General features: G+C 63.4%; 108 protein-coding genes, 1 tRNA gene, 1 other RNA gene and 2 pseudogenes (1 of these 112 only partly in view). 75 read left to right on the forward strand and 37 right to left on the reverse strand.

Annotation, left to right across the window (positions count from 1 at the left end; all coding sequences use genetic code 11):
- Positions 1-50: 50 nt before the first annotated feature.
- The 3 genes from X757_RS152630 to X757_RS152620 all read right to left on the reverse strand — a co-directional run bounded on the left by X757_RS152630 (position 51) and on the right by X757_RS152620 (position 2,259).
- The gene (locus X757_RS152630; RefSeq protein ID WP_023726123.1) at positions 51-1,100 is read right to left on the reverse strand and encodes an aldo/keto reductase; all 1,050 of its coding nucleotides are present in this window, start codon (positions 1,098-1,100) and stop codon (positions 51-53) included.
- Positions 1,101-1,254: 154 nt separating this feature from the next.
- A complete protein-coding gene (locus tag X757_RS152625; protein WP_023700209.1) occupies positions 1,255-1,509 on the reverse strand; it encodes a type II toxin-antitoxin system Phd/YefM family antitoxin in 255 nt (84 codons plus the stop codon).
- Positions 1,510-1,596: 87 nt separating this feature from the next.
- Entirely contained in the window at positions 1,597-2,259 is a 663-nt protein-coding gene (locus tag X757_RS152620) for a YggS family pyridoxal phosphate-dependent enzyme (protein WP_023726124.1), read from the reverse strand.
- A gap of 147 nt (positions 2,260-2,406) precedes the next feature.
- Here X757_RS152620 and leuS point away from each other — a divergent pair, with 147 nt between their 5' ends.
- Positions 2,407-5,034 (forward strand): leucine--tRNA ligase, encoded by a 2,628-nt coding sequence (leuS, locus tag X757_RS152615; protein WP_023726125.1) that lies wholly within the window; start codon positions 2,407-2,409, stop codon positions 5,032-5,034.
- A complete protein-coding gene (lptE, locus tag X757_RS152610; protein ID WP_023726126.1) occupies positions 5,021-5,617 on the forward strand; it encodes an LPS assembly lipoprotein LptE in 597 nt (198 codons plus the stop codon). Before leuS ends, lptE begins: the two co-directional genes overlap by 14 nt.
- 89 nt (positions 5,618-5,706) lie before the next feature.
- Here lptE and fsa read toward each other — a convergent pair whose 3' ends face one another.
- Positions 5,707-6,363 carry a fructose-6-phosphate aldolase gene (fsa, locus tag X757_RS152605; protein ID WP_023688874.1) on the reverse strand — a complete coding sequence of 219 codons (657 nt, stop codon included), beginning with the start codon at positions 6,361-6,363 and terminating at the stop codon, positions 5,707-5,709.
- Between the two features lie 90 nt (positions 6,364-6,453).
- Between fsa and X757_RS152600 the strand changes: the two genes are divergently transcribed.
- The 4 genes from X757_RS152600 to X757_RS152585 all read left to right on the forward strand — a co-directional run bounded on the left by X757_RS152600 (position 6,454) and on the right by X757_RS152585 (position 12,792).
- Entirely contained in the window at positions 6,454-8,637 is a 2,184-nt protein-coding gene (locus X757_RS152600; protein ID WP_023726127.1) for a primosomal protein N', read from the forward strand.
- 280 nt (positions 8,638-8,917) lie between these two features.
- Positions 8,918-11,122: a TonB-dependent receptor gene (locus X757_RS152595; RefSeq protein WP_050593933.1), complete on the forward strand. Its 2,205-nt coding sequence runs from the start codon at positions 8,918-8,920 to the stop codon at positions 11,120-11,122.
- A 15-nt stretch (positions 11,123-11,137) separates the two neighbouring features.
- Entirely contained in the window at positions 11,138-11,512 is a 375-nt protein-coding gene (locus X757_RS152590) for a hypothetical protein (RefSeq protein ID WP_155923829.1), read from the forward strand.
- Entirely contained in the window at positions 11,509-12,792 is a 1,284-nt protein-coding gene (locus X757_RS152585) for an MFS transporter (RefSeq protein ID WP_023726129.1), read from the forward strand. The genes X757_RS152590 and X757_RS152585 overlap by 4 nt, the downstream gene beginning before the upstream one ends.
- A gap of 11 nt (positions 12,793-12,803) precedes the next feature.
- Here X757_RS152585 and X757_RS152580 read toward each other — a convergent pair whose 3' ends face one another.
- Positions 12,804-13,970: an MFS transporter gene (locus tag X757_RS152580; protein ID WP_023726130.1), complete on the reverse strand. Its 1,167-nt coding sequence runs from the start codon at positions 13,968-13,970 to the stop codon at positions 12,804-12,806.
- Positions 13,971-14,215: 245 nt separating this feature from the next.
- On the opposite strand from X757_RS152580, the gene X757_RS152575 reads away from it, so the two are divergent.
- From X757_RS152575 to X757_RS152555, 5 genes are all read left to right on the forward strand, one after another.
- Positions 14,216-15,877: an IucA/IucC family siderophore biosynthesis protein gene (locus X757_RS152575; protein ID WP_245275056.1), complete on the forward strand. Its 1,662-nt coding sequence runs from the start codon at positions 14,216-14,218 to the stop codon at positions 15,875-15,877.
- On the forward strand, positions 15,874-16,938 hold the full coding sequence (locus X757_RS152570) for a GNAT family N-acetyltransferase (RefSeq protein ID WP_023726132.1): 1,065 nt from the start codon (positions 15,874-15,876) through the stop codon (positions 16,936-16,938). Before X757_RS152575 ends, X757_RS152570 begins: the two co-directional genes overlap by 4 nt.
- Positions 16,935-18,755: an IucA/IucC family siderophore biosynthesis protein gene (locus tag X757_RS152565; RefSeq protein ID WP_050588432.1), complete on the forward strand. Its 1,821-nt coding sequence runs from the start codon at positions 16,935-16,937 to the stop codon at positions 18,753-18,755. Before X757_RS152570 ends, X757_RS152565 begins: the two co-directional genes overlap by 4 nt.
- Positions 18,752-20,086 carry a lysine N(6)-hydroxylase/L-ornithine N(5)-oxygenase family protein gene (locus X757_RS152560; protein WP_023726134.1) on the forward strand — a complete coding sequence of 445 codons (1,335 nt, stop codon included), beginning with the start codon at positions 18,752-18,754 and terminating at the stop codon, positions 20,084-20,086. Before X757_RS152565 ends, X757_RS152560 begins: the two co-directional genes overlap by 4 nt.
- A 110-nt stretch (positions 20,087-20,196) precedes the next feature.
- On the forward strand, positions 20,197-20,892 hold the full coding sequence (locus X757_RS152555) for an aspartate/glutamate racemase family protein (protein WP_023726135.1): 696 nt from the start codon (positions 20,197-20,199) through the stop codon (positions 20,890-20,892).
- Positions 20,893-20,908: 16 nt separating this feature from the next.
- Here X757_RS152555 and X757_RS152550 read toward each other — a convergent pair whose 3' ends face one another.
- Positions 20,909-21,097 carry a hypothetical protein gene (locus X757_RS152550; protein WP_023726136.1) on the reverse strand — a complete coding sequence of 63 codons (189 nt, stop codon included), beginning with the start codon at positions 21,095-21,097 and terminating at the stop codon, positions 20,909-20,911.
- A 138-nt stretch (positions 21,098-21,235) separates the two neighbouring features.
- On the opposite strand from X757_RS152550, the gene X757_RS152545 reads away from it, so the two are divergent.
- The 7 genes from X757_RS152545 to lepB all read left to right on the forward strand — a co-directional run bounded on the left by X757_RS152545 (position 21,236) and on the right by lepB (position 28,317).
- The gene (locus X757_RS152545) at positions 21,236-21,631 is read left to right on the forward strand and encodes a DUF4345 family protein (RefSeq protein ID WP_023684099.1); all 396 of its coding nucleotides are present in this window, start codon (positions 21,236-21,238) and stop codon (positions 21,629-21,631) included.
- Positions 21,632-21,877: 246 nt separating this feature from the next.
- Entirely contained in the window at positions 21,878-22,438 is a 561-nt protein-coding gene (locus tag X757_RS152540; protein ID WP_023688887.1) for a F0F1 ATP synthase subunit delta, read from the forward strand.
- Positions 22,438-23,967: a F0F1 ATP synthase subunit alpha gene (atpA, locus tag X757_RS152535; RefSeq protein WP_023684101.1), complete on the forward strand. Its 1,530-nt coding sequence runs from the start codon at positions 22,438-22,440 to the stop codon at positions 23,965-23,967. The genes X757_RS152540 and atpA overlap by 1 nt, the downstream gene beginning before the upstream one ends.
- A gap of 34 nt (positions 23,968-24,001) precedes the next feature.
- Positions 24,002-24,886 (forward strand): F0F1 ATP synthase subunit gamma, encoded by an 885-nt coding sequence (locus tag X757_RS152530; protein ID WP_023668672.1) that lies wholly within the window; start codon positions 24,002-24,004, stop codon positions 24,884-24,886.
- Between the two features lie 70 nt (positions 24,887-24,956).
- Positions 24,957-26,528 (forward strand): F0F1 ATP synthase subunit beta, encoded by a 1,572-nt coding sequence (gene atpD, locus X757_RS152525; protein WP_023668673.1) that lies wholly within the window; start codon positions 24,957-24,959, stop codon positions 26,526-26,528.
- Positions 26,529-26,637: 109 nt separating this feature from the next.
- Positions 26,638-27,045, forward strand: a complete 408-nt coding sequence (locus X757_RS152520) for a F0F1 ATP synthase subunit epsilon (protein ID WP_023668674.1) — start codon at positions 26,638-26,640, stop codon at positions 27,043-27,045.
- A gap of 525 nt (positions 27,046-27,570) precedes the next feature.
- A complete protein-coding gene (gene lepB / locus X757_RS17160) occupies positions 27,571-28,317 on the forward strand; it encodes a signal peptidase I (RefSeq protein ID WP_032892998.1) in 747 nt (248 codons plus the stop codon).
- Positions 28,318-28,345: 28 nt separating this feature from the next.
- On the opposite strand, the gene X757_RS152515 is transcribed toward lepB, so the two are convergent.
- Complete coding sequence (locus X757_RS152515) at positions 28,346-29,854, reverse strand: mannitol dehydrogenase family protein (protein ID WP_023688888.1); 1,509 nt, start codon at positions 29,852-29,854, stop codon at positions 28,346-28,348.
- A 189-nt stretch (positions 29,855-30,043) separates the two neighbouring features.
- Here X757_RS152515 and uxaC point away from each other — a divergent pair, with 189 nt between their 5' ends.
- The 10 genes from uxaC to X757_RS152465 all read left to right on the forward strand — a co-directional run bounded on the left by uxaC (position 30,044) and on the right by X757_RS152465 (position 39,814).
- Positions 30,044-31,453: a glucuronate isomerase gene (gene uxaC, locus X757_RS152510; RefSeq protein ID WP_023698223.1), complete on the forward strand. Its 1,410-nt coding sequence runs from the start codon at positions 30,044-30,046 to the stop codon at positions 31,451-31,453.
- A gap of 38 nt (positions 31,454-31,491) precedes the next feature.
- Positions 31,492-32,469: a TRAP transporter substrate-binding protein gene (locus tag X757_RS152505; protein WP_023684104.1), complete on the forward strand. Its 978-nt coding sequence runs from the start codon at positions 31,492-31,494 to the stop codon at positions 32,467-32,469.
- 70 nt (positions 32,470-32,539) lie between these two features.
- A complete protein-coding gene (locus X757_RS152500; RefSeq protein ID WP_023726137.1) occupies positions 32,540-33,103 on the forward strand; it encodes a TRAP transporter small permease in 564 nt (187 codons plus the stop codon).
- Positions 33,104-34,384 carry a TRAP transporter large permease gene (locus tag X757_RS152495; RefSeq protein ID WP_023684106.1) on the forward strand — a complete coding sequence of 427 codons (1,281 nt, stop codon included), beginning with the start codon at positions 33,104-33,106 and terminating at the stop codon, positions 34,382-34,384. It begins immediately after the preceding gene.
- Positions 34,385-34,407: 23 nt separating this feature from the next.
- Positions 34,408-35,184 carry a FadR/GntR family transcriptional regulator gene (locus tag X757_RS152490; protein ID WP_023700229.1) on the forward strand — a complete coding sequence of 259 codons (777 nt, stop codon included), beginning with the start codon at positions 34,408-34,410 and terminating at the stop codon, positions 35,182-35,184.
- Between the two features lie 23 nt (positions 35,185-35,207).
- Positions 35,208-36,065, forward strand: coding sequence for a 5-dehydro-4-deoxy-D-glucuronate isomerase (gene kduI / locus X757_RS152485; protein ID WP_023668681.1), 858 nt, complete (start codon positions 35,208-35,210; stop codon positions 36,063-36,065).
- Positions 36,062-36,829, forward strand: coding sequence for a 2-dehydro-3-deoxy-D-gluconate 5-dehydrogenase KduD (gene kduD / locus X757_RS152480; protein WP_023700230.1), 768 nt, complete (start codon positions 36,062-36,064; stop codon positions 36,827-36,829). The genes kduI and kduD overlap by 4 nt, the downstream gene beginning before the upstream one ends.
- 10 nt (positions 36,830-36,839) lie before the next feature.
- Positions 36,840-37,178 carry a cupin domain-containing protein gene (locus X757_RS152475; protein WP_023700231.1) on the forward strand — a complete coding sequence of 113 codons (339 nt, stop codon included), beginning with the start codon at positions 36,840-36,842 and terminating at the stop codon, positions 37,176-37,178.
- Positions 37,179-37,427: 249 nt separating this feature from the next.
- Positions 37,428-39,266, forward strand: a complete 1,839-nt coding sequence (gene recQ, locus X757_RS152470) for a DNA helicase RecQ (protein ID WP_023726138.1) — start codon at positions 37,428-37,430, stop codon at positions 39,264-39,266.
- 356 nt (positions 39,267-39,622) lie between these two features.
- A complete protein-coding gene (locus X757_RS152465; RefSeq protein ID WP_245274218.1) occupies positions 39,623-39,814 on the forward strand; it encodes a hypothetical protein in 192 nt (63 codons plus the stop codon).
- A gap of 769 nt (positions 39,815-40,583) precedes the next feature.
- On the opposite strand, the gene X757_RS152455 is transcribed toward X757_RS152465, so the two are convergent.
- The gene (locus tag X757_RS152455; protein WP_023726140.1) at positions 40,584-41,522 is read right to left on the reverse strand and encodes an AraC family transcriptional regulator; all 939 of its coding nucleotides are present in this window, start codon (positions 41,520-41,522) and stop codon (positions 40,584-40,586) included.
- A gap of 127 nt (positions 41,523-41,649) precedes the next feature.
- On the opposite strand from X757_RS152455, the gene X757_RS152450 reads away from it, so the two are divergent.
- A complete protein-coding gene (locus tag X757_RS152450; protein ID WP_023726141.1) occupies positions 41,650-42,543 on the forward strand; it encodes an SDR family oxidoreductase in 894 nt (297 codons plus the stop codon).
- A gap of 377 nt (positions 42,544-42,920) precedes the next feature.
- Here X757_RS152450 and X757_RS152445 read toward each other — a convergent pair whose 3' ends face one another.
- Positions 42,921-43,967: a class I SAM-dependent methyltransferase gene (locus X757_RS152445; protein ID WP_023684116.1), complete on the reverse strand. Its 1,047-nt coding sequence runs from the start codon at positions 43,965-43,967 to the stop codon at positions 42,921-42,923.
- Positions 43,968-44,234: 267 nt separating this feature from the next.
- Between X757_RS152445 and X757_RS152440 the strand changes: the two genes are divergently transcribed.
- Positions 44,235-46,214: a bifunctional diguanylate cyclase/phosphodiesterase gene (locus X757_RS152440; protein ID WP_023726142.1), complete on the forward strand. Its 1,980-nt coding sequence runs from the start codon at positions 44,235-44,237 to the stop codon at positions 46,212-46,214.
- A gap of 140 nt (positions 46,215-46,354) precedes the next feature.
- On the opposite strand, the gene X757_RS152435 is transcribed toward X757_RS152440, so the two are convergent.
- A tRNA-Ser gene (locus X757_RS152435) sits at positions 46,355-46,444 on the reverse strand.
- A gap of 369 nt (positions 46,445-46,813) precedes the next feature.
- On the opposite strand from X757_RS152435, the gene X757_RS152430 reads away from it, so the two are divergent.
- The 4 genes from X757_RS152430 (at position 46,814) to X757_RS152415 (ending at position 49,156) form a co-directional block, all read left to right on the forward strand.
- Positions 46,814-47,512: a 50S ribosomal protein L21 gene (locus tag X757_RS152430; protein WP_023726143.1), complete on the forward strand. Its 699-nt coding sequence runs from the start codon at positions 46,814-46,816 to the stop codon at positions 47,510-47,512.
- Positions 47,513-47,611: 99 nt separating this feature from the next.
- Positions 47,612-47,881, forward strand: a complete 270-nt coding sequence (gene rpmA, locus X757_RS152425; RefSeq protein ID WP_015315190.1) for a 50S ribosomal protein L27 — start codon at positions 47,612-47,614, stop codon at positions 47,879-47,881.
- A 132-nt stretch (positions 47,882-48,013) separates the two neighbouring features.
- Entirely contained in the window at positions 48,014-48,601 is a 588-nt protein-coding gene (locus tag X757_RS152420) for a GNAT family N-acetyltransferase (RefSeq protein ID WP_023726144.1), read from the forward strand.
- Positions 48,602-48,622: 21 nt separating this feature from the next.
- The gene (locus X757_RS152415) at positions 48,623-49,156 is read left to right on the forward strand and encodes a GNAT family N-acetyltransferase (RefSeq protein WP_023726145.1); all 534 of its coding nucleotides are present in this window, start codon (positions 48,623-48,625) and stop codon (positions 49,154-49,156) included.
- 11 nt (positions 49,157-49,167) lie between these two features.
- On the opposite strand, the gene X757_RS152410 is transcribed toward X757_RS152415, so the two are convergent.
- Positions 49,168-50,031, reverse strand: a complete 864-nt coding sequence (locus tag X757_RS152410) for an endonuclease/exonuclease/phosphatase family protein (RefSeq protein WP_023700238.1) — start codon at positions 50,029-50,031, stop codon at positions 49,168-49,170.
- Positions 50,032-50,198: 167 nt separating this feature from the next.
- On the opposite strand from X757_RS152410, the gene obgE reads away from it, so the two are divergent.
- The 5 genes from obgE to X757_RS152385 all read left to right on the forward strand — a co-directional run bounded on the left by obgE (position 50,199) and on the right by X757_RS152385 (position 55,892).
- A complete protein-coding gene (gene obgE, locus X757_RS152405; protein WP_023668691.1) occupies positions 50,199-51,230 on the forward strand; it encodes a GTPase ObgE in 1,032 nt (343 codons plus the stop codon).
- A 2-nt stretch (positions 51,231-51,232) separates the two neighbouring features.
- Positions 51,233-52,411, forward strand: coding sequence for a glutamate 5-kinase (proB, locus tag X757_RS152400; RefSeq protein WP_023726146.1), 1,179 nt, complete (start codon positions 51,233-51,235; stop codon positions 52,409-52,411).
- Between the two features lie 3 nt (positions 52,412-52,414).
- Complete coding sequence (locus X757_RS152395; protein ID WP_023726147.1) at positions 52,415-53,701, forward strand: glutamate-5-semialdehyde dehydrogenase; 1,287 nt, start codon at positions 52,415-52,417, stop codon at positions 53,699-53,701.
- 203 nt (positions 53,702-53,904) lie between these two features.
- Complete coding sequence (locus X757_RS152390; RefSeq protein ID WP_023726148.1) at positions 53,905-54,537, forward strand: nicotinate-nucleotide adenylyltransferase; 633 nt, start codon at positions 53,905-53,907, stop codon at positions 54,535-54,537.
- 74 nt (positions 54,538-54,611) lie between these two features.
- Positions 54,612-55,892, forward strand: coding sequence for an MFS transporter (locus X757_RS152385; RefSeq protein ID WP_023726149.1), 1,281 nt, complete (start codon positions 54,612-54,614; stop codon positions 55,890-55,892).
- A gap of 15 nt (positions 55,893-55,907) precedes the next feature.
- Here the strand turns inward: X757_RS152385 and X757_RS1000000169685 are convergent.
- Positions 55,908-56,772: pseudogene (locus X757_RS1000000169685) on the reverse strand (mechanosensitive ion channel family protein).
- A gap of 240 nt (positions 56,773-57,012) precedes the next feature.
- Between X757_RS1000000169685 and rsfS the strand changes: the two are divergent.
- The 5 genes from rsfS to X757_RS152360 all read left to right on the forward strand — a co-directional run bounded on the left by rsfS (position 57,013) and on the right by X757_RS152360 (position 62,108).
- Positions 57,013-57,390: a ribosome silencing factor gene (gene rsfS, locus X757_RS152380; RefSeq protein WP_023668698.1), complete on the forward strand. Its 378-nt coding sequence runs from the start codon at positions 57,013-57,015 to the stop codon at positions 57,388-57,390.
- A gap of 62 nt (positions 57,391-57,452) precedes the next feature.
- Positions 57,453-57,935, forward strand: a complete 483-nt coding sequence (gene rlmH, locus X757_RS152375) for a 23S rRNA (pseudouridine(1915)-N(3))-methyltransferase RlmH (protein ID WP_023726150.1) — start codon at positions 57,453-57,455, stop codon at positions 57,933-57,935.
- Between the two features lie 122 nt (positions 57,936-58,057).
- Positions 58,058-59,416 (forward strand): murein hydrolase activator EnvC, encoded by a 1,359-nt coding sequence (locus tag X757_RS152370; RefSeq protein WP_023668700.1) that lies wholly within the window; start codon positions 58,058-58,060, stop codon positions 59,414-59,416.
- Position 59,417: 1 nt separating this feature from the next.
- The gene (locus X757_RS152365; RefSeq protein WP_023668701.1) at positions 59,418-60,743 is read left to right on the forward strand and encodes a S41 family peptidase; all 1,326 of its coding nucleotides are present in this window, start codon (positions 59,418-59,420) and stop codon (positions 60,741-60,743) included.
- A gap of 183 nt (positions 60,744-60,926) precedes the next feature.
- Positions 60,927-62,108, forward strand: a complete 1,182-nt coding sequence (locus X757_RS152360) for a divergent polysaccharide deacetylase family protein (protein WP_023726151.1) — start codon at positions 60,927-60,929, stop codon at positions 62,106-62,108.
- Positions 62,109-62,127: 19 nt separating this feature from the next.
- Here the strand turns inward: X757_RS152360 and X757_RS152355 are convergent, their stop codons facing one another.
- Entirely contained in the window at positions 62,128-62,592 is a 465-nt protein-coding gene (locus tag X757_RS152355) for a hypothetical protein (RefSeq protein ID WP_245261401.1), read from the reverse strand.
- Between the two features lie 47 nt (positions 62,593-62,639).
- Between X757_RS152355 and X757_RS152350 the strand changes: the two genes are divergently transcribed.
- From X757_RS152350 to X757_RS152340, 3 genes are all read left to right on the forward strand, one after another.
- Complete coding sequence (locus X757_RS152350) at positions 62,640-63,152, forward strand: RNA pyrophosphohydrolase (RefSeq protein ID WP_023726152.1); 513 nt, start codon at positions 62,640-62,642, stop codon at positions 63,150-63,152.
- 271 nt (positions 63,153-63,423) lie between these two features.
- A complete protein-coding gene (gene alr / locus X757_RS152345; protein ID WP_031251258.1) occupies positions 63,424-64,533 on the forward strand; it encodes an alanine racemase in 1,110 nt (369 codons plus the stop codon).
- 93 nt (positions 64,534-64,626) lie between these two features.
- A complete protein-coding gene (locus X757_RS152340; RefSeq protein WP_023668705.1) occupies positions 64,627-65,883 on the forward strand; it encodes a D-amino acid dehydrogenase in 1,257 nt (418 codons plus the stop codon).
- A 103-nt stretch (positions 65,884-65,986) separates the two neighbouring features.
- Here the strand turns inward: X757_RS152340 and X757_RS152335 are convergent, their stop codons facing one another.
- From X757_RS152335 to X757_RS152325, 3 genes are all read right to left on the reverse strand, one after another.
- Positions 65,987-68,137 carry a phosphatidylserine/phosphatidylglycerophosphate/cardiolipin synthase family protein gene (locus tag X757_RS152335; protein ID WP_023726154.1) on the reverse strand — a complete coding sequence of 717 codons (2,151 nt, stop codon included), beginning with the start codon at positions 68,135-68,137 and terminating at the stop codon, positions 65,987-65,989.
- A complete protein-coding gene (locus X757_RS152330) occupies positions 68,134-68,574 on the reverse strand; it encodes a hypothetical protein (RefSeq protein WP_023668707.1) in 441 nt (146 codons plus the stop codon). Before X757_RS152330 ends, X757_RS152335 begins: the two co-directional genes overlap by 4 nt.
- Positions 68,575-68,697: 123 nt before the next feature.
- Positions 68,698-69,579, reverse strand: a complete 882-nt coding sequence (locus X757_RS152325; RefSeq protein WP_023668708.1) for a LysR family transcriptional regulator — start codon at positions 69,577-69,579, stop codon at positions 68,698-68,700.
- 365 nt (positions 69,580-69,944) lie between these two features.
- On the opposite strand from X757_RS152325, the gene X757_RS152320 reads away from it, so the two are divergent.
- Both X757_RS152320 and X757_RS152315 read left to right on the forward strand, forming a co-directional pair.
- Positions 69,945-71,441 (forward strand): CoA-acylating methylmalonate-semialdehyde dehydrogenase, encoded by a 1,497-nt coding sequence (locus tag X757_RS152320; protein ID WP_023726156.1) that lies wholly within the window; start codon positions 69,945-69,947, stop codon positions 71,439-71,441.
- 202 nt (positions 71,442-71,643) lie between these two features.
- On the forward strand, positions 71,644-71,943 hold the full coding sequence (locus X757_RS152315; RefSeq protein ID WP_023684132.1) for a hypothetical protein: 300 nt from the start codon (positions 71,644-71,646) through the stop codon (positions 71,941-71,943).
- Between the two features lie 36 nt (positions 71,944-71,979).
- On the opposite strand, the gene X757_RS152310 is transcribed toward X757_RS152315, so the two are convergent.
- Positions 71,980-72,636, reverse strand: coding sequence for a GntR family transcriptional regulator (locus tag X757_RS152310; RefSeq protein ID WP_023684133.1), 657 nt, complete (start codon positions 72,634-72,636; stop codon positions 71,980-71,982).
- Positions 72,637-72,737: 101 nt separating this feature from the next.
- Here X757_RS152310 and X757_RS152305 point away from each other — a divergent pair, with 101 nt between their 5' ends.
- The 13 genes and pseudogenes from X757_RS152305 (at position 72,738) to X757_RS152245 (ending at position 87,658) form a co-directional block, all read left to right on the forward strand.
- Positions 72,738-73,631: a dihydrodipicolinate synthase family protein gene (locus X757_RS152305; RefSeq protein ID WP_023726157.1), complete on the forward strand. Its 894-nt coding sequence runs from the start codon at positions 72,738-72,740 to the stop codon at positions 73,629-73,631.
- Between the two features lie 51 nt (positions 73,632-73,682).
- On the forward strand, positions 73,683-75,101 hold the full coding sequence (locus X757_RS152300; RefSeq protein WP_280940379.1) for an FAD-binding oxidoreductase: 1,419 nt from the start codon (positions 73,683-73,685) through the stop codon (positions 75,099-75,101).
- Between the two features lie 13 nt (positions 75,102-75,114).
- The gene (locus tag X757_RS152295) at positions 75,115-76,116 is read left to right on the forward strand and encodes a 4-hydroxyproline epimerase (RefSeq protein WP_023684136.1); all 1,002 of its coding nucleotides are present in this window, start codon (positions 75,115-75,117) and stop codon (positions 76,114-76,116) included.
- Positions 76,117-76,576: 460 nt separating this feature from the next.
- Entirely contained in the window at positions 76,577-77,479 is a 903-nt protein-coding gene (locus tag X757_RS152290) for a branched-chain amino acid ABC transporter permease (protein WP_023668715.1), read from the forward strand.
- A gap of 4 nt (positions 77,480-77,483) precedes the next feature.
- Positions 77,484-79,079, forward strand: a complete 1,596-nt coding sequence (gene livM / locus X757_RS152285; RefSeq protein ID WP_023684138.1) for a high-affinity branched-chain amino acid ABC transporter permease LivM — start codon at positions 77,484-77,486, stop codon at positions 79,077-79,079.
- A pseudogene (locus X757_RS152280) lies at positions 79,079-80,185 on the forward strand (ABC transporter ATP-binding protein); the annotation flags it as partial. The gene livM and the pseudogene X757_RS152280, both read left to right, overlap by 1 nt.
- Positions 80,186-80,205: 20 nt before the next feature.
- Entirely contained in the window at positions 80,206-80,934 is a 729-nt protein-coding gene (locus X757_RS152275; RefSeq protein ID WP_023668718.1) for an ABC transporter ATP-binding protein, read from the forward strand.
- 112 nt (positions 80,935-81,046) lie between these two features.
- Positions 81,047-81,394, forward strand: coding sequence for a DUF6867 family protein (locus X757_RS152270; RefSeq protein WP_023668719.1), 348 nt, complete (start codon positions 81,047-81,049; stop codon positions 81,392-81,394).
- Positions 81,395-81,531: 137 nt separating this feature from the next.
- The gene (locus X757_RS152265) at positions 81,532-82,653 is read left to right on the forward strand and encodes a branched-chain amino acid ABC transporter substrate-binding protein (protein ID WP_023668720.1); all 1,122 of its coding nucleotides are present in this window, start codon (positions 81,532-81,534) and stop codon (positions 82,651-82,653) included.
- Between the two features lie 282 nt (positions 82,654-82,935).
- The gene (pyc, locus tag X757_RS152260; RefSeq protein ID WP_023726159.1) at positions 82,936-86,394 is read left to right on the forward strand and encodes a pyruvate carboxylase; all 3,459 of its coding nucleotides are present in this window, start codon (positions 82,936-82,938) and stop codon (positions 86,392-86,394) included.
- 150 nt (positions 86,395-86,544) lie between these two features.
- Complete coding sequence (locus tag X757_RS152255; protein WP_023668722.1) at positions 86,545-86,805, forward strand: DUF2312 domain-containing protein; 261 nt, start codon at positions 86,545-86,547, stop codon at positions 86,803-86,805.
- 93 nt (positions 86,806-86,898) lie between these two features.
- Positions 86,899-87,339 carry a hypothetical protein gene (locus X757_RS152250; RefSeq protein WP_023668723.1) on the forward strand — a complete coding sequence of 147 codons (441 nt, stop codon included), beginning with the start codon at positions 86,899-86,901 and terminating at the stop codon, positions 87,337-87,339.
- Between the two features lie 7 nt (positions 87,340-87,346).
- The gene (locus X757_RS152245; RefSeq protein WP_023829292.1) at positions 87,347-87,658 is read left to right on the forward strand and encodes a hypothetical protein; all 312 of its coding nucleotides are present in this window, start codon (positions 87,347-87,349) and stop codon (positions 87,656-87,658) included.
- A gap of 62 nt (positions 87,659-87,720) precedes the next feature.
- Here the strand turns inward: X757_RS152245 and msrB are convergent, their stop codons facing one another.
- The 6 genes from msrB to X757_RS152220 all read right to left on the reverse strand — a co-directional run bounded on the left by msrB (position 87,721) and on the right by X757_RS152220 (position 91,904).
- Positions 87,721-88,125 (reverse strand): peptide-methionine (R)-S-oxide reductase MsrB, encoded by a 405-nt coding sequence (msrB, locus tag X757_RS152240; protein ID WP_023668725.1) that lies wholly within the window; start codon positions 88,123-88,125, stop codon positions 87,721-87,723.
- Between the two features lie 100 nt (positions 88,126-88,225).
- Positions 88,226-89,023, reverse strand: a complete 798-nt coding sequence (locus tag X757_RS152235) for a hypothetical protein (protein WP_023726160.1) — start codon at positions 89,021-89,023, stop codon at positions 88,226-88,228.
- Positions 89,024-89,039: 16 nt separating this feature from the next.
- Entirely contained in the window at positions 89,040-90,230 is a 1,191-nt protein-coding gene (locus tag X757_RS152230) for a VWA domain-containing protein (protein ID WP_023726161.1), read from the reverse strand.
- 9 nt (positions 90,231-90,239) lie between these two features.
- The gene (locus X757_RS0133860) at positions 90,240-90,500 is read right to left on the reverse strand and encodes a type II toxin-antitoxin system HicB family antitoxin (protein ID WP_050485875.1); all 261 of its coding nucleotides are present in this window, start codon (positions 90,498-90,500) and stop codon (positions 90,240-90,242) included.
- Positions 90,501-90,535: 35 nt separating this feature from the next.
- Positions 90,536-90,982, reverse strand: a complete 447-nt coding sequence (locus X757_RS152225) for a GNAT family N-acetyltransferase (RefSeq protein WP_023726162.1) — start codon at positions 90,980-90,982, stop codon at positions 90,536-90,538.
- A 58-nt stretch (positions 90,983-91,040) separates the two neighbouring features.
- The gene (locus X757_RS152220; protein ID WP_023698426.1) at positions 91,041-91,904 is read right to left on the reverse strand and encodes a LysR family transcriptional regulator; all 864 of its coding nucleotides are present in this window, start codon (positions 91,902-91,904) and stop codon (positions 91,041-91,043) included.
- Positions 91,905-92,046: 142 nt separating this feature from the next.
- Here X757_RS152220 and X757_RS152215 point away from each other — a divergent pair, with 142 nt between their 5' ends.
- Positions 92,047-93,585 (forward strand): MFS transporter, encoded by a 1,539-nt coding sequence (locus X757_RS152215; protein WP_023668730.1) that lies wholly within the window; start codon positions 92,047-92,049, stop codon positions 93,583-93,585.
- A gap of 43 nt (positions 93,586-93,628) precedes the next feature.
- Here the strand turns inward: X757_RS152215 and X757_RS152210 are convergent, their stop codons facing one another.
- Positions 93,629-94,468: a MoxR family ATPase gene (locus X757_RS152210; protein WP_023668731.1), complete on the reverse strand. Its 840-nt coding sequence runs from the start codon at positions 94,466-94,468 to the stop codon at positions 93,629-93,631.
- 149 nt (positions 94,469-94,617) lie between these two features.
- Between X757_RS152210 and ssrS the strand changes: the two genes are divergently transcribed.
- From ssrS to X757_RS152190, 5 genes are all read left to right on the forward strand, one after another.
- Positions 94,618-94,773: non-coding RNA, 6S RNA (gene ssrS, locus X757_RS1000000166500), on the forward strand.
- Between the two features lie 92 nt (positions 94,774-94,865).
- The gene (locus X757_RS152205; protein ID WP_023668732.1) at positions 94,866-95,450 is read left to right on the forward strand and encodes a 5-formyltetrahydrofolate cyclo-ligase; all 585 of its coding nucleotides are present in this window, start codon (positions 94,866-94,868) and stop codon (positions 95,448-95,450) included.
- An 82-nt stretch (positions 95,451-95,532) separates the two neighbouring features.
- Positions 95,533-96,060, forward strand: coding sequence for a DUF3592 domain-containing protein (locus X757_RS152200; protein ID WP_196814896.1), 528 nt, complete (start codon positions 95,533-95,535; stop codon positions 96,058-96,060).
- Positions 96,061-96,116: 56 nt separating this feature from the next.
- A complete protein-coding gene (locus X757_RS152195) occupies positions 96,117-96,941 on the forward strand; it encodes a YmdB family metallophosphoesterase (RefSeq protein WP_023726164.1) in 825 nt (274 codons plus the stop codon).
- A gap of 70 nt (positions 96,942-97,011) precedes the next feature.
- Entirely contained in the window at positions 97,012-97,773 is a 762-nt protein-coding gene (locus X757_RS152190) for a TerC family protein (RefSeq protein WP_023726165.1), read from the forward strand.
- Positions 97,774-97,795: 22 nt separating this feature from the next.
- On the opposite strand, the gene X757_RS152185 is transcribed toward X757_RS152190, so the two are convergent.
- From X757_RS152185 to X757_RS152175, 3 genes are read right to left on the reverse strand one after another with little or no spacing between them, the layout of a single operon-like run.
- The gene (locus X757_RS152185) at positions 97,796-98,278 is read right to left on the reverse strand and encodes an SRPBCC family protein (protein WP_023726166.1); all 483 of its coding nucleotides are present in this window, start codon (positions 98,276-98,278) and stop codon (positions 97,796-97,798) included.
- 28 nt (positions 98,279-98,306) lie between these two features.
- On the reverse strand, positions 98,307-98,669 hold the full coding sequence (locus tag X757_RS152180) for a glyoxalase/bleomycin resistance/dioxygenase family protein (protein WP_023726167.1): 363 nt from the start codon (positions 98,667-98,669) through the stop codon (positions 98,307-98,309).
- Positions 98,670-98,689: 20 nt separating this feature from the next.
- A complete protein-coding gene (locus X757_RS152175; RefSeq protein ID WP_023684154.1) occupies positions 98,690-99,172 on the reverse strand; it encodes an SRPBCC domain-containing protein in 483 nt (160 codons plus the stop codon).
- Between the two features lie 51 nt (positions 99,173-99,223).
- On the opposite strand from X757_RS152175, the gene X757_RS152170 reads away from it, so the two are divergent.
- From X757_RS152170 to X757_RS152155, 4 genes are all read left to right on the forward strand, one after another.
- Positions 99,224-99,529, forward strand: a complete 306-nt coding sequence (locus X757_RS152170; RefSeq protein ID WP_023726168.1) for a helix-turn-helix transcriptional regulator — start codon at positions 99,224-99,226, stop codon at positions 99,527-99,529.
- Between the two features lie 193 nt (positions 99,530-99,722).
- Complete coding sequence (locus X757_RS152165; RefSeq protein ID WP_023668740.1) at positions 99,723-100,472, forward strand: YebC/PmpR family DNA-binding transcriptional regulator; 750 nt, start codon at positions 99,723-99,725, stop codon at positions 100,470-100,472.
- Between the two features lie 81 nt (positions 100,473-100,553).
- Positions 100,554-101,342 carry an RDD family protein gene (locus X757_RS152160; RefSeq protein ID WP_023700267.1) on the forward strand — a complete coding sequence of 263 codons (789 nt, stop codon included), beginning with the start codon at positions 100,554-100,556 and terminating at the stop codon, positions 101,340-101,342.
- Positions 101,339-101,650, forward strand: coding sequence for a SelT/SelW/SelH family protein (locus X757_RS152155; protein WP_023668742.1), 312 nt, complete (start codon positions 101,339-101,341; stop codon positions 101,648-101,650). The genes X757_RS152160 and X757_RS152155 overlap by 4 nt, the downstream gene beginning before the upstream one ends.
- A gap of 33 nt (positions 101,651-101,683) precedes the next feature.
- Here X757_RS152155 and X757_RS152150 read toward each other — a convergent pair whose 3' ends face one another.
- Entirely contained in the window at positions 101,684-102,160 is a 477-nt protein-coding gene (locus X757_RS152150; protein WP_023726169.1) for a DUF1772 domain-containing protein, read from the reverse strand.
- Between the two features lies 1 nt (position 102,161).
- Positions 102,162-102,989, reverse strand: a complete 828-nt coding sequence (locus X757_RS152145; protein WP_023668744.1) for an NAD(P)H-binding protein — start codon at positions 102,987-102,989, stop codon at positions 102,162-102,164.
- Between the two features lie 117 nt (positions 102,990-103,106).
- Here X757_RS152145 and X757_RS152140 point away from each other — a divergent pair, with 117 nt between their 5' ends.
- Complete coding sequence (locus X757_RS152140) at positions 103,107-103,748, forward strand: TetR/AcrR family transcriptional regulator (RefSeq protein ID WP_023684159.1); 642 nt, start codon at positions 103,107-103,109, stop codon at positions 103,746-103,748.
- 185 nt (positions 103,749-103,933) lie between these two features.
- Here X757_RS152140 and rpmE read toward each other — a convergent pair whose 3' ends face one another.
- Positions 103,934-104,155 carry a 50S ribosomal protein L31 gene (gene rpmE / locus X757_RS152135; RefSeq protein WP_023668748.1) on the reverse strand — a complete coding sequence of 74 codons (222 nt, stop codon included), beginning with the start codon at positions 104,153-104,155 and terminating at the stop codon, positions 103,934-103,936.
- A gap of 205 nt (positions 104,156-104,360) precedes the next feature.
- Between rpmE and X757_RS152130 the strand changes: the two genes are divergently transcribed.
- Positions 104,361-106,163 (forward strand): ABC transporter transmembrane domain-containing protein, encoded by a 1,803-nt coding sequence (locus tag X757_RS152130; protein ID WP_023668749.1) that lies wholly within the window; start codon positions 104,361-104,363, stop codon positions 106,161-106,163.
- Between the two features lie 10 nt (positions 106,164-106,173).
- Here the strand turns inward: X757_RS152130 and X757_RS152125 are convergent, their stop codons facing one another.
- A complete protein-coding gene (locus X757_RS152125; RefSeq protein ID WP_023726170.1) occupies positions 106,174-107,661 on the reverse strand; it encodes a carboxypeptidase M32 in 1,488 nt (495 codons plus the stop codon).
- Between the two features lie 145 nt (positions 107,662-107,806).
- Here X757_RS152125 and X757_RS152120 point away from each other — a divergent pair, with 145 nt between their 5' ends.
- Complete coding sequence (locus X757_RS152120; RefSeq protein WP_023726171.1) at positions 107,807-108,160, forward strand: DUF1304 domain-containing protein; 354 nt, start codon at positions 107,807-107,809, stop codon at positions 108,158-108,160.
- 78 nt (positions 108,161-108,238) lie between these two features.
- Here the strand turns inward: X757_RS152120 and X757_RS152115 are convergent, their stop codons facing one another.
- The 6 genes from X757_RS152115 to efp all read right to left on the reverse strand — a co-directional run.
- The gene (locus tag X757_RS152115; protein ID WP_023726172.1) at positions 108,239-108,664 is read right to left on the reverse strand and encodes a hypothetical protein; all 426 of its coding nucleotides are present in this window, start codon (positions 108,662-108,664) and stop codon (positions 108,239-108,241) included.
- A 239-nt stretch (positions 108,665-108,903) separates the two neighbouring features.
- Positions 108,904-109,935: a peptidoglycan -binding protein gene (locus X757_RS152110; RefSeq protein ID WP_023684164.1), complete on the reverse strand. Its 1,032-nt coding sequence runs from the start codon at positions 109,933-109,935 to the stop codon at positions 108,904-108,906.
- Between the two features lies 1 nt (position 109,936).
- Positions 109,937-110,962, reverse strand: a complete 1,026-nt coding sequence (locus X757_RS152105; protein ID WP_023668754.1) for a MotA/TolQ/ExbB proton channel family protein — start codon at positions 110,960-110,962, stop codon at positions 109,937-109,939.
- A gap of 179 nt (positions 110,963-111,141) precedes the next feature.
- Entirely contained in the window at positions 111,142-111,762 is a 621-nt protein-coding gene (locus tag X757_RS152100) for a hemolysin III family protein (protein ID WP_023694587.1), read from the reverse strand.
- Positions 111,763-111,968: 206 nt separating this feature from the next.
- Positions 111,969-112,769: an inositol monophosphatase family protein gene (locus tag X757_RS152095; RefSeq protein ID WP_023684166.1), complete on the reverse strand. Its 801-nt coding sequence runs from the start codon at positions 112,767-112,769 to the stop codon at positions 111,969-111,971.
- Between the two features lie 22 nt (positions 112,770-112,791).
- A protein-coding gene (efp, locus tag X757_RS152090; protein WP_023668757.1) for an elongation factor P crosses the window boundary here: on the reverse strand, positions 112,792-112,889 show its 3' end. It continues 469 nt past the right edge of the window; 98 of the gene's 567 nt are visible here — the last part of the coding sequence; its start codon lies beyond the right edge, outside the window — the gene reads right to left on this strand; it ends in the stop codon at positions 112,792-112,794.

Genomic DNA, 112,889 nt, shown 5'->3' on the forward strand with positions numbered 1-112,889 from the left:
AAGACCTTGGGGAGCCAGATGACCCCCCAAGCATCAGGCGACAGCGGTGACTATTTCTTCGGGGTGAACGGCGCCGGGCGGCGACCGGCGCCCTGACGCTCCAGCATCCAGCCGGGATATTCGGCCGGCAGCGCGCTGACCTCATCCAGTCTGGCGAGATCGTCGGCGTCGAGCTTCACCTCGGCCGCGGCAAGGTTCTGCTCGAGCTGCTCCATGCGGCTGGCGCCGATGATGACGCTCATGACGAAAGGTTTGGCCAGGACATAGCCGAGCGCCACCGTGGCGACGCTGACGCCGTGCTTTTTGGCGATGTCGCGCATGACGGCGACGGCTGCCCAGGCGCGGTCCTCATTGACCGGCGGGAAGTTGAAGGCGGCGCGGCGGCCCTCGCCATTGCCGGGCGCGCCGGGGCCGTATTTGCCCGACAGCAGGCCGCCGGCCATTGGCGACCAGACCATCAGGCCGAGCTTTTCCTCGTTGATGAGCGGCACGATCTCGCGCTCGAGGTCGCGGCCGGCGATCGAGTAATAGGACTGGATGGTCTCGAAGCGGGAAAATCCCTTGCGCTCGGCAACGCCCAGCGCCTTGGCGATGCGCCAGGCCGCCCAGTTGGAGACGCCGACATAGCGGACCTTACCGCTGGCAACGAGATCGTCGAGCGCCCGCAGCGTCTCGTCGACTGGCGTCACGGTGTCGGTGCCGTGCAGCTGGTAGAGATCGATATGGTCTAGCTGCAGCCGCTCCAGGCTGCCCTCGACCGAATCCATGATGTGGCCGCGCGAAGAGCCGCGCTCGTTCGGGCCCTGGCCCATGGCGCCATGCACCTTGGTGGCAATGACGACGTCCGAGCGTTTGACGCCAAGATCCTTGAGCGACTGGCCAAGCAGGCGTTCGGACTGGCCGAATGAATAGACGTCGGCCGTGTCGAAGAAATTGACGCCGGCGGCGATGGAACGGCCGACGATGCCGTTGACGCCCTTCTGGTCGAGGCTGGCGATGAGGCCCCATTGGGCATTCTCGCCGGCGACGCCGAAGGTCATGGTGCCGAGGCAGAGTTCGGAGACGAACATCCCCGTATTTCCGAGTTGATTGTAGCGCATGGTGGCGGCTCCAGAAGATTTGGTGATGACGCCAATCAAATAGGAACGGTCCGTTTCGTTTCCAGTCGTGGCGTAATCGACCGGATGCATCTGGCCCCATAGAACTCGTCAACCGTGGCGAGATGCGCGAGGCGATGTTTGTGTCGAAAATCTATCAGAATTCCACGGGTCGGATCATCGTCTCTGAGCGGCGGTTGACCTCCTCGACGAAATCGTCGTCCCATGCGGGACCGGAGAGGAGATATTCCGCAAGCGAAGGCTTTGCGCCGATCAGTTGGTCATAGTCATCAGGAGACAACACGACGGCAGCTGGCTTTCCGCGCAAGGTGATGGTTTGCGGCCCTTCTTCGCGCGCCTGTCGCACAAGCTTCGAAAGATTGTTTCTTGCGTCCCTGAGGTGCCAGTCCAAGAAGAATAGTCCTCGCTAACTCGGCCGGATGAGCTCGATACAAGCTCGAAAAATCGGGGATCGACAGGTGTCTCGCGAAGCCGACGACTACCGGGTGCCAAAAATCGCCGAGCCGACGCGGACGCTGGTGGCGCCGAAGGCGATCGCTGTCTCGTAGTCGCCGGACATGCCCATCGACAGTTTGGCGACGCCGGCCTCCTTGCCGAGCTTTTCCAGCAGGGCGAAATGCGGGCCGGGGTTTTCATGCGCCGGCGGAATGCACATCAGGCCTTCGATGGCGAGGCCGTGGACATCGCGGCAGCGGGCAACGAAGGCAACGGCGTCGCGCGGCTCGATGCCGGCCTTTTGCGGCTCCGAGCCGGTATTGACCTGGACATAGAGTTTTGGTGCACGGCCTTGCCTAGCGATCTCCTTGGCGAGTTCGGCGGCGATCTTCTCGCGGTCGACGGTCTCGATGACGTCGGCGAGCGCGACGGCTTCCTTCGCCTTGTTCGACTGCAGCGGGCCGATCAGATGCAGCTCGATGTCGGGGAATTCAGTTTTCAGCGCCGGCCATTTGCCTTGCGCCTCCTGCACCCGGTTTTCGCCAAAGACGCGCTGGCCGGCCTCGATGACCGGGCGGATGGCGTCGGCCTCAAAAGTCTTCGACACAGCAACCAGCGTCACGGAGCCGGCGTCGCGGCCGGCCTCGCGCTCGGCGGCAGCGATCCTCGTCCTGACGGCGAAAAACTGTTCGACGGCGCTCGCCATGCCTATATCCTGCCTGTCTTTCTAGCCCTCGCCGGCTCACCGCAGTTGACGGGTCCGGCAATCCATGGTGAACACCGCCACGACATTTACCTTGGCCACCGGGCCTTGTCCGGCGGTCTGCGCCTGCTTTTAAGTGAAAATCATCCGATGGCAACCGAACGATACAATCCGCGCGCGTCAGAGCCCAAATGGCAGAAGGCCTGGGCCGAAAAGAAGCTGTTCGAAGCGCATAACGACGATCCGAAGCCGAAATACTACGTGCTGGAGATGTTCCCCTATCCCTCGGGGAAGATCCATATCGGCCACACCCGCAACTACACGATGGGCGATGTGGTGGCGCGCTACAAGCGGGCCAAGGGTTTCAACGTGCTGCATCCGATGGGCTGGGACGCGTTCGGCATGCCGGCCGAAAATGCGGCGATGCAGAACAAGGTCCATCCCAAGGAATGGACCTACGCCAACATCGCCGCCATGCGCGAGCAGCTCAAGATGATGGGCCTGTCGCTGGACTGGTCGCGCGAGTTCGCCACCTGCGACGTCGACTATTACCACCGCCAGCAGATGCTGTTTCTCGATTTCGTCGAGAAAGGGCTGGTGACGCGCAAATCCTCCAAGGTCAACTGGGACCCGGAGGACATGACCGTTCTCGCCAACGAGCAGGTCATCGACGGCCGTGGCTGGCGTTCGGGCGCGCTGGTCGAACAGCGTGAGCTGACGCAGTGGTTCTTCAAGATCACCGATTACGCGCAGGACCTGCTGGACTCGCTGGACGGCCTCAGCGAATGGCCGGAAAAGGTCAAGCTGATGCAGCAGAACTGGATCGGCCGCTCGGAAGGGCTGCTGATCCGCTGGCCGTTGGCCGCCCCGATGGGTGATGCGCATGAGCTGGAAGTCTACACCACCAGGCCCGACACCATCTTCGGCGCCTCTTTCATGGCGGTCGCCGCCGACCATCCGCTGGCCAGGAAGGCCGCCGAGAACAATGTCGAGCTGGCCAAGTTCATCGACGAGGTCCGTCACATGGGCACCTCGGTGGCTGCGCTTGAGACGGCCGAGAAGAAAGGCTTCGACACCGGCATCCGCGTCGTCCATCCGTTCGATGACTCGTGGACGCTGCCGGTCTATGTCGCCAATTTCGTGCTGATGGAATACGGCGCCGGCGCCATATTCGGCTGCCCGTCCGGCGACCAGCGCGACCTCGACTTCGCCAACAAATACGGCCTGCCGGTGATCCCGGTGGTGATGCCCGAAGATGCCGACGCCAAGACCTTCCAGGTCACGGAAGAGGCCTATGTCGACGATGGCGTGATGATCAATTCGCGCTTTCTCGACGGCATGAAGCCGGAGCAGGCGTTCGACGAGGTCGCGAAACTGCTGGAGCAGAAGACCATCGGCGGCCGGCCGATGGCCGTGCGCAAGGTCAACTTCCGCCTGCGCGACTGGGGCATTTCGCGGCAACGTTATTGGGGTTGTCCGATCCCGATGATCCATTGCGAGGATTGCGGCGTGGTGCCGGTGCCGAAAGCCGACCTGCCGGTCAAGCTGCCCGACGACATCGAGTTCGACCGTCCCGGCAATCCGCTCGACCGTCACCCGACCTGGCGGCATGTGAAATGCCCGCAATGCGGCAAGGATGCGCGGCGTGAGACCGACACGATGGACACGTTCGTCGATTCGTCGTGGTATTTTGCGCGCTTCACCGCGCCCTGGGCCAATGAGCCGACCGAGCCGAAGGCTGCCGATGACTGGCTGGCAGTCGACCAGTATATTGGCGGCATCGAGCACGCGATCCTGCATCTGCTCTATTCGCGCTTCTTCACCCGCGCCATGCGCGCAACCGGTCATCTCGACCTCGCCGAGCCATTCAAGGGCCTGTTCACGCAAGGCATGGTGGTGCACGAGACCTACCGCGTCGGCGGTGCGTCGAACAATGGCCGCTGGCTGTCGCCAGCTGAGGTCAGGATCGAGGATGCCGGCGGCACGCGCCGCGCCATCGAGATCGCTACCGGCGAAGAGGCAGCGATCGGCTCGCTCGAAAAGATGTCGAAGTCGAAGAAGAACACGGTGAGCCCGGAAGACATCACCGACGGCTACGGCGCCGACACCGCACGCTGGTTCATGCTGTCGGATTCGCCGCCCGAGCGCGACGTCGAATGGACAGACGATGGCGCCGCCGGCGCGCATCGCTTCATCCAGCGCGTCTGGCGCCTGGTGTCGATTGCCGCCGAGACGCTCGACGGCGTCAAACCGCAGGCGGCCAAGGATGGCGAGGCGGGTACCGTTTCCAAGGCCGCGCACAAGATCCTGAAGGCCATCGGCGAGGACATCGAGAAGCTCGGCTTCAACCGCGCCATCGCCCGCATCTACGAACTGGCCAATGCCTTGAACACGCCGCTCAACGACGTCGGCGAGGGCAAGGCCGATGCGGCGCTCAAAGGCGCCTGCCGCGAGGCGGTGGAGATCCTGGTGCATGTGGTCGCGCCGGTCATGCCGCATCTGGCCGAGGAGTGCTGGCACACGCTGGGCGGCACTGATCTGGTCGCCGAACGGCCTTGGCCGGTCTACGACCCGGCGCTGGTCGTCGACAACGAGGTTGTGCTGCCGGTCCAGGTCAACGGCAAGATGCGCGGCTATTTGACAATTGCCCGCGACGCGGACCAAGGTGCGGTCGAAAAAGCGGTTCTGGCTCTCGACTTCGTGCAGAAAGCGCTGGAAGGTAAGGCGCCCCGCAAGGTGATCATCGTGCCGCAGAGGATCGTCAATGTCGTTGTTTGACTTCAGAAGGATGGGGCCTGATCTGGAAAAGACGGCGCGCTTGCTGCGCCGCGCAGCGCTGTACGGTATGGTCGCTTCGATGGCGCTGGTTTCGGCCTGTACGGTCAGGCCGCTCTATTCCAGCGCGCCGTTGACGGCCGGCTCGACGCTCAGCGCTTCAGCGGAACTGGCGTCGGTCGCGGTCAAGCCGGTCAAGACCCGCTACGCCCAGCAGGTCCGCAACAATCTGATATTTGCCTTTGGTCAAGGCGCCGGCGAGCCGCCGGCGCCGGTCTACATGCTCGATCTCGGCGTCACCGAACTGGTCGAATCGGCCGCGGTGGTGCAGATCCAGACCGACGAAGACGAGCCGACGGCAGGCACGGTGACGCTAACTGCAAGCTATGTGCTCACCGATGCCAAGACCGGTGTGGTCATCGCCACCGGCAAGCGCTCGATCCCGTCATCCTTCGACAAGCCGACGCAGGAGTTCGCTTCCTACCGGGCGCAGCTCGACGCCGAGAACCGCGCCGCGCGTGAACTGGCTGAAATGGTGAGCCTGTCGGTCGCCCAGGACTTGGTCAGGCACGGCAAGAAGGCCTGAGCATTCCCTGGCGCTGCCAACTAGACTTTTAGCAGTCCGCAACAAAAAGGCCGGTTTCCCGGCCTTTTTTCGTTTGTATCGAACCGATCTCAGCCGATCTTCTGGCCGGTCTTGGCCCAGTCGGCAGCGAACTGATCCAGGCCCTTGTCGGTCAACGGGTGCTTGACCAGCGCCTTCAGCGTCGCGGCCGGCGCGGTAACGACATCGGCGCCGATCAGGGCTGCCTGCTTGACGTGGTTCACGGTGCGAACCGATGCGACGAGGATCTCGGTGTCGAAATCGTAATTGTCGTAGATCTGCCGGATCTCCTGGATCAGCTCCATGCCGTCCGCGCCGGTATCGTCGACGCGGCCGACGAAGGGCGAGATGAACGAGGCGCCGGCCTTGGCCGCCAGCAGCGCCTGGTTGGCCGAGAAGCACAGCGTTACATTGACCATGCGGTTCATCTCGGTGCGGATCGTCTTGCAGGCGCGCAGGCCGTCGAGCGTCAGCGGCACCTTGATGCAGACATTGTCGGCGATCTTGGCCAGGATGTTGGCCTCGGCCATCATGTCCTTGTATTCGACCGCAACTACCTCGGCCGAAACCGGGCCCTTGACGATGTCGCAGATCTGCTTGGTGACCTCGGCGATCTTGCCGCCGGATTTCAGGATCAGCGAGGGATTGGTGGTCACGCCGTCGAGCAGCCCCAGGTCGTTCAGTTCCTTGATGTCCTTGATGTCAGCGGTGTCGACAAAAAATTTCATGGGGGTCTCCTGAAAGATTTCCATGTGCATGCCATGCACATTCGGGGTTGCCCTTTGATCTAGACCAAAGTCGGGGCAAGGTCACGCCCGATGATCGAAGATTCGCCCTTTGTCGCAGCCGCGCCGGTGCTGGTGCCGATGCCCGCCGAACGGCCCTACACCTACGCTGTGCCCGCCGGCATGCGCGTGGTGCCGGGCTCGATCGTGCGCGTGCCGCTCGGTCCGCGCCAGGTTGCCGGCATCGTCTGGGATGGTGCGGTCGAGAATATCGACGCCAAAAAGCTGCGCCCGATCGAACAGGTCTTCGACTGCCCGCCGATCGACCGCGGCATGCGCCGCTTTGTCGACTGGCTGGCGCAGTACACGCTGTCGCCGCCCGGCATGGTGGCGCGCATGCTGTTGCGCGCGCCGGAGGCGTTCGATCCAGAACCGTGGATCGAGGGCCTGCAGCGAACCCTCGTCATGCCGGACCGGATGACGGAAGCCAGGACGCGCGTGCTGGAGACGGCGGAAGGGGGGCTTGCCTGGACGCGATCCGGCCTGGCGCACGCGGCGGGCGTGTCGTCGACGGTGGTCGAGGGGCTCAAGGCGCAAGGCGTGTTCGAGACGGTGATGATCCCGCCTCGACCGGTGGTCGCCGCGCCCGATCCCTCCTACGCCATGCCGGAGCTGATGCCGGACCAGGCAGACGCGGCCGCCATGCTGCGCGCCAATGTCGCGGCCGCTGCTTTCAACGTCACGCTGCTCGACGGCGTCACCGGCTCGGGCAAGACGGAAGTTTATTTCGAGGCGGTGGCGGCAGCCCTCGACCAGGGCAAGCAGGTGTTGATCCTTTTGCCGGAGATCGCGCTGACGCATGCCTTCCTCGAACGCTTTCAGCAGCGCTTCGGCGCCAAGCCGGCGGAATGGCATTCCGACCTGCCGCCCCGAATGCGCGAAAAGGTCTGGCGACAGGTGGCGGAAGGCGGCGTGCGCGTCGTCGCCGGCGCACGCTCGGCGCTGTTCCTGCCGTTCCGCGAGCTCGGGCTGATCGTCGTCGACGAGGAGCACGACCCTGCCTACAAGCAGGAGGACCGTGTCTTCTACAATGCCCGCGACATGGCGGTGGTGCGCGGCCATATCGGCGGCTTCCCGGTGGTGCTGGCGTCGGCGACACCGTCGGTCGAAAGCCGGGTCAATGCGGGCCAAGGTAAATACGATAGAGCGGTTCTCTCTGCCCGCTTCGCGGAGGCGGCGCTTCCGCATCTCAAATCGATCGACATGCGCCGCGCGCCGCCGGCGCGCGGGGGGTTTCTGTCGCCGCTGCTGATCGGTGAGATGCAACGTACACTGGAGAAGAAGGAACAGTCGCTGCTGTTCCTCAACCGGCGCGGCTACGCGCCGCTGACGCTGTGCCGTGTCTGCGGCCACCGCTTCGGCTGCCCGGTTTGTTCGGCCTGGCTGGTCGAGCACCGCTTTCGCGGCCAACTCGTCTGCCATCATTGCGGGCACAATGAGAAGCGGCCGGAGGCTTGTCCGGAATGCGGCACGCTCGACCATCTGGTCGCCTGCGGGCCTGGCGTCGAGCGGATAGCTGAAGAAGTCGTGGCGCATTTCCCCGACGCGCGCACGATCGTCCTGTCATCCGATTTGATGGGCGGGGTGCGCCGGCTGCGGCTGGAGCTCGAGGCCATCGCCAATGGCGAGGCCGACATCGTCATCGGCACGCAACTGGTCGCCAAGGGCCATAACTTTCCCAACATGACGCTGGTCGGCGTCGTCGATGCCGATCTCGGCCTCGCCAATGGCGATCCGCGCGCCGCTGAGCGCACCTTCCAATTGCTCAGCCAGGTGACTGGACGCGCCGGCCGCACCGGCAAGAAGAGCCTCGGCCTGCTGCAGACTTTCCAGCCGGACCATCCGGTGATGCGGGCGATCGTCTCGGGCGATGCCGAGGCCTTTTACGAACGCGAGATCACTGAGCGCGAACGGGCAGCCCTGCCGCCCTTCGGCAGGCTTGCCGGCGTCATCGTCAGTGCGGTGACGCGGGCCGAGGCCGAAGGCCACGCGCGCGGCCTGCGCCGTGCAGCACCCCAGGCCAGCGACCTGTTCGTGCTCGGTCCGGCCGAGGCGCCGCTGTCGCTGCTCGGTGGGCGCCATCGTTTCCGTTTGCTGATCCAGGGTGAAAAGCGCGCCGACATCCAAGGCTTCATCCGCACCATGCTGGCCGAAGGGCCGAAGCAGCGCGGCTCGGTCCGCGTGCAGGTCGACATCGATCCGCAGAGCTTCTTGTAAGCACAAAGGCTGACGCCGCCGCCGGCCGCCCGTAAGCCGTTTGTCAAGAAAACTCAGCATCTTAGTGCCGGCTAAAATGCGCGCCATTCATGTACCCGGCTCCCATCCGTTCGCGGACTAATCCTGATTTGAAAAGCCACAAAATAAATGTTGACTCGTTTTATCATGAATTATAACTGGGCCTTTCCGCTCTGGCGCTGGGGACCAGGGCATGGATGGGGACAGCATGCGCAGATTTTTCAGTACGCTTCTTTGGTCATCGGCTTTGGGTTCGTCGATTATGGCAGGCGCGGCATTTGCCCAGGAAGCCGCTCCGACGGACCAGCAGGGAGCCACCGTGCTCGATCAGATCCTGGTCACCGGCCGCAATGAAAGGTCCATTTCCAGCGTTGCCCAGTCGGTCCAGGTCGTGGAACGGCAACAGGTCGAGGAAGCCGCGCAGGAAAATATCGACGCCGCGACCCTGATCAGCCGCATCGTCCCCGGCTACGCGCCACGCAACCAGACCATTTCCGGCGCTTCGGAAACCTTCCGCGGGCGCAGTCTTCTCATCATGGTCGACGGTGTGCCGCGCAACACACCGCTGCGGGACGTCTCACGCATCCTGTCGATGATCGACCTGAATTCGGTCGAGCGCATCGAAGTCATCAATGGCGCGTCCAGCCTTTATGGCGCCGGCGCCACCGGCGGCACGATCAACTTCATCACCAAGCGCGGCGACAGCGACAAGCCGAAGGTGACGGTGCGCACCGGCGTCACCGCCTTCACCGAAAACCCCGGCAAGTCGGCCGGGCCAAGCACCAGTGTCTCGGTCGAGGGCAAGAAAGGCGATTTCGACTATTTCTTCTCGGCGTCCGGTGATCTGTCGCGCCGCACCTATGACGGCCACGGCAACGAGATGGCTTCCGACGCCATGCTTGGGCAAGGCGGCGGCGACCGCACCGGCACGGGCAATCTCTTCGGCGTGGCCGGCTACCAGTTCGATTCCAGGCGCTTCGAGGCCAGCGTCGACTGGACCTATGCCAACCAGAAGCCGGACTGGTTCACCGATTACACGACCAATCCCGTCTCCCCGGATTTCGGCGATCCCTATGAAGGCAAGCCGCTGAAGGAAGATTCGAAATATCTGACCGCCAAATACACCGACAGCGACTTCGCGCTCGGAAACCTCGAGGTCAAGGCGTTCTACAACGACATCTTCAAGCAGTCGCCCTTTACCAAATTCTCGGCCGTCAACAGCCAGGTGTATTTACCGACGAACCCGACGCGGCCGGTGATCCTGCCGCCGGGTACGGACCCGACCGCCGACTTCAACCAGACGGCGCTGCAATCGCGGCGCAGCGGCGTCAACCTGACCGTCAACACGCCGATGGACTTTATCACTCAGGGCAGCACGCTGACCTGGGGCGCCGACTACGTCTTCGATGCCACCGATCAGCAGCTGACCAACGGTCAGGACGCCATCTCGCCCACGACCCAGAACTCGGTTGCCTTGTTTGCGCAAGGCGAAATTCCGGTGACGGATCGCTTTCGCATCAGCGGCGGCGCGCGCTACGACCAGTTTTATCTCAATGTTGAAGACTTCACCCGGCCTGCCGCTGCCGTTCTGCTCGGCCGCAACATTATCGGCCTGCCGGCGATCCGGGTGACCGGCGGCTCGTTCGACTACGACGCCGTCACCTTCAACGCCGGCGCCGTCTACGATCTGACCGAAAGGATGCAGCTTTTCGGCAATTTCTCGCAAGGCTACAGCCTGACCGACATTGGCGGCTTCACCCGCCGGGCCGGGTTGAACTCCAACGCCGAAACCTGCGACGCCTATGGCACCGCCATCCGGCCGCTGCTGCCGTGCACCAACGCGCCGGATTACGCGATCAGCTATGCCGATATCGCGCCTGAACCCCAGCTGGTGAACACCTGGGAAGCCGGTCTGCGCGGCGATTGGGGCGACTATCGCGGCGGCGTCAGCACCTATCTGTCGACCTCGGACAACGGCGTCAGCTACGACATCGTCAACAACCGGGTATCGCAGCAGAAGGAACGTATCTGGGGCGTCGAAGCCAATCTCGAGGCAGACCTCAGCGGCATGTTCACGCTGGGCGGATCGGTCGGCTATGTCGAAGGCAAATACGACGCGGATCGCGACGGCCACATCGAAGCGAACGAGTATCTGCCGAACAACCGTGTCCCCTCGACCTACAAGGGCCTGGTCTATCTCACCACCCGTTTCGAGAACGAGCTGACCCTGCGCAGCGAGTTGGAGCTGTTTTCCGGACGCGACCGCATCGCCACCCAGGAACTGGACGGTGCAGCACTGGTCAATCTCGCCGTCTCGAAGACGTTCGGCAATGAAAGCGTGCTGAACCTTGCCGTGCGCAATGTGTTCGACACCTACTACATCAACCCTTCCGCATCGGCGACCCGCGGCGCCGACGTTCCGGGTCTGGGACGTTCGGTTGCGTTGTCCTACCAGATCACATTCTGAGGGGCGGCGGTGGCGGTGTCTCTCCAACGAAACGGTGCATTAGTCTCGCTGCTGGCAGAAGCGCCAGCCGATCCGGCGGATGGCGCGCGCTATATCGAGGCGCTCGGCCGCCTTTCGCAGGAACGGGAGCCGTTCGTGCTCCTGGTCGATATCCGCATCGAGATCGCGCTGAGCGACGCCCAGCGCAAGGCGCAAAACCTCTGGTACAAGGCGGAACGCGAGCAGCTCGAAAAAGCCTGCCGCGCCTGTGCGCTGGTGCGCCCCGCCGCCGACGAGAACATGCAGCGCGTCTGGCAAAGCCTGTTCGGCTTTCCAGTGCTCGTCACCCGCAGCCGGGCGGAGGCCGGCGCCTTCCTGAACGGTTACGCACCGAAGGACTATGTCAAATGAGCGCCGACGCAGACCGGCCGGCGCCCGCCGGGCTTTCGCGCCTGCGGCTTTTCGTCGTTCTCGCCTGCCTTTATCTGGCGCAGGCCATCCCGAGCTATCTGTTTGCCGCGGCGATCCCGCCGATCCTGCGCGAGCAGGGCGTGTCGCGCACCGCCATTGGCTCGATGGCGCTGCTGATGCTGCCGCTGGTGCTGAAATTCCTATGGGCGCCGCTGGTCGACCGCTTTCGGCCAATGGCCCGCGCCCATCGCGCCGGCTGGGTCATCATCACCCAGATCGGCGTCATCGCCGGCATCGCCGCCATGCTTTGGATCGAGCCGACCGATGTCGCCGGGATCTTTGCCGTCGGCCTTGTCGTGAGCCTGTTGATGTCGACCCAGGACATCGCCACCGACGGCTACGCGGCCAAATATCTCGACCCGAAGGACAGGCCGATCGGCAATGCGATCCAGGGCGGCGCCGTCGCGCTCGGCGTCGTTCTCGGCGGCACGCTCGGCCTGTTGGCTTATCATCATGCCGGCTGGCAAACCATGGTGGCCATGGTGGCCGCGCTGTCCATCATCCCGCTGGTCGCCGCCTTCGCCATGCGCGAGACCGATCCCGTCGCCAGCGCGCCGCAGGCGGCCATCGACCGCCCCTCGATCCTGCGCTTTCTGCGCCGGCCGGAGGCACGCCAGATCCTGTGGATCGCGCTCATCTACCGCGCCAGCGAGGGGCTGGTGAAGTCGATGGAAGGCTCCTATCTCGTCGATGCCGGCGTGCCGCTCGATATCATCGGTTATCTCTCGGGCGGTGCCGCGCTCACCGTCGGGCTCGGCGGCTCGGCGCTGGCGGCGTGGCTGCTGCACAACAGGGGCGCCGCCTCGGTGCTCGGCCTGCTCGGCGCGCTGCGAACCATCTGCTTCCTGATCTTCGCGCTGCACGCTTTCGGCGCTATCGCCGGCTTCTGGCCGATCTTCGGCGCCTCGTTCCTGCAGACGCTGGTGCGCTACATGGAGATCGTGGCGCTCTACAGCCTGTTCATGTCCGTCACGTCGTCGGACCAACCCGGCACCGATTTCACCATCCTGTCCTGCGCCCAGCTCATCGTCTACCTCGTCGGCTCCATGCTTGCCGGCCGCCTTGCCGACATGCTCGGCTACTCCGCGTTGTTCACCCTGGCGACAGTGCTGTCGGGCATCGCCGTGGTGGCGACCTATCGCATGCTGAATGCCCATTTCGCCGATGCCGCAAAGACCCAGCCAGGAACGCCGATGCCGCTGCCGGAGGTCGCCGAATGAGCGCGGGTTCGCTAGTGCTTATGAATCATGGCTGCAAGACCGGCGGCGGCCAGAGCCAGCGCGGCGCAGCCGGCCAGCGGCGCAAAGGGCCAGAGCGTGAAGGCGAAGCCGCCGGCCAATGCGCCGATGCTCTGGCCGAGCACATGGGTGCTGGTGAGCCAGCCGGCCGCCGCGCCCTGCTCGCCGGGCTCCAGGCGCTTCATCAGCCAGGCGGTGTAGCCGGGTGTAGCCAGCGCAATGCCGGCCGCTGCCACCACCAGAGACGCTGCCGAGGCAACATGGCTGGCCGTGACGGCCAGCGCCGTCATGCCGACGCAAACCATGAGACAGCCGACGATGACGCTGTTGCGCTCCGCCAGCCGCAGGCGCGCCATGAGCAGTCCCTGGACCAGAACCATGACGACGGCGACCAGCATCAGGGCCAGGCCGGTCAACGTCGTGGCCTGCGTCGCACCAAGGCCAAAACGCTGCTGGGTCATCGGGCCGAGCATCATCTGCACCTGTCCGAAGCCGAGCGTCAGGCACAAGCCCATCGCCAGGCAAGGCAGAGCGCGGCGATCGAAGGGCGATATTCCTCGGCCGACGTCGGCCGCCCTGCCGTCGGTCCGTCCGCCGGCTTCCCCTTTGCCCCGCGCGAGCCACAGCAACAGCGGGCTGAACAGGAACAGGATGGGCGGCAGCAGCGGCGACAGGACGGCAGCCGTTGCCGCCAGCGCGCCGGCCAGCCGCCCCATGCTGACGCCGGCGCCAAGCAGTCCCAGCGCGGCCTGTCGCCTGTCATCGGCAACCGAGCGGCTGGCCCAGACCTGCGCCGTCGGCATGACGCCGGACGCGGCAAAACCGTACACGGTTCGCGAAAGCATCAGCAAAGCGATGCCCAGCGCGGCTCCCGTGCCGGCTATCAGCAGAATGGCGAACACCGCCTGGCCGGCCAGCATGGCGAGGCCGAGCAAGCGCAGCAGCCTGGCATGGCCAAGCCGCTCGCCCATGCGACCCCACAGCGGCGAGCCGACCAGAAAGGCCGCCGCGCCGACAGCAGTTGCCGCGCCGATGGCAAACGTGTCGAGCCTCAGCCGCTCCATCACCAGGGGAACGAGCGATACGAAGGCCGACTGGCCGAAGCCGATTGCCGAGACCGCGGTTGCCAGGCGGCGCAGAAGCGAAGATCGATTTTTCATACGGGTCGTCACAAGACCAAGCTTATTTCTTGTTCAGAATAGATAATCAACAGAAATGTTTAAAGACGACAACGTATAAATGCAATGCATGCAGTTATTGGGATTTATGGGGGATGCACATGGATCAAGTAAAACCAGAATCTTTCTCTGCATTAAGCCCGTTACTCAATGCGTTGCTGCGGGAATGGGATAGCTGGGAATTCGTCGACGCCAGGCAAACCGGGCTGTTTCGGCCGCAGGCAGCCGTGCTGCGTCTGAATTTCCCTGCCTCGCGCGCGGCGGTGCTCGTCGAGGCGCGGCATCGCTCGAAGGTTGGTTACCACGATTTAGCGATGCCGCTCTGGCGCCTCGATATTAGTAACGAGGGGGCCGATGGCGAAGCGACCGAGATCGACCTTTTCAGCCTTTTGGCGCTGATCCTGGCGGATCCCGACATTGCCGGCCGGGCGACAGCGAAAAGCCGACTGACCTTCCTGCGCCGCAGCCTGGCCAGCATCGCCGCAATCGCTGACGCGACTGCGGCGCGTGGATCGTCGCGGCCCTTCTCCGAAGGCGATCCTGATTTCATCGATGCCGAAAGCGCCCTGCGCTTCGGCCATGCCGTGCATCCGGCGCCGATGAGTCGCGAAGAGTTCACGCACACGGATTCCGCGCGCTTCGGGCATGAATACTGCAATGCGTTCAAACTGCGCTGGTGGGCCGTCGACCCGACCATCCTCACTGGAGGCAGCGTCGAGCCGCTAGATGTCACCGAGATGGTCCGCGGGCTTGCCGCCAGCGATCCGCAGCTGCTTGCTCGGGCTGGCAAGCAACAGGGCAAGGTTCTCGTTCCGATGCATCCGTGGCAGGCCGTACGGCTCATGCTGGAAGACCGCGTCGAGCGCCTGTTTCGCGCCGGTCGTATCGTCGATGTTGGGCTCGGCGGACCAGCGTGGCGGGCCACGACCTCGCTGCGCACGGTTCATTCGTCTGAAGCCGAGTGGATGCTGAAATTCTCGCTCAGCCTGCGCCTGACCAATTCCAGGCGCATCGTCGAGGAGCATGAGTGCCGGCGCGGCCTTTCGGTGCACCGGCTGGTCAAGGGCAAGCTCGGCTATGCCTTGCAGCGGCGCTGCCCGACCATGACGGTGCTGGGTGAGCCCGCCTGGTTCGGCCTGCGTGACGAAGACGGCCGGCTGATGACGGATACCATCGTCTCGTTTCGCGAAAATCCGTTTCGCGGCACGGGCAATCCGCCGGCTGCCGTTCTCGGCGCGCTTTGCGAGCGCCATCCCGGCCGTACCGAAAGCCATCTGTCCGACCTGGTCCACCGTATCGCCCGCGACGAGAAGCGACCTGTCGAGGAAACGGCGCGTTTGTGGTTCGAGCGTTTCCTTCATGCCGCCATCGAGCCGTTTATCGTTGCCTTCTCGGAATTCGGCCTGCTGTTCGGCGCCCATCAGCAAAACCTCGTCGTCGGCCTCGCCGGCGGCTGGCCGAATGCGCTCTATTTTCGCGACTGCCAGGGCACCGGTTATGTCGAGGAATTCCTGCCCAGGCTGCGCGAATTCGCGCCCGAGGCTGGTCAGGCGGGCGATCATGTCTTCCCAGCGGAAGCGGCCGCGAAGCTGTTCGGCTACTATCTGGTCGTCAATGGCGCTTTCGCCGCCGTCGCAGCCCTTGCCGCCGCTGGCCTCACCAACGAAGACGATCTGCTGGCGATATTCCGCCGCTCGCTCGAGCGGCTGGCCGCCACGCCGATGGCTGACCGGTCCTGCGTCGACTATTTGCTCAACACGCCGACGCTGGCTGCCAAGGGCAATTTCCTGATCGCGCTGCGCGACATCAATGAGAACACCGAGGTGACCGATCCGCTGGCCGGTTACGTCGAGCTTCCCAACCCCCTGTATGTGAGAGAATACGCATGAACATCGAGGCTGCGAAAAACTGGTCACCCGCCACCGTCGCCGGCAACGAAGGATGGCAGCATCTGGCCTCGGCCGCGGAGCCGCTCGCCATTTGTGCCGGCGATGGCCATGTCAGCCTGGTCAACGCTGAGGGAACAGCGGTGGGACAGGCCCGCATCTCCATCGCGGATGGCCGCCTGCTCATCGATGACGTCGCGTTCACGGGAGGCCGTCTCGATCAGCCGCAGGTCCTGGCGGGCCTCGTCGACGCGGCACTGTGCCTGCATCCTACCTTCGACCGCGCCTTCCTGCCGGCGGCCAAGACGCTGTGGCCGGTTTCGGCGCTGGCCACCGAGACGGCCGCAGGCGAACCGGAGCGCGCCGTCATTCATCGCTCGGTCCTGCGCCAGCTGCCGCTGCTGTGGCGCAGCCAGGCCTCGCATGTCACCTATCCGGCATTGACGACCGCTATCGGCCCGGAAGACCGGCTGCCGCCATTGCGCCAACCGCGCCCCTGCGGCCCGATGTACGAACGCTGGATTCCGGAAATCGGCCTCACCGTGTCGCTGCGGCCGATCGACCGCCGGACCGATCTCGACCTCTTCCATCGCTGGATGAACGATGGCCGCGTCGCCTTCTTCTGGGAACTTGCCCAGAGCCATGAGGATCTCGACAAATATCTCGCCGAGCAGGAAAGCGATCCGCATATTTTCGGCGTCATCGCCAGCTTCGACGGCGAGCCGACCGGCTATTTCGAGTTCTACTGGGCCAAGGAGGACCGGCTCGGGCCCTATTATGAGCCGCACGACTGGGACCGCGGCTGGCATGGGCTGATCGGCAATATGCGCCATCTCGGCCGGCCGAAGACGCTGTCACTGTTCCGCTCCGTCACCCACTATCTGTTCCTCGACGAGCCGCGCACGCAGCGCGTCGTCGGCGAGCCACGCGCCGCGCACCAGAAGATGCTGAGCTATTGCGCCGGCGCCGCCTACGACAAAGTCAAGGAGTTCGACTTCCCGCACAAGCGCGCGGCGCTGGTCTGCTGCGAACGCGAGCGCTTCTTCCGCGAGGTGCCGCTGTGACGGTGCAGCAACCGATTGCCAAAGCGGGGGAGGCGACACGCTGGGCCGCGATCAACCGCGACGCCGTCGCCAAGGCCATTTCCGAACTGACCTTCGAGGAGTGCCTGTCGCCGCGCGAGCTTTCGCCCGGCCGATGGGAGCTGACGCCCGGCCCCGGCGTGACCTATCGCTTTGCCGCGACGCGGCGCCTGTGGGGCCAGATCGCCGTCCGTCCGGAGACGCTGACTCGCGACGCCGGCATCGAGCTGCCGGTCGACGATGCGGTCGCCTTCTTCGCCGACGCGCGCGAGACGCTCGGCATGTCGCCGGCAACATTCTGCACCTATGCGAAGGAGCTTTACAACACGCTGATGGCCGACATGCGGATCGCCAAGGCACGCGGCAATCGACCGGCCGCCGATCTAGCCGCGCTGCCGGATACCGAGTTGCAGGCATTGCTCGACGGCCATCCGAAGGCCCCTGCCAACAAGGGACGGCTTGGCTGGGGACGGGACGACTTCGAGCGCTACGCGCCAGAATCGGCCACCGCATTCCAGCTCTTCTGGCTTGCCGCCGCCAGCGATCGCTGCCTGCTGGCGCTTGACTGCGGGCTCGACGAAGAGGCGCTGCTGCAGGCCGCACTCGGCGACTACGAGCGCGCAAGGCTCGAAGCGGCTTTCAGCGCCGCCGGGATCTCGCGATCGACGCATAGGCTGCTGCCGGTCCACCCCTGGCAGTGGCAGGCGATGATCGCCTCGCAATATGGTAGCGAGATCGCCGCCGGCCGGCTGGTGCCGCTTGGCCAGTTCGGCGATCCGTTCCTGCCCTTGCAGTCGCTGCGCACGCTTGCCAATGTGGCACGGCCCGAGGCGCTGCACGTCAAGCTGCCGCTGACCGTCCTCAACACCTCAGCGTGGCGCGGCGTGCCGGGCAAATACATGGCGATCGGCGCCGATCTGTCGCGCTGGCTGGCCACGGTGGCGGCCGCGGACCCGGTGCTCAAGGACGTCAAGGTGCTGAGGGAAGTCGCCGGCGCCTTCTATCCGCACCCGCACTACACCGGCGTTGAAGGCGCGCCCTACCAATTTTGCGAGATGCTGGGCGCCATCTGGCGCGAAAGCCCCGAAAAGGATCTGCCGGCGGGCCAGCGGCCGATGATGATGGGCGCCCTGCCGCAGCGCGACGCGCATGGCAGGCCGATCGCCAGCGCCTTGATCGAGCAATCCGGCCTTGGTCCGGAGGCATGGCTCGATCGCCTGTTCTCCACGGCCTTCGTGCCGCTCTACCACTTCATGTGTCGTTACGGCGTCGGCTTCATCGCCCATGGCCAGAACGTCACCATCATCCTCGATGGCGCGACGCCCGTCGGCGTGGCGGTCAAGGACTTTCAGGGCGACCTCGATCTCGTCGACCAGCCGTTTCCCGAACTGGCCGACCTCGACGGAAAAATCCTGTCGACGCTGAAGCGCCGGCCGCCGGCGCATCTTCTCCAGCATTTGCAGACCGGCCACATCGTCAGCGTCCTGCGCTTCCTGTCCGAGGCGCTGGCCGCCTGGGACCGCTTCGACGAGAGGATTTTCTATGCCATCCTCGCCGGCGCCATCCGGCGCTACCAGGCGCAGAACCCTGAACTGGCGGAACGGTTCGCGCTTTTCGATCTGTTTGCGCCCAAGATTCCGCGCATCGCCATCAACAAGGTGCGGTTCGCGATCGGGTACGGCGACAGCGGCGAACGCCCTCTGCCTGACCTCGGCACACCGCTCGACAATCCGCTTAACCCCGAGTCAGCCCGGCGATCTCCCATCAGCCCAGCCAGCTCCACAAGGAGTTCGCCATGACCCATACGCTTGACCTCGCCGGCATCGGCATCGGGCCGTTCAACCTCAGCCTCGCCGCCCATCTCGATGCGGTGGACGGCGTCGACGCGCGCTTCTTCGACAGGGCGACGCGGCTCGAATGGCACCCGGGCATGATGCTGCCGGGCGTCGAACTGCAGACATCCTTCCTCAAGGATCTCGTCACCGCGACGCATCCGACCAGCCCATGGTCGTTCATGTCCTATCTGGTCGCGCAGAAGCGGTTCTATGAATTCCTCAACGCGGATTTCTCAGCCATCCCGCGGCCGGAATTCGCCCGCTATCTCGGATGGGTCGGCGAGAACTTGTCTTCGCTGCGCTTCGCCAGCGCCGTCGACCGGATCGACTTCGACGGAACGAATTTCAGGCTGCGTATCGGCCGCGAGCAGGTGAACGCGCGCAATCTCGCCATTGCCGTCGGGCTGGTGCCCAACATCCCCGCCTGGGCGCGGGCGGCGGCCTCCGATCAATGCTTCCACAACGCCCAGGCCGCCAACCGCCTCGATCGCCTGAGCGGACAGCGTGTCGCCGTGATCGGCGGTGGCCAGAGCGGCGCCGAAGTGCTTCTGCATCTGATCTCCTCCGACCGCTTCGCCGGCCGCGAAATCGAGTGGATCTCGATGCGGCCGAATTTCCTGCCACTGGACGACTCGCCTTTCACCGACGAACTCTTCACGCCGGGCTATGTCGAAAGCTTCCATCGGCTGCCGCAAGGGCGGCGTGAGACGATCCTGGAACAGCAACTGCTTGCCGGTGACGGCGCATCGACGAGCACACTGAAGGCGATCTATCGCCAGCTTTACACGCTGCGGCACCTCTCGGAGGAAACGACGGCGGTCAACATGACGCCGCACCGCGAAGTGCTGAACGTGACGCGGGAAGGCAGCGAATACCGGCTGATCATGCGCAACGGCTTCGACGGCGCCATCGAGACGCGCACCGTCGATGCGGTGGTTCTGGCCACCGGCTATGCCTTTGCCATTCCTGATTGCATGGCGCCGCTCATGAACAGGATCGCGCTGGACGAGCGCGGTCATTACAGGCTCAACGCCAGCTTCGAGGTCGAATGGGACGGGCCCGACGACCGCCGGATCTACGCGCTCAATGCCGGCCGGCTCAGCCATGGCATAGCCGAGCCGCAGCTCAGCCTGATGGCTTGGCGCAGCGCCAAGATCGTCAATTCGCTGCTCGGGCGGGCACAGTTCGATCTCGATCTGCCCGATCCGCCGGTTGCCTGGAGTTCAAGGCACACGACACAAAGCCTGCATCATCTCGGCGCCAATGCGAGGATGACCGAATCGGGCGCGCGGTGATGTTTGTGGAGGCGGGCCGAAGAGCGTGGTACGGCGCGCGTTAAGGTTGACATCGACCCGTAAAGCTTTTCTGTGAGAGAGATCGTTCGGTCCTGCTGGAGGCTCAGCGCATGAAAACCCTTGGCCTCATCGGCGGCATGAGCTGGGAATCGACGGCGATCTATTATCGCCTGCTCAACGAGATCGTGCGCGAGCGGCTGAGCGGGCTGCATTCGGCAAAGCTGTTGCTCTATTCCTTCGACTTCGCCGAAATCGCCGACCGGCAGCATCATGGCGACTGGGACAGTGCGGGCGTGCTGCTGGCGGATGCGGCGCGCAAGCTGGAGGCGGGCGGCGCAGAGGGGCTTTTGATCTGCACCAACACCATGCACAAGCTCGCCGACCGGGTGCAGGCGGCGGTGTCGATCCCGCTTATCCACATTGCCGACGCCACGGCCGTCGCGGTCAAGGGCGCCGGCGTCAAGCGGCCGGCGCTGCTGGCGACCCGCTTCACCATGGAGCAGGATTTCTACAAGGGCCGACTGACGGAGAAATACGGGCTGCAGCCCGTGGTGCCGGACCAGGCCGGGCGCGACATGGTGCACCAGGTAATCTACGACGAGCTCTGCCGGGGCATCGTCAGCGCGGCATCGAAGGCGGCCTATATCGACGAGGTCGCCCGTCTGCGACGCGATGAGAAGATCGATGGCGTCATCATGGGCTGCACCGAGATCACCATGTTGATTGGCGAGCGCGATTTCGACATTCCGGTGTTCGACACCACGCGCATCCATGCCGAGGCGGCGGTCGCATTCATGCTGCCCTGAAGGGCCAAAACAGAGATCAGGGCTGGGCGGCCACGGCGACATTGCCGCTGCCGACCACTTTCAGCTTCCATCGATCTGCTTCCGTGCCGGCCAGATTGAGGTGCCCGGTCAGGAAATAAAGGCGATCGGTGTCGGGGCCTTTGGCTGTGCAAAACCGGTCCTGCAGATAGGAGTGAGGCGTCGCCTGACAATACAGGTTGGCCACGATGCTGGCCGGACGCGCGCGCGGCCTAAACAGCCTTCCGCTCCTTCACGAATTGCGTGCCAAAACTGCCGCGCGCTTGACTTCTTTTTGCAGCGACATTCAATACATCCGGCATTGCTGTGAGGGGATGAAAGCAAGATGGAATTTGCGTTTCCGTGGCCGACCAGCCAGGGCGAATGGCTGGCTTGGTCCAGCGCCGTCGTCACCTTGGCGCTCGGTCTGCTGTTTTTCCTCGCGCCAGGGCTGGCATTTCGGATTCTGCGGCTGCAGGTCCGGCCCGAAAGGGCAGCGGCAATCGCGGAAGGGCGCGGCCGGATGTCGGGCTTCTATCTCGGCGTCAGCCTGTGCTGCATTCTGTTGGCGCAGCCGTGGCTCTATATGGCACTCGGCTTTTCCTGGCTGTTCACCGCTTTTGGCCGTTTGCTGTCGATGATGTCGGACGGCGCCAACACGCCTTTCAACTGGGCGTCGATCGTCGTCGAACTCGTCCTGGCCGCGTTGCCGCTTGCCTTCGTCTTCGGCTTTCTGCCCTGAATCGGCAGCCAATCCAAAGGCTTCGGTTGAACTCTGCGGCCGGATGCGACAATAGTGCCCGAAAAGCATGCGGGACGACGCATTGCGGTCTTAAAATGCCTGTGCTAGACGGCAATCGACTTTCGGCCGGGGATAGCGGAAGCCGCGCCTCCGTGCTTGGAAAAACTTAGTAAGGTCAAAGATTTAGCCAGAGTTTTTGCTCGCGCCAACAATCTGCGGCCCCTCAGACAAGAGAAAAGACGGTCCGTGGCTCAATCGTCATCGCCAATCTCGGGTGTCGCAGAACGCTACGCGGGTTCGCTGTTCGAACTTGCGCGGCAGTCGAATTCGGTGGCCAAGGTCGAGGCCGACCTCGACAGTTTCGCCAGGATGCTGGATGACAGCGCCGACCTGACGCGCCTCATCAACAGCCCGGTGTTCTCCAGCGAGGACCAGGCCAAGGCAATCGCGTCGATCGCCGACAAGGCCGGCATCACCGGCCTGACCGGCAATTTCCTGCGCGTCGTCGCCCGCAACCGCCGGCTCTTCGCGGTGCCCGGCATGATCAAGGCTTTTCGCAAGATCGCCGCCGAACAGCGCGGTGAGACATCAGCCGAGGTCACTTCGGCGCATGAACTGACGGCTGCCCAGCAGACCGAACTCAAGGCCGCGCTGAAAGGCGTCGCCGGCAAGGACGTGGCCATCACTGTTACCGTCGATCCGTCGCTGCTCGGCGGGCTGGTGGTCAAGATGGGCTCGCGCCAGATCGATACGTCGCTCAAAACCAAACTCAATTCGCTCAAGCTTGCACTGAAAGAGGTCGGCTGATGGACATCCGCGCCGCGGAAATTTCCGCAATTCTCAAAGACCAGATCAAGAATTTCGGCAAGGAGGCCGAGGTCTCCGAAGTCGGCCAGGTGCTGTCCGTCGGTGACGGTATCGCTCGCGTCTACGGCCTCGACAATGTCCAGGCCGGCGAAATGGTCGAATTCCCCGGCGGCATCCGCGGCATGGCGCTCAACCTCGAAGCCGACAATGTCGGCGTCGTCATCTTCGGCGCCGACCGCGACATCAAGGAAGGCGACATCGTCAAACGCACCGGCGCCATCGTCGATACGCCTGTCGGCATGGGCCTGCTCGGCCGCGTCGTCGACGCGCTCGGGAATCCGATCGACGGCAAGGGCCCGATCAAGGCGACCGAACGCAAGCGCGTCGACGTCAAGGCGCCAGGCATCATCCCGCGCAAGTCGGTCAACGAGCCGATGTCGACCGGCCTCAAGGCCATCGATGCGCTGATCCCCGTTGGCCGCGGCCAGCGCGAGCTGGTCATCGGCGATCGCCAGACCGGCAAGACCGCGATCATCCTCGACACGATGCTCAACCAGAAGGCCGTGCACGACAACGGGCCGGAAAAGGAAAAGCTCTACTGCGTCTACGTCGCCATCGGGCAGAAGCGCTCGACGGTCGCGCAGTTCGTGAAGGTTCTCGAAGAGCGCGGCGCCCTTGAATATTCGATCATCGTCGCCGCCACAGCTTCCGATCCGGCGCCGATGCAGTTCCTGGCGCCGTTCACCGGCGCCACCATGGGCGAATATTTCCGCGACAACGGCATGCATGCGCTGATCAGCTATGACGATCTGTCGAAGCAGGCCGTCGCCTATCGCCAGATGTCGCTCTTGCTGCGCCGCCCGCCGGGTCGCGAAGCCTATCCGGGCGACGTGTTCTACCTGCATTCGCGCCTGCTCGAGCGCGCCGCCAAGCTCAACGACGATCTGGGCGGCGGTTCGCTGACCGCGCTGCCGATCATCGAGACGCAGGCCAACGACGTGTCGGCCTACATCCCGACCAACGTGATCTCGATCACCGACGGCCAGATCTTCCTCGAAACCAACCTGTTCTTCCAGGGCATCCGTCCGGCGGTCAACGTCGGCCTGTCGGTGTCGCGCGTCGGTTCGTCGGCGCAAATCAAGGCGATGAAGCAGGTCGCCGGCTCGATCAAGGGCGAGCTCGCGCAGTACCGCGAAATGGCTGCGTTCGCGCAGTTCGGCTCCGATCTCGACGCCGCCACGCAGCGCCTGCTCAACCGCGGCTCGCGCCTGACCGAACTGTTGAAGCAGCCGCAGTTCTCGCCGCTCAAGGTCGAGGAGCAGGTCACGGTGATCTTCGCCGGCGTCAACGGCTATCTCGACAAGCTGGCGCTGAACCAGGTCGGCAAGTTCGAGCACGGCCTGCTCAGCCATATGCGCTCGGCCGGCAAGGACGTGCTGGACGGCATCCGCAAGGAAAAGGCGCTGTCGGACGATCTGCGCGCCAAGCTGAAGGCCGAGATCGACGCCTTCGCCAAGACCTTCGCTTGAGAAGAAGCCGGACGCTCGGGATCAGGTTTGAAGCATGCCTTCATTAAAAGACCTTCGTAACCGTATCGCCTCGGTCAAGGCGACGCAGAAGATCACCAAGGCGATGCAGATGGTCGCCGCGGCGAAGCTGCGTCGCGCGCAGGAAGCAGCGGAGGCGGCGCGTCCCTATTCCGAGCGGATGGGTGCGGTGCTGGCCAATATCACGCAGGCGATCGGCGGCGGCGGCGATGCCCCGGCGCTGATGACCGGCACCGGCAAGGACGATGTGCATCTGCTCGTCGTCTGCACGGCCGAGCGCGGCCTGTGCGGCGGCTTCAACTCGCAGATCGCACGTCTGGCCCGCGACCATATCCGCCGGCTTCTGGCCGACGGCAAGCAGGTCAAGATCATCTGCGTCGGCAAGAAGGGTTTCGACATTCTGCGCCGAGACTATGCCTCGCTGATTATCGACCGCGTCGACCTACGCGATGTCAAGAAGCTCGGCTTCGTCAATGCCGATGCGATCGCCCGTAAGATCATCCATCTGTTCGGCGAAGGCGGCTTCGATATCTGCACGCTGTTTTATTCGCAGTTCAAGTCGGTGATCAGCCAGATTCCGACCGCGCAGCAGATCATTCCTGCCGGCGTGGCTTCGGCTCCCGCCGAAGCGACCGCCGGTGGCAATGCCGTCTACGAATACGAGCCGGAGCCGGGCGAGATCCTCACCGACCTCATTCCGCGCAACATCTCGGTCCAGGTCTTCCGCGCGCTGCTCGAAAACGCAGCCGGCGAGATGGGCGCCAAAATGAGCGCCATGGACAATGCAACGCGCAATGCCGGCGACATGATCAACAAACTGTCGATCACCTATAACCGCCAGCGGCAGGCGCAGATCACCAAGGAACTGATCGAAATCATTTCGGGCGCCGAAGCGCTCTAGGCGCGACCGCCAGGAGGTCATCGACCTTCTGATGGAGCGTGAGAAACAAAGGACGAGAAGGGTAAAGACGATGGCGAAAGCAGCGACCCCCGCGAAGACGGCCCCCAAAGCGGCCGCAAAGGCTCCGGCAGCAGCGGCGAAGGCCGCTCCGGCCAAGAAGGCGGCCGCGCCCGCCAAGGCCGCGGCCCCGGCAGCGAAGACGACGAGCGTTGCCGTCAAGAAGACCGGCGCCATCGGCAAGGTTCGCCAGGTCATCGGCGCCGTCGTCGACGTGCAGTTCGGCGATCATCTGCCGGCCATTTTGAACGCCATCGAAACCTCCAATGTCGGCAACCGCCTGGTGCTCGAAGTTGCCCAGCATCTGGGCGAAAACACCGTGCGCTGCATCGCCATGGATTCCACCGAAGGCCTGGTTCGCGGCCAGGACGTCTATGACACCGGCGCGCCGATCACCGTTCCGGTCGGCCCGGGCATGCTCGGCCGCATCATCAACGTCATCGGCGAGCCGGTCGACGAAGAAGGCCCGGTCGACGGCATCGAGATGCGCGCCATCCACCAGCCGGCGCCTACCTATGTCGAACAGTCGACGGAAGCGCAGATCCTGATCACCGGCATCAAGGTGCTCGACCTTCTGGCGCCCTACGCCCGCGGAGGCAAGATCGGCCTGTTCGGCGGCGCCGGCGTCGGCAAGACGGTTCTGATCCAGGAGCTGATCAACAACGTCGCCAAGGCGCATGGCGGCTTCTCGGTCTTCGCCGGCGTCGGCGAGCGCACCCGCGAGGGCAACGATCTTTATCACGAGTTCATCGAGTCCGGCGTCAACAAGAAGGGCGGCGGCGAAGGCTCCAAGGCGGCACTGGTCTATGGCCAGATGAACGAGCCGCCGGGCGCGCGTGCCCGCGTCGGCCTGACCGGCCTGACGGTCGCCGAATATTTCCGCGACCAGGGCCAGGACGTGCTGTTCTTCGTCGACAACATCTTCCGCTTCACGCAGGCCGGTTCTGAAGTGTCGGCGCTGCTCGGCCGTATTCCTTCGGCCGTGGGTTACCAGCCAACGCTGGCCACCGACATGGGTGCGCTGCAGGAACGCATCACCACAACGACCAAGGGTTCGATCACTTCGGTGCAGGCGATCTACGTGCCGGCCGACGATTTGACCGACCCGGCGCCTGCGACCTCGTTCGCCCACCTGGACGCGACGACCGTGCTCAACCGCGCGATCTCGGAAAAGGGCATCTACCCCGCCGTCGATCCGCTCGACTCGACCTCGCGCATGCTCGATCCGCTGGTCGTCGGCGAGGAGCACTATGCCGTCGCCCGCCAGGTGCAGTCGATCCTCCAGCGCTACAAGTCGCTGCAGGACATTATCGCCATCCTTGGCATGGATGAGCTGTCGGAAGAGGACAAGCAGACGGTGGCCCGCGCCCGCAAGATCGAGCGCTTCCTGTCGCAGCCGTTCTTCGTCGCCGAAGTGTTTACGGGTGCGCCGGGCAAGCTGGTCGACCTCGCCGACACAATCAAGGGCTTCAAGGGCCTCTGCAACGGCGACTACGATCACCTGCCGGAAGCCGCCTTCTACATGGTCGGCGGCATCGACGAAGCGGTCGAGAAGGCTCAGCGCCTGGCGGCTGAAGCAGCGTAATCAAGGCAATAGGGAGTAGTCAGTAGTCAGTAGTGAATAGCGGCCGGGTGATCAGGACAGCTGTCCTCTCCCTACTCCCTACTCACTATTCCCTACTCACTAAATTGACATGGCTGAAGCTTTCAAGTTCGAACTGGTCTCGCCGGAGCGCCTCCTGGTTTCCGAGCAGGTCGAGTCCGTCGTCATTCCAGGCGCCGAAGGTGAAATGACAGTCATGGCGCACCATGCGCCAGTCATGACCACGATCAAGCCGGGCGTCGTCACGCTGAAGACCGCCGGCGGCAAGGAAGAGCGCTATGTGGTGTTCGGCGGCTTTGCCGACATCGTCCCTGCCGGCTGCACGCTGCTCGCCGAATCGGCGGTCGCCGTCGGCGATATCGACCGCGCCGATCTCGCCCGCCGCATCCAGGAAGCCAAGGAAGACGCCGCCGACGCCAAGGACGACCAGAGCCGCAGCAAGGCGGAGCAGTTCCTTAGCCAGCTTACCACGCTCGAAGGCGCGCTGCTGCCGGCGTAAGCCGCAGAATGACTTGAAGAAAAGGCCGGGCTCAGCCCGGCTTTTTTGTTGCGGCCGCCATCCTGGATCGTCTCGCATAGGCGCAGGGCCTTGGCGGGATTTCAGGGCGGGCAGCCAGCATGATCAGATCGGGTGGCGGCATGCCGGCTGCCAGTCAGGGCGAGATGAGCTTGTATTAGGCGATGGCGCCGGCGGAACCGCGATTTGGCTGCGGCGGTACAGTCGGATCGGGGCTTGCCCCTGCTTTCTGGTTGTTCGACAGTCCGGCTGTCTATCGATTTGGGGTGGCCGATGACGGAACAGACAACGCAACCGGAAGCGGCCTCGCGATCCCGGTGGACGACGGCGCTGATCGCGGCCTTTGGCGGTCCGTTCGGCGGGTTCCTTTGGATCGGCGCCGGCCGGCCGGCGGTTGCCAGCCTGGTGGTGATCAGCGCCATAAGCATTGCGCTGACATATGTGGGATTCCCGGTTCTGCCGGGGGTCGATCTCGCCTGGCTGGTGGATCTCTCCAGTTTAGGTCTCATGGTCCTGTGGGTAGCGCTCGTCGTGCCTTTCGCGTCACGATACAGACCGAACCGGTGGTATTCACACGGCCTTTCGGTGCTGCTGTTGGCCGTGCTGACCTCCTACGGAGCCGCGTTAGCGATCCGCACATTCCTCTTCCAGCCGTTTTCGACCCCGGCAGGCAGCATGACACCAACGCTGGAACTCGGCGACTATTTCTTCGTCTCGAAGTTTGCCTATGGTTACAGCCGCTACAGTGTTCCTCTTGGGCTGCTGCCCTTCGAAGGCCGGATCTTTGCCGCCGAGCCGAAGCGCGGAGATATTGTGGTGTTCAAATTTCCAGCGGATCCGAGCATCGACTACGTCAAGCGGGTCGTTGGACTGCCGGGCGACAAAATCCAGATGGTCGACGGAATCCTTCGCATCAATGGTGTGGCGGTCAAACTCGAGGATGTTGGTCCGTACAGCTCCGAGGACTCTCCCCAAAGCGCCAGACTGCAACGTGAAACCCTCCCCAACGGCGTTTCCTATTCCGTCATCAGTCTTACGGACAATTCAATAACCGACAACACGCGGGTGTTCGACGTGCCCGAAGGCCACTATTTCGTGCTTGGCGACAACAGGGATAATTCCTCCGATAGCCGGCTCAGTGTCGGCTTCGTTCCTGCCGAAAACCTGGTCGGCAAGGCAGTGCGACTGTTCTGGAATTCGCAAGGCACGGAGTATTCGTCGCGGCAGAGGCTGGACGCTCCGGCGGGACAATAGGCTTGAAATGGGCGGTTCCGGACCAGCTTCAGCCTACGTTTGTCGGCTCCGGTATGCCGAGCGCTGAGAGCGCAAGCACGATCCCGCCTTGCAGGATATGCTCGCGATGAGCGGCGACCAGTTCGATCAGCGTCTGCCGCTCGGGCTTGCCGCTGGCGAAGCCGGCCCAGTCGAACACCGCCGCTACTCGTTCCAGCATCCGTCGTTCGTCGAGCGCCGCCAGCGCCGCGTCGAGCGGATCGGTAAAGTGGGCTTCCGGCAGGTCCTTGCCGCGCGCCTCGCAGGCGGCGATCCAGGCGGCGATCACCAGCGTCAGATGCTCCGGGACCAGGCCGGCCTGGATGCACTCGATGGCGGTAGCGACAATGCGCTGCGGCAATTTCTGGCTGCCGTCATTGGCGATCTGCGCGGTGCGGTGGGCCAGCGCGGTGTTGGAGAAACGTTCGGCAAGTTCGGCCGTATAGGCTGACGTGTCGAGCCCGGCATCCCCAGGCAATGTCGGGATGGCCTCGGCCCAGAGCCGGTCGACGAACGCGCGGATCGCGGGATCCGCGAAGGCGCGGTCGACGGTGACGTGGCCGCTGAGCAGGCCGATATAGGCGATGCCCGAATGGGCGCCGTTGAGCAGCCGAAGCTTCATGTCCTCGAACGGCCGGACATCCTCGACCATGGTGACGCCGAATTTCTCCCAGGCCGGGCGGCCGGCTGGAAACCTGTTTTCGATCACCCATTGCCGGAACGGTTCGGTCATCACCGGCCAGGCGTCCTCGAGGCCGAGTTCGACCGCGATGCGCGCCCGGTCGGCATCGGTGGTTGCCGGCACGATGCGGTCGACCATGCTCGATGGGAATGCAACGTCATCGGCTATATGACCGGCGAGGGCAGCGTCGCCTGAAGCAGCAGCGCCGGCATCGCGCAGTTTTGCAAACCCGACCAGCAGCCGGTGCAGCGTGGCGCCATTGGCCGGCAGGTTGTCGCAGCAAAGCACGGTGAAGGGCGGCGTGCCGGCGGCCCGGCGTCGCACCAGCGCTTCCGCCAGGAATCCATGCGCTGTCCTGGGAGATCCGGGATTGCCCAGATCGTGGACGATATCGGGATGGTTTTCGTCGAGGCTGCCGTCGGCGGCCCTGAGATAGGCCTTTTCGGTGATGGTCAGGGTGACGATGCGGGTGCGCGGGTCGGTCAGCGCGGCCAGCACCGCGCCGGGGTCTTCCGGCGCGACCAGCATCGACTGGATCGAGCCGATAATGTGCAGCGCTTCGCCATCGCTGCCGCGCACCGCCAGCGTGTAGAGCCCGTCCTGTGGCGTCAGCGCATCGCGCGTGTCGGGGCTGCGCAGCGAGACGCCGACAATGCCCCAGCCGGTCTCGCCGGCCGCTAGGCAGTCATCGACATAGGCGGCCTGATGGGCACGGTGGAAGGCTCCAACGCCGAGATGGACGATGCCTGGGGCGACACTGGCGCGATCATAGGGGGGGACCGCGACCGAGGCCGGCAAGGATTGCACTGTTGCGTTGGAAAGGCGTCTGCTGGTCATGGCTTGGCTTGTTGGGCGCGGCTTGTCGCTGGATGGTGTGCGGGGCGGGATCTGCTAGCGGCGTAACATCCGCTCTTCCGCCGCACAATGACCTGACGCCGGTTAAAAGTCATCATACAACAATCCAGTTTTTGTATGTTGACATTATTTCTTTCCAATCCTACCGATATCGCCCCTGGGAGGAACGACGTGGCGGGACTGACCGATCCGGATCTGCTTTTTGCCGCCGAAGGGCGCGCGCTGTCGATCGCGCGCGATCTCCATGCCGGCATCAAGGACCTGCCGATCATCAGCCCGCACGGCCACACCGATCCGCGTTGGTATGCGCTCAACGAGCCATTCCCCGATCCCGCGCAATTGCTGGTGGTGCCCGACCACTACATTTTCCGTATGCTGTTCAGCCAGGGCGTGCGGCTGGAAGATCTCGGCGTCCCGACCCTCGACGGCTCGCCGGTCGAGACCGATCCCAGGGCGATCTGGCGGCGCTTCGCCGAGCACTATTACCTCTTCCGCGGCACGCCGACGCGGTTGTGGCTCGACCATGTGCTCGAGCATCTGTTCGGCATCGAAGAGCCGCTCAACGCCAGCACCGCTAGCCGCCATTACGACACCATCGCGGCGCTTTTGCAGCGCGACGATTATCGCCCACGCGCGCTGTTCGAGCGCTTCAACATCGAGGTCATCGCGACGACCGAGGGCGCACTCGACGATCTCCAATGGCACAAGACGATCCGCGACAGCGGCTGGCAGGGCCGCGTCATCACTGCCTACAGGCCGGATGCCGTCGTCGATCCCGACTTCGAAGGATTTTCGGCCAATCTCGATCGTCTGGGCGAGATCGCCGGCTGCGACACCGGCACATGGGCCGGCTATCTCGACGCGCATCGCCAGCGCCGCGCCTTCTTCAAAAGCTTCGGCGCAACCTCGTCGGACCACGGCCATCCGACGGCCGAGACCGCCAATCTTTCCGATGCGGCGGCGGAAGAGCTGTTCAACCGCATCCGCCGCGGCTCGGACGACGAGCGCGAGCGCAAGCTGTTTCGCGCCCAGATGCTGACCGAAATGGCCAAGATGAGCCGCGACGACGGGCTGGTCATGCAGATCCATCCCGGCTCCTGGCGCAACCACTCGCCTGGTGTTTTCCAAAAATTCGGCCGCGACAAAGGCTTCGATATTCCGACCCGCACCGACTATGCCGCGGCGCTCAAACCCTTGCTCGACTGCGTCGGGCTGGAGCGCGACCTCTCCATCATTCTGTTCACGCTCGACGAGACCAGCTACGCGCGCGAACTGGCGCCGCTGGCCGGCGTCTATCCGGCGTTGAAGCTCGGGCCGGCCTGGTGGTTCCACGACAGTCCGGAAGGCATGCGCCGGTTCCGCGAGATGACCACCGAGACCGCCGGCTTCTACAACACCGTCGGCTTCAACGATGACACCCGTGCCTTTCCGTCGATTCCCGCCCGTCACGATGTGGCGCGCCGGGTTGACTGCGCCTTTCTCGCCCGTCTCGTCGCCGAGCACCGGCTGCGTGAGGACGAGGCGCATGAGCTGGCGCGGGAGCTTGCCTACACGCTTGCCAAGAAGGCGTACCGGCTGTGAGCCGGGCGCGTGGAATTTTAAAAGGGAGGAAGACAGTCATGTTGCATTTTTCAAAACTGATGGCAGCCACATTCGCCTTCGGCTCGCTGATGATCGGCGTTGCCGGCGCCCAGACCGTACTGCGCTCGGCCGACACCCATCCGGACGGGTATCCGACCGTCGAGGCGGTCAAATATCTCGGCGAGCTCATCAAGGAGCGCACCGCCGGCCGCTATTCGGTCGAGGTCTATCATTCGGCGCAGCTCGGCGAGGAAAAAGACACGATCGAGCAGACGCAGACCGGTGTCATCGATCTGAACCGCGTCTCGATGGGTCCGTTCAACGGCATCGTGCCGGAAACCGCGGTGCCGTCGCTGCCCTACATGTTCCGTTCGGTCGAGCACATGCGCCATGTCATGGACGGGCCGATCGGCGACGAGATCCTCAAGGCCTTCGAGACGCATGATCTGGTCGGCCTTGCCTTCTACGATTCCGGCGCCCGTTCCTTCTACAACACCAAGAAGGACATCACCTCGATCGCCGATCTGAAAGGCATGAAGTTCCGCGTCATCCAGTCCGACGTGTTCGTCGACATGGTCAACGCGCTTGGCGCAAACGCCACGCCGATGGCCTATGGCGAGGTCTATTCGGCGCTCGAAACCGGCGTCATCGACGGCGCCGAGAACAACTGGCCCAGCTTCGAATCCGCCAAGCACTACGAAGTCGCCAAGCACTATACCGTCGACCAGCACCAGATCGTGCCGGAAGTGCTGGTGATGTCGAAATCGAGCTGGGACAGACTGACGCCGGAAGACCAGGCGATCGTCAAGCAGGCGGCCAAGGATAGCGTCGTCAAGATGCGCGAATTGTGGGACGCGCAGGAGAAGAAGTCGCGAGAGATCGTCGAGAAGGCCGGCGTCAAGGTCAGCGAGATCGACAAGCAGCCGCTGATCGATGCGATGAAGCCGGTCTACGACAAGTATCTGAAGACGCCGGAGCTCAAGGACCTCGCGACGCGCATCCAGGCGACCAAGTGATTTTCTGGCGGGGCGGCATGGCGCCGCCCCGCCAATCGCTTTTAGGGGACGGAAAGACCGGGAGGATCGGATGACTGCGGGAACGGCCAGGAGCGGAGCGCCACCGCGCTTCAGCGCGGTGCTTTCGAAGATTTGCGACGGTGCGCTCTATCTCGCGGGCATCGGGATGGTCGCCATGACCGCGCTTGTTGCCTACCAGGTGTTTTCCCGCTTCGTGCTCAACGCGTCACCGAGCTGGACCGAAGTCACCGCCATCATGCTGATGAACTTGTTCATCTTCCTGGGCGCTGCCGTCGGCGTGCGCGAGAATTACCATATGGGCTTCGACGTGCTGCTCTATATCCTGCCCAAGGGCAGCAAATGGGCGCTGCGCACCCTGTCCGACCTGATCGCGTTCGGCTTCGGCTTCGGCATGGTCTGGTACGGCTGCAAGCTGGTCGGGCTGACCTGGCACACTGTCATCCCGGCGCTCGAACTTCCCGGCGGTTTCGACTATCTGCCGCTGGTTGCCGGCGGCTTTCTGATCTGCCTGTTCTCGGCCGAACGCATCGCGCTGCGCTGGTCCGGCGCCGACATCGACAAGGATATCAATCTCGAAGAAGTGCCGGAAATGCCGGCCGTGCAGGAGGCCTAGATGGAACTCTGGATCCTGTTTGGCGTCTTCACGCTTTTGATGTTTGCCGGCACGCCGATCGCCTTTTGCCTGGGTGCGGCGTCCTTCGCCACCGTGCTTTATCTCGGCCTGCCGCCCCTGGTGGTGTTCCAGCAATTGAAGTCGGGCATGTCGGCGTTCTCGCTGATGGCGATCCCGTTCTTCATCTTTGCCGGCGACCTGATGGTGCGCGGCGGCATCGCGCAGCGCATCGTTTCCTTTGCCGGCTCGCTGGTCGGTCATGTCCGCGGTGGGCTCGGTCAGGTCAACATCATCGCCGCGACGTTGTTCGGCGGCATTTCCGGCTCGGCGGTGGCGGAAGCCGCTGCCGTCGGCGGGCTGATGATCCCGCAGATGAAAGCGCGCGGCTACGGAGCCGACTATGCCGTCAACGTCACCTCGATGGCGGCGCTGATCGCGCTGCTTCTGCCGCCGTCGCAGAACATGATCATCTATTCGATCGCCGGCGGCGGCAAGATTTCGATCGCCGACCTGTTCACCGCCGGTATCCTGCCGGGTCTGCTGTTCGCCGCTTCGCTGATGGTCACCGCCTATTTCGTCGCCCGCAGCCGCGGCTACCCGGTCGAGGCTTTTCCCGGCTTCTCGCGTGTCGGCCAGCTGGCGGTCATCGCCATCCCCGGACTTCTGCTCATCGGGATCATCTTCGGCGGCGTTCGCTCGGGCATTTTCACGGCGACGGAAAGCTCCTGCATCGCCATCATCTACGCTTTGCTGGTCACCGTCTTCGTCTACCGGTCGATGGCCTGGGGCGATTTCGTCCATGCCACAAAGGGCGCGGTGCGCACGACCTCAATGGTGCTGCTGATCATCGGCACGGCGGCCTCGTTCAGCTGGCTGATGGCCTATCTCAAAGTGCCGGTGTTGCTGATCGCAGGCATGAACGCCATCTCCACCGATCCGCTGGTGGTGCTGCTTCTGCTCAACGTCTTGATGCTGCTGCTCGGCACCTTCATGGACATGGGGCCGATGATCATCATCTGCACGCCGATCTTCCTGCCGCTGGTCACCCATTACGGCGTCGACCCCGTGCATTTCGGCGTCATCACCATCCTCAATCTCGGCATTGGCCTCAACACGCCACCGGTCGGCACGGTGCAGTTCGTCGCCTGTGCCGTCGGCAAGATTACGGTCTGGGAAGCGATGCGCTCGATCTGGCCGTTCTATGGCGCGGGCATCGTGGTTCTGGGGCTGGTGACCTATATTCCGGCGATTTCGCTCTGGTTGCCGAGCGTGTTCAAATAGGCGTCTTCAAACAGGGGTGCGATATGGCATCGGATAGCGCTGTTGATCTCAGGGTCGAGAGAAAACCCAAACTGTCGGAGACCGTCGTTGCGGCGATCCGCAAGCAGTTGCAGGCGGGCGAGATCCTGCCCGGCCACAAATTGCCGACCGAGGGCCAGCTGACCGAGACCTTCGGCGTCAGCCGCACCGTCATCCGCGAAGCGCTGGCCAAGCTCGCCGCCGACGGGCTGGTCGAGGCGCGCCAGGGCGCAGGCGTGTTCGTCACCGAGCACATCTCAACGATGTTCGGCGCGCTCGCCGCCGACATGGGCAGCAAGGATTCCATCGCGCTCAATGTGCTCGAAGTGCGCCTGGCCGTCGAAATCGAATCGGCCGGGCTCGCCGCCATTCGCCGCAACGCCGCGCAGGAAGCAGCGATCCAGGAAGCGTTCTTCGAATTCGAACGGCTGCTTCTCAACAGCGAGCCGACCGGTCCGGCCGATCTCGCCTTCCACCGGGCAATCGCCAGCGCCACCAACAACCCGTTCTATGTCGAGATGCTCGATGTGCTCGGACGCCGCGCCATTCCCTGCGACGTGACCTCGCCCTGGTCGACGGAACTTGTGCAATCCGACAGCTATCAGCGCGGGCTGCAGCGCGAGCATCTGGTGATCCTGAATGCGATCACCTCGGGCGACGCCGAAGCTGCGCGCGAGGCGATGCGCGCTCATCTCACCGCCAGCCAAGAGCGCTACCGCGAGCGGCTGCACGCCCGCCAGGTCTACTACGCCGACTCGGTCAAGGCGTCGGCAACCAAATAGCCATTCATTCAGCTGGAGCAGCAATGACTCAAAGTCACCCGCATACCGATTTCACCTCGCGTTTCGCCATCGACCCGGTCGCCGCGGCTTCCATGGGCACCGACGAACTGCGGCACAACTTCCATATTGACGACCTGTTCCAGCCGGGACGCGTCAGCCTGACCTATGCCCATTATGACCGCATGATCGTCGGCGGCGCCGTGCCGGAAGGGACAGCGCTGCCGCTGGAAGCGATCAAGCCGACGGGGACCAAGAATTTTCTCGACCGCCGCGAACTGATCATCGTCAATATCGGCGGCGCCGGCTCGGTGACGGCAAATGGCGAGACCCACCAGTTGCAGGCGCGCGACATGCTCTATCTCGGCATGGGCAGCACCGACGTTTCGTTCGCATCGGCCGAAGAGGGCGCACTGGCCAAGTTCTATCTGCTCAGCGCGCCTGCGCATCACACCCATCCCAACCGGCTGATCCGCATTGGCGATGCCAAGCGCCTCGATCTCGGCAGCAAGGAAACCTGCAACGAACGCTCGATCTTCCAGTTCATTCATGCTGATGGCGTCAAGACCTGCCAGCTGGTGGTCGGCATGACGCAGCTGGCGCCGGGCTCGGTGTGGAACACCATGCCTTGCCATGTGCATGACCGGCGCATGGAGGCCTATCTCTATTTCGACCTGCCGGAGACGGCGCGCGTCTTCCATTTCATGGGCGAGCCGGACGAAACGCGGCATCTGGTGATGGCCAACGAGGAGGCGGTGCTGTCGCCGGGCTGGTCGATCCATTCGGGGGCCGGCACCTCGAACTATGCCTTCATCTGGGCGATGGCCGGCGACAATGTCGACTACACCGATGTCGATCCGGTGCCGCTGGGTGAATTGCGTTGAGCGGCCCTTCCTCCTTCAGCCTGGCCGGCAAGCGTATCCTGGTCACCGGCGCGAACACCGGCATCGGCCAAGGCATCGCCGTCTCGATCGCGCGCGCCGGCGGTACGGTGATCGGCGTCGGCCGCTCGGCGATGGACGATACGCAAAAGAGGGTCAGCGAACTGGGCGGGCCATTTGAGGCCGTGCAGTGCGATCTCGCCGATCACGTAGCCGCCAAGGCCATGCTCGACCAGGTGTGGGAAAAGACCGGACCGCTCGACGGCCTGGTCAACAATGCCGGCGTCATCCGCCGCGCCGATGCGGTCGATTTCTCGGAAACCGACTGGGACGACGTCATCGACGTCAATCTGAAGACGCTGTTCTTTTTGAGCCAGGGTTTTGCCAGGCGCGTGCTGGCCGATCCGGGCCGGCGCGGCAAGATCGTCAACATCGCCTCGGTGCTGAGTTTCCAGGGCGGCATTCGTGTCGCCTCCTACACCGCGTCGAAACATGGCGCGCTCGGCGTCACAAGGCTGCTCGCCTGCGAATGGGCGGCGAAAGGCATCAACGTCAATGCGATTGCGCCCGGCTATATCGAAACCAACAACACGCAGGCGCTGCGCGCCGATCCCGACCGCAGCGCCGCCATACTGGCGCGCATCCCGGCCGGCCGTTGGGGCGGGCCGGAAGACATAGGCGACGCCGCCGTCTTCCTGCTGGCGCCGGCGTCCGACTATATGCATGGCGCCGTGGTTCCGGTCGACGGCGGCTGGCTGGCGCGATGAGGAGAGGACAATGACCGAGGCAAAGATCTTCGCGCAGCCCGGCGAGAGCGCCTGGACGCCGACGCCGGACGGCAACAGGCGGCGCGTTCTCCTGCACACCGACGAACTGATGATGGTCGAGTTCGGTTTCGACAAGGGCGGCGTCGGCGCACTGCATTCGCACCCGCATGTCCAGGCCAGCTATGTCGCCGAAGGTCGCTTCGAGGTGACCATCGACGGCCGCACCGCGACCATCGAGACCGGCGGCAGCTTCATCGTGCCGTCCAATCTGGTGCACGGCGTCAAGGCGCTGGAGGCCGGGCGCCTGGTCGACAGCTTTACCCCGCACCGCGCCGATTTCCTGGCCTGAACCTTTTTCGGCAATTCCANGCCTCCTGGGGAGGCGCGGGCTGTTGCCTGTGCGCTCGTGGCGCAGCGGTACTCGAAACATCGCCGCAGGGTTGGACGGTGCCGCAACATGGTGAAGATAGGTTTAACGATGCCAATCAGGTCGATCGCCGGTGGGGTGTTGCTGCTGCTTGTTGTGGTCACGCAGGGGCTGCGCTAATCGTTCTGGCCACGCCGCTGCTTCGGGCGGCCGATCGCAAAAACATCAGTGATGCAGATATCGACGACAAGCGTGCCGACGCACGATCGCAAACGGCGCGTCCTCAAGGACGTGTTCGGCTTCGACGATTTCCGTCCCGGACAGGCCGCGGTGATGGAGGCGCTGCTTGGCGGCCGCCATGTGCTGGCCGTCATGCCAACGGGTGCCGGCAAATCGCTGTGCTACCAGGTTCCGGCGCTGGTCAAGGGTGGGCTGACCATTGTCGTTTCGCCGCTGGTGGCGCTGATGCAGGATCAGGTCGCGGCACTGCGCCTCGCCGGCGTCGCCGCCGATACGATCAATTCCTCGATAGACCGTGATGCCAATGTCGCGGCATGGCGCCGCGTCGCGTCGGGCCAGACGCGGCTGCTCTACCTCGCGCCGGAACGGCTGATGACCGAGCGGATGCTGGATGCGCTTGCCAGGCTCGATGTCAGCCTGATCGCCATCGACGAGGCGCATTGCATTTCGCAGTGGGGGCCGGCGTTCCGGCGCGAATATGATGACCTGTCGCAGCTGCGTGGCATCTTTCCCGACGTACCGATCATTGCGGTGACGGCGACGGCGGACGAGACGACGCGGGCAGACATCGAGAGACGGCTGTTTGGCGGGCGTGTCGAAACGCAGGTGCTTGGCTTCGACCGGCCCAACATCAAGCTTGCCATCGAGCCCAAGCAGGACAGCAAGCGGCAGTTGCTCAACTTCATCGAGCGCCATCAGGGGCGCAGCGGCATCGTCTACTGCCTGTCGCGCAAGAAGACCGAAGAGATGGCGGCGTTTCTCGAAAAGAACGGCGTGACCGCGCTCGCCTATCACGCCGGGATGAGCAAGGAGGCGCGCGATGCGAATCAAAACGCCTTCATGACCCTGTCGGGCGTCGTCATGGTGGCGACCATCGCCTTCGGCATGGGGATCGACAAGCCTGATGTCGCCTATGTCTTCCACACCGATCTGCCCGGCAGCCTGGAAGCCTATTACCAGGAGATCGGCCGTGCCGGTCGTGACGGGCGGGCGGCTGAGGCGCATATGCTTTACGGCCTCGGCGATATCCGCATGCGCCGCATGTTCATCGACGACGAGGACGCCGCTGTCGAACACAAGCGCCGCTCGCATGGCCGGCTCGATACGCTGATCGGCTATTGCGAGACGGCCGAGTGCCGCCGCCAGGTGCTGCTCGGTTATTTCGGTGAAGAGGCGGTCCCTTGCGGCAATTGCGACAATTGCCTGGAACAGGCGCCGCGCGCCGACGGCACCGCCGAGGCGCGCCTCATCCTGGCGGCGGTGGCGCAGAGCGGCGAGCGCTTCGGCGCCGGCCATGTCATCGACATCCTCATCGGCCACGAGACTGAAAAGGTCGCGGCAAGGGGGCATCACAGGCTGGCAGCCTTCGGCAATGGCACCGCGCACAAAAAGGATTTTTGGCAATCTATGATTCGCCAGCTGGTCGCGAACGGTTTCCTGATGCCGGACCCGGCCGGCCATGGCGGGTTGGCCATCGCGGACAAGGGCCACGCACTCGGCCGGGGCGAGGTGCCGTTCCAGTATCGGGTCGAGATGCGCACGCGCGCCGCGCGCCGCGCGGCTCGCGCCGGGCGGAGCCCCCAGAGCGAAAATGTAGATGCGTCGCTGCTCGCGGCGCTCAAGACGCTGCGGCTGCATCTGGCCAAGGAACGCCAGGTGCCGGCCTATGTGGTGTTTTCGGATCGTACACTGATCGACATGGCCGAGCGTCGTCCGCAAGACCTCGACGATTTCGCCGGGGTGAATGGCGTCGGCGCGGCCAAGCTCAAGGAGTTCGGCAAGGTTTTTCTGAGCGCCATTGCCGCGCACTTTTCCGAGGCGTCAGGCTGAGAGGCTTTTGCTGGACCAAAGCCCGATCCGGCATCAGTACGCCTTCAACTTGCCCGCCCGCTTATCCTTTCATTTTGGCGCTACCCTGCCGTAGGGGAATGGCCTTCCAAATTGTATGGAACCGTGACGACAACACACATTCCTGAATCTATGCGGTCGATTCTTCAGATGTAGCCGTGACTATGGATCCCGCTGTTGCGCGCGGGTGGCGGTTTTCTTGGCCTTGGAGACGCTACGTCGGCAGCCGCTATCCGCTGAGCCGAATGGTATGATTCAGACCATCTTTGTTGTTGAAAACCCGCTTTCGACGGGAGTATAGAACTCGACGTTACCATTGCTTTTCGTAGGAGGCTGTGGTGGATAACGTGGGTCCAATCTGCAAAGCATTGCCTTGCGTGGAAGTGGTCGAAGCCGGCGGCGAATGGTCCGTTCGTGTGGCCAAGGAAGACCAGGAAATTACCCGATCATTCGTGATTGAATCGTTTGCGCTGTCCTATGCTGAGGGCCAGCGGATACGCCTGGATCTCGACAAGTTCGTTCGTCTGTAGAGAGGCTAAGCCCGATGAAAGACCGGTGGGAACCTGACCACCAGTTCATTGAAAGCGCCCGCCGTAGCCAGCTCCGAGCGGAGAGCCAACTGGACTCCCTGCAATCGACCATCGCCGAAACGCGACGCGTCCTAGAGGCTTCACGGAAGCTCTTGGAAAAGATTGCCGAGCGGGAACACCATACCCAGCCATAGGGAATGGCCGGTGCAGGTTGGGCATGCTTGTGGGGCTTCACCGCACCGGCCACTGCGGGAAGATATGAGGCCCCCCGCGCCGCCTAAGATATAGGCATATTAGCAATCGCGCAATTAACCCTATTGCGCTACCCAGCCGTAGAGGCAAGGAAATCGGAGAAGTTGGTGCCGGTTAACCGCCAGCACGCGAGCAAGTCATTCTGAAAGCATGAAAAACGCGATTTTGCTCGTGCCAATTGAGCGTCTGAAATCTAGTTCCTGCTGCCGATTGTCCCTAAGTTAACTGGAATACTTATATCCCCGAAGGGTTGCGAATCAGTCGATTGTCAAGCGCATGCCATGGAGCAAGCAAGGGATCGATCTGAGCAGAAGGGCCGCAGCGGTCGAAGCGCGCTGGGAAATCCGAGCGGCTTCGGCAATTGTCCGCTCTGGCTCGCCCGCTACAACTCGACTCGCGCAGTGTGGACGGGATCACCGGCCATGTGGACGAGAACAATCTGGCGATGTCGTTCACCGAGTTTCGTTCGCGCTACAGCCTCTAAGGGCAAGGTGATCAAGGCGATCGGATCGCCGCCTCAGGCGGCTTCGCGTTCGCCCTGCGCAGTCAGGTCCGGCTCCCGGCGGCTGTATTGGCGCGGCGAACAGCCCATGACGCGCTTGAACGCGGTGCTGAAGGCGCTTTCGGATTCGTAGCCGAGTGCCAGGGCGATGACGGACACCGGATCGCCGGAATGCATCAGCCGGTCGCCGGCGAGCATCATGCGCCAGCGCGTCAGATAATCCAGGGGTGAGGCCCCGACCGTCTGCTTGAATCTGAGCGCAAAAGTCGATCGCGACATGCCCGCGCGCTCCGCCAGTTGCTGCAATGTCCAGCCATGCGCCGGGTCCTCGTGCATGGCGCCGATCGCCGCGCCGATCTGCCTGTCGGTAAGTGCGAACAGCCAGCCGACATTGTCTTGCGCGGTCATATGCAGGCGCAAGGCCTCGATCAGGATCATGTGGGCGAGGTGCTCGACGATGAGAAAGCCGCCGGGACGCCGCTGGCGCAATTCCTGCATCATCCGCTCCACCGGCCAGCGAAGCGCCGAATGGTCGCTCTCGGCGCGGATGTGGACGATGGGCGGCAGCATCCGCAAGAGGATGCCGGCATGGTCGCCGGACAGCGTGAAGCGACTGCTGACCAGGAGGAAATCGCCGCCGCCATTATGGACGGTGATGCCGCCGGTCCGCGCCGGTGAAAAGATCGTTCGCGCATCGACCGTCGGCAGGCCGAGATCGCTGGCAAGGCGGAAAGGCCGGCCGCGCGGCAACAGGAAGCACTCGCCCACGTCCAGCCGCACCGCGTCAGGGACGCCCTCGACCGACAGCCAGCATCGGCCGGACACCACGGCGCCGCATTTGATGGCGGCCTGCTGGTCAGGGAACTGGATCGCCCAGTCGCCACCGGTTTCCAGCCCAGCCGACAGGTAATTGCGCGGCTTCAGTAGCGACAGCACGTCTGACAGCGGATCCATGAGCGTTCTCGGACGATTGCGAAGATATCTCGGATTTTACAGTATAGATCGTATGATCGCAACCTTCTATCTCCTTCGGCAACGGGCTGCCTGTACGGCCTTCGCCGAAAACCAAGGAGAAATGATCATGCGTGTGTTCGTTACCGGGGCTACCGGTTTTGTCGGTTCGGCTGTTGTGCGGGAATTGCTCGGGGCGGGCCATCAGGTGCTTGGCCTCGCGCGGTCGGAAGCAGGTGCGGAGTCGATCGTGGCCGCGGGCGCCGAGGCGCATCGCGGCGATATCGAGGATTTCGACAGCCTGCGCAGCGGCGCTGCCCAATCGGATGGCGTCATCCACACGGCCTTCAACCACGACTTTTCGAGATTCGCCGCCAGTTGCGCAGTTGACCAGCGCGCCATCGAAACGCTCGGCGCGGCGCTCGAGGGTTCCGAGCGGCCGCTGCTTGTCACCTCCGGCCTCGCCGGTTTTGCGCAGGGAAGGCCGGCAACCGAAGACGACAAACCCGCGCCTCCATCGGCCGCCATGCCGCGCGCTTCGGAAGCAACGGCCGTGGCGCTCGCAGCGCGCGGGGTGCGCGCATCGACGGTGCGGCTGGCGCCGACCGTCCATGGCGAGGGCGATCACGGTTTCGTGCCGATGCTGATTGCCATTGCGCGTGAAAAGGGCGTCTCGGCCTATGTCGGCGACGGCGCAAATCGCTGGGCGGCGGTGCACCGGTTCGACGCCGCCACCCTGTACAGGCTGGCGGTGGAGAAGGGGACGGGCGGCGTCAGCTATCATGCGGTTGCCGAACAGGGCGTGGCGAGCAAAGAGATCGCCGAGATCATCGGCCGCCGGCTCGGCCTGCCGGTCGTTTCCATAGGTCCCGAGGACGCGGCTGCGCATTTCGGCTTTCTCGGGCATTTCATCGGCAGGGACTTGTCGGCGTCAAGTGAGCAGACCCGCACTGCGCTGGGATGGCAGCCGACCGGGCCGGGGCTCATCGCCGATCTCGATCGTGCCCGCTATTTCGAGGCCTGATCAGGCCGGCCAGTCGCGTTGCATTGCACGACCGACAGCCTGGCGATCAGCGGCAGTGCCAGCAAAACGGCCAGACGCAGCCCGCCGAGCGGGCAGCACCGTCGTGCTGCTGGAACCGCCGCCACATCTGTATGGCGGCAAGCAGAACGAACACGGCGTAGGCCGCCCGCAGCCCGGACGACCTGCTCGCNGGGCAGCACCGTCGTGCTGCTGGACCCGCCGCCACATCTGTATGGCGGCAAGCAGAACGAACACGGCGTAGGCCGCCCGCAGCCCGGACGACCTGCTCGCCCGTCGCCGGAAAGCCGGCGAAGGCATGGCCTCGTCATGGCAGACCTACCTTGTTACGGGGATGCGCGCGCGATTCCCGCGCCTAGTTAGAGATCGCCCTTCCTCACCTTGCCGTAAACGATATTCCGGTTCGAGCCATAGTAGACTTTCGCGTCGAAAGGACTCCCGCCGAGGGCGGCATTGATGATGTCCCACATATCGTCGGCCGAACGTAGGATGAGCGGCCAATCCATGAAAGTCTCCATGTAACCATCCGTCGTTATCTCGTCGCTGAAATTGGCAAACAGGAATTCGCCACCGGGCTTGACGAGTTCCATGGCTCTTTGAAGCAGGCGGACGCCGATGGCACGCGGCAGGTAATCGTAAAGCCCCGATGCGTAGACGAGATCGAATGTGCCAAGGGCGTAGGCGCGGCGTAGGATGCCGCGTACGGAACCCTGGACTGCCTCGACTGCCGTGCCGGCAAAGTCGTGGTTCACCGTGGCTACGCTGACGGGGTCCTGATCCAGGCCGATCCAACGTTGCAGTTTATGCCTGGCCAACGCATCGGAGCGTTCGGCTTCCCTGAGGTGGCCGCAGGCAATCGCCAGCACCTCAGCCTTTTCCACACTGCTGGCCGTCTCGTCCACGGTCCTGGCCAGAATATCCCGCCGCTCGCGCCCCGCCACCGAACTGGCAGCTTCACTGGTGTACGCATAAATTTGCCGACCAAGTAAGGTCGACGAGGCCACGATCTCGTCGGCGATCGGATGCTTGTAGTAAATATCCAGCAGGCCTGCATCGCCTGAATACCCGCGCGGTTTTTCGACCGACCACCGCGTGAACGGGTCTTGGAGCAAATATTCCGCGACCCGATGCTGCTGAGCCAAAGGAACGAGTTTCTGCCAAACCGCGGTAGCAACCTGCCGGCGGAGCTTGTGGAGTCGCCCCGCCAAACGATGGACGACGGGGGCGGCCGGTTTGTTTCGCGCAAAGGCTTGATGAGCAAGGTCCAGTATCAGGGCGAGCTGGGCCGTGCTGTCCCTCAACTCGTCGGAGTCAGCCGCCTCTTCGGAGGTCGCAACATGTTTCTTCATCAGCCTGGTGGTGACCAGGCTGTATTGGTCGAGCTGCAGTTTTGGCTTGATAGGCATGCCGTTTACTCTCCGGTTTACCGCCCCGGTCCCCGGCCAGCAGCATAGGTGCGCCGCCAACCAATGCTAACAATTTTAATAAAATTTTAGTAAAATTTGAATCAACGGAATGGCCATCAATCCTGCAAACTGGCTAAATCCGAACCGCCCGTTTACCCTCGGTTAGCGACATCTGACTTTTCTTGCGGACAGGGACGTCTTCATTCCCCGACCGCAGGCGACGTCGGCTGTTGCATTCGCTACTGCAGATCGCGGAGGAGCGTTGCGATGCAACTGAGCGAGGACGTTGCCCAGAAGGTGGCGGCAGCGATTGGACGTCCGCGGTGGCATTCCGCCGATCCGGAACTCCTGACACTGTTCCTGCAGAAGGATGCCGATGAGAATCGCAGTCTTGTGCGATGGGGTATTGCGGCTGCTGTATTCAGCTATGTGGCCTATGGCCTTTTCGATTGGTTTCTCTTTCCGGATGTCGCCGGCCGGCTTGTTTTGACGCGCGTTACGCTAGGGGTCACTTCCCTGGCGCTTGTCGAATTTGTCGCCCGACGGGGCTTTGCCCTTGCCACCTTGCACCTTGTAGCAGCGCTGGCGATTGTCTCCGGTGCCCTTGGGTGGCTCGTCTCCGCTGTTGGAACAGAGCATCAGGATGCCCTCTCCCATTTCATGGTTTTTGGCACCGTGTTCATCCTGGGTGCGAATCTGTTCTTCAACTTCCGTTTTTGGCTTTCAGCCCTTGCCTCCGCGACGGTCGCCGCAAGCTTTGTGTACGCCGCGATGTTCTCCCTTCAGGCCGACATCGCCGGCCGCATCGTGCTGTCGGCCTATTTCGTGAACTGCCTCGTCTTGTCGCTTTATCTTTCGTGGCGGCTGAGCCTGGAGCGGTACCAGACCTTCCTGCACGCGCTTCGGGCGCAGTTCCAGGAGCAGGCTGCTATCAAGAAGGGGCAGAAGCTAACCGAAATCGCCGACACCGATCCGCTCACGGGAATGAAGAACCGCAGGGCGATCATTCGAGAATTCTCGGAGCTGCGCGAAGACTGGGCCGCGGACGACGACGAGATAGGGCTCATTCTGATCGACGTCGACTACTTCAAAAGGTTCAATGACGGACTTGGTCATCAGGCCGGCGACGATTGCCTGATCAAACTCGCCCATGTCCTCTCCGAGATGGCGGCTGCCAACAACGCCATCGCGGCCCGCTATGGCGGAGAAGAATTCGTCATTCTCTGCAAGGTCACCGGGCGGGCTCACCTTCATGAGATAACGAAGAAATTCTGTCGCGCTGTAGAGGATTTGGATATCTACCACCCTGATCGGGGCGACAAGCTCAACATCGTAACGATCAGTGCCGGGGCGTCGTTGACGCGCGCCGATCAGAGCATAGAGCTTAGAATCCTGCTGCAGGAAGCTGACCGCGCGCTCTACGCGTCCAAGTTTGCCGGTCGGGCTACGTTCACGATTTACGACCCGCATGCCACCAGCCAGGATCGCTCCGGCGAAAATCTTTCAGAACTGCTGAAGGTGGCAGTTTCCAACCAGCTCGTTTCTGTCGCTTACCAGCCAATTCGCGAGCTGGCGTCGGGACGCGTGCTGGGCCACGAGAGTCTGATGCGGGTATGCGACTTCGACGGCACCATGATCAGTCCGTCCGTATTCATACCCGTTGCCGAGCAGACCGGAGCGATCGTGGAACTGGGTACGTGGCTGATCGATCGAGCCTGCGGTGACATGGCGGAATATGGATTGGGCTCGGTCGTGACGGTGAACGTCTCCGTTCTTCAGCTCAAGGCTCCCAACTTTTCACTCCGGATCACCGAGATCCTTGGCAGGCACGGCCTTGCGCCCCAGAAACTGGCCATCGAAATCACCGAAGGCAGTGACATCTTTCTGGAGGCGCAAGCGGTAAGAAACGTGGAGCGGTTGCGAAAACTCGGCGTTCAGATCTGGCTGGACGATTTCGGAACGGGATTTGCCGGCCTGACATGGCTCCGCCGCTTCAAATTCGACGTGGTCAAGATCGATCGCAGCTTCCTCCACGATTGCCAGACCTCTCGCGGCTTGAGCCTTTTGCGGGACATGGTCGGGCTGCTTCGCAATCTCGGCCATGTCGTGCTCGCCGAGGGCGTCGAAACGGAGGAGCAGTACATATTGCTGCAGCGCCTGGGGGTAAATTTGATGCAGGGCTTCCTCACCGGGCATCCAGTCCCGATCGAAGGCGTAAACCAAATGAGGCAAGGCCTTGTTGCCTAGCGGCAGCCCCTTCGCTGAAGCTTCGGAGGGCATCCTGCTTCGTTCCGGTCCCCCTACGCTACTTCGTAGCTTCGGGCGACACTCCTACGCCCAGATGCGGTTCCGGGTGGCCTGCCACCCGAAGCCCGCAGGGCGTAGGGTGGCGGAGAGGGAGGGATTCGAACCCCCGATGGGCTTGCACCCATGCCGCATTTCGAGTGCGGTGCATTCGACCACTCTGCCACCTCTCCGCGGTCATGGTCGGCCGTTGCCGGCGCGGCGCACTAGATAACGGCTGGGCGGGCAGGTTACAAGGCCAAATCCGCGGGGGAATTCAGCTTCCTGTGCGGGCTCTGTCTGGAGGGCTGCGTTGCGGCCACGTCGGCAGATGGGGCCAACCGGTCCTCGACCGGAGAGATCGGGGGCGGCAAGGAGGCGGCGTGGCCAAGGATTCCGCCCGTTTGCCTTGACTCGTACCGAACCTTCGGTTAGGGGAAGCGCGCAATCGGCGTGGAGGGTTCTTCCACGCCGCTTGTTTTTCGAACCCGCAGACTGACAAAAAGACGGCCGAACCGCGTGACGCGGCTCATCGAGGCCGACCGAACAGCGAAAGGCAAAAAATGTTCGCAGTCATTAAAACGGGCGGTAAGCAGTATCGCGTTGCCGCCAACGATCTCCTGAAGATCGAGAAGCTCGAAGCCAATGTCGGCGATATCGTCGAAATCGGCAGCGTCCTCGCCCATGGCGAAGGCGAAAATGTCACCTTCGGCGCCCCGTTCGTCGATGGCGCTCTGGTCACGGCGGAAGTCGTCGAGCAGGGCAAGAACCGCACCGTCATCGCTTTCAAGAAGCGCCGCCGGCAGAATTCGCGCCGCAAGATCGGCCACCGCCAGCTTCTGACCACCGTGCGGATCGCCGAGATCCTGCTGGGTGGCGCCAAGCCTTCCAAGAAGGCCGCAGCCAAGGTGGAAGTCAAGGCTGACGTAGCGCCCGAGGCGAAGGCTGAGGCCGCGCCGAAGGAAGCCAAGGCGAAGAAGGAAGCCAAAGCCGAGGCTGCTCCGAAGGATGAAGCCAAGACGGAGACCGCCGTCGCCGCGCCGCTGTTCAAGGCGCCGAAGGGCGAGCCGGACGATTTGGCCGTGATCAAGGGCATCGGCCCGGTTGCCGCCGGCCAGCTGCACGAGCAGGGCATCACCACCTTCGCCCAGCTTGCCAAGCTGTCGGACAAGGACGTGGCCAAGATCGACGCGCACATGCCCTTCAGCACCGACCAGATCAACGACTGGCGCGAGCAGGCCAAGGAACTGGCGAAGAAGTAAAACGAACCGGCGACAAGGTCGCCGGATCGGACTTGAAACGGAACGCGAACGCGTTCATAAGACCATTCAAGCGCCCCAGGGCGCATCGGAGTTAGTTAGATGGCACACAAGAAAGCTGGCGGCTCGTCGCGCAACGGTCGCGACTCGCATTCCAAGCGTCTGGGCGTGAAGAAGTTCGGCGGCGAAGCCGTCATCCCGGGCAACATCATCATCCGTCAACGCGGCACCACCTGGCATCCCGGCGTCAATGTCGGCATGGGCACGGACCACACCCTTTTTGCGCTCGAGACCGGCGCAGTCACCTTCAACAAAAAAGCCAACGGCCGAACCTACGTATCGGTCAACCCGATTACCAAAGCCGCGGAGTAGCCGGTCCCGCACTATAAAACCGGCGCCCATCTCGGGAACCGGTGTCTGGCCAAACCAGTGAATGGAGCCAGGAAAAGGATCAGGGGAGATGGGTTTTCCATCTCCCCTTTTTTCTTGCCTGGAGGACGTCGAATGGTTGCCGAAGCGGAAGACACCGAAGACGAAAGTTACGCGATAGATTGCCCGGTGCTGGCCACGGAGCGGCTGGTGATGCGCGCTCCCCGCGAAGCCGATATCGGGCAACTGGTCGAGCTTGCCGACAACCGTCATGTCGCCGAGATGCTGGCCCGCATGCCGCACCCCTATGGCGAGGCCGAGGCACGCGCCTTCCTGGCCATGACCCGGTCGCGCCGGGCCGGCATCGCCTACGCCCTGACGCTCGCCGGCACCGACATTTTCGTCGGCTGCGCCGGCCTCAACATGACCGATCGCGGGCTGGAACTCGGCTACTGGATCGGCGAGCCCTATTGGAAGCGCGGCTATGCGACGGAGGCCGCGCACGCGTTGGTCGACCTCGCCTTCCAACGGACGTCGATCCAGGTGCTGCAGGCTTCGACGCGGGTGATCAATCCGGCCTCGCGCCGGGTCATCCACAAATGCGGCTTCCAGTATGCCGGCCAGGGCATGCTGAACTCGATCGTCGCCGGCCAGGTGCCGGTCGAGCGGTACCGGCTGGACAGAAAGACCTGGATCAGCCTGCGCAACTGGGTCCACTTCTGATGGTTTGTTCCGATCAAGCCGATGGCCGATTATAGCAACGATATCGAAGCAGTCACGATTGCGCCGATGACGCCGCGCGATGTCGAGAGTTTTCACCAGGCGCTCGACATCGTTGCGCGTGAGCGGAAGTACCCGTCTTTCCTGGAAGCGCCGCCGCTCGATCAAACCCGAACATTCATAGTGGACCGCATCGGGAGAGGCGACCCAGGGTTCGTGGCGGTTGTTCGTGGCGAGGTTGTCGGTTGGTGCGATATCTCACGGCATGACCGGCAGATACATGCTCATCGCGGCACCCTTGGAATGGGAATTGTGCCGGACTATCGAGGACGTGGTCTGGGACTGCGGCTTATCAATGCCGCCTTGACGGAAGCACGCAACATCGGCTTCGTCCGCATCGAGCTTTCCGTGCATTCCGACAATGCCCGCGCCATCTCCCTCTACTACAAGGTCGGGTTTGTCACCGAGGGTGTGCAGCGTGACGCGGTCAAGATCGACGGCCGATACGTCGATGCGATCATGATGGCGATCGTCGACCGCAAAAACGCCGGCAGATGAACAATCGCCGGTCAGCCCATCTCGACCCAAATCGGGAGATGGTCCGAGCCGACCGCTTCACGGTCGACCCACAGGCGCTTCAGCGATCCGGCGAGCGAGGCCGAGGTGAAGATGTAGTCGATGCGTTTGTGGCGGCTTGTGTCTTCGGGTCGCGTGGGATCGACCCAGGTGACGACGTCTGGTGTGTTCAGGCGCTGGGCGACGTCGACGGCGAGATCGGCGGTCAGCGGCATGCCGAATTCATGGTCCGGGCGGCCGACGAGTTCGACATATTCGGGCGAGCCGGGCAGCATGTTGAAGTCGCCCATGACTATGAAGGCTTCGGGATAGGGCAGGTCCGGCAGGCCGATCTCGGGAATGCCGGAGAGACCGCCGCCCTCGAAGGCATAGTTCAACAGGCGCTGGCGCAGGAACCTGATCTGGCTGGCGCGCTCAACCGGACTGCGATGGTCAAGATGCGTGGAATAGAAGCGGATGAAGCCGAGCGGGGTCTCGACCAGCGCCTCGAGTGCGCCGCGCTGGAAGTTCATCGCCTCAAGGCTGCGGCTGCGCGGCAAAAGCAGATTGCGCGACAGATGGATCGGCGTCTTCGACAGCACCATGTTGCCGAGCTGGAAAGTGGTGGTGATGGCGCGGCCGGCCTCCAGGCGCGAGCCGACATTGACCTCGAAATTGCTGCCGTAGGCGGCAAAATATTCGGGCAGCGCCTCGCCGATCTCGGCGACCATGTCGCGGTTGCCGTTCCTCGGATTGTTGCGGGTCACTTCCTGCAGCGCGATCACGTCGGCGCCGCGAACCGCCTCGGTGATGCGGCCGAGATCGTAGCGGCCATCCAGACCGATACCGTACTGGATGTTGTAGCTCACAACCTTCATTCCCGCGCCCCTCAAGCTCCGTCCGCGAACACTGCTACCGCGTCCCCGACAAAAGGGCATCCGGCGCTTTAGTCGCAAAACGGCCTCGCCCTTGGCCGCGCCTTGGTTTAGAGCAAGGCGCAAGATCTAGAGCAAAGCCGCAAGGCCAACAGAAACTGCGTAGTCCAATGAAATTTCTCGATCAAGCCAAGGTTTATATCCGCTCCGGCGACGGTGGCGCCGGCTCTGTGTCGTTCCGGCGCGAAAAATTCATCGAGTTCGGCGGCCCGGATGGCGGCGACGGCGGCCGCGGCGGCGATGTCTGGCTGGAAGCGGTCAACGGTCTCAACACGCTGATCGACTATCGCTATCAGCAGCATTTCAAGGCCAAGACTGGTGTCCACGGGATGGGCCGCAACATGACCGGCGCCAAGGGCGCCGATGTGACGCTCAAGGTGCCGGCCGGAACCCAGGTGTTTGCCGAGGACAATGAGACGCTGATCTGCGACCTGACCGTGGTCGGCCAGCGCTTCCTGCTGGCCAAGGGCGGCAATGGCGGTTTCGGCAACCAGCATTTCAAGACCTCGACCAACCAGGCGCCTCGCCGCGCCAATCCCGGCCAGCCCGGCGAAGAGATGAATGTCTGGCTGCGGCTGAAGCTGATTGCCGACGCCGGCCTGGTCGGGCTGCCCAATGCAGGCAAGTCGACTTTTCTGGCAACCGTCACCGCGGCCAAGCCGAAGATCGCAGACTACCCCTTCACCACGCTGCATCCCGGCCTCGGCGTTGCCCGCATCGATGCGCGCGAATTCGTCATCGCCGACATTCCGGGCCTCATCGAGGGCGCGCATGAGGGTGTCGGCATCGGCGACCGCTTCCTCGGCCATGTCGAGCGCACGCGTGTACTTCTGCACCTGGTCTCGGCGCAGGAGGAAAACCCGGGCAAAGCCTACAAGACCGTGCGCGCCGAGCTCGACGCCTATGGCAATGGGCTGATCGAGAAGGTCGAAATCGTCGCGCTCAGCCAGGTGGATATCCTCGACGCCGATGAGCGCAAGAAGAAGGTTGCGTCCCTCAAACGCGCTGCCGGCCGCGCGCCGATGCTGCTGTCGGCGGCCACCGGCGAGGGCGTCGAAGCGGTGCTGCGCGCGCTGATGGCAGTTGTCGGCGAAGCGCGCGACAGGGCTGCCGCTCCCGTCGAGACCCGCTGGGACCGATAGCGATGACGGCGCAGTCGCTGACAAAATACCGGCGCATCACGGTCAAGATCGGTTCGGCCTTGCTGGTCGACCGCACCAGCGGCCTGAAGCGCGACTGGCTGGCTTCGCTTGCCGAGGATATTGCGGTGCTGGCCAATGGCGGCGCCGAGATCCTGGTCGTGTCGTCCGGCGCCATTGCGCTCGGCCGCACCATTCTCGGTCTCGGAAAACGGGCGCTGAAGCTCGAGGAGAGCCAGGCGGCGGCCGCCGTCGGGCAAATTGCGCTCGCCGGCGCATGGTCGGATGCGCTGGGCAAGGGTGCGCTGAAATCGGGCCAGATCCTGCTGACGCTCGGCGACACCGAGGAGCGCCGACGCTATCTGAATGCCCGCGCGACGATCTCGACGCTGCTCAAGATGAAGGCGGTGCCGGTCATCAATGAGAACGACACGGTAGCGACCTCCGAAATCCGCTATGGCGACAATGACCGGCTGGCGGCACGCGTGGCGACGATGATGGGCGCCGACCTGCTGGTGCTGCTCTCCGACATTGACGGGCTCTATACGGCGCCGCCGGCGCGCGATCCCGATGCAAAATTCATTCCGGTGGTCGACCGCATCACGCCCGATATCGAGGCGATGGCGGGGGCGGCCGCTTCCGAACTGTCGCGCGGCGGCATGCGCACCAAGCTCGACGCCGGCAAGATCGCCACCGCCGCCGGCACCGCCATGATCATCACCTCGGGCACCAGGCTGTCGCCACTGATGGCGATCGAGCGTGGCGAGCGCGCCACCTTCTTCAGGCCGAGCGCCAATCCGGTGAAAGGCTACAAGAGCTGGATCGCCGGCCAGCTCGAACCGGCCGGGCGGCTCACCGTCGACGCCGGCGCCATCGGTGCGCTGCTGTCCGGCAAATCGCTGCTGCCGGCGGGCGTCAGGCTGGTCAGCGGCAATTTCTCGCGCGGCGACACGGTGGCGATCCTGTCGCCCGAAGGGCGCGAGATCGCGCGCGGGCTGGTTGCCTATGATGCCGCCGATGCCGTAAGGATCGCAGGCCTGAAGACCGCCGAGATCGAAACCGTGCTCGGCTACGAGGCGCGCTCGGCGATGATTCACCGCGACGATCTGGTGGTGAGCGATCCGGGTGACCAGATACGGGCTGCCGGCCAGGTATGGGCCGGGGGCGAGGTAAGCGGAGGATGAGACATGCTGAAGTTGCATGAACAATCCGGGGATGACACCGTCGCGCTGATGGCTGATATCGGCCGCCGCGCCCGCGCGGCCGCCCGACCGTTGGCCATTGCGACCGCCGCCGCCAAGAATGCCGCGCTTCTCGCCATGGCCGACGCGATCATTTCGCGTGAGCAGGACATTCTCGACGCCAACGCCGTCGATGTCTCGAATGGCCACGAATCGGGATTGTCCGGCTCGTTCATGGACCGGCTGAAGCTCGATCCGGCGCGCACCCGTGCCATGGCGGATGGCATCCGTGAAATCGCCGAGCTCAGGGACCCGGTCGGCGATGTGATCGCGGCCTGGGATCGCCCCAACGGCCTGCAGATCGAGCGCGTGCGCACGCCGCTCGGCGTTGTCGGCGTCATTTATGAAAGCCGGCCGAATGTGACGGCGGATGCCGGCGCACTCTGCCTCAAGGCGGGCAATCCGGTGATCCTGCGCGGCGGCTCGGACTCGCTCAATTCATCCGCCGCCATCCATGCCTGCCTGGTCGAGGGCCTGAAGGCCGCTGGTTTGCCTGAGGATGCCATCCAGCTGGTGCCGACCACCGATCGCGCCGCCGTCGGTGAGATGCTGAAAGGGCTTTCCGGCAATCTCGACGTCATCATTCCGCGGGGCGGCAAGAGCCTGGTCGGGCGCGTCCAGAGCGAGGCGCGGGTGCCGGTCTTTGCCCATCTTGAAGGCATCTGCCATCTCTACATCGACCGCTCGGCCGATCTTGACATGGCGGTCAGGATCGCCGTCAACGCCAAGATGCGGCGCACCGGTGTCTGTGGCGCTGCAGAGACTTTGCTGGTCGACCGCATGGTGGCCTCCACGCATCTGGTGCCGATCCTCGACGCGCTACGCGCCGCCGGCTGCGAGATCCATGCCGATCAGGAAGTGATGAAGCTGTTCTTCGACGCCAAGCCGGCGACCGATGCCGACTGGGTGACCGAATATCTCGACGCCGTCATCGCGGTAAAACTGGTCGACGGGATTGCCGGCGCCATCGACCATATCGAGACGTTCTCCTCACACCACACAGAGGCGATCATCGCCGAGGATACCAAAGCGGTCGAGCGGTTCTTCAACGAGATCGACTCGGCGATCCTTTTGCACAATGCCTCGACGCAGTTCGCAGATGGCGGCGAATTCGGCATGGGAGCCGAGATCGGCATCGCCACCGGCAAGATGCATGCGCGCGGTCCGGTCGGCGTCGAACAGCTGACCTCGTTCAAATACCGCGTGCGCGGGTCGGGACAGGTGAGGCCTTGAATCATTCGCGTCAGGGCTTGAGGCATTGAGCCCAGACACCCCCCTCTGTCCTGCCGGACATCTCCCCCGCAAGGGGGGAGATCAGCTTTTTCTTCCGCTTTCGCCAATCACTAACGTTGCAAGAAAAGTGCCTTTGCCGAAGCTGCTGATCTCCCCCCTTGCGGGGGAGATGCCCGGTAGGGCAGAGGGGGGTGCCTAGCACCATGCTGTCGTCCCTTCAGCCCGCCATCCCCTCGCACTACCTCCGTATGCCGCATGCCGAGAAAGGCCTCGCCGTCGGCCTGTTCGGCGGATCGTTCAACCCGCCGCATGCCGGCCATGCGCTGGTGGCGGAAATTGCCTTGCGGCGCCTCGCGCTCGACCAGCTCTGGTGGATGGTCACTCCAGGCAATCCGCTGAAGAGCACGAGGGAATTGGCGCCGCTGAGCGACCGGCTGCTGCAGTCGGAGCAGATCGCCAAGAACCCGAAGATCAAGGTCACCGCCTTCGAGGCGGCGCATCATATTCGCTTCACCGCCGACACGCTGGCGCTGGTCAAGGCACGCAATCCCGGCGTCGACTTCGTCTGGATCATGGGCGCCGACTCACTCCGCGATTTCCACCGTTGGCAGCGCTGGCGCCAGATCGTCATGACCTTCCCGATCGCCGTCATCGACCGCCCGGGCGCGACGCTGTCCTTCCTGTCCTCGGTCGTGGCCAAGACCTTCGACTATGCCCGCGTCGACGAGGGTGACGCGCCCCGGCTCGCCCGCATGAAGGCGCCGGCCTGGACCTTCATCCACGGCCCACGCTCATCGCTGTCATCGAGTGCTATTCGCCAGCAAGCCAAGGGGTAACTCCGTAAGACCAGATCGCCGATGTCGCTTTTACGGCGGCCTTTCGCGATTGGCTGGGCGATGCTGCGCTGGATATGGCCACTTTAGTGAACCAGACCGACATCGACCCCAATCATGGCGCCCCGCCGGCGCCCGTGATCGCCATTGCCAGCGTAATCATGTCGATGGCGCTGATCGCGGTCGGCAACGGGTTGATGTTCGCCTATATCCCGGTCCGGCTTGGCGTCGAGCGCTTCGATCCGACCTGGGCCGGGCTGATCATCACCGGCCTGTCTGCCGGCGGACTTGCCGGCTGTATCCTGACCGGGCCGCTGGTGCGCCGCGTCGGGCACGCCCGCGCCTTCATGGTGCTGTCGGCGCTGATAGCGCTGTCGAATGCTGCCATTGGCGCCGGCACCTACCCGCTGCTGTGGATCGCGGCGCGCGCGCTTTACGGTTTTGCAATATGCGGCCTGTTCATCGTCGCCCAGAGCTGGCTCAACGATGCCGTCGCAAACGCCATTCGCGGCCGGGTGATGGCGGTGTTTTACGTCGCCTATGTCGCCGGACTTGGCGTCGGCTATGCCCTGCTGGCGGCGGTCGACATCGCGACGGCGCAGGCGCCGCTGATCGGCATTGCCTTCACCGCGGTGTCGATCCTGCCGGTCGGCATGACGCGGTTGGCTCAACCGCCGCCACCTCGCGCAGCCTCCGTGGCGCTTGGCCGCGCCTGGCGGATCTCGCCGGTCGGCGTGGCCGGCATGCTGGCCGTCGGCGGCCTGTCGATGGCGATCGCCGGGTTCGCACCGATCCATGCCACGGCCAAGGGCTACAGCCAGGCCGATGTGGCGCTGCTTTTGTCGGCCATGCCCGTCGGCACGCTGATCCTGCAGATCCCGCTCGGCTGGATTTCGGATCGTACCGATCGCCGTTACGTGCTGGCCGGCGCTGCGGCACTGGCCATCGTTGCCGGTATTCTGGCTATCGGCTTTGACGGTGGCGCTCTGGCGGTGCTGGTGGTGATCTATGTGATCTGGGACGGCGCTTCGGAATCGATCTATTCGCTGGCCAGCGCACACGCCGCCGATCGCGCCGGCAAGGACGACATGGTGGCGCTGTCGAGTTCGCTGCTGTTTGCCTGGTCGCTGTCGGGTTTCATCGTGCCAGGTATCGTGACGGCCCTGTCGGCCGTCTATGGAACGCAGGCCTTCATCTATGTGGCGATCATCATCGCCACCGTGTTCTGCCTGTTCGTGCTGTGGCGAGTGGCGACGACGCAGGCCGTTCCCGCCACGGCGACCGGCAGTTTCGCGCCGATGTCGGCGCAGGCGCCATTGCCGGTGGAGCTCGCCTACGCCCCGGAAGATCAGCGCTGAACGGTTTCACAGCTCCTACTGCCTGGTGGCGGCAGTTTCCTGTCGGGCCTCCGGCGGAGGTGCGGGAACCGAAATGGCCTCGGCGTCGAACGCCTGCTTGACGCGTTTGGTGAGATCGATCTGGGTGGCGAAGAAATCCGCCGCCGTGGTCCAGTAGCGCAAGGTGATGGCGACGCTGGCATCGCCCACCGTGGCTACGAAGGCGATCGGCGCCGGCTCTCGCTTGACGCGGCGCTCGCTGCCGGCAACGCCCAGCATGGTTTTCTGCGCCAGGTCGATGTCGTTCCAGGAGCCGATGCTCAGCGTGATATCGCCGCGGCGCACACCATTACGGGTAAAATTGCGCACCGGCTGGTTCCATAGCGTCGAATTGGGCGCCAGCACATAGACGCCGTCTGTCGTGCGGAGCTTGGTGGCGAACAGGCCGATTTCCTCGACGGTGCCGGAAATGGCGCCGACCTCGACATATTCGCCGATGCGGAATGGCCTGAGCGCCAGAAGCATGATGCCTGCGGCGATGTTCTGCAGCGTGCCTTGCAGCGCCAGGCCGATTGCCAGCCCGATNCAGCCCGATGGCGCCGATGGCGGCGATGATCGAGGCCGTCTGAACGCCGAACTGGCCGAGCACCATGATGATGACCAGGATCAGGATGGCGTAGCGCACGATCTTCGAGAAGAAATGGCGCAGCGTCGCGTCGAAACCATGGATATGGCCGAGGCCGGCTGAGATCGATCGTTCTGCGAGCCCAGCGACGAGATAGCCGACGACCAGCAGGATGATGGCGCCGATGGCGGAGAAGGAATAGGAAACGATCAGCGTGCTGAGTTGCGCAAGGCCAGCCTGCACGGTGAGCAGCGTGTTCTGGGGGTCGATTGGCATCAGGAAAATCCGTTTGGGGGTGTGTCGATAACCTCTGCCGCGGCCATGGGTTCCGATTTTTCTCAAGGCTCCGGAACCGGAAGTCGTGCACTGCGTTCGCGCTGGCAGGGCCTCCCGTCTTGAAACTGCAAGGGAACTCTGCCTATCTATAGGGTGTCACCTGATTTCGTGGGTGATTTGGTTGTTCTTGCTGCGAAAGGAAATACACTGAGAACAGCATTGCGGAAGAAGGCTGACATCATGCCTTCGCCGGCCAGGATCAGCGTAGATGACGCCGTGTCCCGTGCCATCAAGACAGTCCTTGCCAGTCTGGAAGACTCCAAGGCCGAAAATATTGTCTCAATCGACATTCAGCGGAAATCGAGCCTCGGCGACTATATGGTCATCGCGTCGGGCCGGTCGCACCGTCATGTCTCGGCTGTCGCCGACCACCTCCTCAAGGCGCTCAAGGATGCCGGTCTCGGCACGGCGCGCGTCGAGGGGCTGTCCGGCGCCGACTGGGTCCTGATCGATTCAGGCGACATCATCGTCCATGTCTTCCGCCCAGAAGTCCGCGAATTCTACAATCTTGAAAAGATGTGGCAGGCGCCGGACCTCGAGGAAGAGACCTTGCACTGAGCTCCGTCTCATGTCGTAACCATCCTGGGTGCGACATGGATTGAAAGCTCGCCGAGGCAGGGATGAAGATAGCAGTTCATGCCGTGGGCCGGATGAAGGCCGGCCCCGAGAGAGAACTCGCCGACCGCTATTTCGAGCGTTTCGCCAAGAGCGGCCCGGCGATCGGGTTTGAATTCTCTGGTGTCGCCGAGATCGCCGAGGGACGAGCCCAGAACGCCGATGAGCGCCGCCGCGAGGAAGGCCAGAAGCTGCAGGCACAGCTGCAGCCGGGCACGGCGCTGTTCCTGCTCGACGAACGCGGCAAAAACCTGTCCTCAGACGATTTCGCCAGCCGTATCGGCCAGCTGCGCGATGGCGGACGCAAGGCGTTGGTCATCGCCATTGGCGGCGCCGACGGGCACGACCAGTCGATTCGCGACCAGGCTGAGCTGATGGTCTCGTTCGGCGCGGCGACCTGGCCGCACCAACTGGTGCGTGTCATGCTGGGCGAGCAGCTCTATCGGGCGGCAACGATTCTTTCGGGACATCCCTACCACCGTTCGTAAATCAGTGGGTCGAGGGTCAATCGTCCGGATTTCCGCCCCAATGCGCGGCTGTTTTGTGCTAGGCTTCGGTTCGATCATGGTTGATGGTTCGTTAACGAAGCCACGCATAGAGTCGGGCTTCAATGGCTGACAACGGGAAATCACGAACGGGCTTCCGGCACGCGCGCTGCGGCATCGCTGCAGCGGTGGTTTTGCTGTCGCTCGGGCTTGCGCGGGCCGAAAATACGCTGGACGTGGCGCCCGACCCCGATCTGAGCCGTGCCGAATATGAGAAGGTGTCGGCCGAGATCACGCTGTCGTCCGAACGGCTGGCCAAGCTCGCCGCCGACATTGCTTCGGTCAAGAAGGACCATGCCTCGATCACCGCGGCGCTTATCCAGTCGGCGATGACCGAGCAGAAGCTCGGCCAGGACATCGAGGATATCGGCGCCAGGCTCGAAGGACTGAAGGGCGAGGAACAGAAGATCCGTGTCTCGCTGGCGGCGCGGCGCGACGTGCTGGCCGAGGTGCTGGGGGCGCTGCAGCGCATGGGGCTCAATCCGCCGCCGGCGATCCTGGTCAAGCCGGAAGACGCACTGTCGTCGGTGCGCAGCGCCATCCTGCTCGGCGCAGTGGTGCCCGAACTGCGCCAGCAGACCGACAAATTGCTGGCCGACCTCAGGGAACAGACCCGGGTGACGGCCTCGATCGAGGCCGAGCGGACGCGGCTAACAGCGGCGGTCGGCGAGCAGACGGCGGAAAAGAAACGCCTCTCCATGCTGCTCGAAGCCAAGCAGAAGCTCGAGGCGGACACCTGGACGGCGATGGCCGCCGAAAAGCAGCGGTCCCAGGCGCTTGCGGCCAAGGCCGGCAGCCTGAAAGAGCTGATCGCTTCGCTCGAGGCCGACAAGAGCCGCAAGGCGGCGGATGCCGTCAAGGCAGGCGAGCAGAAAGCGGCCGACAGCGATAAGCCCGACGCCGATAACGCCGATGCAGGCACAACCGCGTCGACGGAGCTGGCGTCGCTGCCCGTGCCGGAAGGCAACCGCCTCACCGCCGCCGCGCCGTTTTCGGCACTTCAGGGGCAAGTCTCGCTGCCGGTCACCGGCAAGATCAAGCTGCGTTTCGGGGCCGATGACGGTAACGGCGCGGTGATGCTTGGCGACATGGTTGCGACACAATCGGGAGCCATCGTCACGGCACCAGCGGACGGAAATGTGCTTTATGCGGGGCCTTTTCGCTCTTATGGTCAACTCTTGATCCTCAATGCGGGAGACGGCTATCATGTCGTCCTGGCGGGGATGAGCAGAATCAGCGTCGCGTCTGGCCAGTCGGTGCTCGCAGGAGAGCCGGTCGGCGCGATGGGAGAGGCCCGGGTGGCAAGCACCTCGGCCTCGAAGAATGGAAATGCCACGCCGGAACTCTATGTCGAGTTCCGCAAGGATGGAAAACCCGTCGATCCGACCCCATGGTGGGCGGACCGCTTCTCTGGAAGGACGTGAAATGATGCGGAAACTGTCGCTTCTTATTGCCGGTGCGCTGATGGGCGCGTCAGCGATGAGCCTGGTCTATGGCGCGCCCGGCTCGACGGCGAACGCTGCAGGCTCCGAGACCTATAAGCAACTGGCGATCTTCGGTGACATCTTCGAGCGCGTGCGGGCGCAGTATGTGACGCCGCCGGACGACAAGTCGCTGGTCGAAAACGCCATCAACGGCATGCTCACCTCGCTCGACCCGCACTCCTCCTACATGAATGCCGAGCAGGCGCAGGACATGCGTGTGCAGACCAAGGGTGAGTTCGGCGGCCTTGGCATCGAGGTCACCATGGAGAACGATCTGGTCAAGGTGATCACGCCGATCGACGACACCCCGGCTGCCAAGGCAGGCGTGCTGGCCGGCGACTATATCGCCAAGATCGACGGCCAAGAGGTTCGCGGCCTGACGCTCAACGATGCGGTCGAAAAGATGCGCGGCCTGGTCAACACGCCGATCAAGCTGACAATCCTGCGCCAGGGCGCCGACAAGCCGATCGAGCTGACGGTGGTGCGCGATATCATCAAGGTCAAGGCGGTCAAGTTCCGGGTCGAGAACGACATCGGCTACATGAAGATCACCTCCTTCACCGAAAAGACCTATGACGACCTCGAGAATGCCATCGACACCATCAAGAAGCAGGTGCCGAACGACAAGCTCAAGGGCTATGTGCTCGATCTGCGCCTCAACCCGGGCGGCCTGCTCGACCAGGCGGTGAGCGTGTCCGACGCCTTCCTCGACCGTGGCGAGATCGTCTCGACCCGCGGCCGCGACCCGAAGGACGTCACACGCTTCGACGCCAAGGCAGGCGACGACATCGGCGCCAAGCCGCTGATCGTGCTCGTCAATGGCGGTTCGGCCAGCGCCTCCGAGATCGTCGCCGGCGCGCTGCAGGACCTGCGCCGCGCCACAGTGGTCGGCACGCAGTCCTTCGGCAAGGGCTCGGTGCAGACCATCATCCCGCTTGGCGAGAACGGCGCGCTGCGCCTGACGACGGCGCTCTATTACACGCCGTCCGGCAAGTCGATCCAGGGCAAGGGCATCACGCCCGACATCAAGGTCGACCAGCCGCTGCCGCCCGAACTGCAGGGCAGGGACCTGACCCGCGGTGAATCTGACCTCAAGGGCCACATCAAGGGCGCCGACGAGAGCGATACCGGTTCGGGCTCGGCTGCCTATGTGCCGCCGGATCCAAAGGACGATCTGCAGCTGATCTATGCCGAACAGCTGCTGCGCGGCCAGAAGACCGACCCGGCATTCCCGCCGAATCCGGAGAAGGCAGTGCTTAACCAATAAAATCGACTGGTAGCTCTGGCTGCCCAATCGAAGCGATGCAATGCTGCCGGGACCGTGAGGTTCCGGCAGTTTGATTCGGGGGCAGCTGGGCGCTGCGCCTCAAAAGGCGCAGGGGACGCGCCGTCAGTTTTGGATCTGCGCATGGCGAAAAGATTTCGCTGATCACGCGCCCGGGGATGCGGCTTGGCTGACGTCGGCAAGGACATCGAACGCCCGCTCGGACAGACCGTCCGACCGCGTGCTGCGTCGCGCGGGATCAGCGCTGGCGCCGTCGCGGCGACGCTGGTCGTGCTGGCCGCGGTCGGCATCTCCGGCGCGATCGCGCTGCGCGAGAAGCCGTTCCGCAAACCGGAAGCAATCGCGGTCTCGACGCCAAAGGTGACGGCGGCGGCCGAGCCCGCGGCCGCAGCACCCACTGCTCAAGCGACGGCGGCAGCGCCGAAGGCGGAAACGCCCAAGGCCAGCGGTCCGCAGATCATCCATGTGCAAACCCAGGAGGGTGACGGCCCGCCCAATGCAGCCATTGTCATCCACGACCCGTCGACGATCGGCCAGAACCTGAAGATCGCGCATATCCCCGACAGGGCGCTGATCGAGGCCAGCGACACCGGCCCGTTGCCGGTTCGCGCCGCTGACGGCCGGCGGCCGTTCGATGTCTATGCGCGGCCGTGGTCGGGTTCGCGCGGCGCTCGCGTGGCAATCGTCATCGGCGGGCTTGCCGTGTCGCAGACCGGCACGCAGGCGGCAATCGCCAAGCTGCCGGCTGAAGTGACTTTGGCCTTTGCGCCGCAAGGCAACAGCATCGGCCGGTGGATGCAGGCGGCACGGCAGAGCGGGCATGAGGTGGTCATGCAGGTGCCGCTCGAACCGTTCGACTATCCCAATGTCAATCCCGGCCGCAACACGCTGACAGTGGCGGCAAGCCAGGACGACAATCTGAAGAATCTGCGCTGGGCGCTGTCGCGGACCACCAACTATACCGGCGTCATGAACTATATGGGGGCGCGCTTTTCGGCCGACGCGACAGCGATGGGGCCGTTCATGGCCGAGCTTGGCAAGCGCGGCCTTGCCTATATCGATGACGGCTCGTCCGCACGGAGCCTGGCGTCCGATCTCGCCTTGAAGGACGGTGTGCCGTTCGTCGCCGGCGATACGGCAATCGACGCCGTGCAGGACCGCGGCGCCATCCTGAAAAAGCTCGACGCGCTGGAAGCGACCGCGCGTGCGAAAGGCTCCGCCGTCGGCATCGGCTCGGCTTTCGACCTCACCGTCGACACCGTGGCGTTCTGGGCGGTCGAAGCGAAAAAGCGCGGCATCGAGATCGTGCCGATCTCGGCGGTGGCCATCGACCCGGAAAAGGGCTGACCGGCGCTTGTGGCGATTTTCAACGATGCCGAGAAAAGAGCTCTCTCTGGGCCTGATTGATTGAACCATCATCCCAGTCGACCTCGCGCTTTGATTGCGGGATGTGTCTCCGCCGATATTCGTTGTTGTAGAACAGGGTGCCGTGGATTCCGAGCACATCGCGTTTCAGGATGGGACGACCCCAAAGCGGCGCCAGCACGCGACCTGCCTCGTCTTCACCAAGCCGCTCAAATAAATCTTCGGCCAGTTCCATGTCTCTTCCATCCGGGAAGATGGCGGCGTACTCCTCCTCTGTTGCCTCGAACACGCTGAAGGTTGCGTTCAAGGCGCCGTCGATGATTTGAATATTTTTCATGGAATTACTCTGCCATTCGACCGCAACGGCGGCAACGGGGCCGGGTGGCAGTGACTGGAACGAACCCACGTTTTCCGCTTCCGGGGCAAGCCTACTTTGAGTACGCTCCGCTCCGGTTCTCGAAATCATTCGCCACTGCCTCGCCGGAGCGAATCTCAGAACGGCTTTAAACTCCGATGGCTAAAAAGATCGACCCCGAGACGCTGCCATACCGCCCCTGTGTCGGGCTGATGATCCTCAATGGCGACGGGCTGGTCTGGGTCGGGCACCGCATCGCCGAGCCGGACAGCGAATTCGCCGGCACCACGCAGCTCTGGCAGATGCCGCAAGGCGGCATCGACGAGGGCGAGGAGCCGCTGCAGGCGGCCGGGCGCGAACTCTATGAAGAGACCGGCATGCGCTCGGTCACGCTGCTGGCCGAGGCGCCGCACTGGATCAATTACGACCTGCCGCCCGATCTGGTCGGCATAGCTCTCAAGGGGCGTTATCGCGGCCAGACGCAGAAATGGTTCGCCTACCGCTTTCACGGCGGGACCAGCGAGATCCAGATCAATCCGCCGCCGGGCGGCCACACCGCCGAATTCGATGAATGGGCATGGCGGCCGATGCAGGACCTGCCCGATCTGATCGTGCCGTTCAAACGCAAGGTCTATGAGGATGTGGTGGCGGCGTTCCGTCATCTTGCCTAGCTGGATGTGACGGTTCGCACGGCACCTGATTCGTGCTTTATTGATCGGGACACCCGCAGCCACGAGACCCATATGAACGACGCCGGGCAATGGCCTCTTAGCGCAGCGTATGGGCTGCCCCTCACCCGCCTGCCGGCTTTCGTCACTCGAAAAGCCAAGCAGTTGGCCTTTCGTCCGCTTTACGCCGACCGCTCCTCAATTCCCCGTATAGGGATAGGGAGAGATATCCGGCAGGACAATGAGGGGCAGCGCCGACTTCAGCGGGTCTGCGATGCATAAAGCCAAAGATACGATCAGCGAAGCGGCGGCCGGCGCCATTCTCACCATCGATCTCGGCGCTATCCGAGAGAATTACCGGCGGCTCAAGGCAAAGCTCGGCGGCGTACGCTGCGCCGGCGTCGTCAAGGCCGACGGCTACGGGCTTGGCGCGCGGCAAGTGGCGGCGGCACTGGTTGCCGAAGGCTGCGACAGCTTCTTTGTCGCGCATCTCACCGAGGGTGTAGCGCTGCGCGACGCACTCGGACCGAAGCTGGAAATCCATGTGCTGAACGGCCTGCCGCCGGGCTCGGAACCCGAAGCGGTGGCCGCCGACCTTGTTCCCGTCATCAACAGCACCGGGCAACTGAAGGCGTGGAGCGAGGCAGGCCAAAAGGCCGGCCGCAAGCTCAAGGCCGCCATCCAGGTCGACAGCGGTATGTCGCGGCTGGGCATGGGCCTGGCAGAGGTCGAGGCGCTTACGGCCGATGCTTTCGCCGGCGTCGATGTCGTCCTCGTCATGAGCCATCTGGCCCGTGCGGACGAACCGACCAATGCGGCCAATGACGCGCAACTCAGGGAGTTCGAACGGCTGCGCAAAATGCTGCCCAAGGCGCCGGCGTCGCTCGACAATTCCTCCGGCATCTTTCTTGGGCCGCGCTATCAGTACGACCTCGCGCGTCCGGGCGCTGCGCTCTACGGCATCAATCCGACGCCTGATGAGGCGAACCCGATGCTGCCGGTGGTGCGGCTCGAGGCAAAGATCATCCAGACACGCGGCATCGATAAGGGGGCGGGCGTCGGCTACGGACATGCGTTTCTGGCCAGCGGTCCCTTGCGCGCGGCCACGATCTCGCTCGGCTATGCCGATGGCTGGCACCGGCGCGCGGCTTCGGCTGCCTGGCTCGACGGCGTGCGACTGCCCTTTGTCGGGCGGGTGTCGATGGATTCGATCATACTCGACATCTCGGCCCTGCCGGCCGGCCGGCTGCGCGAGGGCGACCTTGTCGAACTCCTAAGCCCCTCGCAGAGCGTCGATGACGCCGCCGGTCATGCCGGCACGATCGGTTATGAAATCCTGACCAGTCTCGGCCCCCGCTTCCACCGCCGCTATATCAACGAATAGAGCCGCGACACGCCGCCCCTTGGCGGACGCCGCAGAATCCGGCAGACAGGAGGCGGCGGCCCTCTGACGGAAGTCGTCGTGGAGAGTGATGCGATGAAGATCTTCGTGTTGGGCGGCGGCGTTATCGGGGTCACCACTGCCTATTATCTCGCTGAGGCCGGCCACGAGGTGACGGTGTTCGACCGCCAGAAAGGGCCGGCGCTGGAAACCAGCTTCGCCAATGCCGGCGAGATCTCGCCGGGCTATGCTTCGCCCTGGGCCGGCCCCGGCATTCCGCTGAAGGCAATCAAGTGGCTGTTGATGAAGCACGGCCCGCTGGTGGTGCGGCCGGCCTTCGATCCGTATATGTGGACATGGCTCATCAAGATGCTGCGCAATTGCACCGCGGATCGCTATGCCATCAACAAGGCGCGCATGGTGCCGCTCGCCGAATACAGCCGCGACACGCTGAAGGCGCTGCGCGAGGCGACCGGCATCGCTTATGATGAGCGGACCAAGGGCACGCTGCAGCTGTTTCGCACGCAAAAGCAGCTCGACGGCACCGGCGGCGATGTAGAGGTGCTGAAGAAATATGGCGTTCCCTACGAGTTGCTCGATCCCGAAGGCTGCATTGGCGCCGAACCTGCGCTGGCCGGCGTGCGGGAAAAGTTTGTCGGCGGGCTGAGATTGCCCGGCGACGAAACTGGCGACTGCAAGATGTTCACCGATCGGCTGGCCGAGCTCTGCGTGGCGCGCGGCGTCACGTTCGAGTACGGTACGCAGATCCGGCGCTTCTCCAAGAACCGCAATCGCATCGTCAGCGTCGGCACCGACCAGCGCTCGCGCGCGGCCGACGCTTATGTGCTGGCGCTGGGCAGCTATTCGGCGCGCTTCATGCGCCTGCTCAGGCGCCCGATCCCGGTCTATCCGGTCAAGGGCTATTCGATCACCGTTCCGATCAAGGACGCGGTCGCCGCCCCGGTGTCGACGGTAATGGACGAAACCTACAAGGTGGCGATCACCAGGCTCGGCGACCGCATCCGCGTCGGCGGCACGGCGGAGATTTCCGGCTTCGATCTCAGGCTGCATGAATCGCGCCGGCGCACCCTCGAACATTCGGTCGGCGATCTGTTCCCGGATGGCGGCGACCTCAAGGCGGCGTCCTTCTGGTGCGGGCTGCGGCCGATGACGCCGGACGGGCCGCCGCTGGTCGGCCGCACCGAGTTCTCCAACCTCTATCTCAACACCGGGCACGGCACGCTTGGCTGGACCATGGCCTGCGGCTCGGCCAAGGTGCTGTCCGACATCATCTCCAGCAAGGTGCCTGATATCGATGTGCGGGAGCTGGGGCCGGAGCGGTATTTGAGGTAGGGGTGCTTTTTAAAGCTGGCGGGCCAGCACCCCCTCTGTCCTACCGGACAGAGGGGTGTAAAGGATCGCTACAGAACGGCATTCCTTCAGCGTCGCCAGCCCCTCAAAACGCCTCCTTCACCCAACCCTTCGAGAACAGCCATCGGTAGGCCCACGGTATCGTCACCTTGGTCGATACCGGGTTCGAATGGGCGACATAGTCGTCATAGACCGGCTGCATCCTGGCGTAGAAGGCAGGGTCGAGCACCGTCATGCCGTTCTCCAGATCGTGGAAGAAACTGCGGTTGTTGAGATTGACCGACGAGATCGTCACCAGCCTTTCGTCGATCATCATGATCTTGGAGTGCAGCACGACATCGGGCGCCTTGAATTCGCGGATGTTGATGCGGTCGCCATATTTCTCGACGAACAGCTTGTTGAGCGCGGTCAGCAGCTTGCCGCCAATATCGCCCTTGAGGTCGATGCGGCCGACAATGTCGATCCTGACGCCGCGCGCCAGCGCCCGCTCGATGGCCAGGCTGAGCTTCGGCGTCAGATTAAGGTAGGGATTGACGATCTCGATATGGTGCCGGGCAGTGTCGATCAGCTCGACGAAATAGGTCTCGAGCGCATGGTTGTCCTCGTAGGGCACGGAAATGAAATGGCGCACCGTGCCCGGCAGGCGCCGGCTGTCGGAGCGCACCGGAATGGAGAAGGGTCTTGCGATGTTGGTGTCGGCGTCGCGCAGCCACAATGTCGAGAGATGCGCGGCCAGCGTCTCGACCGTGGCCGGGTCGGCAAACTCGATGTCGAAATCGCTCCAGTTCGAATAGTAGTTGAGCGAGAGGCCGTCGGTCTTGCCGTATTGCTCGAGGTTCGGATAGCGCGACAGGTCGATCGGCTTGTGGAACAGGAAGCCGTCATGAATGTTGCGGCCGCCGATGATGACGCGCGAGCGGGCTGGATCCTCGGCAAGTGTCGCCAGCATCTTGACGTGATGGGTCTTGTGCAGCTGTGACAGTTGCTCGTCGACCGGCGCGCCGTGGTCGGCCCGCCAACGATATTCCTGCAACTCGACATTGGGATAATCGGCCGCCAGCCGGTGCAGCAGGGCATCGTCCTTGTCGCGCTCCAGCACGTCTGTGACCATGATGCGCACTTTGGTGCCGAGGGCTGCGTGATGGCGGATCAGCCGCTCGATGACGCGGCCGGAAAAATCGGCCTTGAACTCCAGCGACGACAGATAGACCAGCTTGAGTTTCGGCGCGCGCGAGAAATCGAGCGGCAGTTCGGGGTCGGCCTTGTCGAAGGCGCTGTCGGGTAAAAGCGCGCCGAGCAGCGCTTCGACCTTGGCATTGAAGCCGTCGCGCGACTTGCGTAACAGGCGCGGTGACCCGAGCGGCAGCGAACAAGTCTGCGACAGCCAGCGGCCGGCATAGAAGACGCGGGCGAGTTCATCCAGGCCGGATGGATCGGGCACTGGACAACGCTCGTAGCGGCTGTCGAGCGCGGCTATCGCCGGATAGGCAACCTCTTCGCGCAGGATGGTGAGCGGGGCGCCTGCCGGCGCCAGGCTGGAGCTGAGCTTGAGGCTGCAGCGGTTCAAACCATCGCTGGGGAACAGGCTGGCGGTTTGCCCGGCCGACAGGCGGAGCCGGAAGGCGGCGCCGCTCGCCACGCTGCGCGAGCCACCGCCAGCGCGAATCGCCAGCGCGCCGTCGCAGGCGCCTGATATGTCGACTGGCTGCTGGCCCGACTGGTGCAGCACGACCTCGACCGAGCGCGCCTGCAGGCCGGAAAAGCTGAACGTCTTTGGCGCGGAGGGCCGCGCGGCGGCGTCGACATAGAGCGTCTGCCGCGACACGCGCCAACGACCGTCGAAATGGCCTTCGCCGGGCTTGCCCTCTGCCGGCATCTGTTCGGCGGTGACCGGTTTCGCCAGCCGTTCCAGCGTCCGGTAGGTGGCCTGGAAATCGCGGTTGGCGATGGCGTGGCGGTCATGGCCGAACGGACCGGTGCCGTTCGCCCTGTCGATGGCGCCGATCTGGTTGTGGGCGAGCAGCGCCAGAAACTGCCTTTCATAGTCGCGGGCGCCGGCATCGCCGAAAAACGCTGCTGCTGCAGTCTGCGGTCCCGGCGTGTCGGCCGATAGCGACGGCCGGCCGCAATCCTTCGCATCGGGAAAGAAATCGCAGCTGTGCCGGATCGGGGCGGCGCAACCGGCAAGGGCCGCCAGCCCCAGCCCGGCCAAGGCCAGGCAGATGGCGCGGTTCATCCGGTCGCACCGTTCATCGTCTTCAGTTCAGCCGGATCGCGCGGCGGCAGGAAGCCTTGCGGAAACACCTTGCAGACGGGAAGCGCGAAAGTGGCGATCAAAAGCTCGGCCTCGCCGCGCATCTTTTTCGGCGCTGTCTTGTCATGACGGATCGCCTTTGCCGAGGCGACGAGCGCGCCGTCGCAGTCGCAATGATTATGGCGCGCGATGTAGCAGGCGTCATGGATTTGGCAGGCGCTGTCGAGGCGATTGACAGGGCGAGCCGAGAGGTCGCCGGTGCGGGTGCCGGGACCGCAATAATTGCCGAAGACGAAAGGCGACGGGCGGGCCATTGCGATGCGGACCGGCTTGGGCAGTTCGGCTTCCGGAACTTCGGTCCATGGATTGGCGCAGGCGGAAAGCGCGACAAGCGGCAAGATGGCGAGCACCGCTCGCATTTTGATCCGCACCAGCTTTGCAAAAAAGTGTCCCACCCGGCGCAGCCAATCCTTAATAATAGGCGACATCGCGCTTGTTGCCACACTGGCCGATTTTGTGGCGAGGGCAAGGCGGCGCGGCCATCAGACAAACAGCCCGCGCTCTCTCTCGACTGCCTTGGTGATGAAGTTGGCGACGATCTGCACGCGGCGCAGTGGCCGGACCGATTCATGATAGACCAGCCAGTAGGCGCGGCGGATCGGCGTCACGATGTTAACGGGGATCAGCTCCGGCATCGAGCGGGCGACAAAGGTGTGCAAGATGCCGATGCCGGCGCCCGACCGCACCGCTTCGGCCTGGCCCAGCGCTGAGGAGATGGCGAAGCTGGTGCGCCAGTCCGGGCTGAACTCCGCCGCATAGTCGAGCGACGGGCTGACGATCAGGTCTGGGACATAGCCGATCAGCGTATGCTGGCCGAGTTCGGCAGCGGTCTCGGGTAAGCCGTGCGCCTGCGCATAGTCCCGCGAGGCAAACAGGCCGAGGGTGTAGTCGACCAGCTTTCCCGCCACCAGCCTGCCTTCGCTCGGCCGCTCGACGGTGATGGCGATGTCGGCCTCGCGCCGCGACAGCGAGAAGGAACGCGGCACCGGCACCAGCTGGATGGTGAGTTCGCGGTGCAGCGCGGTCAGCGCGCCAAGACGCGTGGCGAGGAATGCAACGCCAAACCCGTCGGGCGCGCCGATGCGCACCGTGCCTGAGATATCGTCGCCTTCGCCCGACACGGCGGAGCGCGCGGCGATCATGTCGGCTTCCATGCGCTCGGCAATGTCGAGAAAGCGCTGGCCGGCCGGCGTCAGCTCGCTGCCGGTGGTAAGCCGGCGAAACAGTTTTGTCCGTAACGCATCCTCAAGCGCTGCGATGCGGCGCGAGACGGTGGCGTGATTGAGTTCCAGCCGCTTGGCGGCGCCAAGGATCTGCCCGGCGCGGGCCACGGCGAGGAAGATGCGGACGTCATCCCAGTTCATTGGGGTGGTCCGGGCTAGCGGCGAACGCGGCGTTCCCGCCCACCCCCCTCTGGCCTGCCGGCCATCTCCCCCGCAAGGAGGGAGATTGGCAGCTCCGCCACCTGCGTCTCTTTTGGTGCGTTGAAGATTTGCGAAGGCGGCAGCCACATCTGATCTCCCCCCTTGCGGGGGAGATGTCCGGCAGGACAGAGGGGGGTGTGACGGAGCGCAACCTTCGGGCCTTTCAGCAATCTGTAATTTGCGGCAATTAATGCACACTCGTCCTTCGTTGTCTATTTACCGCACAACGGTTGCGTTTCCCCTCGCGTTGCCTTCGCGCGTGCAAAGGCGTTGAATGCTTCATCACAAACTCAGGGAGAGAAACCATGGTCGAATACGGTCATTTCATTGGCGGCAAGCATGTCGCCGGGACCAGCGGGCGCAAGCAGGACGTCATGCAGCCGATGGACGGCTCGGTGCGCGGCACGGTGGCGCTGGCGTCGCCGGCGGAACTGCGTGCGGCTGTCCTGAACGCCAAGGAAGCACAGATCAAATGGGCTGCGACCAACCCGCAGCGGCGTGTGCGCGTGCTGATGAAGTTTCTTGAACTGGTTGCCCGCGACTATGACGAACTGGCCGATCTCCTGGCGCGCGAGCACGGCAAGACCATCGCCGACGCCAAGGGCGACATCCAGCGCGGTCTCGAAGTGGTCGAAGTCTGCATCGGTGCGCCGCACATGATGAAGGGCGAGTTCACCGACGGCGCCGGCCCCGGCATCGATGTCTATTCGATGCGCCAGCCCCTCGGCGTCGTCGCCGGCATCACCCCGTTCAATTTCCCGGCGATGATTCCGTTGTGGAAGATTGCCCCGGCGCTGGCCTGCGGCAATGCCTTTATCCTGAAGCCTTCCGAGCGTGACCCTGGAGTGCCGATGCGCATCGCCGAACTGTTCCTCGAGGCTGGCCTGCCGGCTGGCGTCCTCAACGTCGTCAATGGCGACAAGGACGTCGTCGACGCCATCCTCGACGATCCTGACATCAAGGCCATCGGCTTTGTCGGCTCGACGCCGATCGCGCATTACATCTATTCGCGCGGCACGGCCGCGGGAAAACGCGTGCAGTGCTTCGGCGGCGCCAAGAACCACATGGTCATCATGCCCGATGCCGACATGGACCAGACGGTCGATGCGCTGATCGGCGCCGGCTACGGCTCGGCCGGCGAGCGCTGCATGGCGATCTCGGTTGCCGTTCCCGTCGGCAACGACACCGCCAACCGGCTGATGGAAAAGCTGATCCCGCGTGTCGAAAGCCTCAAGGTCGGCCCGTCGACGGATTCGTCCGCCGATTTCGGCCCGCTGGTGACGGCGCAGGCATTGGAACGCGTCAAGGGTTATGTCGACACCGGCGTCAAGGAAGGCGCCAAGCTGGTCGTCGATGGCCGCGGCTTCTCCATGCAGGGCTACGAGGATGGCTACTATATGGGCGGCTGCCTGTTCGACAATGTGACCGCTGACATGCGCATCTACAAGGAAGAGATCTTTGGTCCGGTGCTGTCGGTGGTGCGTGCGCCGACCTATGAGAGCGCCATCAAGCTCGCCAACGATCATGAGATGGGCAATGGCGTGGCCATCTTCACCCGTGACGGGGATGCTGCTCGTGATTTTGCTTCGCGCGTCCAGGTCGGCATGGTCGGCATCAACGTGCCGATCCCAGTTCCGATCGCTTACTACACGTTCGGCGGCTGGAAGGCGTCGTCCTTCGGCGACCTCAACCAGCATGGTCCGGACGCGTTCCGCTTCTACACCAAGACCAAGACGGTGACCTCGCGCTGGCCCTCCGGCGTCAAGGACGGTGCCGAGTTCGTCATCCCGACGATGAACTGACCGGACGATTTCGAAGATCGGCAAGAAGGCCCGGGTTCAACGTCCCGGGCCTTTCTTTGTACGAAACCGACATTGGCGATCACGTTCAAGCGATGGAACCAAGAGCCTGTCATCTGCCTTAAATTGCATTCCTGCCGTGTGCAGGCCATCAAAATAGCGCCGGTTGCAGCCGGGGTTCTCGTCTGGCGCAAGGAGGTGTCAGATGACACGACGTCTTGTGGCGGCGATATTCTTTGCGGTGTTCGCGATGTCCGGCATCGCCGAGGCCAAAGCCGATCAATGCGCGGCGCGGACCGACTTGGTCAAGGCGCTCGGCGAGAAGTTCCACGAAAACCAAGCCGCTCGTGGCCTGGTGAACCCGAATGTGGTGCTTGAGATATTCGTCTCCGACCAGGGCACCTGGACCATCCTGGCCACCGACACACACGGCCAAAGCTGCATCATCACGGCTGGCGAAGGCTGGGACGGGGCGACCATGGCCGCAGTCTTGCCGGGCACCTGATAAAGACCGGTCGGAAGTCTGGAGCAGAGACGGAGTTCAGCGTGTGGCGGCCACTTCGGCATGGCCGCGCAGCAGTGCCATAAGGCGTTTGGCGTCCTTGGCGGCAGCCTCTTCGTCACCAGCCAGGATCGAGCGGATTAGCGCGACGTGGTGCTCAGCCGATTCGGCCAGTCCTGTGTCGGCCCTGTAGCGGAACCAGAAGCGGCGGCTGTGGGTCTGCAGGGGCGCGGCCAGACGGGCCGCAAACGGGTTGTCGGCGGCCATCGCCAAGGCCTCGTCGAGCGCCTTGTCGGCCTGGATGAAGGCCAGCACATTGCCCGAGATGACGGCCTTCTGCATGGCAAGGGCTGCCTCATGAAACAGGTCGGCGGCCTCACGGGTGACGAAGCGGGCGGCCGAGCGCGCCAGCACCACCTCGACGCCGCGCCTGGCATCCAGCACGCGCAGCCAGTCGCCGGGATGAAGCGGGGCAATGGCGATGCCGGCGCGTGGCCTGACATCCAGCAGTCCTTCCCAGGCGAGGCGCTGGATCGCTTCGCGCACCGGCGTGCGTCCTAGCGCCAGCTTCTCGATGAGGGCGCCTTCGGTGACAAAGCTCGCCGGCGCCAGTTCCAACGTCACGATCATATGCTCGAGTACATGGTAGGCCTTGGCGGCGGCCGGCTCGGGGTATGCTGTCTCACTGGATATCAAAGGTGGGCTCCTGATATATCTACATATATCATAACGAATTCCGCGTTGACAGCCGGTTTTCAAATAGATATACGGCTGATATATCAGATGGAGAGACGATCATGTGGACCGGAGTTTTCCCCGCCGTCACGACCAAGTTTACTGATGGCGACCGCCTCGATCATGCCGAGATGGAGCGCTGCTTTGCTTTGCAGATGGAGGCAGGCTGCGACGGTATCATCGTCTGCGGTTCGCTCGGCGAAGGGCCGATGCTGTCGCATGACGAGAAGATCGAGGTGCTGAAGACTGCCCAGAAAGTTGCAGGCAACAAGCCGGTGCTGCTGACGGTCAACGAGGCGGGCACCCGCGAGGCGGCGAGCATCGCAAAGCGCGCGAGCCGGGAAGGCGCCAACGGGCTGATGGTGGTACCGAGCCCGATCTATCACACCAACCCGGAAGAGACGGTCGCCGCCTTGCGCGCCGTCGCTCAGGCCGGCGACCTGCCGGTGATGATCTACTCCAACCGCCTCGCCTACCGCGTCGACGTCACCGTCGACCAGATGGAGGAACTGGCCGCCGACAAGCGCTTCGTCGCCATCAAGGAGTCCTCCGACGACATCCGCCGCTCGACAGAGATCATCAACCGCTTCGGCGACCGCTACGATTTGTTCACCGGCGTCGACAATCTCGCCTTCGAGGCGCTGTCGGTGGGCGCCATCGGCTGGGTGGCGGGTCTGGTCGTCGCCTTCCCGCGCGAGACCGTCGCCATCTACCAGCTGATGAAGCAGGGCCGCCGCGAGGAGGCGCTTTCGATCTACCGCTGGTTCCGGCCGCTGCTCGATCTCGATGTCTCGACCTATCTGGTCCAAAACATCAAGCTTGCCGAAGTGCTCGCGATCGACACAAATGACCGCGTGCGCATGCCGCGCCAGCCGCTGTCGGGCGAGCGCCGCAAAGCGGTCGAGAAGATCGTCAAGGACGCGCTGGCGGTACGGCCGAAGCTGCCGCAGTTCTGAAGGCTTTCTTCTCCCCGTGCACGTGCACGGGGAGAAGATGGCGGCAGCCAGATGAGGGGCAGCGCCGACGTGCAAGGAAATTCCAGGGACACAGAGGAGGGCCGCCGCCCCTCATCCGCCCTTCGGGCCCCGCAGCCCTTCGCTGGCGCTCCGGGCGTTCGTCGTTCGGAAAGCCAAGCAGTCGGCTTTTCCACCGCTTCGCGGACCACTCCTCACCCCCGTGAACGGGGAGAAGGGGTAGATATCGCCATTGTCGGTGGCGGCATTGTCGGCATCTGCGCGGCGGCCATGCTGGCCGAGGCCGGGCGCAGCGTCACGGTCTTCGACCGCACCGGCATCTGCGAGGAGACGAGCTCCGGCAATGCCGCCGCCTTCGCCTTCTCCGACGTGCTGCCGCTGGCGCACAAGGGCATGATGCGGCACTTGCCGAAATGGCTTGCCGATCCGCTCGGGCCACTCAGCATCCCGCCGGCCTACTTGCCGAAGCTGTTGCCTTGGCTGTTGCGCTTCTGGCGCGCTGGCGCACCAGAAAAATATGAGGCGAGCCTTGCTGCTCAGGCAGGCATGATGAAGCTCGCCGAGGCTGAATGGATGGGCCTGCTCGACCGTTCCGGCACGCGGCTGGTGCTGCGCGAGGACGGCTCGCTGGAGCTTTATGAAAGCGAGGCCGAATTTCAGGCCGGGCTGCCGGGCTGGGCGGCGCGCGAGCGCTTCGGCATCGGCTTTCGCCATGTCGAAGGCGACGAACTGGCGCGGCTGCAGCCGGGACTGTCGCCGCGCTTCATCAAGGGCACCTTCGTGCCGGGCTGGAAGACCGTCGCCGATCCGAAACTGCTCGGCAAGGGGGTGTGGGCCTATGCCGAAAGGCTGGGCGCGCGTTTCGAAAAGGCGCGCATAGAGCGCGTCGCCGCCAATCCTGATGGCGCGACGCTGACGCTGACGGACGGCACGACCAGGCAGGCAAGACATCTTGTCGTGGCCGCCGGGGCATGGTCGCATCTGCTGACGAAGGCGCTTGGCGACACCATCCCGCTCGAAACCGAGCGCGGCTACAACACGACACTGCCGAAGACCGCTTTCGACGTGCAGCGGATGCTGATCTTTTCCGGCCATGGCTTCGTCATCACGCCACTCGAGACGGGCTTGCGCGTCGGCGGCGCCGTCGAGTTGGGCGGTCTCGACCGGCCGCCGAATTTTGCGCGTTCGAAGGCCATGCTGGAAAAAGCCAGACAATTCCTTCCGGGGCTGGACGCGTCAGGTGGCCGCGAGTGGATGGGGTGTCGCCCGTCGCTGCCGGATTCGTTGCCCGTCATCGGCACGGCGCGCACCGCGTCCAACGTCGTCTACGCCTTTGGCCATGGCCATCTCGGCCTGACCCAGGCGGCGGCCAGCGGCCGCTTGATCCGCGATCTTGTTCTCGGGCAAACTTCGCCGATCGATCTTGCTCCCTTCAGCCCGCAACGGTTTTGAGTTCGAGGAAATCATGGCCAAAAAATCCTTCTTTTGCATCGACGGCCATACCTGCGGTAATCCGGTGCGGCTGGTCGCCGGCGGCGGCCCTTTGCTTCAGGGGCCGACGATGATGGAGCGGCGGGCGCATTTCCTGGCGGAGTATGACTGGATCCGCACCGGGCTGATGTTCGAGCCGCGCGGCCACGATGTCATGTCGGGCTCGATCCTCTATCCGCCGACGCGCGAGGATTGCGACATAGCCATCCTGTTCATCGAGACGTCGGGCTGCCTGCCGATGTGCGGCCACGGCACGATCGGCACGGTGACGATGGCCATCGAACATGGGCTGATCAAGCCGAAGACACCCGGCGTGCTCCGGCTCGACACACCGGCCGGGCTGGTTATCGCCGAATACAAACAAGTCGGCGACTATGTCGAGGAGGTGCGCATCACGAATGTGCCGTCCTTCCTTTATGCCGAGGGACTGACGGTCGACTGCCCGCAGCTTGGCGAGATCACTGTCGATGTCGCCTATGGCGGCAATTTCTACGCAATCGTCGAGCCGCAGGCGAATTTTCGCGACATGGCTGATTATTCCGCCAGCGATTTCATCGCCTGGAGCCCCGTGGTGCGGCAGCGGCTCAACGAGAAGTACTCGTTCGTGCATCCGGAAAACCCCGGCATCAACCGGCTGTCCCACATGCTGTGGACGGGCGAGCCGACAATGGCGGGCGCGGATGCGCGCAACGCGGTCTTCTATGGCGACAAGGCGATCGACCGCTCACCTTGCGGCACCGGCACCTCGGCGCGCATGGCGCAGCTCCATGCCAAGGGCAAGCTCAAGGCCGGCGACAGTTTTGTCCACGAATCGATCATCGGCTCGCTGTTCAAGGGCAAGGTCGAGAGGGACGTCACTGTTGCCGGCAAGCCGGCCATCATTCCTTCGATAGGCGGCTGGGCCCGGATGACCGGCCTGAACACCATCTTCATCGACGACCGCGATCCGTTCGCGCACGGTTTTGTGGTTAAGTGATGCGGTAGGCTGCCGATCATCCACCGAGACCAGGACTTGGACCCAGAGCGGGACCTCTTGGCAAACCAGTCAGCGAAAGGTTAGCGCGTTGGGCGAGGCATCCACCGCCATAAGTCGGGAAGTAACCCATGTTGCAGCTGGTCAGTACGGAATGTGGCTAAAAAACGAAACCCGCCAACAATGCAAGGATTCGTCTCATCACCGAATTTTGACCGGGATTTCTTCGAAATGAGGTCGCTGGCCCGGCTGAATCGTCAAAGACATTGCGTTATGCCAATGATAGGGTCCGCGATAGTCCAGCGGTCGGGAGCAAAAAAACGGGCAATCGGAAGGCGTGCCGGCAAAACACGCTCGACGTTTGAAAAATCACGTTGCAATCCGGGCTCGAAACTTTACGACTAGGGGAAATACGAAAAGGAATGCGTCTGCATGGGCGACATTCCAGGGGAGCCATGTACACATGCAGTACTTTGTCCAGCAGCTTATCAATGGGCTGACGCTGGGATCGATCTATGGGCTGATCGCAATCGGCTACACGATGGTCTACGGCATCATCGGCATGATCAACTTCGCCCACGGCGACATTTTCATGGTCGGGGCATTCGCCGCCCTCGTTGTCTTCCTCATCCTCGGCTCCTTGTTCTATTCGGTCCCGGTCGTCCTGGCGCTGCTGATCATGATGATCGTGGCGATGCTGCTCACCAGCCTCTACAACTGGACGATCGAGAAGGTGGCCTACCGGCCGCTGCGCGGTTCGTTCCGGCTGGCGCCGCTGATCACCGCCATCGGCATGTCGATCGCGCTGTCGAACTTCATCCAGGTGACGCAAGGCCCGCGCAACAAGCCGATCCCGCCGATGGTCAGCCAAGTCTACAACATCAACGGCATCAGCGTGTCGCTGAAGCAGATCATCATCGTCGTCGTCACCGCCCTGCTGCTGGCGCTGTTCTGGTACCTGGTCAACAGGACTTCCCTCGGCCGGGCGCAAAGGGCGTGCGAGCAGGACCGCAAGATGGCGGCGCTGCTCGGCGTCGATGTCGACCGTACGATCTCGATCACCTTCATCATGGGTGCAGCGCTTGCGGCCGTCGCGGGCACGTTGTTCCTGATGTATTACGGCGTCATCGCCTTTTCCGACGGCTTTGTGCCGGGGGTCAAGGCCTTCACCGCGGCCGTTCTCGGCGGCATCGGGTCTCTGCCGGGCGCGGTGCTTGGCGGGCTTTTGATCGGCTTCATCGAGAGCATGTGGTCGGCGTATTTCTCGATCGACTACAAGGACGTCGCGGCGTTCTCGATCCTGGCGATCGTGCTGATCTTCCTGCCTTCCGGCATTTTGGGCCGGCCAGAAGTCGAAAAGGTCTGAGACAATGGCGGTTTCCGTATCCTCGGAGCGCGACACCGTCGCGTCCCCCGTGCAGCGTGCATTGCGCGAAGCGTTCTATGCCGGCGCCATCTCGCTGGGGTTGTTCATTCTCTTCATCGGCCTGAAGACCGACCAGAACATCAGCAACCAGCTGATCCTGGTGCAGCGCTGGTTGCTGCTCATCACCGTGGTCGTGCTGACCATGCTTGGCCGCTTCTTCTACATTGCCTATGGCCAGCCGTTCATGGCCAATCAGAAGATCACCAATGTCGCCACCGGCCTGTTGCCGGCGAGCGTCGCGTCGCGCTTCTTCCTGCTTCCGGCCTTCATCGTCGCCGTCGTGTTGGCGGTTGTCCTGGTTGCGTTCGGCAGCGCCCTGCCGGCGTTGGTCGGACCCGATCTGGCCGGCTACCTTCAGTTCCTGCGCGCATTGGCCGTCATTTACGCGCTCGCTTGCGTGATCTTCTATTTCCGCTCCTTCATCCACGCCAATTTCACCAAGCTCGGGATTGCGGCGCTGGTGCTATACCCGATCCTCGTCGTCGTTGTGCTGTCGATCTACGCGTGGTCGATAACCGGCGGCCTGCAGGGCTCGTTGAAGTGGGTCGACAATTTCGGCATCCAGATCCTGATCTATGTGATGCTAGCCTGGGGGCTGAACATCGTCGTCGGCCTCGCCGGCCTGCTCGATCTCGGCTACGTCGCCTTTTACGCGGTCGGCGCCTATGCCTATGCGTTGCTCGGTTCGCAATACGGCCTGTCGTTCTGGATCCTGCTGCCCGCCGCCGGCGCCATGGCCGCCTTCTGGGGCGTTATGCTCGGCTTTCCGGTGCTCAGGCTTCGTGGCGATTACCTGGCGATCGTGACGCTGGCCTTCGGCGAGATCATCCGCCTGGTGCTGATCAACTGGCGTGAAGTCACCAACGGCTCGGCCGGCATCTCCGGCATCCCGAAGGTCACCTTCTTCGGCCTGATGACGTTTAATTCGACCGACCCGAACTATATCGGCAAGGTGCTGCACATCGCCCAGTCAAGCGCCTACTACAAGATCTTCCTCTACTATCTCATTCTCGGGCTGGCGCTGCTGACCGCCTTCGTCACCATCAGGCTCAGGCGCATGCCTGTCGGCCGCGCCTGGGAGGCGCTGCGCGAGGACGAGATTGCCTGCCGCTCGCTTGGCATCAACACCACCACCACCAAGCTCACCGCCTTTGCCACCGGCGCCATGTTCGGCGGTTTTGCCGGCGCCTTCTTCGCCGCACGGCAAGGCTTCGTCAGCCCTGAATCCTTCGTCTTCCTGGAATCGGCGATCATCCTGGCCATCGTGGTGCTCGGCGGCATGGGCTCGCTGGTCGGCATCGCGGTCGCCGCGCTGGTGATGATCGGCGGCACCGAGGCACTGCGCGAACTCGATTTCCTGAAAAGTGTCTTCGGAAAAGATTTCACGCCGGAGCTTTACCGCATGCTTTTGTTCGGCATGGCGATGGTCATCGTCATGCTGTGGAAGCCGCGCGGCTTTGTCGGCAGCCGTGAACCGACGGCCTTCCTCAGTGAACGAAAAGCGGTCTCCTCCTCCTTCACCAAGGAAGGGCACGGCTGATGAGCGCGACCTCCATTCAGAAGACCAATCCGGGTATGAAAGACGCCATCCTCCAGGTCGAGCATCTTTCGATGAAGTTCGGCGGCCTGATCGCCATCGGCGATCTGTCGTTCCAGGCCAAGCGCGGCGAGATCACCGCTCTGATCGGACCCAATGGCGCCGGCAAGACCACCGTCTTCAATTGCATCACCGGCTTCTACAAGCCGTCGGAAGGCATGATTACGCTCAACCGGGCCGACGGCTCGAGCTTCCTGCTCGAACGGCTGCCCAATCATGAGATCCCGGCGCGCGCCAAGGTGGCGCGCACCTTCCAGAACATCCGCCTGTTCTCGGGCATGACGCTGCTGGAGAATCTGCTGGTTGCCCAGCACAACAAGCTGATGAAGGCATCCGGCTATACGATCCTGGGCCTGTTCGGGATCGGCGGCTACCGCAGAGCCTCGGCTGAATCGGTGGAGCTTGCCAAGCACTGGCTGGAGAAGGCCGATCTTGTCGATCGCGCCGACGATCCGGCCGGCGACTTGCCCTATGGCGCGCAGCGGCGCCTCGAGATTGCGCGCGCCATGTGCACAGGGCCCGAACTTCTGTGCCTCGACGAGCCTGCGGCCGGTCTCAATCCGAAGGAGTCGGCTGCGCTGAATTCGCTGCTGATGGACATCAAGAGCAGTACCTCGATCCTGCTGATCGAACATGACATGTCGGTGGTCATGCAGATTTCCGACCATGTCGTGGTGCTTGAATATGGCCGCAAGATTTCCGACGGCAGCCCGCAATCGGTGCGTACCGACCCGCGCGTCATCGCCGCCTATCTCGGCGTCGACGACGAGGAGGTCGAGACGGTGCTGACCGAGGTCGGCGATGAAGACGTCATCGAGCAGCTGGACATCGGGCCGGATTCGGCTCACGGACCAGGCACATCGTCTTCCTATCTCGCCGGCCCGGTAAGCGACACGATCGGCCACAGCCAGGGCGAGCGGGTCACAGTGTCGAAGGGAGCTTCAAAGGCCACCCAATACGATACAAGAGCCAACTCCGCGCCAAGAGCACCGTCCGAGCGTCTAACGGCCAAGTCCAAGCCGGCGGCCACCAAATCCCCGACAGGCAAGCCGCGCGGAGGGCGTAAGTGATGGCCGAGACAACGCTGCTCGACATCAAGGGCGTCGAGACCTACTACGGCAACATCAAGGCGCTGAACGGCGTCGATGTCCACGTCAACCAGGGCGAGATCGTCGCGCTGATCGGTGCGAACGGTGCCGGCAAGTCGACGCTGATGATGACCATCTTCGGTGCGCCGCGCGCTCGTGCCGGCTCAATCACTTTCGCCGGCACCGACATCACCCAGATGCCGACGCACGAGATCGCCCGCATGCGCATTGCGCAGTCGCCGGAAGGCAGGCGCATTTTCCCGCGCATGACGGTGATGGAAAACCTGCAGATGGGCGCCGGTCTCGACAATCTCAAGCACTATGACGAAGATGCCGAGAAGGTGTTCGCGCTGTTCCCGCGCCTCAAGGAGCGCATTGCCCAGCGCGGCGGCACGCTGTCGGGCGGCGAGCAGCAGATGCTGTCGATCGGACGTGCGCTGATGGCGCGGCCGAAGCTGCTGTTGCTCGACGAGCCGTCGCTGGGTCTGGCGCCGCTGATCGTCAAGCAGATCTTCGATGCCATCCGCGAGTTGAACCGCACGCAAGGGCTGACCGTGTTCCTGGTCGAGCAGAACGCCTTCGGTGCGCTCAAGCTCGCCACGCGCGGCTATGTCATGGTCAACGGCAACGTGACCATGAGCGGCACAGGCAAGGAATTGCTCGCCAATCCGGAAGTGCGGGCGGCCTATCTCGAAGGCGGCCATCACTGATTTTGGAGCGGAATGTATGCATACGGTATTCCGCTCCAACTTGTTTGTTTGTCGCATGACCTTTGTCCGAAAAGTCTGCAACTTTTCGGGATCATGCTAGGGAGTCTTCATCATGCAAGGCATTCTTCACGAGGAACCTTCCATCTGGCAGTTCTTCTTCGTCACCTGTCTGCTCGGCGGCTGGGCGGCATGGATGACCGGCAAGGCCAGCGCCCAGACATGGCGCAGCCTGCCGGCGCTGTTCGCCTATCTGCTGGGTCTCGGCATCGGCATCAGGTTCATCCATCATGCCTTGTTCGGCGGCACGATGTTTTCGCTGCAATACTATGTCGTGGACACAATCGTGCTCATGATATTGGGGTTTGTCGGCTATCAATACACGCGTACGAACCAGATGGTGACGCAGTATAATTGGCTTTACGAACGGGCTTCGATCTTAAGCTGGAAACCGAAAGGTTGACGTTCATCATTAACGCCGTTCCGGGGATGAATCGGCGTGACAAGGGCCTGAAAATCGGCAAAGTACGCTTTCTGCGATAAGGGTGGGCATCGCATGAAAGTTTCATCCACGCCCACCTCGTAAATGGGAGCGTTTAAATGAAGAAATCACTTTTGTCCGCCGTTGCCCTGACCGCGCTTGTCGCGTTCGGTGGCAATGCATGGGCTGACGTTATCGTCGGCGTCGCAGGTCCGATCACCGGTCCGAATGCGGCCTTCGGTGCGCAGCTGCAGAAGGGTGCGGAAGCGGCCGTTGCCGACATCAACGCAGCAGGCGGCATGAACGGCGAGCAGATCAAGCTCGAAGTCGGCGACGACGTCTCGGATCCGAAGCAGGGCATTTCGGTCGGCAACAAGTTCGTCGGCGACGGCGTGAAGTTCGTGATCGGCCACTTCAACTCGGGCGTCTCGATCCCGGTTTCGCAGGAAGTCTACGTCGACAACAACATCGTCGAAGTGACGCCTGCGGCGACCAACCCGAAATTCACCGAGCGCGGCCTGTGGAACGTGTTCCGCACCTGCGGACGCGATGACCAGCAGGGCGGCATCGCCGGCGGCTATATCGCGACCAACTTCAAGGACGCCAAAGTTGCCGTCATCCACGACAAGACCCCCTATGGTCAGGGCCTTGCCGACGAGACCAAGAAGGCGATGAACGCAGCCGGCCTGACCGAAGTCATGTACGAAGGCGTCAATGTCGGCGACAAGGACTTCTCGGCGCTGATTGCCAAGATGAAGGACGCCGGTGTTACCCTGATCTATTGGGGCGGCCTGCATACCGAAGCCGGCCTGATCATCCGCCAGTCGGCGGACCAGGGCCTCAAGGCTACCCTGATGTCGGGCGACGGCATCGTCACCGACGAGCTGGCTGCGATCGCCGGCGATGCGGTTATCGGCACGCTCAACACCTTCGGTCCCGATCCGCGCCTGATCCCCGAGAACAAGGCACTGGTCGAGAAGTTCCGCGCCCAGGGCTTCGAGCCGGAAGCCTACACTCTCTACTCCTACGCCGCCATGCAGGTGATCGCCGAGGCCGCTGCCGTGGCCAAGTCGAACGACCCCGTGGAAGTGGCCAAGGCGCTGCACGAGAAGGGTCCGTTCAAGACCGTTCTGGGCGATCTCGCCTATGACGCGAAGGGCGATCCGAAGCTCCCGGGCTACATCATGTACGAATGGAAGAAGGGTCCGGACGGCAAGATCTCCTGGTTCCCGAAGTCGTAATTCGGGACACAGCTCTATGGAATGCCCGGCGCTCGCGCCGGGCATTTTTCTTTGGTGACAGGGCGTAGCGAGGGTGGCTGGATAAGCCGCTAGCCGGGGTCGAATTTGTGCGGGCACGACAATTAGCGTCACCTCGCGACGCCAATCGCACGCAGCTTTTCGAGCAGAGGTGCTAGAATCCCATTTAAATCGGTTTAAGCTCTCCCCGATTTTGGTTGCACTGCAGCATTTTCGCGTTAATCATGCCTCTGCCCCATCCCTCCCTGTCCGGAGCCTCCTTCCTTGGCCATCACGAAGATCCTCGTCGCCAACAGGTCCGAAATTGCCATCCGCGTCTTTCGCGCGGCAAACGAGCTCGGCCTCAAAACCGTGGCGATCTGGGCCGAGGAGGACAAATATTCACTTCATCGGTTCAAGGCCGATGAAAGCTACCAAGTCGGGCGCGGGCCGCATCTGGCCAGGGACATGGGGCCGATCGAAAGCTATCTGTCGATCGAGGAAGTGATCCGCGTCGCCAAGCTGTCCGGCGCCGACGCCATCCATCCGGGCTATGGCCTTCTGTCGGAAAGCCCTGAATTCGCAGATGCCTGCGCCGAGGCCGGCATCACCTTCATAGGACCGAAGCCCGACACGATGCGCCGGCTCGGCAACAAGGTCGCCGCACGCAATCTGGCCATCGAGGTCGGCGTGCCGGTGGTGCCGGCAACCGAACCGCTGCCGGACGACATGGAAGCAGTCAAGCAGCTCGCCAAGACAGTCGGCTATCCGGTGATGCTCAAGGCATCATGGGGCGGGGGCGGGCGCGGCATGCGCGCCATCCGCGCGGAAGCCGACCTCGCCCGCGAGGTGATGGAGGGCAAGCGCGAGGCCAAGGCCGCCTTCGGCAAGGACGAGGTCTATCTCGAAAAGCTGATAGAGCGCGCCCGCCATGTCGAGGTCCAGGTGCTCGGCGACCCGCATGGCAACGCGGTGCATCTGTTCGAGCGCGACTGCTCGATCCAGCGCCGCAACCAGAAGGTCGTCGAACGGGCGCCGGCGCCCTACCTCAGCGAGGCATTGCGCCAGGAGCTTTGCGGCTATGCGCTCAAGATCGCGCGGGAGACCAGCTATATCGGCGCCGGCACGGTGGAATTCCTGCAGGACGCCGACACCGGCAAGTTCTACTTCATCGAGGTCAATCCGCGCATCCAGGTCGAGCACACCGTGACCGAGCAGGTGACCGGCATCGACATCGTCAAGGCGCAGATCCACATACTGGACGGCTTTGCCATCGGCACGAAAGAGTCGGGCGTGCCGGCGCAGGCCGACATCAGGCTGAACGGTCACGCGCTGCAGTGCCGCATCACGACCGAGGATCCGGAGCATAGTTTCATTCCGGACTACGGCCGCATCACGGCTTATCGCGAAGCCGCCGGTTTCGGCATCCGCCTCGACGGCGGCACCGCCTATTCGGGCGCGGTCATCACCCGCTTCTACGATCCGCTGCTGGAGAAGGTGACTGCCTGGGCGCCGACACCGGCCGAGGCGATCGCCCGCATGAACCGGGCCTTGCGCGAGTTCCGCATCCGCGGCGTGGCGACCAACCTCACCTTCCTCGAGGCAATCATCAACCACCCGCGCTTCGCCGACAATTCCTATACGACCAGGTTCATCGACACGACGCCGGAGCTGTTCGCGCAGGTGAAGCGGCAGGACCGCGCCACCAAGCTGCTCAACTATCTGGCCGACGTCAGCGTCAACGGCCATCCCGAAACCCGCGGCCGTCCGATGCCCAAGGCCGATGCGGCAGCGCCTGTCGTGCCCTATCTCAACGGCAATGTGCCTGATGGCAGCAAGCAGAAGCTCGACGCGTTGGGGCCGGAGAAATTCGCTGCCTGGATGCGTGAGCAAAAAGAGGTGCTTGTCACCGACACGACGATGCGCGACGGCCACCAGTCGCTGCTCGCCACCCGTATGCGCACGCATGACATTGCCGGCATCGCCGGCACCTATGCGCGGGCGCTGCCGCGGCTGCTGTCGCTGGAATGCTGGGGCGGCGCCACTTTCGACGTCGCCATGCGCTTCCTGACCGAGGATCCGTGGGAGCGGCTGAGCAAAGTGCGCGAAGCCGCCCCCAACCTTTTGCTGCAGATGCTTCTGCGCGGCGCCAACGGCGTCGGCTACACCAACTATCCCGACAATGTGGTGCAACATTTCGTCAGCCATGCGGCGGCCGGCGGCGTCGACCTGTTCCGCGTATTCGACTGCCTGAACTGGGTCGAGAATATGCGCGTCGCCATGGACGCGGTGGGCGCGGAGGGCAAGCTGGTCGAAGCGGCGATCTGCTACACCGGCGACATCCTCGATCCGGCGCGCGCCAAATACGACCTTAAATACTATGTCGGGTTGGCGAAAGAATTGCAGGCAGCCGGCGCCCATATCATCGCCGTCAAGGACATGGCCGGGCTTTTGAAGCCTGCCGCCGCCCGCGTGCTGTTCAAGGCGCTGCGCGAAGCCACCGACCTGCCGATCCATTTCCACACCCACGACACGTCAGGCCTGTCGGCGGCGACGGTGCTGGCGGGCGTGGAAAGTGGCGTCGACGCCATCGACGCGGCGATGGATTCCTTCTCCGGCAACACCTCGCAGCCTTGTCTGGGCTCGATCGTCGAGGCGCTGAAGGGAACCGAGCGCGATCCCGGCCTCGATCCGCAATGGATCCGCAACATCTCCTTCTACTGGGAAGCGGTGCGCAACCAGTATGCGGCCTTCGAAAGCGATCTCAAGGGGCCAGCCTCGGAAGTCTATCTGCACGAAATGCCGGGCGGCCAGTTCACTAACCTCAAGGAGCAGGCGCGTTCGCTCGGGCTGGAAACGCGTTGGCACGAGGTGGCACAAGCCTATCACGACGTCAATTTGATGTTCGGTGACATCGTCAAGGTGACGCCGTCGTCCAAGGTGGTCGGCGACATGGCGCTGATGATGGTGAGCCAGGATCTAACCGTTGCCGACGTCGAAAACCCGGCCAAGGACATCGCCTTCCCGGACTCGGTCGTCTCGATGCTGCGCGGCGATCTCGGCCAGTCGCCCGGCGGCTGGCCTGCGAAGCTGCAGAAGAAGGCACTGAAGGAAAGCAAGCCGATCACCGAGCGGCCGGGCTCGCTGCTCAAGCCAGCCGACCTCAAGGCCAGCCGCAAGGAGATCGAGCAGAAGCTGGAGCGCAAGCTCTCGGAGTACGAATTCGCCTCCTGGCTGATGTATCCGAAAGTGTTTACCGACTTCGCCGCCGCGCAGGAAACCTACGGGCCGGTCAGTGTGCTGCCGACGCCGACCTATTTCTACGGCATGAAGTCCGAAGACGAGATCTTCCTGGACATCGAAAAAGGCAAGACGCTTGTGGTGCGCTGCCTTGCGATCGGCGACGTCGATGAGAAGGGCATGGTCACCGTGTTCTTCGAGCTCAACGGCCAGCCGCGCCGCGTCAGGGTGCCGGACAGGGCGCATGGCGCCTCGGCGGCCAAGGCTCGGCGCAAGGCCGAGCCCGGCAACGAGGCACATGTCGGCGCGCCGATGCCGGGCGTGGTCTCCGCCCTTTCGGTTGCCGCCGGCCAAGCGGTCAAGGCCGGCGACGTGCTGTTGTCGATCGAAGCCATGAAGATGGAGACGGCCCTGCATGCCGAGCGCGACGGCACAGTGGCCGAAGTGCTGGTCAAGGCCGGCGATCAGATCGATGCGAAGGATCTGTTGATCGCGTTTGGCTGACGCGCGGATCCATCACACTGGGGACGGCTGGCAGCAGCCGTTGATGGAGCATCGATAATGGCTTGACCCGCCGCGCCTGCTCGGGCATCGAACCCGCTCCCAATTTACCGCGCCAGAATCGCGGTGCTTAAAAAGTAGCGGAGAAAAAACATGGCCGACGACATCACAGATACCAGCCAGACTGTTGCCGCCGGCCAGTTGCGCGCCTTCATCGAGCGCATCGAGCGGCTCGAGGAAGAAAAGAAGACCATCGCCGACGACATCAAGGAAGTGTTCGCCGAGGCCAAGGGCACCGGCTTCGACACCAAGGCGATGCGGTCGATCATCCGGCTGCGCAAGAAGGACCAGGCCGAGCGCCAGGAAGAGGAAACCATCCTCGATCTCTACAAGGCCGCGCTCGGCATGGTGTAAGGCTGTCTGGAAATTCTACTCCGGCTGATATCGCCGGAGCGAATTTCGAAACAGTCTCGGGCCAAGGAATGATGCTGGAACGGGCATCGAACCATGAGCGAATTCGACTTCGGCGCCCGCCGCGCCTCTGAATTCCGCCAACGCAGCTTCTGGGCGCTGTTCGCCGAACGGCATCCGGAGGAACGCGCTTCCATGGCGCGGCGCGGACCCTGGTTCTGGCAGCGCGGGCTGCCTGACTTCGCTCTGGTCCTGTCCATGTATGTCGCGCCGGCGCAAAGCCAAGTTGGCGTCTTTTTCGGCCGTAACGAGAAGTTCGGCGCGACCGGGGTCTGGTCGCGGCTGAAGCCGTTCCAACCGGCAATCGAAGACTGGCTGAAGCTCAGGCCGGAGCAGAGCTGCGAGGGCCTCGGCATCAATTCGATGTGGCGGGTGAACTGCTATGCCGAGGACAACTGGCCGGCCATGGCCGACTGGCTGGTGACGGAATGCTCGCGCTTCGAGCGCGCCGTCACCGACGTGCTGGGAGAGGGATAGCTATCAGGTGTTGGTGCAAAGCATCGGATCCTTCTTCGACTCGCGCTGGCAAGGCGCGGTGCCGGTCGAGCGGTTGTTCTGGCGCGATCTAGTGCTTGTCGGCACGGCGATCAACATCGCCTCGTCGGTGGCCGCGCTCATTCTGCTCGGCTTGAAGCTGCCGCTCGCCGTCGTCCTGGCGGTGCATTTCGCGCCCGTGCCCTACAACATCTTTCTGACCTTTGCCGTCTGGCGAACCACGGAAAAATCCAGTGGCGCCAAGGCTTCGTTGATGACGCTCGGGGCTACGCTTTGGCTGATCCTGGTGGTGGTTGTCTGAGAAGATTGACACGAAAAAGGGCGGCCGAAGCCGCCCTTTGAAGATGGTGGTCAAGCTGCGGCTTAAGGCGCCGGCTCGAATTTCAGCGCCACGCCGTTGATGCAATAGCGCAGGCCGGTCGGCGGCGGGCCGTCCTCGAAGACATGGCCGAGATGGCTGCCGCAGCGGGCGCAGTGGCATTCGGTGCGGACCATGCCGTAGCTGCGGTCGACGGTGTTTTCGACCGAACCGGGCACCGGATCATTGAAGCTCGGCCAGCCGGTGCCGCTCTCGAACTTGAGCTTGGATTCGAACAGCGGCTGGTCGCAGCCGACGCAGGAAAAGGTGCCGGCGCGCTTTTCGTAGAGCAGGGCGCAGCTTCCGGGCCGTTCGGTGCCATGGCCGCGCATGACCGCATATTGCTCGGGCGTCAGGCGGGCGCGCCATTCGGCGTCGGTGCGGGTGACAGGGTAGGTGTGGGTGTCCATTTGATCTCCTCAGCCTTGGCGGCTTGTTGTTGGTTGCAAGCTATCTTCGCTTAGAGATAGGCGTTTGTTACGTGTTTTGCTCGCATTTTCAGCCGAGCTCCTACCCAATCGCCTGAAGATAGCGGGCGATCGACGCATGAAATGCCGTTCCTGCGCCGCCGATGATGTTCTGCTGCCACCACGCGCCGTAGATGTCGTCGAATTCGAAAGGCTCAAGTGCCGCCGCGATGCGTCGCACGGCCGGCGCATTGAGCGGAATGTAGTTCGGATAGCTGTACATGAAGCTGACATGGCGACGCGTCGGCGTCACCTGCAATATGTCGCCGGACAGCAGGGCGTTACCGTCATCGCGTTTCCAATGCAGCACCTGGCCGCCGGCAAAATGGCCACCGCAACGCACGAGTGTCAGCGACGGGTTTATGGCCAGCGTCTCGCCCGCCCAGCTGACGATGGCGTTGTGCGGCCGCATGATCCACTGGCGGTCGTCGGCATGGAGATAGATCGGCACGCCGCCAAACGCCTCGCTCCACTCGACCATCACCGAATAATAGTGGCAGTGCGAAATGGCGATCGCGGCCAGGCCGCCGCGACGGTTGATTTCGGCTACCGCCTCGTCGCTCACCATCGAGATGCAATCCCACAGCACATTGCCGTGCGGCGTCTGCGCCAGCAGCGCCCGCTGGCCGATAGCAAAGCGCGGCTCGATGCCGAAAGCGAGAACGCCGGCATCGTCCTTCATCACAAGCCTATGCCCGGCAGAGAGTTCTTCCCCAGTGGTCCAGGCCTGGCCTTCCCAGCGCACATATTGCCGCTCGTCCTCGCAGATCGGGCAATTTTCTGGAGGGGTCTGCGTTGCCGCGAACTGGACGCCGCATTGCGGGCAAAGAAAGCAGGTCATCGGTTTTCCTCTCATATCAACGCTTGCGTGAGAGCTGCTTCGTCGCGGCTTCCAACCCGGCCAGCGTCAGTGGGAACATGCGGCCGCCGAAGAGATCGCGGATCATCGCGATCGAATGGGTGAAGCCCCAGTTTTTCTGATTTTCGGGGTTCAGCCAGACCGCATTCGGCCATTGCTGGATGAGGCGGTCAAGCCAGACACTGCCGGCTTCCGGGTTCCAATGCTCGACCGAACCGCCGGGATGCGCGATCTCGTAAGGGCTCATCGAGGCATCGCCGACGACGATCACCTTGTAGTCGGGGCCGTATTTGTGAAGCAGATCGAAGGTCGGGATGGTCTCGGCATGCCTGCGCCGGTTGTCCTTCCAGACGCCCTCGTAAAGGCAGTTGTGGAAGTAAAAATATTCGAGCTGGCGGAATTCGGCGCGGGCGGCCGAAAACAGCTCCTCGACGCTTTTGATGTGGTCGTCCATCGAGCCGCCGACATCGAAGAACATCAAGAGCTTCACGGCGTTGCGCCGTTCGGGGCGCGTCTGCACATCGAGATAGCCGTGCTCGGCGGTGGCATGGATGGTGCCGGGCAGGTCGAACTCTTCCTCCGCACCCTCGCGCACCCAGCGACGCAGGCGCTTCAGCGCTACCTTGATGTTGCGGGTGCCGAGCTCGACGGCGTCGTCGAAGTTTTTGAACTCGCGCTTGTCCCAGACTTTCACCGCACGGCGATTGCGGCTTTCATGCTGGCCGATGCGCACGCCTTCGGGATTGTAGCCATAGGCGCCGAAAGGCGAAGTGCCGCCGGTGCCGATCCATTTCGAGCCGCCCTGGTGGCGGCCTTTCTGCTCCTCCAGCCGCTGCTTCAGTGTCTCCATCAGCTTGTCGAAACCGCCGAGCGCCTCGATCAGTTTCTTCTCTTCCTCGGTCAGGTGCTTTTCGGCGAGCCGGCGCAGCCATTCCTCAGGGATGTTGGCGACACCGACGGCATCGGGGCCGGTGAGCGCCTCGATCCCCTTGAAGACATGCGCAAACACCTGGTCGAAGCGGTCGATATGGCGCTCGTCCTTCACAAGCGCGGCGCGGGCGAGGTAGTAAAAACCCTCGACGTCATAGTCGACCAGCCCGGCTTCCAGACCTTCCAGCAGCGACAGATACTCCCGCAGCGAAACGGGAATCCGCGCGGCCTTCAGTTCGAGGAAGAAGGGGAGGAACATGGTTGGCCGTTATCTATGCCGAACGGTCACGGCGGAGTCGCCACGGGCACTGTCGATTTCGCCGGATTGCAGAAGATTTGCCACAGTACGTGGGTTGGGCATGGGCAAGTGCTTTGCGATGCGGGCTTCCGCCCATTCGCGCATAGCCGACGCGGCATCGGCTATCGCTTCAGCCGGGTTTGCGCCGGCCCCGTGGCAGCCGGCGAGATCGGGCATCCGCACTCCCCAAACGCCGTCACTGCCATCCAGGATTCCGACATAGCGGATCATTCGGCTCCTTCCGCGTTATTTCGATCGCGCTCGCATCATAGCAGATCATACTCGATAAACCCTGTCCGCCGCGCGACATGGTCGTAGAGCTTGCGCGCTGTGGCGTTGGTTTCGTGGGTCATCCAATAGACGTTCTTGACGCCGATCTTGCCGGCTTCCTGCTTGACCGCTTCAATGAGGGCCGCACCGATGCCCTTGCCGCGCACATCAGGGTCGGCGAACAGGTCCTGCAGGTAGCAGTTGTTTTTCTCCGACCAGCCGGAGCGGTGATAGAGATAATGGGTCAGGCCGACCGCCTTGCCGTCGAGCGTGGCGATAAACCCCTTCGGTTCGAATTCACCTTCCGTGAACAGTCGTTCCCAGGTGATGTCGTAGACCTCGTCCGGCAGCTTGGTCTCGTAGAAGGTGAGGTAGGCAGTCCACAGCCGCCGCCAGTCGGCATGGTCGGCCAGCGCCAGCGGGCGGACGGTGATCTCGGTCATTTCGGTTCCTCCAAAGCCTTATCGGATTCCGGCGGAATCAGATCGGAAACACCATCGCCTAATCCACCGGCGAATTGTACTCGCGAAATGCGGTCGCCAGCATCTGCAGCGCGTCACGCGCGCGCGGCGCCAGATTGTGCGAATGCAGCACCACTTCGGAAGGGTCAAGCGATGGAAGACCAAGTTTGCGGCCAACCTCGATCAGGCCGGGCGGAGCGACGCAGTGAGCCAGCGCCGAAACGGCAAAGCCCGCCGATATCGCAATGTTGACGGCCGCGCCGCCGCCGCCGACGAAGGCCTCCTCCCAGGCGATGCCTGCTTTGTCCAGCGCCTCGACCGCCCGCACACGATCCGGACAGTTGCACACGGTGCTTAAGAGCGCGAGGCGCAACGGCGTTCCGCGCTGCCACTCGAAGGAAGGTGCTGCGAACCAGCCATAGTGGTTGCGCGACAAGGTCCGGCCAGGACGGCTGTCGCCTTCGCGGTGCACGATGACTGCATCGAGCTCGCCGTGATCGAAAGCTTCCTTGAGCACCGTGCTGGTATCGATCCTCAAACTGAGCGTCAGCGATGGATCGTGCGCATGGAGCTGGGCAATCAGAATGGACAGCGCCGGACCGGCGGCATGATCGACAAAGCCGAGCGCAAGCCGGCACGGTGCTGACGCAAACTCCGCCATGGCGCGCTCGTGCGCGGCAAGGAAGTCGCGCGCGGCGGGGAGGAAGACGGCGCCTCGTGCCGACAGGCTGACGCGGCGCGGCGTTCTTTCGATCAATCGCGCGCCGAGCTTCTCCTCAAGGCGGCGCAGCTTGACGCTGATCGTCGCCTGCGTGCTGCCCAGCGCCGATGCCGCCTGGGTGAAGCTCTGCAGATCGGCCACCATCACAAAGGTTCGTACGGCGTCCACATCAAGACTGGTCATCGCAGCACTCCATTGGGCCAATCATTCCGTTTTGTCATTTCTGATATAGCCGAGCATAGCCTTTTTTCATGGTCGAGTCTCCTCTATCTCAAACCGGTCGCGGTTTGAAGAGCGCCTCATGCTCGGATGGAAAGAGATCGATATGCCAATTCAACGAAACACCATAGCGCTCACCGGCGTGTGCCTGGCGTCGCTGCTGTTCGGGCTCGAAATCTCCAGCGTGCCGGTGATCCTGCCGAAACTGGAAAGCGTGCTCGCCGCCGATTTCAAAGACCTGCAATGGATCATGAACGCCTACACCATTGCCTGCACCACGGTGCTGATGGCGACAGGGACATTGGCCGACCGTTTCGGCCGCAAGAGCGTGATGGTGATCACCACCGTCGCCTTCGGCCTCGCCTCGCTGCTGTGCGGCCTGGCGCCGAGTGCGGCGCTGCTGATCGCCGCCCGCTTCCTGCAAGGTCTCGCCGGCGGCGCGATGCTGACCTGCAGCGTCGCCGTGCTGTCGCATCAGTTCCAGGACGGCCGCGAACGCGGCAAGGCTTTCGTCGCCTGGAGCGTCGTCTCAGGCATCGGGCTCGGTTTCGGGCCCGCCATCGGTGGCTTGATCGTGGCGCTGTCGAACTGGCAATGGGTGTTCCTCATCCACGTGCCGCTGGCGATCCTGGCGCTCGCCTTTATCGGCGCCGGTGTCACGCAATCGCGCGATCACAACGCCCAGAAGCTTGACTGGGCCGGCATGCTGACGCTGTCGGCTTCTGTGTTCGGCTTCTCCTATCTGATTACGCAGGGTGCGGATCTCGGGAACAGCGCCCGCATCGGCGTGATATCAGCCTCCGTGGCTGCGTTCATCGCTTTCCTTGTCGCCGAGAGGGTCAATCCCTATCCGATGTTCGATTTCTCCGTGTTCCGCATCCGCCAGTTTTCCGGCGCGATCATGGGCGCCATCGGCATGAATTTCAGCTACTGGCCGTTCATCATCTATCTGCCGATCTATTATTCCGGCGTTCTCGGCTACGACAGCACGACGACCGGCCTGCTATTGCTCGTCTACACGCTGCCCTTCATGGTGATGCCGCCGATCGCCGAGCGCATTCGCGCGCGCTATCAGGCACGAATTGCCATCCCGCTCGGTCTGCTGACGCTAGGGATCGGTTTCATCGCCATGTGGATCGGCTCCAGGCTCGAGGGCGCCACCTGGCTGACCATGCTGCCCGGCACGCTGATTGCCGGCATCGGCATCGGTCTCACCAATTCGCCGACCACCAATACCACGACCGGCGCGGTATCGCCGGATCGTGCCGGCATGGCGTCCGGCATCGACATCAGCGCACGCCTGATCACGCTCGCTATCAACATCGCGGTGCTCGGCCTGCTGCTGACGCAAGGTATCGTTTCCCACCTGCGGGCCACACTCGGCGCGGCTTTGGAGCCGGATGAGTTGCGGGCACTGGCGGAAAGGGTCGCCACCGGCAATCTGGAGGGCCTTGCGCAGGGGACGCCGAAGCTCGCAGCCCTCGACCCGTCCGGCGCCATCGTGCATGCCGCGCTGGTCAACGGTTTCGGCTGGGTCATGCTCTATTGCGGGATCGGCGTTCTCGCCCTGTCGGTCATCGGCTTCGTCATCTTCGGGCCGAAGCGCGTCGCGCCGCAGGAGACAGGGCTTGCGGCGGCCGAGTGATCGGCCGAAGCCCGCTCATAGCGCTCAGCCCGCCCGCCGATCCTTATCCCTGCCGCCTGGCCATGAAAGCAAGGCGCTCAAACAGATGCACGTCCTGCTCGTTCTTCAGCAGCGCGCCGTGCAGTTTCGGCAGCGCGTTCCTGGGGTCGGCGCGCAGATCCTCGTGTGCGATGTCGTCGGCGACCAGCAGGCGGATCCAGTCGAGCACCTCGGAGGTCGACGGCTTCTTCTTCAACCCCTGCATATCGCGGATCTCGTAGAACTGGGTCAGGGCAGCACGCACCAAATTCTGCTTTATGCCGGGATAGTGCACGTCGACGATTTTGTGCAGCGTGTCGACATCGGGAAAGCGGATGTAGTGGAAGAAGCACCGGCGCAGGAAGGCGTCGGGCAGTTCCTTCTCATTGTTGGAAGTGATGATGACGATGGGGCGCACAGCGGCGCGGATCGTTTCGCCGGTTTCGTAGACGAAGAACTCCATCCGATCGAGTTCCTGCAAAAGGTCGTTGGGGAATTCGATATCGGCCTTGTCGATCTCGTCGATCAACAGCACGACCTTCTTACCGGCCGCGAAGGCGTGCCAGAGCTTGCCGCGCTTGATGTAGTTTTTGATGTCGTTGAACCTGGCATCGCCGAGCTGGCTGTCGCGCAGCCGCGAGACAGCATCATATTCATACAGTCCCTGCTGCGCACGGGTGGTCGACTTGACGTGCCATTCGATCAGGTCGAGGCCGAGCGCCGATGCCACCTGGCGGGCAAGCTCGGTCTTGCCGGTGCCCGGCTCGCCCTTGACCAGCAATGGCCGCTCCAGCGCGATCGCGGCGTTCACCGCCACCATCAGATCCTTGTCGGCGACATAGGCCGCCGTGCCTTCGAAACGCATACTTGCTCCTCGGTTGGTGAGCGCGATCGTAAGGACGCTGCTTGACCTGTGCAAGGGCGAGCCGGCTGCGACGCAAGCGTGTGAGATCGAAATGGAAACATCGGCTCATGTCACTAGCGCTTGACCGACTAGCCGCCTATATTGGGCTTGGCGGTCTGCGCTTCCCGGCAGGAGAACATTTTCCCCGGGGCCTTAACGATCCTTAGGGAGCTGTCCCTGGGAAGACCCGTGGGTTTTCTCATACGGCGCCCACCTACTTTGTAGGTTCCCGGGATCGCTCTCTCCACCGGTTGTGTGGATCGTCACTTACCTGTATCCGCCCAGTTTGGCGGATGATGTGGTAGAAAACGTCGCTCATGAAACGTCACCCAGATCCGACCTTTTCTATCGTCCGCGCATGACATCTCCCAAAGACCTGAAAAAGCAGTTGCGCCTCGAGGCACTCGGCCGTCGCGATGCGCTCGATCCGCTGTGGCGGGTGGAGATCGCGCTTGAGATGGCCGAGACGGCGCGCGACCACCTCGCCATCGAGCCGGGTCAGATCGTTTCAGCTTTCTGGCCGATGCGATCGGAAGTCGACGTCAGGCCGCTGATGTTTGCCTTGCGCGAGAAGGGGGCCAGGCTTTGCCTGCCGGCCATCCTCGACAAGACCACCATCGTCTTTCGCGAACTGGTGCGCGGCGCGCCGATGGTCGAGATGGGTTTTGGCACAGTCGGTCCGCATGCGGAGGCCGAGGTTCTCGATCCCGCGGTGATGCTGGTGCCGCTCGCGGCCTTCGACAGCCGCGGTCATCGCATCGGGTATGGCGCCGGCTATTACGACCGCGCCATCGCCAGGCTGATCGACAAGGGCCAGCCGCCACGACTGATCGGCATCGCCTTCGATTGCCAGGAGGTGGGTCTGGTGCCGGATGAGGCGCACGACGTCATCATCCCGGAAATACTCACCGAGAGCGGTTTGCGCCGCTTCGACATCGCTTAAAAGACCGCGATCCCGCTTAACGCGTTTCCAAGACGTGCCGGATAGAATTCCGGCAACACAGTCCGAGCCGATGGCGGCCATCATGTTTGTCTTCGCACGCTTCCTGCTGATGCCGTTCGTCCTCATCGCGGTAACGCTGTTCGCGATGGCATTGCACATTTCCGGAACGGCCCTGCACCACCAGTTCGCCTGGCATCAGACGGTTGCCACAGTGACGGATATCAGTTCCTACAGCGAAGCCCAGGGTAATGGCCTCACCGCGAAAGGCATCAACGTCGCTGTCACCTATGTCGCGAACGATGCACCGATGACGTGGTCCGGCAAGGGAAAGGACATCGGCCTCTACACGGCGTCCAAAGGCGACGCGGTGGAGTTGTATTACAACCCTGCCAATCCATCGATCCTCGATACCGCGGCGATGAAGGGCTGGCGCGGCGGGCTGTTGCTCCTGGCCGCTACTGGTGGGTTCACTGTTTTCTACGTCTGGTTCTTCTGGCTGCGCGGACGCGCCGCACCGCCGGCGTCACCGATGATGCCTTCGGCAGTTCGCGTCGCGGGCGCGAGCGCAAAGCCGTCTCAACAGCAGCGTGGTACTTTCGGCCGGCGTTAGCGCCAATCGCCCGGGTAGCGCTTGCCTAGCGTCCGTGCCTCTGGATAGAAGTGGGCATGAGACTTCTCTTCCTCGGCGACATGGTGGGCAAATCGGGACGTACGGCGGTGTGGGAACAACTGCCCGGCCTGATCTCGGATTTCAAACTCGACTTCGTCATCGTCAATGGCGAGAACGCCGCCGGCGGCTTCGGCATCACCGAAGACATTTTTCGCGACACCATCGCCGCCGGTGCGGATGTCGTCACCACCGGCAACCATGTCTGGGACCAGCGCGACGCACTGGTCTTCGCGCCGCGCGAGGAGCGCTTCCTGCGTCCGTCCAACTTCCCCAAGGGCACGCCGGGGCGCGGCTCCGGCGTCTACATCGCCAAAAACGGCGCGCGCGTGCTGGTCGCCAACATTATGGGCCGGGTGTTCATGCATCCCGAGCTCGACGATCCGTTCCAGGCCGGCGAGCGGGAGCTGGCCGCCTGTCCGCTGGGCGAGCAGGCCGATGCCGTGGTCATCGACTTCCATGCCGAAGCGACCTCGGAGAAAATGTGCTTCGCGCATTTCGTCGACGGCCGCGCCAGCCTCGTCATCGGGACCCATACGCACCAGCCGACGGCCGACCACCAGATCCTCAATGGCGGCACGGGCTATATGTCCGATGCCGGCATGTGCGGCGACTATGATTCCTCGCTCGGCATGGACAAGGAAGAACCGCTCAACCGCTTCCTGTCGAAAGTGCCGAAGGGCCGCTTCGAAGCAGCGACCGGACCGGCGACATTGTGCGGCGTCGGCGTCGACATTTCCGACCGGACGGGCCTGGCCGAAAAGATCGCGCCGTTTCGCCGCGGGCCTCGGCTTGAAGAAACCGCGCCATCGTTCTGGTCGTGACATTGATATGGTGGAATATAGTACCTAACTGGCGACGAAACTGCTCTAGATCGTAGAGGGGACGACCTCCATGCAGCTCGTTGAGTTCCTGGCGCCGCATTTTCAATTTGTTTCCGATCCAACCGCGTGGGTCGCTTTGCTGACGCTGATCGTGCTTGAGGTCGTGCTCGGCATCGATAATCTGATCTTCATCTCGATCCTGACCAACAAATTGCCGGAAGCGCAGCGCGCCCGCGCCCGGCGTCTCGGCATCTCGGCGGCGCTGATCATGCGGCTGGTGCTGCTCGCCACCATCTCCATCATCGTGCAGCTGACGACGCCGGTGTTCACAGCGTTCGGCCATGGCTTTTCCTGGCGCGACCTGATCCTGATTGCCGGCGGCCTGTTCCTGGTCTGGAAGGCGACCAAGGAAATCCACCACACCGTCGATCCCGACGACCACAATGATACGATGATGGGCGAGACGCTGCAGATCTCGCTTGCCGGCGCCATCTTCCAGATCCTGCTGCTCGATCTCGTCTTTTCGATCGATTCGATCATCACCGCCGTCGGCATGACCGACGAGATTGCCATCATGTACATCGCCGTGATCGTGGCGGTGAGCGTGATGATGCTGGCGGCCGGGCCGCTGGCCAACTTCATCGCCAAGAACCCGAGCATCGTCATGCTGGCGCTGGGCTTCCTGCTGATGATCGGCATGACGCTGATCGCCGACGGCATGGGCTATCATGTGCCGAAGGGCTACATCTACGCCGCCATGGGTTTTTCCGCCTTGGTCGAGGGCCTGAACATGCTGGCGCGGCGGCGCAAGAAATCCGGCGGCGGGCATTGAGGCTGGCGCCGCAGGGGCGGCCCTAGCGCCCCGGCACGCCGTTTGGGTAGCGGTCGCCGATCAGGCCAAGCGACAGGCCCTGTTCCAGCCATGCCTTTGCGCCGGCAAGAACCAGTGCGAAGCCGTCGGTCGAGCCGACCGCCTGCTTGACCTGCTCGTCGGCGGTGCCGGCGAAGCCGAAATTGCTGACCTCAAAAAAGGTCGCACCGTCAGGCGTTTCGGCGCCGGGCATCTCCGTGAATGTCCAGACCACAGTGGTCGGCGGATCGCTCCATTGCATGACGATCTTCTTGTTCTCGACGATCTCGCTGACATTGACCATCGCCGAGGCGCCGTACATGCGCCACTCCCAGCGAACCTCTTTGCCGCTATCCAGCCGGCCGCTACTGTGGGTAAACCAGAATTTCGTGGTGATGGCCGGGTCGACGATCGCCTCGAAGACATCGGCGACCGGCCGCTTAATCAGCATGCCGGCTTCGGCAGTCGGCGTTTTGTGAATTTCCATCGATGCTCCTTCCTTGTCCGGTTTGCGCTCACCAGGCGTCAGGCTCGCGCACCATGTGAACGATGCTGGCCGGGTTGGCGATCCAGAAGCCGCGAAAGCCTTCGCCCAGGGGCTCGACCGCGTCGCAACGGACGACGCCGGCCTTGGCGAGATGATCCGCAATGGCTGCAGAATCGTCGGTGAAAAGCTCAAGCCAGACTTCGGCCTGGCTCAGCATCGGCGCCTCGTCGATCCACAGACGGTTTGGGCCAAGCTCGAAGCCGATGGCTGGCGTCTTGGCGGTGAATGGCTTCAAGCCGACGACATCACGATAGAAGGCGATCGTCGCCTCGTACTGGTGCGGCGGCACCTTCATGGCGATGTTGATGCCACCGGTCATTTTCGCGGTCATTGCGGGCTCCGTTGCGCGGTTCATCTGTTTGTCTCGTTGGCCGGCTCGCCCCTCATCTCGCCGCGGTAGTAGCCGTCGCGCAGGTTGATGCCGTATTCGACATAGGCCTTCATGCAAGCCAGCATCTGCGACCAGCCCTCGCAATTTAGGTAGGATTTCTGCAGGCCGACCACGCCTTCCGGCCAGCCGGATTCAGCAATGGTCACAAGGGTGCCGCCATCGTCCAGCGGCTCGAAGTTCATCTCGATGCGTGTCTTGTAGGCCGGCCTGTCGTCGGCATCTGTGGCATCCCAGCGCAACACGATGCGGCTGTCCTTGACCACTTCATCGACCTCGACCGGCACTTTTCCCCACCAGACGACACCGATGCCGGCTTCCAGCGGGGCGCTGGCGCCGCCGATGGTGGTGAAATAGCCGCTGAGCTTCTCCGGATTGACGACTGCGTCGAAGACTTCTGCGACCGGTTTGCCGATGCGCCCGGAAACTCTGAATCCAAGAGACATATCCACAGCTCCTTTCTTGATTGGCTCGACGATATGTTATAGAAACATAACATGTCAAGCCAAACCGCGGACGATCACGTTTTCAAGGCGTTGGCGCATCCGCGCCGTCGCGAATTGCTGGATCGGCTGAAGGATGCGCCGCAGACGACCGGCATGTTGTGCGAGGCGTTTCCCGACATCGATCGCTGCACCGTCATGCTGCATCTCAAGGTGCTGGAAGAAGCCGAACTGGTGGTGGCAAAGCGCGAAGGGCGCGAGCGCTGGAACCATCTCAACGCGCTGCCGATCAAGCACATCCACGACCGCTGGATCAGCCAGTATGCCGGCCATGCGCTCAGCATTATCGACCGGCTGTGATCTGGAGGGCTGAACCGGCGCGGCTGGACGAATTGAGCCGATTTATCTATAAGCCGGCCATTCCGACAGAGAACGCCGTGCATCCATCGCGTTGCACCTTGGACGGCTCTGAAAATTTGAATTCGAGTACCCGGGAGGACGAGGTGAGACCACCTCGCTTCGGGATGCTCTAGCCGAAGACGACAGGGGTGCCATGGCCGGCCATTCACAGTTCAAGAACATCATGCACCGCAAGGGCCGGCAGGACGCGGTGCGGTCGAAAATGTTTTCCAAGCTGGCGCGCGAAATCACCGTCGCCGCCAAGAGCGGAACACCGGATCCGTCGATGAACCCGCGTTTGCGCCTGGCCATTCAGAACGCCAAGGCGGTGTCGATGCCGAAGGACAACATCCAGCGCGCCATCAACAAGGCATCGATGGGCGATGCCGAGAATTACGAAGCGGTGCGCTATGAAGGCTATGGGCCAGGCGGCGTGGCGCTGATCGTCGAGGCGCTGACCGACAACCGCAACCGCTCGGCCTCGAACGTGCGCGCCGCCTTCACCAAAGCCGGGGGTGCGCTTGGTGAAACCGGCTCAGTGTCGTTCATGTGGAACCGCGCCGGCGAGATTTACTATCCGGCCTCCGCCGGCAGCGCCGACAAGGTGATGGACGCGGCGATCGAGGCCGGCGCCGATGACGTCGAGTCCGACGAGGAAGGCCACACCATCTACTGTGCGTTCGAGAGTATGGGCGAAGTGTCTAAGGCGCTGGAAGCCTCGCTTGGCGAGGCCGAATCGGTGAAGCCGATCTGGCAGCCGCAGAACAATGTCCCGGTCGACGAAGAGCGGGCGCAATCGCTGATGAAACTGGTGGCAACGCTCGAGGACGATGACGACGTGCAGAGCGTCTACGCCAATTTCGAGGTCGACGACGAGACCATGGCCAAGCTCAGCGCGGCGTAGGTCCGTGCAATACAGTCGGATGCGAATATTGCTGTATGACGGCGGCCTGCCTATAGATTAGTCAGTTATCAGGGGGGGCCGATGACCGACTATAAAGAGGCAAGTTTTGCCGATGCGGTGGCCTGGCCTCGCCGGCCCGGCATATGGCGACGGTTTCTCGCTGCACTCATCGACTACCTTGTAATCCTGATCGCCCTCTATTTGCTCGTAGGGGCTCTATTTCTGCTGACCAACGGTGGCGTAAAAGGCAGCTTTTGGCTGAACTGGAAACTATGCCAGGAGGGTACGGTTCACGGTGCCCCGACACTTGCCCGTTATGATTGGCAGGTGTGTAGAACATCAGTACTCGGTTTGCCGGTCGCCATATGGAGCGTGGGTACGGCGCCGGGCTCAAAGCCTGGAGAAACCTCCTCCATCTCGATCGATCTGGATTCGCAAGGGAATTTCAGGCCTGCAGCATTGGACCTGGGTTTCCTCGAGCTGATCGCTCTGGCGTCTTATCTCCTCATTATGGAGTTGAAGTCCGGCCAATCAATCGGCAAGCGGCTCACGGAGCTCACTGTACATGATGAGGACGACAGACATAGGGTCGGCCTGCCGGCGAGAAAGGCTGTTCGGCGGCAACTTATCAAGTTTCTCGGCGCATTACCGATCGTCCTGACGGGAAGCTGGTATGCTTTTCAGGCTTGGGGCACCGCTCCCGGTGGCGTGCAGGATTACTCCAGCCTGGAAATAGTGGTTGCATCCGCTGCCCTCGTTTTGGTGCTGATCTGGCCGGTCTGGATTGCGATATCCATAGCTCTGGGCGACGACCCGATACACGATCGATTCGCAAATACCACGGTGCGCATACAGGAGGCCCAGACATGAGTGTGCCGGAGAGGCCCCGCGTGGTCATCACCTATTGCACGCAGTGCCAGTGGCTGTTGCGGGCCGGCTGGATGGCGCAGGAACTGCTCTCCACCTTCGGCACGGATCTTGGTGAAGTGACGCTGGTGCCGGGCACAGGCGGCATCTTCACCGTTTCCTGCAACGATGTGCTGGTCTGGGACCGCAAGCGCGACGGCGGCTTTCCCGATGCCGCCAAGCTCAAGCAGCTGGTGCGCGACGTCATCGATCCGGGCCGCGATCTCGGTCATTCCGACCGCAAGGGTCACACGCAAAAGGACCCCGCTTGAGGCGAGGTCCTTGCGTTTGCGAAGTGTCATTTTTCAGAGCAATGCGAACATGAAGCAGGCCATCGACACGATGGCGGTGATGGTGCGGACGTGGTTCCACATCACCCATTGATTCAGATGGTTCGCCCACACGGCTGCGCCATTGGCCCTGGCCGGGTCGACGGCGGCGAGCGCATCGTTGAGCGGCACATTGAAGACCATGGTCACGATCGGGTTGCCGATCAAATAGATCACGGCGCCGGCAAGCAGCCAGTATGAGCCGGACTGGCTCCACCCCATGAGAACGGCGGCGATAAGCACCAGACAGAGCAGGCCGGTGCCGAACAGCGCCGTCATGAAGGTGGGCGTGATCACCGTGATGTTGATCGAATTCATCGCTGCGATGCCTTGGGGGACCGGCAGCCGGGCAAGCGCCGCCATGATAAAGTTGGAAAAGGCGAAGAACACGCCGCCGACGACGCCCGAGCCGATGGCGGCGATGATGGTGAGGGTGGGAAGAAGCTTGATCATCTCAGTTGCTCCAGATGCCGGTTGCAGCGGTTTCATTTGCGTAGGCGGAAAAGTCTTTCGGCGCGCGGCCGAGCACACGCTGGACGCCGTCGGTCAGCGTCTCGTTGCGGCCGTCAAGCACTTCGGTGAACAGCTCGTTGAGCAGCCAGGCGATTTCGGGCGGCAGTTCGTATGCCGCCGTCGCGGCGGTGAATTCGTCATGCGAGATCTTGATATAGCGGATGTCGCGGCCGGTCGCCTTGGCGATCTCGGCAACCGCGTCGGCGAAGCTTAGCAGCCGCGGCCCGGTCAACTCATAGAGCTGGCCGACATGACCCGGTTCGGTCAGCGCAACGAAGGCAGCATCGGCGATGTCGTCGACATCGACGAAGGGCTCGCCAACAGGGCCGACAGGCAAAGCCACTTCGCCTTGCCGCAAGGACTCGACGAGAAAACCTTCACTGAAATTCTGCGAAAACCAAGCGCAACGCAGGATCGTCCAGTCAGCGCCCGAGGCTTTGACCATCTCTTCGGCGCGCTGGGCTTCGGTCTCGCCGCGGCCGGAGAGCAGCACCATGCGGGTGACGCCATTTGCCACCGCAAGCCTGGCGAAGGCGCCGACGGTCTCGGCGGCGCCCGGCACGGCGATGTCGGGATAGTAACTGATGTAGACGGCGCCCACGCCCTGCATGGCAGGCTCCCAGGTCGCCGGAACCTCCCAGTCGAAGCGGGGGCTGCCGGAACGCGAGCCGATGCGCACGGGAATGCCCTGTGAGGTCAGCCGCCCGGCGAGGCGACGGCCGGTCTTGCCAGTGCCACCGAGAATCAGGACTGGTTTGGTGTCGGTCATGGTGGTTTTCCTTTGTTACAAATATGAGTAATCCTCACATTTGCAAAATGTGATAAACCCTCGTATTTTGGGAGTCAAGCCGTTTGTTGGCAGATTTTGTCGAGACCGGAGGCCGTCATGGAAGACACAGCAACGCCCGCATCTGCCCAGGAGCAGGTCGCATCGCCGCGACGGGCGCCCACCCAGCAGCGCAGCCGCGAGCGGGTCGAGCGCATGCTGGCCGCAGCCTCGGCGCTGATTGCCGAGCAAGGCAGCGACGCCATGCGCATGGGCGAGGTGGCGGAGCGGGCCGCGGTGTCGATCGGCTCGCTCTACCAGTTCTTTCCCGACAAGCGGGCGATCGTCTGGGCGCTGGCCGAGCGCTACACCGCCGAAAGCCAGGCCTGCATCTCCTCGGCGCTCAAGGATGTCGTCGACGCCGAGGGCCTGCGGCAGGCGTTTTCGGAGCTGGTGGATATCTACTATCAGCTGTTCCTGGCCGAGCCGGTGATGCGCGACATCTGGTCGGGCACGCAGGCCGACAAGGCGCTGCGCCAGCTCGAACTCGCCGACAGCCGGGCGAATGCCGAATTCCTGACCATGGTGCTGAAGCGGCTGCATCCCGGCGCCGATCCGGTGGCGCTGGAGACCACAGCGTTTCTGGTCTGGCAGATGGGCGAGGCTGCCGTGCGGCTGGCGATCTCGGTCGACCGGCAGGAGGGCGACAGGCTGGTCGCCGCCTACAAGCGCATGGCGCTGCGGGAATTGGTGGACGGGTAGGCTCGCACCACTCTGGGAAGGGTCGCTTCGAAGCAGCAGGGTGGAGGCGTCGGACCGCACCCGACCCTGGGCGACCTCCCCACAAGCGGGAGGTATCGGCGCGTTAGCTCGAAGCGACTGACTTTGGCGGCAACAAAAAAACCCGCCACAAAGGCGGGTTCTTGATTCAGCGATACAGGTAAACTTTAGAGGCCGAAGCCTTCGAAGCGCTTCTTGAACTTCGACAGGCGGCCGCCGCGGTCGAGCAGGGTCTGCTGGCCGCCGGTCCAGGCCGGGTGCGTGGTCGGGTCGATATCGAGGTTCATCGTATCGCCTTCCTTGCCCCAGGTCGAACGGGTCGAGTATTCGGTGCCATCGGTCATGACGACCTTGATGGTGTGGTAGTCGGGATGGATATCGGCCTTCATTGTCGTGCTTCCTGGCTTGTGGCGCTACAGACTGGCCCGCGGCCTGCGTCGATGCGCCCCTTTTTAAAACTCGAAGCCGCAGCTATTGAAAAGCCACGGCTTCTAAAACGGTCGGCGAGCCTATACATCAGCCGGAATTGAATCACAAGGCCACGGCAGGCGCATATTGAACGCGCCCACCTGGAAGCGGCCAGAGGAAACGGTCATGGCGGACATCAGCGGCGAGCAAGACGGGCGCAGGCGCTCGCTCGGGCCGCTCAGGCGCCTGTATCCCTATATATTCCGCTACCGCAAACTGGTCATAGGCGCCCTCATTTCGCTCGCCATCGCCGCGGCGACGACGCTGGCGCTGCCGCTGGCCGTGCGGCGCATGATCGACCACGGTTTCAGTGCTTCCGGCACCGTCTTCATCGCCGAATATTTCGCCGCTTTGGTGGCGATGGCAGCCATTCTGGCGGCGGCGTCGGCCGGACGCTACTACTTCGTCATCACGCTCGGCGAGCGGGTCGTCGCCGACATCCGCAGCGACGTGTTTTCGCATGTCACGACGCTTTCGCCGTCCTTCTTCGACACCGCGCAATCGGGCGAGATCGTCTCGCGGCTTGCCGCCGACACCACGCAGGTGAAATCCGCGGTCGGCGCCACCGCCTCCGTGGCGTTGCGCAACGTCATCCTCGGCCTTGGCGCGGTGGCGATGATGGTCGTCACCAGCCCGAAACTGTCGGGCCTGGTGATCGCGGCCATTCCGCTCATCGTGCTGCCGCTGGTCGCGTTCGGCCGTTCGGTGAGGCGCCGGTCACGGCAGGCGCAGGACACGCTGGCGCAAGCGACCGCCTATGCCAGCGAGCAGATCGGCGCGGTGCGCACGCTGCAGGCGTTCACCAACGAGACGCTGGTCACCGGGCGGTTCTCGGCCGCGGTGGAAGCCGCCTTCCAGGCGGCGCGCTCGTCGATCTTCTCCCGCTCGCTGCTCACCTTCTTTGCCATCTTCATGATCTTTTCCTCGGTCGTGGCGGTGTTGTGGTTCGGCTCGCGTGACGTGCTTGCCGGCACGATGTCGCCCGGCACGCTCGGCCAGTTCCTGCTTTACTCCGTGTTTGCCGCAGGCGCGCTGGGCGCACTGTCGGAAGTCTGGGGCGAGCTTGCCCAGGCGGCGGGTGCGGCCGAAAGGCTGACCGAGATACTCGACGAGACGCCGGCGATTCAACCGCCGGCCAATCCGCTGCCGCTGCCCGCCAAGGCGACAGGCGCGATCAGTTTCGACGACGTCTCCTTCTCCTACCCGGCAAGGCCGGACCGTGCCGCCGTCCACGGCTTGAGTTTTCAGGTCAAGCCCGGCGAGACGGTGGCGATCGTCGGCCCGTCGGGCGCCGGAAAGAGCACCGTCTTTTCGCTGATCCTGCGCTTCTACGATCCAGAAACCGGCCGCATCGCCATTGACGGCGTCGACGTGCGCGAAGCCGATCCGGCTGAAGTGCGGGAGCGCATTGCGATCGTGCCGCAGGACGTCACCATCTTTGCGGCAAGCGCGCGCGACAATATCGGCTTTGGCCGGCCGGGCGCGACGAATGCCGAGATCGAGGCTGCCGCCAGGGACGCGCTGGCCGACGAGTTCATCCTCAGGCTCGACAAGGGCTACGACAGCCAGGTCGGCGAGCGCGGCGTCACCTTGTCCGGCGGCCAGCGCCAGCGCGTGGCGATCGCCCGCGCCATCCTGCGCGACGCGCCGATCCTGCTGCTCGACGAGGCCACGTCGGCGCTCGACGCCGAAAGCGAAACGCTGGTGCAGACGGCGCTGGAACGGCTGATGCAGGGCCGCACCACCATCGTCATCGCCCACCGGCTGGCGACCGTGCTGAAGGCCGACCGCATCCTGGTCATGGATGGCGGCCGCATCGTCGAGGAAGGCACGCACCAGAGCTTGGTCGCCAAGGGCGGAATCTATGCAAGGCTGGCCAAGCTGCAGTTCGAAACCGGAGCAAGCGCCTTCAGGGGTGCCGCGGAGTAGCAACCCGCAATCAGGCGGGACCATACCGCTTGCGGAGATGCTCGGTGAAATGCGCGGCATTCAGTTTCTCGCCGGTGGCGCGCTCAAGCAGTTCGGGCGTCGACCAGCGCGATCCCTGCGACCAGATCTTGTCGCGGCGCCAGTCATTGATGGCGGCGAAATTGCCCTTGGCAAGCTCGCTGTCGGCTGAAGGATGGTCGCGCGTCAGCGCAGCCCATTGCTGCGCCGCCATCATGGCGCCCAGCGTATAGGACGGGAAATAGCCGAAGGCGGCGCCCGGCCAATGCACGTCCTGCATCGGTCCGTCGGCTGGGTTGTCGATGGTCGAAAGGCCAAGATACTGCCGCATCTTGGCGTCCCAGGCTTCGGGCAGGTCGGCTGCCTGCAGCCGCCCCGAGACCAGCTCCTGCTCCAACTCGTAGCGCAGGATGACATGCAGCGGGTAGGTTACCTCGTCGGCATCGACGCGGATCAGGCCGCGCTCGACCCGGTGCACATGCGGCAGGATGTCGTCCAGCGACCAGGCTTCGCCGAGATGCTTTTCGACCACGGGCAGCGCCCAGCGCCAGAATTCGGGGTTGCGGCCGACCTGTTTCTCGACGAACAGACTCTGGCTTTCATGCACCGCCATGCCGCGCGCCTTGCCGAGCGGCCAGTGCGCCCAGGCCTTCGGCAGGTTCTGCTCGTAGAGCGCGTGGCCGGTCTCGTGCAGCACGCCCATCAAAGCCGACAGGAAATCGGACGTTTTGTAGCGGGTGGTGATGCGCACGTCGCTCGGCACCCCGCCGCAGAAGGGATGGTGCGATACCGACAGAGAACCATGGGTGAGGTCGAAGCCGACCGAAGCCATCATGGCGAGACCAAGCTCGCGCTGTTTGTCGATCGCATAGCTGCCGGAGAGCGGCTTCAGCGGGCGCTTGGCCAGTTGCGCTTCCTGTACGGCCAGCGCTTCCGGCACGAAGCCCTTCAGGAATGTCTTCAGCTCGGTGAAGACCGGCGTGATGTCGGCGGCGCGGTTGCCAGGATCGTATTGCTCCATCAGTGCGTCGTAGGGATCGAGGCCGAGCGCGTCGGCGCGCAGGGCGGCTTCCTCGCGCACCAGCGCGATGACGCCTTCGAGCGCCGGCAGGAATCCGGCCCAGTCATTCTTGGCGCGCAGGTCGCGCCAGAGCTGCTCGGAGCGCATACGCGCCACCGTCTGGCGCTCGACGAATTCGACCGGCAGGCAGGTCAGGTTGGTGTATTGGCGACGCAGTTCGCGGACCGCCGCCTGCTGCTCCTCGTTCAGCGCCTCCTGTTCGGCGGCGGCGAGCCAGTCGGCGATCTCCGGCGCCGTTGCCCTGATATGCAGCATCCCGGCCAGGGACGACATGGCTTCGGCGCGCTTCTCGCCGCCGCCGACGGCCATGTGGGTCGCCTCGTCGGCGCCGAGGATAGCGAGCGCATGTTCCAGCGCTTCGAACTTGTGGCCGAGATCATTGAGTTTCTGAAAAGACATGACAGGTTCCGCGTTTTGGACCGCGGAAAAGATACCAACGCGCCAGGATTGGCAACCCTCAAAGGTGGCTATGCAGCTTGCGCCGGTGAGCTGGTGCGTGGAATGCTGGCTGACGGTGGAACACCGCCATGGAGGGGAGACTAAGATGATCGGCAATATCCTGGTCGGGCTGGTGGCCCTGATCCACCTCTTTATCGTCTATCTGGAGATGGTGGCGTGGGACACACCGCGCGGGCACAGGGTGTTCAACCTCAAGCCGGACTTCGCCAGCGCATCGAAGGTGCTCGCCGCCAATCAAGGGCTCTACAACGGCTTCCTTGCCGCCGGGCTGATCTGGGGCCTCTATCTCGGCGCGGCGGGATTCCAGATCAAGGTGATCTTCCTGCTTTGCATCGCCGTCGCCGGCCTCTATGGCGCGGCGACTGCCAGCCGGAAGATCCTCTATATTCAGACCGTGCCGGCGGTGCTGGCCCTCGCTGCGCTGTGGCTGGGCTGGTGACAAAAAAGACGCCCTCGGAGCCAGATCCGGGGGCGTCAGACAGTCCCTTCCTCATTCCTGGAGATATCAGAGCGGATCTCAGCCGTTCGGATAATTTCCGCCGTCGGAGCCATCACCGATCATGAAGCCGCTGCCGGTGTCGGACATCAGCCTCTGATCGACATTGTCGAGGCGGCGCAGCAGATCGTGATATTGCGCGGCCGGGATCCGGCCATGGTCAGAAGCGGCGACCCGTTCGGCGGCCTGGCCGATATGCGCAGCACGCAGATGCAGCCACTGCGCTTCCGAGGTCGAGATGCCCTTCGTCTCGCGCGCATCCGTGATGCCCTGTTCGACGCCCCGCACCTGCTCGATCAGGCCGGTCACGCGCGGACCGGTCATGTCGGTCGGGTCGCTGGCGTCGAGGGCGGCCTTGTGATGTCCGGCGGCATAGGCGCCGGCGAGTGGAACAGTGATCAGAAGTGTCGTGAGGGTTGCGGTCCTGAGAGTCTTCAAAGAGCGCATGATGTGCGTCTCCTCCTGCTATGGAAGGGGCAAGCGCTTTCGCTCCGCCTTCCGGAAGCGGGCCGTCCGGTTCCGTCGCGTCGCGATGGGAGGCATCGCCGGCGGTTCTCGGCCCTGCGCGTCAAAGTAGGAGCCCAGTAACGCGAAGTGTAATTAAAGAAAGATAATGTTTTCAGGCCTTGCCGACCTGGCGTTGCGCCCTAGAGTTGAGCCGGCAAACAATTTCGCGTGACTGAAAATCACCGTTCGGTGAGCTTCAGTTCAATGCGTCGGTTCTTGTTGCGGGCGTCTTCGGTGTCGGCGGGGTCGAGCGGCTGGAATTCGCCGAAGCCGGCCGCAACCAGCCGGTTGGCGGGCACGCCGTTCTCGATCAGGAACTTGACCACCGAGGTCGAACGCGCCGTCGACAATTCCCAATTGTCGCGATAGCGGCCGGCGCCGGACAGCGGCTTGTTGTCGGTGTGGCCGTCGACGCGCAGCACCCAGTTGATCTCGGGCGGGATTTCCTTTTGCAACTCGATGATGGCATCGGCGAGCTTCTTCATCTCGACTTTGCCGGCATCGTTGATCACTTCCGACCCGGTCGGGAACAGAACTTCCGACTGGAAGACGAAGCGGTCGCCGACGATGCGGATGTTCTCGCGGTCGGCGAGGATTTCGCGCAGGCGGCCGAAGAAGTCGGAGCGATAGCGGTTCAGCTCCTGCACGCGCTGCGCCAGCGCGACGTTGAGCCGACGGCCGAGATCGGCGATCTTGGTGTTGGAATCGCGGTCGCGCGTTTCGGACACATTGAGGGCGTCCTCGAGCGCGCCGATCTGCTTGCGCAGTGCTGCGATCTGCTGGTTCAGGATCTCGACCTGGCTCAGCGCCTGCTGGCTGATCTGGCGCTGGCTGTCGAGTTCGCCGCCGAGTTCCGCGGCGCGCTGGGTGGCGGCGTCGCCGGCGCCGGCACCTTGTGCCAGCAGCTGCTCGAGCCGGCTCTTCTCAGCTTCGGCGGCCGACAGCGACGCCTGCAGATTGGCCAGCGAATCGTCCTTGTCCTGCGCGCTCGAGCGCTCCAGCGCCAGCAACTGCGTCAGTTCGTTGATCTGCGAGTTGAGGCGCGTGAGCGCCGTATCTTTGCCGGAGAGTTCGCGTCCGAGCAGGAACTGCGCCAGCACGAAAACGGTGAGCAGGAACATGATGGCGAGCAGCAGCGTCGACAGCGCGTCGACGAAGCCCGGCCAATAGTCGATCCGGCGATCGGTGCGCCGGCCCCTGGCGAGAGCCATGCTAGTGGACCCCGGGTTTCTTCAGCGCGTCGGCGATCTTTTCCAGCGTGTTGCGCATCGCCTTCTGCTCGTCCGATTGGGCCTCGACCCAGTCGCGCATGATCTGCTGCTCGGAGCGCATGTTCTTGACCAGTCCGGAAATGCCGTCGGCGAGATTGGCCATGGCGGTGGCGACGCGCGGATTGGAGCCGCCGCCGCTTTCCTGCATGCTGCGCAGCCGTTCCGACAGGACCCGGATCTCGTCGGAGGATTCAGTCTTGGCCGGGTCGGCGACGGCGATGTCGGAGGAGAGATCGGTGACCGAGGACAGCCAGTTTTCAAGCTCGGTATAGAAGCGGGTCTGCGCGCGGCCGGCCTGTAGGTCGAGGAAGCCTAGCACCAGCGACCCGGAAAGGCCGAACAGCGAGGACGAAAAGGCCGTACCCATGCCGGCCAGCGGCGCCGACAGCCCCTGCTTCAGCGAATCGAGCACGGCGGCGGCGTCGCCGGTGCCGGGATCGAGCGATTCGATGGTTTCGCGGATCGAGCCGATGGTGTTGAGCAGGCCCCAGAAGGTGCCGAGCAGACCGAGGAACACCAGCAACCCGACGAGATAGCGCGAGGTGTCGCGGCTTTCGTCGAGGCGGGTGGCGATCGAATCCAGCATGGTGCGCATCGAAGACGTCGAGAAGGCGACCGTCGAGGAGCGGCCGATCATCGCCTTCATCGGCGCCAGCAGCACCGGCTCGGTGGTTTCGGAACCGGCGCGGAAGGAATTGACCCAGCGCACTTCGCGAAACAGTCGTCCGACCTGGGCGAAGGCGAGCAGGATGCCGACCACAAGGACGCCGACGATGAGGCCATTGAGGCCGGGATTGCTCCCGAAAGCGGTCGAGATCTGGCGGGTGAGGATGGCGGCGATGAAGGCGACGATGACCAGGAAGATGACCATGGTCAGGAGGAAGACCTGCGGGCTCGACAGTTTGTGCGGATCGTACATCAGGACATCAGAACGCCTGCCCACGCCGAAGGATCTGAGAAAAGCCATCCGTGCCCCGTTTCCGATGCTCTATTTGCCTTGACGCAATTCCGAACGGGAAGCCGCTCATACTTCCCTGGAACCGCTCCAGTGCCGCCGATCACGTAATTCGCGACTCTAAACGGAATTGTGACCAAATTGAATGGCGCTTGGCAATATTGCCCGACTGTCGGGCCGCACCACGCCGTTCAGAGGCGGTTGACGACCAGGCAGTCGACCATGGCGGCAAGATGCAGCCCGGCGCCGGTGACGACAAAGCCGTGCCAGAGGGCATTGTGAAAGCGCAGGCGTTTCCAGGCGAAGAAGATGACGCCGCAGGAGTACACGATGCCGCCGGCGACAATCAGCGCGATCGAGGTCGTCGGCAACGTCGCCACCAGCGGCTTGACCAGGACGACGCCGCTCCAGCCGATGGCGAGATAGAAGACAATGGCCAGACGATCGAAGCGGCCGGGCAGGAACACTTTCATGGCAATGCCGGTCAAAGCAGCGGTCCAGACAAGGACAATCATCGGCAGCGCCAGCGGCGAGCCGTCGAGCTGGGCCAGAAAGGGCGTGTAGGTCGCGGCGATCAGGAGGTAGATCGCCGCATGATCGAAGCGCCGCAAGATCCACTTCGCCGGCGACGTCACCGGCCACAGATTGTAGGTCAGCGAAATCGACAGCACAGTCAGCAGCGACACCACAAAGAAGGCGGCGGCGATGTATTCGCCGGGACCGGCATGGAAGGCGGCCAGTGCCAGCAAGGCCGAGCCGGCTGCTATCGCCAGCACGATGCCGACCGCATGGACGATGCCATCGGCGATCATCTCCGCACGCGAGTAGTGCCAACGCCCGACATAAGGGATTTCAACTGGCTGGTCTGGCTGCGCTTCTCGCGAGGATAGTGAAGGTATGCTCGTCATAAAAAATCCTGCGTCACCCTTATCTGGGCGGCCGCCGGGCAGTATTTCAAGCTTTGATTGCGGTTTTGCGACTGCGGCGCTTCAGCACGCCGCGCCGGCATGCCAAGTGATCAGCGCGCCGAAAGCGGCTTCTTCACCGCCTTGAGCAGCGCGCGCTGTATGACCTCGTTGCCGGCGACGAGCGAACCCGCTTCGAGCATATCCTGGCCGCCATCCATGTCGGAGACGAAGCCACCGGCCTCGCGGATCAGCAGCAGGCCGGCGGCAATGTCCCAGGCCGAAAGGCCGGTTTCCCAAAAGCCGTCCATGCGGCCGGCGGCGACATAAGCGAGATCGAGCGCGGCGGAACCCAGGCGGCGCACGCCCGAGACCTCGGCCATCACATTGCGCAACTCGACGAGGAAATTGCCGTGCTGGCCGCGGCCGAGATGCGGCACGCCGCAGCCGATGACGCAGTCGGTGAGCTTGCTGCGGCCGGCAACGCGCAGCCGGCGATCGTTCATGAAGGCGCCGCCGCCGCGCTCGGCGGTGTAGAGCTCATCCATTGCCGGATTGTAGATGACGGCGGCGACCAACTGGCCCTGTCGCTCCAGCGCGATCGAGATGGAAAAGATCGGAATGCCGTGCAGGAAATTGGTGGTGCCGTCGAGCGGGTCGACGATCCAACGGTGCTGGTCGTCGTCCCCTGCGATCATGCCGCGCTCTTCCATCAGGAAGGCATAGCCCGGCCGTGCCTTCGACAGTTCGGCAAACAGAATGTCCTCGGCCTTGCGGTCGGCTTGGCTGACATAGTCGCCCGGTCCCTTCATCGACACCTGCAGGTTCTGCACCTCGCCGAAGTCGCGCGACAGCGAGCGGCCGGCCTTCATGGCGGCCTGGACCATGACATTGAGAAGTGCGGAGCGTGCCATCGTATCTGTTCCTGCCTACGCGTCAGTCTGCGCGGCGCATGTAGGTGAGTTCGTTGGTGTCGACGACGATGCGTTCGCCGGCGCCGATGAATGGCGGCACCAGCACGCGGATGCCGTTTT

Origin of the sequence: Mesorhizobium sp. LSHC412B00, from assembly GCF_000503035.1 — a bacterium.
Taxonomy (GTDB): domain Bacteria; phylum Pseudomonadota; class Alphaproteobacteria; order Rhizobiales; family Rhizobiaceae; genus Mesorhizobium.

What these genes read in the sequence shown, in the direction of transcription:
- leuS (WP_023726125.1), top strand. Translation starts at nt 2,407, where the DNA reads ATGGCAACCGAACGATACAATCCGCGCGCGTCAGAGCCCAAATGGCAG.
- X757_RS152410 (WP_023700238.1), bottom strand. Translation starts at nt 50,031, where the DNA reads ATGAAGGTTGTGAGCTACAACATCCAGTACGGTATCGGTCTGGATGGC.
- X757_RS152600 (WP_023726127.1), top strand. Translation starts at nt 6,454, where the DNA reads ATGATCGAAGATTCGCCCTTTGTCGCAGCCGCGCCGGTGCTGGTGCCG.
- msrB (WP_023668725.1), bottom strand. Translation starts at nt 88,125, where the DNA reads ATGGACACCCACACCTACCCTGTCACCCGCACCGACGCCGAATGGCGC.
- X757_RS152205 (WP_023668732.1), top strand. Translation starts at nt 94,866, where the DNA reads ATGACATCTCCCAAAGACCTGAAAAAGCAGTTGCGCCTCGAGGCACTC.
- X757_RS152585 (WP_023726129.1), top strand. Translation starts at nt 11,509, where the DNA reads ATGAGCGCCGACGCAGACCGGCCGGCGCCCGCCGGGCTTTCGCGCCTG.
- rpmE (WP_023668748.1), bottom strand. Translation starts at nt 104,155, where the DNA reads ATGAAGGCCGATATCCATCCCGACTACCACACCATCAAGGTCGTCATG.
- X757_RS152520 (WP_023668674.1), top strand. Translation starts at nt 26,638, where the DNA reads ATGGCTGAAGCTTTCAAGTTCGAACTGGTCTCGCCGGAGCGCCTCCTG.
- X757_RS152530 (WP_023668672.1), top strand. Translation starts at nt 24,002, where the DNA reads ATGCCTTCATTAAAAGACCTTCGTAACCGTATCGCCTCGGTCAAGGCG.
- X757_RS152095 (WP_023684166.1), bottom strand. Translation starts at nt 112,769, where the DNA reads ATGGCACGCTCCGCACTTCTCAATGTCATGGTCCAGGCCGCCATGAAG.
- rpmA (WP_015315190.1), top strand. Translation starts at nt 47,612, where the DNA reads ATGGCACACAAGAAAGCTGGCGGCTCGTCGCGCAACGGTCGCGACTCG.
- X757_RS152270 (WP_023668719.1), top strand. Translation starts at nt 81,047, where the DNA reads ATGCAAGGCATTCTTCACGAGGAACCTTCCATCTGGCAGTTCTTCTTC.
- fsa (WP_023688874.1), bottom strand. Translation starts at nt 6,363, where the DNA reads ATGAAATTTTTTGTCGACACCGCTGACATCAAGGACATCAAGGAACTG.
- X757_RS152110 (WP_023684164.1), bottom strand. Translation starts at nt 109,935, where the DNA reads ATGGCTCTCGCCAGGGGCCGGCGCACCGATCGCCGGATCGACTATTGG.
- kduI (WP_023668681.1), top strand. Translation starts at nt 35,208, where the DNA reads ATGACTCAAAGTCACCCGCATACCGATTTCACCTCGCGTTTCGCCATC.
- X757_RS152170 (WP_023726168.1), top strand. Translation starts at nt 99,224, where the DNA reads ATGTCAAGCCAAACCGCGGACGATCACGTTTTCAAGGCGTTGGCGCAT.
- X757_RS152275 (WP_023668718.1), top strand. Translation starts at nt 80,206, where the DNA reads ATGGCCGAGACAACGCTGCTCGACATCAAGGGCGTCGAGACCTACTAC.
- X757_RS152250 (WP_023668723.1), top strand. Translation starts at nt 86,899, where the DNA reads ATGAGCGAATTCGACTTCGGCGCCCGCCGCGCCTCTGAATTCCGCCAA.
- X757_RS152500 (WP_023726137.1), top strand. Translation starts at nt 32,540, where the DNA reads ATGACTGCGGGAACGGCCAGGAGCGGAGCGCCACCGCGCTTCAGCGCG.
- X757_RS152220 (WP_023698426.1), bottom strand. Translation starts at nt 91,904, where the DNA reads ATGACCAGTCTTGATGTGGACGCCGTACGAACCTTTGTGATGGTGGCC.
- X757_RS152200 (WP_196814896.1), top strand. Translation starts at nt 95,533, where the DNA reads ATGTTTGTCTTCGCACGCTTCCTGCTGATGCCGTTCGTCCTCATCGCG.
- X757_RS152390 (WP_023726148.1), top strand. Translation starts at nt 53,905, where the DNA reads ATGCTGTCGTCCCTTCAGCCCGCCATCCCCTCGCACTACCTCCGTATG.
- X757_RS152295 (WP_023684136.1), top strand. Translation starts at nt 75,115, where the DNA reads ATGGCCAAAAAATCCTTCTTTTGCATCGACGGCCATACCTGCGGTAAT.
- X757_RS152415 (WP_023726145.1), top strand. Translation starts at nt 48,623, where the DNA reads ATGGCCGATTATAGCAACGATATCGAAGCAGTCACGATTGCGCCGATG.
- X757_RS152300 (WP_280940379.1), top strand. Translation starts at nt 73,683, where the DNA reads ATGAGGGGCAGCGCCGACGTGCAAGGAAATTCCAGGGACACAGAGGAG.
- X757_RS152235 (WP_023726160.1), bottom strand. Translation starts at nt 89,023, where the DNA reads ATGACCTGCTTTCTTTGCCCGCAATGCGGCGTCCAGTTCGCGGCAACG.
- X757_RS152210 (WP_023668731.1), bottom strand. Translation starts at nt 94,468, where the DNA reads ATGCGTTTCGAAGGCACGGCGGCCTATGTCGCCGACAAGGATCTGATG.
- X757_RS152320 (WP_023726156.1), top strand. Translation starts at nt 69,945, where the DNA reads ATGGTCGAATACGGTCATTTCATTGGCGGCAAGCATGTCGCCGGGACC.
- X757_RS152370 (WP_023668700.1), top strand. Translation starts at nt 58,058, where the DNA reads ATGGCTGACAACGGGAAATCACGAACGGGCTTCCGGCACGCGCGCTGC.
- X757_RS152445 (WP_023684116.1), bottom strand. Translation starts at nt 43,967, where the DNA reads ATGCCTATCAAGCCAAAACTGCAGCTCGACCAATACAGCCTGGTCACC.
- X757_RS152130 (WP_023668749.1), top strand. Translation starts at nt 104,361, where the DNA reads ATGGCGGACATCAGCGGCGAGCAAGACGGGCGCAGGCGCTCGCTCGGG.
- X757_RS152365 (WP_023668701.1), top strand. Translation starts at nt 59,418, where the DNA reads ATGATGCGGAAACTGTCGCTTCTTATTGCCGGTGCGCTGATGGGCGCG.
- X757_RS152325 (WP_023668708.1), bottom strand. Translation starts at nt 69,579, where the DNA reads ATGAACTGGGATGACGTCCGCATCTTCCTCGCCGTGGCCCGCGCCGGG.
- obgE (WP_023668691.1), top strand. Translation starts at nt 50,199, where the DNA reads ATGAAATTTCTCGATCAAGCCAAGGTTTATATCCGCTCCGGCGACGGT.
- X757_RS152355 (WP_245261401.1), bottom strand. Translation starts at nt 62,592, where the DNA reads ATGATTTCGAGAACCGGAGCGGAGCGTACTCAAAGTAGGCTTGCCCCG.
- X757_RS152395 (WP_023726147.1), top strand. Translation starts at nt 52,415, where the DNA reads ATGCTGAAGTTGCATGAACAATCCGGGGATGACACCGTCGCGCTGATG.
- X757_RS152125 (WP_023726170.1), bottom strand. Translation starts at nt 107,661, where the DNA reads ATGTCTTTTCAGAAACTCAATGATCTCGGCCACAAGTTCGAAGCGCTG.
- X757_RS0133860 (WP_050485875.1), bottom strand. Translation starts at nt 90,500, where the DNA reads ATGATCCGCTATGTCGGAATCCTGGATGGCAGTGACGGCGTTTGGGGA.
- proB (WP_023726146.1), top strand. Translation starts at nt 51,233, where the DNA reads ATGACGGCGCAGTCGCTGACAAAATACCGGCGCATCACGGTCAAGATC.
- X757_RS152490 (WP_023700229.1), top strand. Translation starts at nt 34,408, where the DNA reads ATGGCATCGGATAGCGCTGTTGATCTCAGGGTCGAGAGAAAACCCAAA.
- X757_RS152230 (WP_023726161.1), bottom strand. Translation starts at nt 90,230, where the DNA reads ATGTTCCTCCCCTTCTTCCTCGAACTGAAGGCCGCGCGGATTCCCGTT.
- X757_RS152215 (WP_023668730.1), top strand. Translation starts at nt 92,047, where the DNA reads ATGCCAATTCAACGAAACACCATAGCGCTCACCGGCGTGTGCCTGGCG.
- X757_RS152105 (WP_023668754.1), bottom strand. Translation starts at nt 110,962, where the DNA reads ATGGCTTTTCTCAGATCCTTCGGCGTGGGCAGGCGTTCTGATGTCCTG.
- X757_RS152150 (WP_023726169.1), bottom strand. Translation starts at nt 102,160, where the DNA reads ATGATCAAGCTTCTTCCCACCCTCACCATCATCGCCGCCATCGGCTCG.
- X757_RS152185 (WP_023726166.1), bottom strand. Translation starts at nt 98,278, where the DNA reads ATGGAAATTCACAAAACGCCGACTGCCGAAGCCGGCATGCTGATTAAG.
- X757_RS152305 (WP_023726157.1), top strand. Translation starts at nt 72,738, where the DNA reads ATGTGGACCGGAGTTTTCCCCGCCGTCACGACCAAGTTTACTGATGGC.
- X757_RS152440 (WP_023726142.1), top strand. Translation starts at nt 44,235, where the DNA reads ATGCAACTGAGCGAGGACGTTGCCCAGAAGGTGGCGGCAGCGATTGGA.
- X757_RS152115 (WP_023726172.1), bottom strand. Translation starts at nt 108,664, where the DNA reads ATGCGCTCTTTGAAGACTCTCAGGACCGCAACCCTCACGACACTTCTG.
- X757_RS152630 (WP_023726123.1), bottom strand. Translation starts at nt 1,100, where the DNA reads ATGCGCTACAATCAACTCGGAAATACGGGGATGTTCGTCTCCGAACTC.
- atpA (WP_023684101.1), top strand. Translation starts at nt 22,438, where the DNA reads ATGGACATCCGCGCCGCGGAAATTTCCGCAATTCTCAAAGACCAGATC.
- X757_RS152455 (WP_023726140.1), bottom strand. Translation starts at nt 41,522, where the DNA reads ATGGATCCGCTGTCAGACGTGCTGTCGCTACTGAAGCCGCGCAATTAC.
- X757_RS152385 (WP_023726149.1), top strand. Translation starts at nt 54,612, where the DNA reads ATGGCCACTTTAGTGAACCAGACCGACATCGACCCCAATCATGGCGCC.
- livM (WP_023684138.1), top strand. Translation starts at nt 77,484, where the DNA reads ATGGCGGTTTCCGTATCCTCGGAGCGCGACACCGTCGCGTCCCCCGTG.
- X757_RS152340 (WP_023668705.1), top strand. Translation starts at nt 64,627, where the DNA reads ATGAAGATCTTCGTGTTGGGCGGCGGCGTTATCGGGGTCACCACTGCC.
- X757_RS152120 (WP_023726171.1), top strand. Translation starts at nt 107,807, where the DNA reads ATGATCGGCAATATCCTGGTCGGGCTGGTGGCCCTGATCCACCTCTTT.
- X757_RS152350 (WP_023726152.1), top strand. Translation starts at nt 62,640, where the DNA reads ATGGCTAAAAAGATCGACCCCGAGACGCTGCCATACCGCCCCTGTGTC.
- X757_RS152515 (WP_023688888.1), bottom strand. Translation starts at nt 29,854, where the DNA reads ATGACCAGCAGACGCCTTTCCAACGCAACAGTGCAATCCTTGCCGGCC.
- X757_RS152450 (WP_023726141.1), top strand. Translation starts at nt 41,650, where the DNA reads ATGCGTGTGTTCGTTACCGGGGCTACCGGTTTTGTCGGTTCGGCTGTT.
- X757_RS152290 (WP_023668715.1), top strand. Translation starts at nt 76,577, where the DNA reads ATGCAGTACTTTGTCCAGCAGCTTATCAATGGGCTGACGCTGGGATCG.
- lepB (WP_032892998.1), top strand. Translation starts at nt 27,571, where the DNA reads ATGGTCCTGTGGGTAGCGCTCGTCGTGCCTTTCGCGTCACGATACAGA.
- rsfS (WP_023668698.1), top strand. Translation starts at nt 57,013, where the DNA reads ATGCCTTCGCCGGCCAGGATCAGCGTAGATGACGCCGTGTCCCGTGCC.
- X757_RS152335 (WP_023726154.1), bottom strand. Translation starts at nt 68,137, where the DNA reads ATGAACCGCGCCATCTGCCTGGCCTTGGCCGGGCTGGGGCTGGCGGCC.
- X757_RS152430 (WP_023726143.1), top strand. Translation starts at nt 46,814, where the DNA reads ATGTTCGCAGTCATTAAAACGGGCGGTAAGCAGTATCGCGTTGCCGCC.
- X757_RS152160 (WP_023700267.1), top strand. Translation starts at nt 100,554, where the DNA reads ATGACCGACTATAAAGAGGCAAGTTTTGCCGATGCGGTGGCCTGGCCT.
- X757_RS152505 (WP_023684104.1), top strand. Translation starts at nt 31,492, where the DNA reads ATGTTGCATTTTTCAAAACTGATGGCAGCCACATTCGCCTTCGGCTCG.
- X757_RS152175 (WP_023684154.1), bottom strand. Translation starts at nt 99,172, where the DNA reads ATGTCTCTTGGATTCAGAGTTTCCGGGCGCATCGGCAAACCGGTCGCA.
- X757_RS152475 (WP_023700231.1), top strand. Translation starts at nt 36,840, where the DNA reads ATGACCGAGGCAAAGATCTTCGCGCAGCCCGGCGAGAGCGCCTGGACG.
- recQ (WP_023726138.1), top strand. Translation starts at nt 37,428, where the DNA reads ATGCAGATATCGACGACAAGCGTGCCGACGCACGATCGCAAACGGCGC.
- X757_RS152595 (WP_050593933.1), top strand. Translation starts at nt 8,918, where the DNA reads ATGGCAGGCGCGGCATTTGCCCAGGAAGCCGCTCCGACGGACCAGCAG.
- X757_RS152620 (WP_023726124.1), bottom strand. Translation starts at nt 2,259, where the DNA reads ATGGCGAGCGCCGTCGAACAGTTTTTCGCCGTCAGGACGAGGATCGCT.
- alr (WP_031251258.1), top strand. Translation starts at nt 63,424, where the DNA reads ATGCATAAAGCCAAAGATACGATCAGCGAAGCGGCGGCCGGCGCCATT.
- X757_RS152560 (WP_023726134.1), top strand. Translation starts at nt 18,752, where the DNA reads ATGACCCATACGCTTGACCTCGCCGGCATCGGCATCGGGCCGTTCAAC.
- X757_RS152255 (WP_023668722.1), top strand. Translation starts at nt 86,545, where the DNA reads ATGGCCGACGACATCACAGATACCAGCCAGACTGTTGCCGCCGGCCAG.
- X757_RS152420 (WP_023726144.1), top strand. Translation starts at nt 48,014, where the DNA reads ATGGTTGCCGAAGCGGAAGACACCGAAGACGAAAGTTACGCGATAGAT.
- atpD (WP_023668673.1), top strand. Translation starts at nt 24,957, where the DNA reads ATGGCGAAAGCAGCGACCCCCGCGAAGACGGCCCCCAAAGCGGCCGCA.
- rlmH (WP_023726150.1), top strand. Translation starts at nt 57,453, where the DNA reads ATGAAGATAGCAGTTCATGCCGTGGGCCGGATGAAGGCCGGCCCCGAG.
- X757_RS152555 (WP_023726135.1), top strand. Translation starts at nt 20,197, where the DNA reads ATGAAAACCCTTGGCCTCATCGGCGGCATGAGCTGGGAATCGACGGCG.
- X757_RS152180 (WP_023726167.1), bottom strand. Translation starts at nt 98,669, where the DNA reads ATGACCGCGAAAATGACCGGTGGCATCAACATCGCCATGAAGGTGCCG.
- X757_RS152190 (WP_023726165.1), top strand. Translation starts at nt 97,012, where the DNA reads ATGCAGCTCGTTGAGTTCCTGGCGCCGCATTTTCAATTTGTTTCCGAT.
- X757_RS152545 (WP_023684099.1), top strand. Translation starts at nt 21,236, where the DNA reads ATGGAATTTGCGTTTCCGTGGCCGACCAGCCAGGGCGAATGGCTGGCT.
- X757_RS152155 (WP_023668742.1), top strand. Translation starts at nt 101,339, where the DNA reads ATGAGTGTGCCGGAGAGGCCCCGCGTGGTCATCACCTATTGCACGCAG.
- X757_RS152140 (WP_023684159.1), top strand. Translation starts at nt 103,107, where the DNA reads ATGGAAGACACAGCAACGCCCGCATCTGCCCAGGAGCAGGTCGCATCG.
- X757_RS152495 (WP_023684106.1), top strand. Translation starts at nt 33,104, where the DNA reads ATGGAACTCTGGATCCTGTTTGGCGTCTTCACGCTTTTGATGTTTGCC.
- X757_RS152570 (WP_023726132.1), top strand. Translation starts at nt 15,874, where the DNA reads ATGAACATCGAGGCTGCGAAAAACTGGTCACCCGCCACCGTCGCCGGC.
- X757_RS152265 (WP_023668720.1), top strand. Translation starts at nt 81,532, where the DNA reads ATGAAGAAATCACTTTTGTCCGCCGTTGCCCTGACCGCGCTTGTCGCG.
- X757_RS152580 (WP_023726130.1), bottom strand. Translation starts at nt 13,970, where the DNA reads ATGAAAAATCGATCTTCGCTTCTGCGCCGCCTGGCAACCGCGGTCTCG.
- X757_RS152315 (WP_023684132.1), top strand. Translation starts at nt 71,644, where the DNA reads ATGACACGACGTCTTGTGGCGGCGATATTCTTTGCGGTGTTCGCGATG.
- X757_RS152330 (WP_023668707.1), bottom strand. Translation starts at nt 68,574, where the DNA reads ATGCGAGCGGTGCTCGCCATCTTGCCGCTTGTCGCGCTTTCCGCCTGC.
- X757_RS152100 (WP_023694587.1), bottom strand. Translation starts at nt 111,762, where the DNA reads ATGATCGCCGATGGCATCGTCCATGCGGTCGGCATCGTGCTGGCGATA.
- X757_RS152145 (WP_023668744.1), bottom strand. Translation starts at nt 102,989, where the DNA reads ATGACCGACACCAAACCAGTCCTGATTCTCGGTGGCACTGGCAAGACC.
- X757_RS152225 (WP_023726162.1), bottom strand. Translation starts at nt 90,982, where the DNA reads ATGACCGAGATCACCGTCCGCCCGCTGGCGCTGGCCGACCATGCCGAC.
- X757_RS152195 (WP_023726164.1), top strand. Translation starts at nt 96,117, where the DNA reads ATGAGACTTCTCTTCCTCGGCGACATGGTGGGCAAATCGGGACGTACG.
- X757_RS152165 (WP_023668740.1), top strand. Translation starts at nt 99,723, where the DNA reads ATGGCCGGCCATTCACAGTTCAAGAACATCATGCACCGCAAGGGCCGG.
- lptE (WP_023726126.1), top strand. Translation starts at nt 5,021, where the DNA reads ATGTCGTTGTTTGACTTCAGAAGGATGGGGCCTGATCTGGAAAAGACG.